The organism is uncultured Jannaschia sp. (genome assembly GCF_947494025.1).
Taxonomy (GTDB): domain Bacteria; phylum Pseudomonadota; class Alphaproteobacteria; order Rhodobacterales; family Rhodobacteraceae; genus Jannaschia.
Genome location: NZ_CANLTQ010000002.1, coordinates 280,112 through 390,411, shown reverse-complemented (window position 1 = coordinate 390,411; position 110,300 = coordinate 280,112). Strand labels below are relative to the sequence as shown.

The window sequence follows — 110,300 nt, the reverse complement described above, 5'->3', positions numbered from 1 at the left end:
GAACCCGAAGAAGCGTTCCAGGAACACTTCGAGCCACCGCGCGACGTCTCGCAGATCGTAGTGCCGCTTCGCCGCGTCCGGGAAGCCGATGGGCCAAAGGCCGCGCTCCACATCGCGCCACGCGTTCCATGCGAGGAACGCCACCTTCGAGGGCGGCAGGCCGTAGCGCATGATGTGGAACAGGAAGAAATCGTGCAGCTCGTAGGGGCCGATCCGGTCCTCGGTCGATTGCAGCTCCTCCTCCTCGCCCTGCGGGACGAGTTCGGGGGAAATCTTGGTGGCGAGGATCGCCTCCAGCACGGCATCGGCCTCGCCGTCGAACTGGTTCGTCTCCACGGTCCAGCGGATCAGATACTGGATCAGCGTCTTGGGGATGCCGGAATTGACGGCGTAGTGGCTCATCTGGTCGCCGACGCCATAGGTGCACCATCCGAGCGCCAGTTCCGACAGGTCGCCCGTGCCGATCACGAAACCGCGGTTCTGGTTGGCGAGCCGGAACAGGTAATCGGTCCTCAGGCCCGCTTGAACGTTTTCGAAGGTGACGTCGTAGACCGGCTCGCCGCCCGCGAAGGGATGGCCCATATCCTCGAGCATCTGACGCGCGGCGGGGCGGATGTCGATCTCCGCCGCCTCGATGCCGAAGGCGCGCATCAGTTTCCAGGCGTTGCTCTTGGTCGCATCGCCGGTGGCGAAGCCGGGCATCGTGTAGCCGAGGATCGTCGTGCGCGGCAGTTGCAGCTGATCGCAGACCTTGGCCGCCACGATCAGCGCATGCGTGGAGTCGAGCCCGCCCGAAACGCCGAGGACCATGTGGTCGCCGCTCGTGGCTTCGAACCGGCGGCGCAGTCCCTCGACCTGGATGTTGAACGCCTCGTAGCAGTCGAGGTCGAGATGGCTTCGCCGGTTGGGTACGTAGGGGAAGCGGCGGATCGGGCGGATCAGCCCGGCATCCTCCCAATGCGGCTGATGCGCGAAGCCCACCCGGCGGAATGGTATCCCGCTCGTCTCCGCGCAATCGGCGTAGGTGCCGGTGCGCATCCGCTCGTTTAGGATGCGTTGCGTGTCGATATCCGCAAGGCACAACTCCGGCTCCAGCGCGAAGCGCTGCGACTGCGCCATGAGGTCGCCCAGCTCGTAGATCGCGCCCTGACCGTCCCAGGCCAGGTCGGTCGTGCTTTCGCCCGGCCCGGCGGCGGAATAGGCATAGGCCGCCATCGCGCGCGCCGATTGCGAGCGGCAGAGCATGTGGCGATCGTCGGACTTGCCGATCACGATGTTGGAGGCCGAAAGGTTGGCGAGGATGGTCGCGCCCGCCAGCGCCGCCGCCGAGGAGGGCGGGACCGGCGCCCAGTAATCCTCGCAGATCTCGGCGTGAAAGACGAAGCCCGGCAGATCGGTCGCCTCGAAGATCAGGTCGGTGCCGAACGGAACGTCCTGTCCGCAAAGCCGCATTGTCTGTCCGACGATGCCGCGGCCATGCGCGAACCAGCGCTTTTCGTAATATTCGCGGTAGTTCGGCAGGTAGGATTTCGGCACGACGCCGAGGATCGTTCCGCGCGAGATCGCGACCGCGCAGTTGTACAGCCGCCCCTCGTGGCGCAGCGGGAGGCCGACGAGAAGGACAGGCGACAGATCGGCGCTCGCCGCCACGATCTCGGCCAGCGCGGCCTCGCTCGCATCCAGAAGCGCGGTCTGCAGCAGCAGGTCGTCGAGCGCGTAGGAAGACAGGCAAAGCTCCGGATAGACGAGGAGGTCCACCCGGGCCGCGTCGGCGCGCCGGGCTTCGGCGAGGACGGCGTCGCAGTTGAAGGCGACGTCCGCCGTCCGGACGCGGGGGGTGCTCGCGCCGATCCGGACGAAGCCGTGACGATGCAGGGCGGCGAAATGCTTGGGGTTGGTCCGGTCCTTCATTGCGATGCCTCCTCGAACATCTCCACCGCGGTGCGAAGGCAGGCGAGACGCACGCCGCCCCGGCCGAGCGATCCGAAATGCGCCTCGCGGTGCATGGTCTCGCGGCCCTCGACGGCACAGCCGAAATGCACGAGACCCTCCTCGTTGTCGCCGGCGGGTCCGGCGAACCCCGTCACCGACAGCGCGCAATAGGCATTGGACCGCGTACGCGCGCCCTCCGCCATGGCGATCGCGACCGGGCGGGACACGGCGCCGTGCGCGTCGAGCATGTCCCGCGGCACGCCCAGCATGTCCGCCTTCGCGTCGTCCGTATAGGTGATGTAGCCGCGCTCGAAGGCGCGTGAGCAGCCGTCGACATCGGTGAAGAGCGAGGCGATCAGCCCGCCGGTGCAGCTTTCGGCCGTAACAAGATTGCGTCCCCGCTCGCAGGCCTCTTTGAGGATGCCGTGGATGCGGTTCTGCAGATCCTCGGGTATTTCCGCCGTCAACGTCTCGACCATCGCTCTTTTCCTGTGCCGTCGGTGCCCTCCAACAACGAAGCGGCGGCCAAAGGGTTTCGCGGAACAGGCTTCGAGGCGTCCGGACGGGCGCGCGGCCCTTATCCGAACGCCCAGCCGAGCTGCAGGTCGATGGCGATGGCGACGAGCACGCCACCGCCGATCCAGGCCATGACCTCCCGCAGGCGGCGATGGCGGTCGAGGGTCCGGGACATCTTTCCGCCCATCCAGGCCACGACCAGATCGGACGGGATCGCGGTGAGCGGGACCAGGATGCCGAGAACGAACATCTGCATGCGGATGCTCCCCCCGCCCGATCCCGAAAGGTTCGGGTCGATGAAGGGCGGCAGGAACAGTGCGAAGAAGAGCACCGTCTTCGGGTTGAGCAGCTCGACCCAGACCCCTTGCCGCACGATGTCGAAGAAGGAGCGATCGGTTACCGTGCGGGTGTGGAGATCCTTTCGGGCGTTCGTGCGCGCCTCGAGGATCATGCCGATGCCGAGCCAGGCGAGATACACGGATCCCGCAATCCGCAGCACGGTGACGAGCCAGCCGAAGAGCGAGAAGAGCGCGGCCAGTCCCAGGGCCGTCGCGACGGCGAGGAGCATCCCGCCGAGGCAGAGCCCGATCGCCGAGGCGAACCCGGCGGCGCGGCCCTGGCCGACGCTGCGCGACAGGACGTAGAGCATCGACGGGCCCGGCGTGACGCTGAGCGCGAAGCCGGCGGCGATGACCGCGAGAACGGAGTCGAGAGGCGGCATGCGATCAGCAGGAAGTGGTGCCGTTCAGGCGGCGCTCGAACGGATTCGTCGTCGATCCCGGTGCGCCCTGTGCCGTTGCGTTCTTCCCCTCCCACGCGAGCCGGAAGCGGAAATAGGGAAAATCTCGGACCAGCATCCGCTCGAGATGCGCACCGGCGGTGAACGGCTCGTAGCGGGGGGGACGGTCGGGGCCTTCGAGTTCGGGAAAAGGCCGGATCACGGTGTGGTAGTTGGCGGCCACGAAATAGGGTAGCGAGAAGCGTTCGGGGCGCAGGTTAAGCACCCGGTGCGGCGTCGAGCGGAGCAGACCGTTGGTCCAGGCTTCCAGCATGTCGCCGATATTGACGACGAACACGGACGGATCGACAGGAACGTCGATCCAGTGGTCGTCCTGCGTCATCACCTGCAAACCCTCGTTGCCGGTATGCAGGAGGGTGAGGCATTCATAGTCGGTATGCGCGCCCATGTTGACCGACTTGTGGTCGGTGACGTCGGTCCGGCGAACGTAGTGCAGGAGGCGGAGCTGCGAGATCGGCTTGCTCATCTGTCCTGTCATCGCGCCGGCGGGCAGGCCGAGATGCAGTTCCAGCGCCCCGCAGATCAGTCGGCCAAGCTGCGCGATCCGGCCGTAATATTCGGCGATCGTCTCGCGAAAGCCGGGGAGGTCGGGCCAGACGTTCGGGCCCAGCATCCGGTTTCCGGCCACGAAATCCGGGTCGTCGGGCGGCAGGTCGAGGCCGAGGTCGAACGCCTCGTAGCTGCGGTTGACCTCGTCCGGGTAGTCGCCCTTTTCCGTGAAGGGGACGTAGCCGCGATGGTTCGGGCTGTGGCCGATATAGTATCGCATCTTCGCTGCGTCGTTCTGCGCGAAGAAGTGCCGGGCCGCGGCATAGGTGCGCTCGATCAGGTCGCTATCGATTCCGTGGTCGCAGATGCGGAAGAAGCCGACGTCCCGCGCGGCCCCCCCGATCGCGTCGGCGATGGACGCGACCCGGCTTGGGTCGTGCTCCAAGAGGCCGGCGACGCTGATGAGCGGAAGATCGGTACCGGCGTCGGTCGGACGTCTGTGCAAGGCCATCTCCCGGTTTGATGAAACGTCCGGCTTACCCATTCGCGCGGACGGACCCGTCGGACCGGCGCGACACGATCGGGAAGAAGAGGTCGAACACGGTCCCCTCGGGCGTGTTCGGGCGGACCCGGACCGCGCCCCCGGATTGTCGCACGAAGCCCTGCACCATCGACAGGCCAAGGCCGGTCCCGTCGCCCACCTGCTTGGTGGTGAAGAACGGGTCGAAGATCCTCTGGCGGGCGTCCTCGGCGATCCCGGCGCCCTGATCGGAAACCGAAAGCCGGACATACCGGCCCGGCGGGCAGTCGATGGGACAGACCTCGTCGTCGAGCAAATCGCGCACGACGTTCTCGGTCGAAATCGTCAGACGACCGCCATCGGGCATCGCGTCGCGCGCGTTCATCATCAGGTTGACCAGCGCCATCTCCGCCGCGCCCGGGTCGACCTCGATCGGCCAGGGATCGGCCGCGAGTTCGAGCGCGACGTCGCGGGACAGCGAGCGGCTGTTCTCCTCGCAGGCCGCGCGCACCAGTGCGTTCACGTCGACGATCTTCGGGTCGAGATGCAGCTTCTGCGCGAAGGCCAGCATGTCGCGGATGAGCCGCGCGCCCCGATCCGCGGCGTTCTTCGCATCGACGAGGCAGTCCCAGGAATGCGGCGCGGCCGGGTCGGCGCCGATCAGTTCGAGATTGCCGGCGATGACCGTGAGCAGGTTGTTGAAGCCGTGCGCGAACCCGCCGGTCAGGCGGCCGATCGCCTCGAGCTTGCGGACGTTGAAGAGCTCCGTCTCGAGCGCCTTGCGGTTGCTCGTCTCCGTGGTGAGTTGGGCATGCGACTGCACGAGGTCGCGGTAGCGCTGGTTGGACCGCTCCACCTCGGCGAGAAGCTCGAGCTTCGCGCTCGTCATCGCGGCGACGGTGGTCAGCACCTCGAGTTCGGCCGCGCCGAAGGCGGCGATCTGGGGATGCTCGCTGTCGATCACGCCGACGAGCTTGCCCTGCGAGACGAGCGGGACGCAGATCTCGGACCGGGCGGGACGGGTGTCGGGGATGTAGTTCTGGTCCTTCAGAAGATCGTCGACGACGATCGGCGCGCGCGTTTCGGCGACCTGGCCGGTGATCCCCTGACCGAACGGGATCCGGAGCGGGTTGATGATCGTGCGCCCGTAGGGGTTCTTCTCGCCCAGGGCGGCCGCCTGCGTCAGCGTCGTCTCCTCGGCATCCGCGCGGTAGATGACGCAATCGACGAAGTTCAGGCGCCCGACCACGTTTTGCGCGACGTACCAGAACAGATCCTCGACATTCGGGATGGAGATGATGTCCACCGCAAAGGCGTTCAACGTCCGAAGGGTCGAGGCGTGTTCCGGACCCGAGCGGTCGGGCGCAGCAAACTTTATCGCATCCCGCAAGGCGCCATCCACCCCGAAAATCTTCGTCCCGACCGTCACCGCGGCAATCCCGTCGTCCGGTGCAAACGTCCGCCGATACAGACAAAGGCGGACAATGTTACCGTAGCGATTTGAAACGATCCGGCAATGGGCGACGTACGGGCAAGCGGGACGGACCGTCTGGCGGCACCCGTGAAGGCCCGTTGACAGGTCCGGTCGACGTGAGGAAAGCTTCGGCCACGCAGGCGCCACGGGGGAGGGAATCCGGCGCGCCGACGGAACGGGGAAACGGATCGCGAGGTGGATTCCGCCGACTTTCCCGCGCATGCACCTAGGGAGGAACGAATGCAGAGAAGATTGATGCTGGCCGGCGCGACGCTGGCCCTCGCGACCGTCGCGACGGCGGCGCCGGTCCTGGCGCAGGACTACCCGTCCCGGCCGATCCAGATGATCGTGCCGTGGGGCGCCGGCGGTGGCACCGACGCTGTCGGTCGGGTCTTCGCGTCGCTTCTGCAGGAAAATCTGGGCGTGCCGGTCAATGTGGTGAACCGCACCGGCGGCTCCGGCGTGGTCGGCCACAGCGCCATCGCGAACGCTGAACCCGACGGCTACACGATCGGGGTCATGACGATCGAGATCGACATGATGCACTGGCAGGGGCTGACCGACCTGACCTACGAGAATTTCGACGTCCTGGCGCTCGTCAACGCGGATCCGGGCGGGCTCATGGTTTCCGCCGACAGCGAGTATCAGGACGCGGCCGCGCTTCTGGAGGCGATCCGGTCGGAGCCCAAGGGCACGTTCAAGGGCTCGGGTACGGGGCAGGGCGGGATCTGGCATCTCGGCCTCGCCGGCTGGCTCATGTCGGAGGGGCTGCCGCCCGATCAGGTGACCTGGGTGCCGAGCGAGGGGGCGGCACCGGGCATCACCGACATGGTTGCGGGCGGCGTCGACATCGTTCCGTCCTCGCTGGCCGAGGGGCGTGCGATGATCGAGGCGGACCGCGTCGTGCCGCTCGCTTCGATGTCGGAGGAGCGGCAGGAGGCGTTCCCGGATGTCCCCACCGTCATGGAGGCGACCGGCACGGATTACACCCACGCCGTCTGGCGTGCCATCGCGGCGCCCGACGGCCTCCCCGAGGAAGTGCACGACCGGCTCGAATCCGCGATCAAGGCGGCCTACGAGAGCGAGGAATACCAGACCTTCATGCAGGACCGAGGCTTCGGCCTGCGCTGGGCCGGTTCGGAGGAGGCGACGGAGATCGTCGCGGCCGACGACGAAAGCCTCGGCGCGGTGATGAAGGAGGCCGGGCTTGCCGCCGAGTGACGGCGGCCCTTCGACCGGGCGCCCGGCGTGAAGTTCAACGATTCGGCGCTGGGGCTGATCCTGATCCTGGCGGCCATCGCGATCCGCTGGTCGGCGGAGGGCTTTTCCCGCCTGCCGAACCAGTCCTACGGCTCCGAGACCATGCCGATCGCGCTCTCCGCGCTGGCGCTGGGGCTCGGCGCCTACATGGTGGGGCAGGGTGTCGTCGCGCGCGACGGCCTGCCCCGCGCGCGGCCGGCCGACTGGGTCCGGCTGCCGGGCGCGGTGCCTCGCGTCGCGCTCGCGCTCGGGCTGGTGGTGGGCTACATCGCGCTCGCCGGGCGGCTCGGTTTCGTGCCCGTCTCCGTGGCGATCCTGCTCGCGCTGATGCTCGCGACGCGGGTCCGGTGGTGGGTGGCGCTGCCGGTCGCGGCGCTCGCCACCCTCGTCATCCAGCAGGCCTTCGGGCGCCTGCTCCTCGTGCCGCTGCCGCGCTCGGGCGCGCTCGGCTTTCTCTGGTAGGCGCGCATGTCGGTCATGGCCGAGGCATTCGGACTCGTCTTCCAGCCCTTCGTTCTTCTCGTGATCCTCGCTTCCGCGGCGTTCGGCATGTTCGTCGGCGCGATCCCCGGGCTGACGGCGACGATGGCGACCGCGCTTCTCGTTCCAATCACCTTCTTCATGGATCCGGTCCCGGCCATCGCGGCGATCGTGACGGCCACCGCGATGGCGATCTTCGCGGGCGACATTCCGGGGGCGCTGCTCCGGATGCCCGGCACGCCCGCGAGCGCCGCCTATGTGGAGGACGCCTACGCGATGACGCGGGCCGGACGGTCGGAGGAGGCGCTCGGCGCCGCGCTCGTCTTCTCGGCCATCGGGGGCATCTTCGGGACGATCGTGCTGATGACGCTGTCGCCGGTCCTGGCCGAGATCGCGCTCCGGTTTTCGTCCTTCGAGTATTTCTGGCTCGTCGTGCTCGGCCTGTCCTGCGCGATCTTCGTGTCGCCGGGCTCCGTCGCGCGGGGGCTCGTCGCGCTCCTCATCGGGCTCTTCGCGGCAACGGTGGGCATCGACAATCCCGCCGGTCAGCCGCGCTATACCTTCGGCAGCGTGGAGCTTTTGGCGGGCGTCCAGTTCATTCCCGCGATGATCGGCCTCTTCGCGGTCAGCGAGGTGCTGCGCAGCTTCGTCGACGCGACGCGCCGGCCGGCCATCGTGCCCGATCGGGGAAGCGGTATCTTCCGCAGCCAATGGCGGAACCTGCTCGCCTATCCCGTGCAGACCCTGCGCGGCAGCGTCCTCGGCACGGCCATCGGCGCGCTGCCGGGTGCGGGGGCCGACATCGCCGCCTGGATCTCCTACGCCGTCTCCAAGCGCTTCTCGCGCACCCCCCGGAAGTTTGGCACCGGACATGTGGAGGGGCTCGTCGAGGCGGGGGCGTCCAACAACGGCGCGGTGAGCGGCGCATGGATCCCCGCGCTCGTCTTCGGCATCCCGGGCGACTCGATCACCGCCATCGTGATCGGCGTGCTCTACATCAAAGGGCTCAATCCCGGCCCCACGATCTTCATCAACGACCCGCAGCTGATCTACGCGGTCTTTATCGTGTTCCTTCTGGCCAATGTGATCATGCTGCCGCTCGGCTGGGTGGCGATCAAGACGGCGGGCACGATCCTTGCCATTCCGCGCAACGTGCTGATGCCGATTATCCTGATGTTCTGCATTGTGGGCGCCTACGCCATCAACAACTCCGTCTTCGGGGTGGGTCTGATGCTGGTCTTCGGCGTGCTGGGCTTCCTGATGGACGAGAACGACATCCCGATCGCGCCGGCGATCCTGGGCCTCGTGCTCGGACCGATGCTGGAGCAGAACTTCATCACGTCGATGATCAAGGCCGACGGCAGCTTCCTCGCGTTCTTCGAGCGACCGATCGCGGCGGGGCTGGGCCTCTTCACCTTCGCGGTCTGGTGCATTCCCGCCGTGACCTGGGCGATGCGGCGGCGGCGGGGCTGACGCCCGCCGGTCCAGCCCGCGTCCCGGATCGGCGCGGATTTGGCAGAGGCGGTGGGATTCGAACCCACGAGACGCTTTCACGCCTGCCGGTTTTCAAGACCGGTGCCTTCGACCGCTCGGCCACACCTCCGTTCCCGTCCGGCTACACCGGTGCGCCGCATATGGAAAGGGACGACGCGCCGCCGCGCCGGTGGGGATGCGACGCGGCCACGCAGGGGCGCACACGATGAGGTCACTTGCCCTGCGGCGCCCCCTTCGGCACCCTGTTGCCGACCGTTTTCCGATGCCCGAGGGCCTATGCTCGACGCCGCCGCCCGCCGCCTGATCGACCCGCCGCTGGACCACGCGGGGCGGGCGCTCGCCGCGCGAGGCGTGGGCGCCGACGCGGTGACGCTTGCGGGCCTCGTTCTCGGGCTGGCCACCGCCGCGACCATTGCCCTCGGCGCGCCGGGCTGGGCACTTCTTCCGCTTCTTCTGTCGCGGTTGCTCGACGGGCTCGACGGGGCCGTGGCACGCGCGACGCGGCGCACCGATTTCGGCGGCTATCTCGACATCTGGTGCGATTTCGCCTTCTACGGCGCCGTGCCTTTCGCCTTCGCCCTCCTCGATCGCTCGAACGCCCTCGCGGCGGCGTTCCTTCTCCTCGCCTTCTACGTCAACGGGACGAGCTTTCTCGGCTACGCCATCCAGGCGGAAAAGCGGCTCATGGCGACGGAAAATCAGGGGCTGAAATCGTTCTACTATTCGCGCGGCCTGCTCGAAGGAACGGAGACGATCCTGTTCTTCGTCCTGCTTTGCCTCCTGCCGCGGTATTTCGTGCCGTTGACCGTCGTTTTCGGCAGCCTCTGCCTGCTCACCGCCATCGGCCGCGTCGTGCATGCCCGGACCGTCCTGTCATGAAAGCCCTGTCCATGCGTCTCGCCCTCTCTGTTGCGGCCGCCACGGCTTTCGCGGTCCCCGTCCTCGCAGCGGAAGCGCCCGATCCGTCCGACTGGCGGACCGTTGCCGAGGTGGCGCAGGGGCAGACGGTCTACTGGCATGCCTGGGGCGGCTCGACGCCGACCAACGACTTCATCGCCTGGATCGGGGACCGCGCGGCGGAGCGGGGGGTGACGCTCGAGCATGTGAAGCTCGCCGATACCGCCGACGCCGTCGGCGCGGTCGTCACCGAGCGGCAGGCGGGCCGTGACGCGGACGGATCGGTCGACCTCATCTGGATCAACGGCGCGAACTTCGCCGCGATGAAAGAGGCCGATCTGCTTTTCGGCCCCTTTGCCGAGCAACTCCCGAACTGGCGCTACGTCGATGTCGAGGGCAAGACCGTCACCACCGACTTCACCGTGCCGACCGAGGGCTACGAAAGCCCCTGGGCGATGGCGCAGCTCGTCTTCGTCTACGACAGCGCCCGCCTGCGGGAGCCGCCGCGCACCGCGCCCGAGCTGCTGGCCTGGGCCTCCGCCAATCCCGGGCGCTTCACCTATCCGCAGCCGCCGGATTTCCTCGGCACGACCTTCCTGAAGCAGATGCTGATCGAGCTCGCCCCCGACGCGGCCGCCTTGCAGAAACCGGCGGGCGACGATTACGCGGAGGTCACGGCGCCGCTCTGGAGCTTTCTCGACACCCTGACTCCGCTCCTGTGGCGGAAGGGCCGGGCCTATCCCGAAACGGGACCGCGCATGCTCCAGCTCATCAACGACGGCGAGACCGACCTCGCCTTCAGCTTCTCGCCCGGGGAGGCCTCGACCGCGATCGCGAACTTCCAGCTGCCCGAAAGCGTGCGGACCTACGTGCTGGAGGCGGGGACGATCGGCAATGCGAGCTTCGTCGCGATCCCCTACAATTCCTCCGCCAAGGAAGGCGCGATGGTCGTCGCCGACATCGTCCTGTCGCCCGAGGCGCAGGCCCGCGCGCAGGATCCGGAGGTGCTGGGCTACGGCACCGTCCTCGACCTCGCCGAACTCCCGGAGGCGCAGCGCGCGGCCTTCGACGCGCTCGACCTCGGCATCGCCACCCTGTCCCCGGAGGAGCTGGGTCAGGCCCTGCCGGAGCCGCACCCGTCCTGGGCCACGCGGCTCGCCGGGGACTGGGTCGCGCGTTACGGCGTCGCGAACTAGGGCGTGCTGCGCCCGCTGCCGCTTCTGACGGCGGGCGTGCTGGCCGGGCCGGTCGCGTTCGGCCTTCTCGGCACGGTGCTTCCGGCCTTCGGGATGCTGGTTCCGGACGCGGGAACGCCCTGGGCCGCGGCGCTCGACTGGCCGGGCTTGCCACGTGCGCTCGGCGTGGCCGTGCTGTCGGGACTGCTTTCGACGGCGGGCGCGCTCCTCATCGCCACGCTCATTCTCGCGGGCTGGCACGGGACCGGCGCCTTCGCCTGGCTCGAACGCGCGCTGTCGCCGCTCCTCGCGGTGCCGCACGCGGCCGCGGCGCTCGGGCTCGCTTTCCTTGTCGCGCCCTCGGGCTGGATCGTCCGGGTGCCGGCGACGCTTCTCGGCTGGGAGCGGGCGCCGGACCTCCTGATCCTGAACGATCCGTGGGGCCTGTCGCTCGCCGCCGGGCTCGTGGCGAAGGAGATGCCGTTCCTTCTTCTGATGATGCTCGCCGCGCTGCCGCAGGTGCAGAGCCACCGGCGCCTGCGCGTCGCGCGCTCGCTGGGGCAGGGGCGGATCGCAGGCTGGCTCAAGGCGGTGTTTCCGGGCGTCTACGCGCAGGTGCGCCTGCCGGTGCTGGTCGTGCTCGTCTTCGGGATGACCAACGTGGACGTGGCGATGATCCTCGGCCCCAACACCCCGCCGACCCTGGCCGTGCAGGTGACGCGTTGGATGACCTCGCCGGACCTGTCCCTGCGCGCCGTGGCGGCGGCAGGCGGGCTGATTTTGCTTTTCGCGACGCTCGGCGTTCTCGCGCTGTGGATGCTGGGCGAGCGAATCGTCGCGCGTGCCGGCCTTGTCTGGGTCCGCGCCGGCCGGGGCCTGCCGGAGCGTCTGTCGCGGGGCGCGGGGTTCCTTCTGGCGGCCGCCTCGTCTCTGATGGTGCTGGCCGGGCTGGCCGCGCTCGCGATCTGGTCGGTCGCGGCGCGCTGGAGTTTTCCCGACCCGATGCCCGAGGCGCTGACGGGGCGCAGTTGGGCGCGGTTCGGTCCCGACATGCTGGCCGTGGCGGGCGACACGATGGCGCTGGCGGTTCTCGCCACGCTCCTCTCCCTCGCGCTCGTCGTGGGCTGTCTGGAGGCGGAGCATCGCTTCGGCTTCGCGCCGAGCCAGCGGGCGCTGTGGCTTCTCTATCTGCCGCTCCTCGTGCCGCAGGTCGCGTTCCTGCCGGGGCTGCAGCTTCTGCCGCTCGCGCTCGGGTTCGGCCCGTCCTGGCCGCTCGTGCTCGCGGGACACGTGGTCTTCGTTCTGCCTTACGTCTTCCTTTCGCTGGCCGGCCCGTTCCGTGCCTGGGACGCGCGGATCGCCCGCGTCGCGGCGGGGATGGGCGCGTCGCGGGATCGGGTGCTCTGGCGCCTGCGACTGCCGATGCTCGCGGGACCGCTCCTGACGGCGGCGGCGATCGGGCTTGCCGTATCGGTCGGGCAATACCTGCCGACGCTGCTTCTCGGCGGTGGCCGCGTCACGACGCTCGTGACCGAGGCGGTGGCGCTCGCCTCCGGCGGAGACCGGCGGGCCGTCGGCATCTGGGGGCTGGGGCAGACGCTCGCCGCGCTGCTGCCCTTCGCGCTGGCGCTCGCCGTGCCGGCCCTGGCGTTCCGCAACAGGCGGGGGATGCGGCATGGCTGAGGGTCTGAGACTCGAACGGGTGGCAATCGTGCGGGACGATGCGACGCTCCTCGCGGTCGACGCGGCCGTGGCGCCCGGAGAGGTGCTGACGCTGATGGGACCGTCGGGATCGGGCAAGTCCACCCTCCTCGATTTCGTGATGGGCGACATGGCTCCGGGGTTCCGCGCGGAGGGCCGCGTGCGGCTCGACGGGCGCGACCTGGCCGGGCTGCCGCCCGAGGCGCGGCGCATCGGCATCCTTTATCAGGATCCGCTCCTGTTCCCGCATCTCGATGTCGGCGCGAACCTCGCCTTCGGGCTGCGCGGGGGCACGCGGGCGGAGCGCCGGGCGGAAGTCGCGGCGGCACTGGCCGAGGTCGGGCTCGCGGGCTACGCGAACCGCGACCCGGCCACGCTTTCGGGCGGGCAGGCGGCGCGGGTGGCGCTGATGCGGGTGCTGCTGGCAGGACCGCGCGCGCTGCTTCTCGATGAGCCGTTCTCCAAGCTCGACGCGGAACGCCGTGCGCAGATGCGCGACCTCGTCTTCTCACGCGTGCGGCGGGCGGGCGTGCCGGTGCTGCTGGTCACGCACGATGCGGCGGATGCCGAGGCGGCAGGGGGCGAGGTGGTGCGCCTCTAGCAGAAAGCCGGCGGGGCGGTATTGCGGGATCGTATTGCCCCCGCGAGCGAAGGCCGCCCCGTTGCATCGCGGGAACGTCGTCGAAGCGATCTAACGCCGCCGCCGCTTGCGCCCCTCTCCGGCGGTGTTGAAGCTGGGCTCCGGCAGCGTGTCCAGATGCGGGAACGGGTCGGTGGCGTGGGGAATCGCGTTGGCGGCGACGAAATGCTCCTGGAAGCGGGGGGCGACGGCGGTCTCGACCTTCTCGATCCGTCGCACCAGCCCCTCGATATGCCGCCGGGCCGCACGCGAGCAGAGCGCCATCCGCGCGCCGTGTCCGGCCGCGTTGCCGGCCGAGGCGACAGCGGAGAGTTCGGCATCGGGAATCATGCCGAGCACCATCGCGTGCCGCGGGGAGATATGCGCGCCGAAGGCCCCGGCGAGCGTCACCCGGTCGACCTTGTCCACCCCGAGTTCGTCCATCAGAAGCCGCGCGCCCGCATAGAGCGCCGACTTGGCGAGCTGGATCGCGCGGATGTCGTTCTGCGTCACGAGGATACGGCGGTCGCCCGACGCGCTTTCCCAGATGCGGAAGGCATGGGTCCGCCCGGAGCTTTCGCAGCGGTCGGTGCCGACCTGCGCGGCCGAGCCGATCAGGCCGGAGCGGTCGAGGATGCCGGCCATCCGCATCTCCGCCACCGCTTCGATGATGCCCGAGCCGCAGATACCGGTGATGCCGTCCTCGCCCACGGCCTCGGCGAAGGCCGGATCGTCGGACCAGAGGTCGGAGCCGATGACGCGGAAGCGCGGCACCTTCGTCGCGGGGTCGATTTCGACGCGCTCGATCGCGCCGGGCGCCGCCCGCTGCCCCGCGCTGATCTGCGCGCCCTCGAAGGCCGGGCCGGTGGGCGAGGAGCAGGCGAGCAGGCGCTCGCGGTTGCCGAGCAGGATCTCCGCATTGGTGCCGACATCGACCACGAGGGTCAGCGGCTCCGCCTGGTCGGGCGCCTCGGCGAGCGCGACGGCGGCGGCGTCAGCGCCGACATGGCCCGCGATACAGGGCAGGATGTAGACGCGCGCGCCGGGGGCGAGGGCGCCGAGGTCGAGCTCCGGCGCGCCGAGACGCACCGCATCGGCGGTGGCGAGCGCGAAGGGCGCCTGACCCAGCTCCACCGGATCCACGCCGAGGAGGAGGTGATGCATCACCGGATTTCCGACGATCACCGCCTCGACGATGTCGGCGGCGGCCAGACCGGCCTCCGCGGCGAGTTCGGTGGCGAGCCGGTCGATGGCCCCGCGCACGACGCGCGTCATCTCGACATCGCCACCCTCGTTCATCATCGCGTAGCTGACCCGGCTCATCAGATCCTCGCCAAAGCGGATCTGCGGGTTCATCACCCCGCCCGAGGCGCGGACCTCGCCGGTGCCGAGATCGCAGAGATGCGCGGCGATGGTGGTGGAGCCGAGGTCGATGGCGAGGCCCAACGGCGCCTCCGTGCGCAGCCCCGGCCAGAGCGCGGAGATGCGCCCCTCGTCGTGGTTCACCGCGACCGTCACCTGCCAGTCGCCCTGCCGCAGGACCGGCTGAAGGCGACGCAGCAGGACGAGGGGGATGTCGAGATCGTGCAGATCCCATTCGGCGGCCAAGGCGGCGCGCAGCCGTTCGAGGTCGCCGGACGGGTGATCCATGTCGGGCTCCGCCACGGTGACGAAATGCAGCCGCGTCGCCGGGTCCATGACAATGGGCTTGTCCGAGGCGGCCTTGCGGACCACCTGCCGGTGGACCTGGCTTTCGGGGGGCACGTCGATCACCACGTCCCCCTCCACCTTGGCCTGACAGCCGAGGCGGCGGCCGGGGGCGAGGCCGCGCTTCTCGTCGTAGCGCCGCTCGACCGCGTTGAACGCGGAGAGCGCGTCGGCGGCGACCGTCACGCCGAGCTTCGGGAATGCGCCCGCGCCCGGCTCCACCTGACAGCGCGAGCAGATGCCGCGGCCGCCGCAGACCGAGTCGAGATCGACGCCGAGCTGCCGCGCGGCCTGGAGCACGGGAGTGCCGTGCGCCACCCGACCGCGCTTGCCCGACGGCATGAAGATCACCTGATGGTCGCTCACGGGCCTCTCCGCATTCGTCGTGCCGTCCACGCCTGCTGCCTCAGGCCACTTGCATGGTCCAGCGGGTCAGGCCCGCCGCCGCCCGCCGCGTCGGCCACTCGAACGCGCGCCCGAGCTCTGCGCGGCCTGCGCCGCCTCGGGGAAGGTCGCGCCTTCCCTCACGGCGTCGAGGACGCGCGTGAAGCCGATCCAGCGCCCGCCGTTCGGATCGTGGTTCATCAGCATGTTGGCGGCGTTCACCGCTTCCATCTCCTGCGCGCGGATCGGGTTCATGATCGCGCTGGTCATGCCGGCGCAGATCGCCATCGGCAGGAAGGCCGCGTTGATCCCGTGCCGGTTGGGAAGGCCGAAGGAGATGTTGGACGCGCCGCAGGTCGTGTTCACCCCGAGCTCGTCGCGCAGGCGCCGGACCAGCGTGAAGACCTGATGCCCGGCCGTCGCCATCGCGCCGATCGGCATCACCAGCGGATCGACCACGATGTCGTGCGCGGGGATGCCGAAATCGGCGGCGCGCTCGACGATCTTCTTGGCCACCGCGAAGCGGACCTCCGGATCCTCGGAGATGCCGGTGTCGTCGTTGGAGATCGCCACGACGGGGACGTTGTACTTCTTGACGAGCGGCAGGACGAGCTCCAGCCGCTCCTCCTCGCCCGTCACGGAATTGAGGAGCGGGCGGCCCTCGGCCATCTCCAGCCCCTTCTCGAGCGCACCGGGCACCGAGCTGTCGATGCAGAGCGGCACATCGACGAGCGCCTGCACGCGGGCGACGAGCTCCGGCATCAGGATCGGCTCGACGAAGTTGTTGTCGGCGTAGCGCGGATCCTCCCCCATCTTGTTGGTGAAGACCGCACCGGAATTGATGTCGAGGACCATCGCGCCGCAGGCGACCTGCTCGATGGCGTCACGCTCCACGGTGGAGAAGTCGTCCAGCTCGAGCTCGGCGGCGAGCTTCTTGCGCCCCGTGGGGTTGATGCGTTCGCCGATGACGCAGAACGGCTCGTCGAAGCCGATGGTGACGGTCTTCGTCTTCGATTCCAGTACGGTGCGCGTCATTCGCGGTCCTTCGTGTGGGTGGCAAGCCAGTCGGCGGATGTCCTGATCCCGCCCAGCGGGAAGACATGGACGGATTCGATGCTGAAGTCGGGATGCGCCGCCTTGTGGCGGGCGAGCTCGGTCGTGAAATCGACAGGCTCGTAGGGCAGCAGGAGCTTGCTGACATCCATCGCGCGCTTCTGCAGGACCTTCAGCGAGGGGCCGACGCCGCAGGCCACGGCAAACTTGATCAGCGTCTGCAGCTTCGCCGGTCCCGCCACGCCGATATGGACGGGCAGGTCGATGCCGGCGTCGCGGATCGCGTCGGCCCATTCGATGACGGGACGGGCCTCGAAACAGAATTGCGTGACGATGGCCATCTTCGCGTCGGTGCGCTCGGAGAACTTCTGCTTCCAGTCGAGCGCGGCGGAGACGTTCGTCATCGAGCCGTCGAGGTCGATGTCGCGGCTGCCCTCCGGGTGTCCGGCGACATGGAGGCGCTCGAACCCGTCGAAGGCGCCCGAGCCGAGAAGTTGCATCGAGGTCGCGTAGGTGCCGCGCGGCTCGGGCACGCCACCGGCGAGGATCAGGCCCTGCCGCACGTCCGCCTCGCCGCGGTAGCGGGCGATCCAGTCCGCGAGCGTGGCGCGGTCGGGAATGATGCGCGCGGGGAAATGCGGCATCGGCTCCATCCCCTCGGCGCGCAGGCGCGCGGCGGTGGCCACCATGTCCTCGACGGGCGTGCCGTCGATATGGGCGATGTAGACGCGGGTGCCGCGGGGCAGGAGGTCCGCGAAATCCTCGACCTTCTCGGCGGTGCGGGGCATGACCTCGATCGAATGGCCCCGCAGGAATTCGGCCAGCACCGCGTCCTTCGACGGGGCGTCGGCGGGCTGCGCGCGGCGGAAGCCGAGGATGCTCATGCCTCCACGCCCCCTGCCAGCGCGGCGGCGCGCAGGCGGTCGGGCGTCCATTCGGCCTCGATCGCGGCGGCCCGGGCCGCGGCCGCGTCCGCCCCGTCGCCCTCCGCCTCGCCCGCGGGCACCTTGCGCCAGTCGGCGAGGTAATCGTCGGTCCCCGACGCGCCGCTCTTCATCGCGGCGCGGTCGATCGCCTGCTCGAACCGCTCGGAGAGCGGCACCTTGGCTGCGCGCCGGCCGGAGCCCGCGATGACCTGCGCGGGAATGTCCCGCCAATAGACGACCGTGATCTGCGCCATGATGCCTCCACCCTTTCGCGTTCTGCCACCTATAGGCGGCGAAGCGTCGCCCCCGCAGCGGATTTCGACACCGCGCCGCCCGATGGCGACACGGGCGGGCATAGCCGCGCCCGGCGTCGATGACGAGGGGCCGGCGGCATCGAAGGTTTCATGTCGAAGATGAAGAATGCTTGTGGAGCAGACGATCCAGTCGCTAGGATGCCTGCAACCTGAAACATGGAGGCAAGAATGCCACCGGACGACCGGACGGACGTGTCCGGGCCCGCTATCGGTGCCCTGCGCACCGCCGGGCCCGGGGTCCGTCCAGCACACAAGGCCGTCAAGGTTCCGGACCGGCCGGATCCCGCGGAGCTCTATGCCGCGCTCGACCTCGGGACCAATTCCTGCCGGATGCTGATCGCGCAGCCCAAGGGCGCGCTGCTCCATGTGGTGGACAGCTTTTCGAAGTCGGTGCAGCTCGGCAACGGGCTGGAGACGTCGGGGCGCCTGAGCCGCGCATCGATGGCGCGCACGATCGGCGCGCTCAAGATCTGCCGCCGCAAGCTCGAGATGCACGACGTTCGCCGGATGCGCCTCGTCGCGACGGAGGCCTGCCGCCGGGCCAGCAACGCGGCCGAGTTCATCCGCCTCGTCGAGCGCGAGACCGAGCTGCCGCTGGAAATCATCAAGCCGGAGGAGGAAGCGCGGCTGGCCGTCGTTTCCTGCGCGCCGCTCGTCGCCGCCAAGACCGAGCAGCTTCTCGTGGTCGATATCGGCGGCGGCTCGACCGAGCTCGTCTGGATCGACCTGACCCGCGTGCCGCGCCACGACCGGGCCCGCGCGATCATGCGCCTCCATGCGGGGTTCGAGGGAGCACGGGACGATCCGTTCCCGCGCGCCAAGGTCGTGGACTGGATCTCCATCCCGCTGGGCGTGGCCACGCTCAAGGACCAGTTCCGTGACGTGACTGACGACGCCGCGCGCTTCGCGCTGATGTCGTGGCATTTCGAGGAATGCCTGGCCGAGTTCTCGCCCTACGCCGATGCCGAGGGCGCGGTCGATCCGGGCTTCCAGATCATCGGCACGTCGGGCACCGTGACCACGGTCGCCGCCACGCACCTGAACCTGCGTCGTTACGACCGCAACAAGGTCGACGGGTTGCGGATGACGTCGCAGCAGATCGACAAGGTCATTCGCGGCTATCTCGCGCAGGGCCCCGACGGACGGCGCAACGATCCGCGGATCGGGCGCGACCGGCACAGCCTGATCATGTCGGGCGCCGCCATCCTGCAGGCGCTTTTGCGCGTCTGGCCGACCGACCGTCTCTCGGCGGCGGATCGGGGATTACGCGAAGGTCTGCTTTATGCGCAGATGTCGGCGGACGGGGTTCTCGACGACGGGCCGTACTGAGTTGCAAGGACCGGCTTCCCAAGCGTGGCCGATCCGCCTATCTGCGCAATCATGGTCAACAAGCCCACCAACACGTCCGGCCGCGGCCGGCGCGACCTGACGGTCAAGGTCAAGACCGCACGGGGGCGCAGGCTCTCTTCGAAGCTCTGGCTCGAGCGGCAGCTGAACGATCCCTACGTGCAGCGCGCGCGGGCGGAGGGTTATCGCGGTCGGGCGGCCTACAAGATCATGGAACTCGACGACAGGTACGGCTTCCTCGTGCCCGGCGCGCGGGTCGTCGACCTGGGTTGCGCGCCCGGCGGTTGGCTGCAGGTCGCCGCGCCGCGGATCAACGCCGACTCCTCCAGCGCGAGAAAGTCGCAGGGACGCATCATCGGTATCGATCTGCAGGAAGTGGATCCGGTGCCGGGGGCGGAGATCCATCAGCTCGATTTCCTGTCCGACGGCGCCGACGCTGCGATCAAGGACTGGCTCGGCGGTCCGGCGGATGTGGTGATGTCGGACATGGCGGCGTCGAGCTCCGGCCACAAGCAGACCGACCACCTGCGGATCATCGCGCTTTGCGAGGCGGCGGCGGAACTCGCCTTCGAGGTGCTCGCGCCGGGCGGGACCTTCGTGGCGAAGGTGCTCGCCGGCGGGGCCGAGGGCGAATTGCAGAAGCAGCTGAAGCAGCGCTTCGAAAAGGTCGCGAACGTCAAGCCGGGGGCGAGCCGGTCCGATTCCTCCGAGAAGTTCGTCGTGGCGCAAGGCTTCCGCGGCTAAGGCACGTCGCGCGCGTTCGGCCCGACGATGCGCGGACCGGGACCGACCTGCGACCCATCAGCACCGGCCCGGAGCGGGCGCGGCGGCGAGACTGGCGCGGCGGACGCGCGAGAGCTACGGTTCGGGTTCGCGCGACAGGACGCGTGCGGGATGCGGAGACAGGGCGTGAACGGAATGTCCGAAGACGAGCCGGGGCGCGACGCGATCCTCACGCACGGCGTCGTCAGCAGCCGACCCGAGGACCTGCTCCACGGCAGCGGCTGGTACGTCGTCCGGGGCGTCTTGCGCGAAGCGGCGCTCCGTCTCTGGAGCGACGACGCCTTCGGACTGGCCGGCAACGTGGCGTTCCGCGCCTTGCTCGCGGTGTTCCCGTTCCTGATCTTCACCAGTTCGCTGACCGCCTTCGTGGGCGACCGGTCGATGGCCGACGGGCTCATCGACTTCCTGATCGCCATTGTTCCGCCGACGCTGGTCGAGCCGATCGTCTCCGAGGTGGAGCAGGTGATGACGGTGCAGCGCAGCGGCGTCCTGAGCCTCGGTATCCTGCTCACGGTCTGGTTCGCGGTGGGCGGCGTGGACGGGGTACGGATCGGCTTGAACCGCGCCTACGGCATCCGCGAGACACGATCGGTCATCGTGCTCTATTCGGTCATGGCCGCGGTGGTGCTCCTCGTCAGTCTCGTGCTCGTGCTGATCGGCTACATGCTGGTCCTGGCGCCACAGGCGGGATCGTGGTTGCACGAACTGATGCCGGGGTTCGATCCGGCCTCCGTCACGATCCGGCTGGTCCGTTACCCTGTCGCGGCCTTTATCCTGATCGCGACGCTGTTCGCGGCGCATGTGTTCCTGCCGGCGCGCCGCACCAAGTTCCAGAACATCTGGCCGGGCGTGATCTTCACCACGGCGGCCTGGACGATTCTGGCGGTCGTGTTCTCGTTCTACCTCAGCCATTTCGCGCGTTACGCCAGCTATTACGCCGGGCTCGCGGGCATCATCGCGACATTGTATTTCCTGTATCTCGCCGCGCTGGTCCTGATCTTCGGCGGCGAGCTCAACCGCGCCCTGCGCATCCGGCGCCTGGCGCGGGTCGTCTTCGAACGCGAGCAGAACCGCGGTCCGGGACCCGTCTGAGGCGGGCCCCCACGAAGTCAGACGTCCTTCGGCGCTTCGTTGCCGCGAATGCGCTTGTCGCGATCCTCGTCGATGGAGAAATCGTCGGCGCCGTCGGAGGGCTTGTCGTATTTCGTCTTGCCGCCCTCGGGAGATTCTTGCGCCTCGCTTTCGCCGTAGGCGTTCTCCTTCGGGTCGCCGGGGGCGTGGTTGCGGTCGGAAATGGGTTGCTGTGGGGCGTCGCGGTCGTTCATTGCAGGCTCCTGTGATCGTTACGGGTGAACGCGGGCGAGGGCGTGCGGGTTCTGCGGCATTTGCGCCGCGACGCGGTTCCGCCTAGCACGGGAGCGACACCGCGAATTCGGAGAGGCCGCATGACCCAGACGATCACCCGCGCCGGACACAGCCTCGCCTATCACGCGACGCCGGGGCGGGGGCCTGGCGTGGTGTTCCTGGGCGGCCTCCGGTCCGATATGTCGGGAACGAAGGCCGTGGCGCTTGAGGAATGGGCGCGCGCCTCGGGGCGGGCCTTTCTTCGGCTCGACTATTCGGGCCACGGCGCCTCCGGTGGCACGTTCGAGGGTGGCAGCATCGGCGACTGGTGCGCCGACGCGCTGGCCGTGATCGAGGCGGCGACGGAGGGACCGCAAGTCCTCGTGGGGTCGAGCATGGGGGGCTGGATCGCGCTCCTCGTCGCGCGGGACCGGCCGGAGCGTGTCGCGGGCCTCGTCACGATCGCGGCCGCGCCGGACTTCACGGAGGACGGCTACTGGGCGGGCTTCACGGAAAAGGAGCGGCTGGCGTTGATGACGCACGGTCGCGTCGCCGTTCCGTCGGAGTACGGCGAGCCCTTTGTCATTACCCGACACCTGATCGAGGAGGCGCGGGACCGACTGGTCTTGCGGACACCGCTCGAGCTGGGGATGCCGGTGCGAATGCTGCAGGGGACCGCCGATGACGCCGTTCCGGTGGAGACGGCGACGCGCCTGATCGCGCATGCCTCGGGCGGGGACATCCGGCTGACGCTCGTCAAGGGCGCGGACCACCGTTTCTCCGGGCCGGAAGAGCTTGCGCTGATTCGCGAAGCGGTGACGGAGGTTCTTGCGCGGGTCTGAGGCCGGACGGCCCCGGAAGCGGTCGGGCGGGCGCCGTGGGACGGATCGCCGGGGTCAGGGCCAAAGCGTCCAGATGCCCCAGAGCGCGGCGACGAAGGCAATCCACGCCAGCGCCATGACCCGGCCATCACGGGTCAGAAGGCCAAGCGAGAAGAGCAGGATCGTTCCGGCCGGGATCGAAGACGCGAAGGGCAGGAGTTCGAGCGGCGGAATCGTGCAGCACAGAAGGATGATGGCCAGCGCGACGATGCGGGTGGCGGGCGGATGTACGAGGATCGAGAGGTGATCGCCCAGATGGCGGTCGGCCCATTCCGCGGCGGGGCGGAGCTTGTCCAGCGACGTGCGGAGCTTTTCCTTCGAGACCGAGCGGTTCTCGAGGAAACCGGGCAGCCACATGTCCTCGCGTCCGAACACGATCTGCACGGCGAAGAGGCCAATAATCAGCGCGATGATCGAGGGCACGCCCGGAATGCCGCCGATGGGGGTCAGCTCGAGCGCGGCCGGTATGCCCAGAAGCGCCGCCGTGCCGCGATGCCCGAGTTCATCGTTGATCTCGCCCAGCGTGACCTCGTCCGTCCCGTTCCCCGCCTCCTTCAGCGTCGATATGATATCCGTGACCTTCGCCATCTCGCCCCCGTTGCGCGAACCCCTGAGCCAACGCGGGGTTCGGCGGATCGTTCACGTGAGAATCGGACACGATGCCTCTGGCACATCGGTCCACGAAGCTACTGGCGGGTGATCCGTCGGCTGTCGGTGGCCCCGCGCACGACGATGCCGCTGATCCCCGTGAGATCCTGCCGGGAGAAGTAGCGACCGGCAAGCACCTCGCGCGAGCGCTGCGTGCCGACCGGCTCGGGTTCGAGCGGCGCGAGAAGCTTGAAGTCGAGGACGAGCGTCGCCGGATCCGCGCGGGGCGCGTCGACCAGTTCCGCCTCCCAGTAGCCCTGCGTCGGCGGCAGGCCGACGGCGGAAACGATCAGGCCCGACGGCGTCGGCGCGGCGGAGAGCGAGACGATCCGCTCCACATTCGGGGCACCGGCGGCCAGCGCCTCGCGCATCGCGGCGTCGCGGGGCGAATCGAGGATGCGCATGGGGCTGGGGCTGGTCCGTTCGGTCCCGCCGCAACCCGCCAACGTTGCCGCAAGGGCAAGCGCCGCCGCTCCGATCCGCACCCGTCCGTCCATGCCCGCGCCCTCCTGTCGTCCGGCTTCGGGGCTAGACGATCAGACCATGTTTGGGAAGCGGGCTGGACCTTCGCGCCGGCGGACCCTAGCTCCCCTGTTGAAGGAAGGGACGCGCATGGCACAGGAACGCTTCGAGGAACTGGTCGAGACATTCGAGTTTCTCGACGACTGGGAGGACCGCTACCGCCACGTCATCGAGATGGGGCGGGCCTTCCCGCCGCTCGACCCCGCCCTGAAGGTGCCGGCGACGAAGGTCGAGGGCTGTGCCAGCCAGGTCTGGCTGCATCCCCGGATCGAAGGCGAGGGGGCCGGGGCGCGGTTCGAGTTCGGCGGCGAAAGCGATGCGATGATCGTGCAGGGACTGATCGCGATCCTGCACGACCTCTATGGCGGGCTCACGCTGTCGGAGGTCGGCGCGGTGGACGCGCCGGCCGAGCTGGCGCGGCTGGGCCTCGACGATCACCTGTCCTCGCAGCGCTCCAACGGGCTGCGCGCCATGGTCCGCCGCATCCGCGAGGTCGCAGCAGCCACCGAAGCCGGCTAAGACGCGCGGCCGTGGTGCCGGATCGGGTTCTGACAGCCGCCCGCGGCAGCGTCAGGATGGGACGGGTCGCGCACTCCGAGCGCGGCAAGAAATTCCGTCCTTGCCCAGACCCGGAAGAGCAAGCTTCCCGGGATCACCCTCATCATCGGCGTGACGCTCTTCGCATCGGCGTTCGTGAACGACACAGCTGTCGTCCTCCGGTGTGCGGCTGCGGCCGGACGACAAGCATCTTCTCGAAGGCTGCGTCGCGGATCCGGAACCGCTTGCGAAGTCCGGCAACGTCGTGGCGACCGCCACGCTCGGCGGTCGGGCGTTCCAGCAGTGGCAGGCCCCGGTCGCGATTCTCGCGTTTCTGGCGATCGTCGGCCCGGCCGCGCTCGGCAACGAACCTGAACGTCGAGATTACCTCGATCGCGATGATCTGCATCGTGTTTCCCTTGCGGCAAAAAAAAGCCGGGCATCAAGCCCGGCCTAAGTCCAACAGGGAGGTGAAGTCGGCGCCTGAGCGCGTCCTTCAATTGAAGAATTATTCCGCCACCCCGGGCCGGGCAAGGTTCAGACAGGAGATCGTTTTGCAACGCCGTCATGCAATTAGCGCATGGCTTCGTCCTATTGGGCGGCGATCTGCCGGGCTCGTCGATAGGCGACGACCTCTTCGACGACGAAGTCGCGAAAAGCCTGCACCCGCCGTGAGCCGCGTAGCTCTTCGGGAAAAGCGAGAAAGACCGGCACTTCGTTCGATTCGACTTCCGGCAGGACGCGGACGAGTTGCGGGAAGTCCTGTTGCAGGTAGTCAGGCAGCACACCGATGCCGAGGTCGCTCACGACGCTCTGCAGGACGCCGAAATAGTTGTTCACAGTCAGGGTGCGCTCGACCGCGTAGGTCATGAGTTCCCGGACCAGCATCGCGCCGGCGCTCACCTGCGTCGCGCCCTGCGCCTGACAGATGAGCCGGTGTTGGGTCATGTCTTTCATCCGCCGCGGCATGCCGTTGGCCTCGATATAGGCCGGCGAGGCGAAAAGTTGCATGCGGATGTCCATGAGCCGCTTGCGCACGAGATCGGCTTGGCTCGGCTCCTTCATGCGGATCGCGATGTCGGCCTCGCGCATCGGCAGGTCGAGCACGCGCTCCTCCAGCATCAGGTCGATGCTGAGGTCGGGGTAGTTCGCATAAAGCTTCCGCAGCCGCGGGGCGAGCCAGATCGAACCGAAACCGATCGTCGTCGTCACGCGGAGATTGCCGAAAACCTCCTCCTCCGTGTCGCGGATACGTGCCGAGGCCGCGTCGAGCCGCTTCGACATCGCCTGCGTGGCGTCGAACAGCAGCTCGCCCTGTTCGGTCAGGATGAGCCCTCGTGCGTGCCGATGGAACAGCGTCGTCTCCAGGCTTTCCTCAAGCGCGCGGATCTGACGACTCACGGCCGATTGCGACAAGTGCAGGACGTCGCCGGCATGGGTCAGCGAACCCGCGTCGGCAACCGCATGAAAGATCCGCAGCTTGTCCCAATCCATCCTGTCGTCCTCGATCCGATCCCGGCCACCATCGCTTATATAGGAAAGCGAAGACTAATTCTCTCCGAAGAATTCTCACGGGGCAGGCTCGTAACCTGTGCTGTCCGCAGCGTGACGCAAGGCCCTCCAGCCTTCACGTTTCCCTGAACGATCATTCCTTGTCCGAAGAGTGTGCCGTGACCGCGCGCATCATGACGATGCAAGTCTGCCTCGTATTCATCCAGGAGATGAAGAACCGGCGCGCGTATCCTCAACCAGCCGGTGCGCGTATCCTCAACCAGCGGGATGAAGGATCGATTCGTGCCACGGGTCCGGAAGGGGACCCGGGTGCGGATCAACCTTTCCGTATGCGGAAGCGTTGGCCTTCCACGCCCAGGAACTCGTGTCCGCCTTCGGCGCAGAAATGCGGCACGTCGACAAGCGCGGCCGGATCGTCGGCCAGCAGATGCACCTCCGCGCCCGGGGGCAGCGGCTGCATCCGCTTGCGCAGTCGCAGTACCGGCAGCGGGCAGAGTAGCCCGAGCGCGTCCACTTCCATGTCCATGCTAAAAATTCCTGAAACCCGTCCCGCTATCTGCCATCGTGGCAGGAGACGAGGCAAGCCATGACCGCAGACGACCCCAAGACGATACGCCGCCGGAAAGTGCTCTACATCCCCGGCTTCGACCCGTTCCCGCCTCGGCGCTATCGGGAGCTCTATCGCCGGGAGGGGGCGGAGCAAGCGCGGCTGTCGGGCTACGCGCTGCGCCTGTCCGCGGGATCGAACGTCCGCAGCTGGCAGGTCGATGCCCAGATCGAGGGCGTTCGGACGCGGACCGATTTCGAGGTTCTGGTCTGGTCCGACCTTGTTGCCGAGGGCATGTCGACGTCGATCCTCGGAACCTACGCCACGCTCTTGCGCACGGCGTGGATATACCTCCGCTCGGGGGCAATTCGCCGATTGATGCGTTTGCGCAAGGGACCGATGATCGCGGTGGCCTACTCGACCGTGGTTTTGATCCTGCAATTGGCCTTCGCCGGCGTGATCGCCGTCCTGGCCTGGTGGGCCTGTGCCGTGATGGCCGGCGGCTATGTCGGGCAGGCGCTCGGCGTCGCGGCCGGGCTTGTCACCGGCTGGGTTACGCTTCGGTGGTTCAAGGCGCGCGACAACCGGATCCTCGCCCATTACCTCCTGCATGATTATGCCTACATGGCCCGACGAAAGGGCGCCTATCCGGCCGGGTTCGAGACGCGACTGGCCGCCTTCGCGGATCGTGTCGCGGCCACCTGCGCGACGGACGCGGAGGAGGTGCTCGTCGTCGGGCATTCCGCAGGCGTGCATATCGGCATCTCCGTCTTGGCCGATTTGATCCGCGCGAACCGCATTCCGGACAATCGCTGCGCGTTCTTGAGCCTCGGACAGGTCGTCCCGATGGTGAGCTTTCTGCCCAATGCCCAAAGGTTGCGGGACGATCTTCACCTCATGGGCGGTCAGACCCTTGTTCCGTGGGTCGACGTGTCCGCTCCGGGTGATGGCTGCACCTTCGCGCTCTGCGATCCCGTCGCGATCTCGGGTCAGACCCCCCGGGTGCGGACCGGGCCGCGCATCCTTTCGGCGGCGTTCTCGCGAACTCTGACGCCGGCCAAGCAAAAAAGCCTCCGTCGGCGTTTCTTCCGCAAGCACTTTCAGTATCTCTGTGCCTTCGACAACCTCGCGGGGCGGCCCGGCGAATACGACTATTTCCGCGTGACGGCGGGGCCGAAGCGGCTCGCAGATCGTTTCGCCGGACGCGAAGATAGCCCCTCCACGCTGCGCGACCCCGACCGGCGCGCCGCCCGGCGCGCCGCATGATCCCACCGAAACCGTCGTCGCGCTTGGGTCGTGCCGGATGGCTGCGCTACCTGCGCTTGTTCCGCAGGGACATCCTGTCGGCGCAACCGGCTCATCTTTACCGAGCCTGGATGGCGGAGTACCGGACACCGTTCTTCCGAAGCTACATGATGAACGATCCGCAGCTCGTTGATCTCGTTCTGAAGGGCCGGCTGGCAGATTTTCCGAAATCGGCACGCGTGACCGAGGGGCTGGCCCCGATGCTGGGCCGGTCCGTCTTCGTGACGAACGGCGCGGAATGGGCGCGGCAACGGCGGATCATCGACCCGGCCTTCGCGGGCGGCGAAGTCCGGCAGGCGTTTCCGGCGATCCGCGCGGCGGCGGAGGCGATGGTCGCGCGACTGTCGGACGGCGTCTGGGAAATCGAGGCGGAGACGAGCCGGGCGGCGGCGGACGCGATTTTCCGCACGCTTTTCTCCGTACCGATCGAGGACCGGCTGGCGACCGAGGTCTTCCAAGCCTTTCGCGTCTACCAGCGGGCGCAACCGCTTCTGAACCTTGCGGCTTTCCTGCGCCTGCCGGTCTGGATGCCGCGCCTGCACCGTCCCCGCGCCCGGGCGGCGGCACGGGCGATCCGCGGGGCAGTGGCGGCGCTCGTCGCCCGGCGCGCCCGAGAAATCGCGACGGGCCACGCGCCAGACGATCTGGCGACCCGCATCATGACCTATGTCGATCCGGAAACGGGAACGCCGTTCACCGAGGCGGAGATGGTCGATCAGGTTGCGATCTTCTTTCTCGCCGGGCACGAGACTTCCGCCGCGGCGCTGGCTTGGTCGCTGTATTTGCTCGCCCGTGATCCGGGGGCGCGGAAACGGGTGCGGAACGAAGGCGATTGCCGGGTCTTTTCCGACCTGTCCAGCCATGCCTTCACGCGCGACGTCGTGCGCGAAACCCTGCGCCTCTATCCGCCGGTGCCGATGATGGTGCGTGAAACCGTGAGGGCCGAGACCTTTCGCGGTCGCCCCGCGCCCAAGGGGGCGCAGATCGTGCTGAGCCCGTGGCACCTGCACCGGCACGAACGGATCTGGGAGTCGCCGGACGCGTTCGACCCGGATCGCTGGCGGCGGGCGGAGACGAAGAGGGCGGCGCGGCAAGCGTTCCTGCCATTCAGCGCGGGACCGCGCGTTTGCCCCGGTGCGGGGTTCGCGATGGCCGAGCTCGTCGTGATGGTCGCGGCGGTCGTGGACGCGTTCGAGCTTTCGCCGGACGGGCCGCCGCCCGTCCCGGTGGCTCATTTGACGGTACGGTCGCGGGACGGGATCCAGCTCAAGCTCCGGCGGATCCACTCGGGGCGAACGGCGGATTGAGTATTTCGGCCAAGATGAAGAACGGACTCAGTCCCGACCGCGATAGGGCTCGACATATTGCAGCGCCATGTCCCAGGGGAAGAAGATCCAGGTATCCTGGCTTACCCCGGTAATGAAGGTGTCGACCATCGGCTCGCCCTTGGGTTTGGCATAGACGGTGGCGAAATGGGCCTTCGGGTAGAGCGCGCGCACGACCTCCAGCGTCTTGCCGGAATCCACGAGGTCGTCGATCACGAGGATGCCGGTGCCGTCGCCCATCATTTCCGGGTCGGGCCTGGAGAGGACCTGTGCGGCGCCTTGGGTCTGATGATCGTAGGACTTCACCGAGATCGTATCGACGGTACGGATGCCGAGCTCGCGCGCCACGATCATCGCGGGCGCCATGCCGCCGCGCGTGATCGCCACGATGGCCCGCCAGCCGCCTTCGTCCGGGCCACGCCCATCGAGGCGCCAGGCCAGCGCGCGGCTGTCGCGGTGAATCTGGTCCCAGCTGATGTGAAAGCCTTTTTCGTGGGGAAGCGGGTGCGGATCGGGCATGGGAACCTCTTACGGGATGGCGAAACGGAGGCCGAGCGCCCCGAGCGCGAGGCCGAGGCCCCGGTCGAGGACCGTCTTGAGCCGGCCATAGGCCGCGCGGGCGCGGGGCAGGGAAAAGACACGGGCGACGACGACGTACCACGCCGCCTCGACCCAGAGGATGTTCAAGAGGATGACGGCCTTCTCCCAGACGAGCGCCGTCGCGGGGACGAGGCCGACGAAGACCGCGCCGAAGAAGATCGCGGGCTTCGGGTTGGCGAGCATGGCGAGAAGCCCGAGCCGGATCGCCGAGCCGAGGCCGCGTGGCGCGGCGGCAGGGTCGATCGCCGGCAGGGGATCGGGCGCATGTAGCCACATGCGGAGGGCGAGATAGACGAGGAACAGGCCGCCCGCGACCTTCATCGCGGTAAAGAGAACCGGCAGCGTCTCGAACAGGAGTGACAGGCCGAGAAGTGCCGCAGCGGCCCAGACGAAGGCACCGATGCCGAACCCGAGCGCGAGGCCGAGTGCCGGCCGGTATCCCTCGGCCGCGGCCGTTCGCACCGCGAGGACGAAGGCCTGGCCGGGCGAGATCGCCGCTGCGAGGTGGATCGCGGCGACGCCGAGAAAGGCAAGCGGACTCACGGCGACACCAGAAGCCTGAGGCCGAGACCGCCCAGGACGATCCCCATCGCGCGCATCAGAAGCGGTTTCGCCGCCAGGTAGCGGTCGCGGATCGCATCCCGCGACACGAGCGTCGCGAGGGTCGAATAGACCGCGATCTCGAGCGCGATGTGGTCGAGCGTGACGAGGAGCATCGTGACGCCGCTCAGGTTCGGCGGAAAGATCACGAGGAGGACGCCGACGGAAAAGATGATCGATTTCGGATTGCCGAGATTGAGCAGAAACCCCCGCAGGAACGCACGACGCGGCGAGGCGGGCGGCGCATCGGCGACGGGCCGGGCCGCGCCCAGCCAGGTCTGGACGGCAAAGGCGATCACGAGGAGACCGCCGCCGATCTTCATCATCGTGTATACGACGGGATAAGCCTCGAAGACCGCCTCCAGCCCGAGCAGCGCCGCGAAGGTCCAGAGACCGGCCATGACCGCGAGCCCGATCCCGGTCAGTACGCCTTCGCGCGGGCCGCCCCGCAGCGAGGCCTGCAAACAGACGAGAAAGGCCGGGCCGGGCGCCGCGACCGCAAGAAAGAGGGCCGCATTGAAGGCGAGCAGGTGGCCGGCGGTCAGCCCATCCATCAGCCCTTCTGCACCGCCGGTCCCGTGGCCTCGCCATCGGCCGGGCGCCTCTCCAGCGTGATATCGGGGGCGTCCACGTTCTTCATGCCGACGACGTGATAGCCTGCGTCAACATGGTGCACCGTCCCCGTGACCGCCGAGGACAGGTCGGACAGGAGATACATTGCCGATTGGCCGACCTCGTCGATGGTCACGGTGCGGCGCAGGGGCGAATTGTACTCGTTCCACTTCATGATGTAGCGGAAGTCGCCGATGCCCGAGGCGGCGAGCGTCTTGATCGTCCCCGCCGAGATCGCATTCACGCGGATACCGTCGCGGCCCAGATCCTCGGCGAGATACTGCACCGAGCATTCCAGCGCGGCCTTGGCGAGACCCATGACGTTGTAATGCGGCATGACCTTCTCGGCGCCGTAATAGGTCAGCGTCAGGGCCGATCCGCCGTTCCGCATCATCTTCTCCGCCCGCTGCAGCACGGCCGTGAAGGAATAGACCGAAATGTTCATGGTCTTGAGGAAGTTGTCGAGCGACGTGTCGAGATAGCGCCCGCGCAACTCGGACTTGTCGGAGAAGCCGATCGCGTGGACGATGAAATCGAAATTGTCCCAATGGGTGCCGAGTTCCGCGAACATCGCGTCGATGGAGGCGCCGTCGCCCACGTCGCAGGGAATGACGATCTCGCTCCCGAGCTGGTTCGCGAGGGGCGCGACGCGCTTCTTGAGCGCTTCGCCCTGATAGCTGAAGGCGAGGGCCGCGCCCTGCTCGGCGCAGGCCTTCGCGATGCCCCACGCGATGGATTTCTCGTTCGCGAGCCCCATGATGAGCCCGCGCTTGCCGTCCATGATCCCCACCGTCGTCCCCCGCTTCCACCTTGTCTCGGCCCCGGCAATAGGCGAAAGGCCCTGATGCGGCAAGGGAAGCGGGGCAGCGGGATGACGCCGAAGCGCGAAGGCATTTTCAAGGGAAGCGATCCGGTTGCCATCGCGGCGCGCTGGCTCGAGGAAGCCCGGGCGACGGAGCCGAACGACCCGAACGCCATCGCGCTGGCAACCGCGGATGCGGAGGGGATGCCGAATGTCCGCATGGTTCTACTGAAGGAGATCGAGCGCGACCCGGGGGCCTTCGTCTTCTACACGAATTTCGAGGGCGCGAAGGGCCGCGAGATCGAGGCGAGCGGCAAAGCGGCCTTCGTGATGCACTGGAAGTCCTTGCGGCGGCAGGTCCGCGTACGCGGCCCGGTGGAACGCGTCGCCGACGCGCAGGCGGACGCCTACTACCGGTCCCGCTCGCTGCAATCGCGGCTGGGCGCTTGGGCATCGCGGCAATCCCATCCGCTCGATAGCCGAGCCGCTCTGATGGCCGCGGTCGCAAAGGTCACGGCGACGAAGGGCGCGGACCCGGAACGGCCTCCGTTCTGGGGCGGGTTCCGCATCAAGCCTGTCGAGATCGAGCTCTGGGCCGACGGAGCGTTCCGCCTCCATGACCGTTTCCGGTTCTCGCGGTCCGCTCCCGACGAGGCAGGCTGGGACGTCGCCAGGCTCAATCCCTGACGGGCGATGGGGCCGGATCGGGTTTCGGCCGGATCCTGCCGCCCGTCGTAACGTTACGTTGAAGGTATCCATCGTGGCCCTCCAACGCCTTGATCCGGGAACCGCCACCTATACATTTTTGCAAACACGAAAAAAACAAAACAGACGTAAAAATGATGAGCAGTAAGATTGTTGATGTGCCGGTCGAGGACCGTGTTTTGGCGCCCGTGATCGAAGGTGAGGTCAAGTGGTTCGACGCGCAACGGGGCTTCGGCTTCGTCGTGTCGGACGCGGTTGAGCAGGACGTGTTGCTCCACGTCAACGTTCTGCGCAATTTCGGGCAATCCTCGGTGAGTGACGGGTCGCATATCCGCCTGACCTATCAGGCGGGCGACCGGGGCCTTCAGGCGGTCGAAGTCCTGTCGATCGAGGCGCCGGACCGGGAAGGCGGTGCGGGACCGGAATACCTCCAGCCGATCCCCGATGACGTGCCCTACCTGCCGGCCCGGGTGAAGTGGTTCGACCGGGCGAAGGGTTTCGGTTTCGCGAATGTCTTCGGCACGCACGATGACATCTTCGTTCACATGGAGGTCTTGCGGCGCTTCGGTCTTGCGGACCTCGCACCCGGGGAGGCAATCTGCATCCGTGCGCTGGATGGTGCGCGGGGACGATTGGCCGTCGAGGTGCGCAGATGGGAATACTACACCGCCTGAAGACGGGCGCGTTCGGGATCGCCGTCGCGCTCGCCGCGTTTCCGGCCTCCGCGCAGAGCTGCAACGAGAACGCGGTCGATCTGCGCGGCGATTTCGGCAAGGTTCGCTTCCGGATCGAGCTTGCGCGCACCCCCGAGGAACAGGCGCAGGGCCTCATGTTTCGTGAGGAAATGGCGCAACTGGCCGGCATGCTCTTCGTCTACCCGTCCGAGCGCGACGTCTCCTTCTGGATGCGGAACACGCTGATCCCGCTCGACATGATCTTCATCGATGCGGAAGGGCGGGTCGTGCGGGTCCATGAGAACGCTGTGCCGCTCGACGAAACGGCCATCCCTGCGGGCGCGCAGACGCTCGCAGTGCTGGAGATCAACGGCGGCATGGCCGCCCGGCTCGGGATCGACGCGGGCGACGAGGTGCGCAGCCCCGCGCTTCCGCAGGATACGGCCGCGTGGGCCTGCGAGTAGGCCTTTCCCCGCCCGCTCTGCGCTGCTAGAGCGCGGATGTCGGGGCGTGGCGCAGTCTGGTAGCGCACCTGTTTTGGGTACAGGGGGTCGTGAGTTCGAATCTCGCCGCCCCGACCATCGCGAGAGTTAAGGGGTCAGTCGCCGTCCGGTTCGACTTCACGGTGACCTCCTCGGCAATCTCCATGATCTTCACGTGCTGATGACGATCACCCTCGCCAGGTATGCGATCAGGGCTATGCCGAGGACGAGCCAGAGAATGGCCGTTGCTTCGATCATCCTGCCATTCCGTGTCGTGATCCTGATGATGCAGATGGGCCACGGTCGCGGGAAACCGAGCTGCCGGGACAATCCGTAGCGGCGGGGCGTCGAATGTCTGCCGGCCGATGTTGCATCCGGAAGGCAGCGACGACTTATCCACAGAAAATCTCCGGGCTGTGTAGAAGACCGTGGACAGGCCGGGGCACGGGGAAAACCGGTGAGCAAGACGCGGTCGGGCCATGCCACGTTGCCGATCCCGATACCTCACAGGCTGTGGATCCTGTGGATCGTTTTTCTCGAGGCGGTGCAGAGGCGCGATCAGCCGTTCACCATTCGATTTCATTAACCCTCGAATCCTTGACGATGGATTTACGTGCCCTCTAATTTGCGATCTTAGCGACGCACGGCACTAGATATGGTGGTGTCGTCGGTGGGACGATGGATCACGGAACGGTTCGGCATGCCCTGGTCGGTGTGCGGTCGCGGTGCGCTCCGGCGCCGGGCTTCCGACGGATTTCGCCGATCCGCAACCAGACAGATCAGGAGGCGGCCATGCGGCTCGAGCGGAAATTCACGGAAAGCGGACAGGACGCCTACGCGGCGCTGACCTTCACGACCACGACCAGCGAGATCCGCAATCCCGATGGCCGCGCCGTCTTCAAGCTCGATGCCGTCGAAGTGCCGAAGGGCTGGAGCCAGGTCGCCTCCGACGTGATCGCGCAGAAGTATTTCCGCAAGGCCGGCGTCGCCGCGCGGCTGAGGCGCGTGCCGGAGAAGGATGTGCCCGAGTTCCTGTGGCGCTCCGTCCCCGACGAGAAGGCGTTGGCCGAACTGCCCGAGGCCGAGCGCTTCGGCGGAGAGACCTCCTCGAAGCAGGTCTTCGACCGGCTGGCCGGGGCCTGGGCCTATTGGGGCTGGAAGGGCGGCTACTTCTCGAGCGAGGAGGACGCGCGCACCTATTTCGACGAGATGCGCGCGATGCTCGCCCGTCAGATGGCCGCGCCGAACTCGCCGCAATGGTTCAACACCGGTTTGCATTGGGCCTACGGCATCGACGGCCCGGCGCAGGGGCACCATTACGTCGATCCGCAGACCGGCAAGCTGGTTCGCTCGAAATCGTCCTATGAGCATCCGCAGCCGCATGCCTGCTTCATCCAGTCCGTTTCCGACGACCTCGTCAACGACGGCGGGATCATGGACCTCTGGGTTCGCGAGGCGCGGCTCTTCAAGTACGGCTCCGGCACAGGGACCAACTTCTCGAGCTTGCGGGCCGAGGGCGAGGCGCTGTCCGGCGGCGGCAAGTCTTCCGGCCTGATGGGCTTCCTCCGGATCGGCGACCGTGCGGCGGGGGCGATCAAGTCGGGCGGCACCACGCGGCGGGCGGCCAAGATGGTCATCGTCGACATGGACCATCCCGACATCGAGGCCTTCATCGAGTGGAAGGTGATCGAGGAGCAGAAGGTCGCGGCCCTCGTCGCCGGGTCCAAGGCGCATCAGGCGCAGCTCACGAAGGTCATGCAGGCGGTCCGTGCCTGGGACGGCGCGCTGGAGGACGCGACCGATCCGACCGTCAACGAGGCGCTCAAATCGGTCATCCGCTCGGCGAAGAAGCAGATGATTCCAGAGGCCTACATCATGCGTGTCCTGCAATACGCCGCGCAGGGCTACGACAGCATCGAGTTCCCGGTCTACGACACCGACTGGGACAGCGAGGCCTACAACACCGTCTCGGGCCAGAACTCCAACAACTCGGTGCGGGTGACGAACGGCTTCCTTTACGCCGTCGAGAAGGACGCCGACTGGGAGCTGACGAACCGCACGGACGGCCGCGTCGCGCGGACGGTCAAGGCGCGCGCGCTCTGGGACAAGGTGGGCCACGCCGCCTGGGCCTGCGCCGATCCGGGCATCCAGTTCCACGACACCGTAAACGACTGGCATACCTGCCCGGAGGATGGGCCGATCCGCGGCTCGAACCCGTGCTCGGAATACATGTTCCTCGACGACACGGCCTGCAATCTGGCCTCGCTGAACCTTCTGAAGTTCCTGCGCGACGACGGCGCTTTCGATCATGAGGGCTATGTCCATGCCTGCCGGTTCTGGACGATCACGCTCGAAATTTCGGTGGCGATGGCGCAGTTCCCGTCGAAGGAGATCGCGCAGCGCAGCTACGATTTCCGCACGCTGGGTCTGGGCTACGCCAATATCGGCGGGCTTCTGATGAACATGGGGCTGGGCTACGATTCCCGTGAGGGCCGGGCACTCTGCGGGGCGCTGACGGCGGTGATGACCGGCACGTCCTACGCGACCTCGGCGGAGATGGCGGGCGAGCTCGGACCGTTCCCCGGCTATCCGAAGAACGCCGATCACATGCTGCGGGTGATGCGCAATCACCGCAACGCCGCGCAGGGGCGGACCGAGGGCTACGAGTCGCTCGCCGTGAACCCGGTCGCGCTCGACATCGCGGGCTGCCCCGACGGACGGCTGACGGAACTGGCCGCCGCGATCTGGGACGACGTGGTGGCGCGGGGCGAGGTCAGCGGCTTCCGCAACGCACAGGCGACCGTGATCGCGCCCACGGGCACGATCGGGCTCGTCATGGATTGCGACACAACGGGGATCGAGCCGGATTTTGCGCTGGTGAAATTCAAGAAGCTGGCCGGCGGCGGCTACTTCAAGATCATCAACCAGTCGGTGCCCGCGGCACTTCGCAAGCTCGGCTATGGCGAAGCGCAGATCGGCGAGATCATCGGCTACGCCGTGGGCCACGCCTCCCTGGGCAACGCGCCCGGCATCAACCACACGGCGCTGATCGGCCACGGTTTCGGCAAGGCCGAGCTCGACAAGATCGAGGCCGCGCTGCCCTCGGCCTTCGACATCCGCTTCGTGTTCAATCAGTGGACGCTGGGCGAGCGGTTCTGCACGGAGACGCTGGGCATTCCGGCGGCGAAGCTGAACGATCCGACCTTCGACCTGCTGCGACATCTGGGCTTCTCGAAGAAGGAGATCGAGGCGGCGAACGACCATGTCTGCGGGACCATGACGCTGGAAGGCGCGCCGGGTCTCAAGCCCGGACACCTGTCCATCTTCGACTGCGCCAATCCCTGCGGCAAGAAGGGCAAGCGCTTCCTGTCGGTCGAAAGCCATATCCACATGATGGCCGCCGCGCAGAGCTTCATCTCGGGCGCGATCTCCAAGACGATCAACATGCCCAACGCGGCCACGATCGAGGATTGCAAGGCCGCCTACGAGCTTTCCTGGTCGCTCGGCGTGAAGGCCAACGCGCTCTACCGCGACGGCTCGAAGCTCAGCCAGCCGCTTGCCGCGTCGCTCGTCGAGGATGACGACGACGCCGCGGAGGTGCTGGAAAGCGGCTCGCCCGCCGCGAAAGCGCAGGTTCTGGCCGAGAAGGTGATCGAGAAGATCGTCGTCAAGGAAGTCGTCCGCAGCCACCGCGAGAAGATGCCGGAACGCCGCAAGGGCTACACGCAGAAGGCGGTGGTCGGCGGCCACAAGGTCTATCTGCGGACCGGCGAGTATGCCGACGGCAATCTCGGCGAAATCTTCATCGACATGCACAAGGAAGGCGCGGGCTTCCGGGCGATGATGAACAACTTCGCCATCGCCGTGTCGGTGGGCCTGCAATACGGCGTGCCGCTCGAGGAATTCGTCGATGCCTTCACCTTCACCAAGTTCGAGCCCGCGGGCATGGTGCAGGGCAACGACTCGATCAAGAACGCGACCTCGGTGCTCGACTACATCTTCCGCGAGCTCGCCGTCAGCTATCTCGACCGGGAGGACTTGGCGCATGTGAAGCCGCAGGGGACGACCTTCGACTCCATCGGCGAGGCGGAGGCGGCCAGGGGCGAGGATGGCAATGTCGCCCCGGTCGAGCGTTCGGCGGCGTCGAAGTCGCTGGAGGTCATCAAGTCGGTCACCTCTTCGGGCTATCTTCGCAAGCGGCTGCCGAGCGACCTTGTCGCCCTCCGCGGCGGGGCCGACCGCGTTGCGGCGGAGCTCGCGCGGGGCCGGGGCGACACGATGACGGTCGCGCAATCCGAGACGTCGACCGTCGCCATGACGACGAGCCTCGACCCGCGGGCCAAGGCCAAGATGCAGGGCTACGAGGGCGAGGCCTGCGGCGAATGCGGCAACTACACGCTGGTCCGCAACGGCACCTGCATGAAGTGCAACACCTGCGGCGGGACGTCGGGATGTAGCTGAGGGACGCGGCTGAGGCGTGACGGGATACCGTCACGCCTGCCTTTCAGCACGTCGGCTACGAAGAAGTCGGAACGGTCGGGCGCTGCCGGAATGCCGGCACCACGCCCCCGCACCAACCTGTCAGTCTTTTCCTCCGAACACAGCGACGGCCGTGGCGCGGCCGTCGGCGCGCGTCGCGGCGGCGAAGCCGAAATAGCCGGCGCGCGTGTCGCCGAGCGACGCCTTGCCGTCGGCCGAGGCCCAATTATCGACGAAGACAACGACGTCTTCGGATGAAAGGGACGATCCCAGGCCGCCGCGGCTCCCGCTGAGGACCGAAAGGCTGGTCCAGCCCGTCGCGTCCTCGGGCAAAAGGCCGAATAGATCGTCGGGGAGCCCGCCCTCCGACGTCATGTCATCCCGTATCCGTTCCGCGACCGTGTCGAGCGCCGCACTCCCCTCCAGCGGCGAAAGATCACGATCCGCACGCCGGGCGTTCACGGCATCGAGGGCGGCGGCGCGGGTCCCTTCGTCGTCCAGCGCCGTGCCATCGCCGTCCGACCCGGCGCCCGAGAACGTTTGTACGGCATAAATCTCGTCGCCCCCGCCGGAGATGCCGAACCCGAACCGGTCGAATCCTTCGGCGAGAATGTTCTCGCGATGCCCGGGACTCTGCATCCAACCGGTCTGGAACGCCTCGACGCGTTCTTGGTCGGGCGGCGGTGTGCAGCCGGAACACATGGCGATGTTCTCGCCGCTGAGCGACCAGCGGCTCCCGCCGGTGGCGAGGAACCGGTCGCGCGGCGTCCGCCCGTCGGGTCCGACATGCGCATAGAAATCCCGCGCGACCATATCGGTCGCGTGGTTCTGCGCGGCCTCGTTCAGGCCGGCATCGGGACGGAGCGCGGAAAGTCCGGCCTCGTCCCGGGCGTCGTTGACCCGTTCGAGCGCGTGCCGCCGCATCTCGTCCAGTCGGTCCACCTCCTGCGCGGCGAGGGGCGGACCGAGGGCGCAGGACGCGATGGCGGCCAGACCGAGGGTGATAGCGCGGTGTCTCATGGACGATCTCTCCTTGCCGGCGTCGCTTGCTCCAAAGCGAACCTGGCGGGACGCGAGGGCGTTCCATCGCGCGAAAACACGCGCCCGCGCGTCAGAAGACCTCGCTGATCGGGTAGACGTGCACGAGGTAGAGATAAAAGAATGCCAGCGACAGCAGCAGGATGATCACGCCAAGAACCGGGGAGCTGACCTTCAGGCCGGTCTTGGACGCCTCGAGCGTGGTGGGCGTCAGATCCCGCCCCGTCCGCGCGGCGTGGAATTGCAGCCATGAGAAGTATAGCCCGACGAGCACGACCCCGATCACCACGAAGAAAAGAAGGCGCGACGAGCTGTGCTGCCAGGCGAAGACGGCCTGCCGGTGCGCGTATTGCTCGGTTCGATAAGCGTAGTAATCGTGCACGGCGACATCGATCGCTGCGAGGGTCGCATCGCTCGGCTCGAAGCCCAGGGGCAGGTCGGGAAAGATCAACTCGGGGTCAGCGCCGTCGGGGAGGACCTGCACCGGCTCATCGAAGATCTTCGTCAGCGCGCCGAACGGGTCGCTTTCGTTGTCTTGCGCAAGCACCGCGCCGGCGACAAGCATGACGAACATCGCAGCCAACAAGGCCCGGAGGATCGCGTCAATCACCGATCAGGATCCGGATGGCGCGAACATGGCGGTCGATCCGTGCGGGCTGGGGAACGCCGGCATGGAAAGCGCGATAGGCGGCGCGGTCGGCGGGCGGCAGGATTGCGTCGATGATGCCGAGCATGTTCGACTCCAGCGCGGCTGCCCAGGCGGTCCCGTTCGGAGGGAAGCCCGGGAAAGTCGGGGGCACGGCCTGGCTGCGAAGGGTGACGCTTTCGGACCCGTCGGCGAAGATCATTCCCGAGCCGGAGCCGTCGACCGCGGTCCAGGCGATCGTTCCATCGGGAAGAACCCGTTCGAAGCGACCTTCGACGAGCCGCGTGCTCTTGGACTCCCGCCCGCCCGGACTGGCGCTTCCGGTTTCCCCGCGCGGCGGGGCTCCGACCGCTTGGAGTTCGCGGACGCGCTGTTCGTAGCGTCGGTAGAGGCAGCGCGTGTCGGCCCGGCAATGGTCGCGCCAGCGCAACCATGCCAACTGGTCCGCCCGCAACTCGTCCGCGTCGCCGGCGGCTGACGCGCGCCGGAACAGGGAAGCCAAACGCGTGTCGAGCGCGGCCATGCCCGGATCCGTGCAGATGGCGTGTTCGCTCGGGGTCCCGGCCCGCGCGCAATCGAAGCTCGGATCGGCCCGAACGGGGCCGGCGCATAGCAAGATGCAAAAAAGCGCGGTTGCTTTGGAAGACATGAGACGAACGGAACTCATTACGCGACGGAACCATCGTAGCACGAACGGCCCCCATCCGGAACGACGGGAAACCCGACCTCGGGGTTCAGGCGAGCTTGCGTATGCGCAGCTGCGTGATCCGGTTGGCTTCCCGCGCCGCGACTTCGAAACGGAAGCCGTGGAAGCTGAAGACCTGACCCGTGGTCGGGATCGTCTGCGCCTCGTGGATCACCAGGCCCGCGACGGTGTTCGCCTCCTCGTCGGGCAGGCTCCAGTCGGTGGCGCGATTCAGGTCGCGGATCGTCATCTGGCCGTCGATCACGTAAGTTCCGTCCGCCTCGGGCTCGACCACCGGCGCGTCGGGCTGATCGTACTCATCGGTGATCTCGCCCACGATCTCCTCGAGGATGTCCTCAAGCGTGATAAGTCCCTGCAGGGCGCCGTACTCGTCGACGACCAGAGCGAAATGCGTGTGCCGCTTCAGGAACTCCCGCATCTGGTCGTCGAGCGTGGTGGTTTCGGGGATGAAGTAGGGCTTCATCATCACCTCGGTCACTCGCAGCTTCTTCACCGCATCGACGCCGCCGCCCTCGTGACGGACCATCCGGTCGATCGCCCGCAGGAGATCCTTGGAATGGAGGACCCCAATGATGTTCTCGGGCTCGTCACGGTAGACGGGCAGGCGGGTGTGGCGGCTTGCGAGGCACTGGTCGAGGATCTCGGCGGGCGCGCTTTCGACGTCGATCATCTCGATGCCGGAGCGGTGGAGCATGATCTCCTCCACGAAGCGCTCACCCAGATCGAGCGCGCCCAGAAGCCGGTCGCGATCCTCCTTCTCGACGCCGCCTTCGGTATGGCCGAGAGTGATCGCGCCCACGATCTCCTCGTGCGCGGACATGATGTTGGTGTTCGGATCGGCGTCGACACCGAAGAGGCGCAATACGCCGCGTACGAGCTTGCGGACCGCGAAGACGACCGGCGAAAAGACCTGGATGATGATCGAGATCGACGGCGCCACGAGGCTTGCCGCGCGTTCGGGGTTGGTGATCGCGTAGGTCTTCGGCAGCACCTCCGCAAAAATGAGCACGAGAAGCGTCATCACCAACGTCGCGATCGCCACGCCACCATCGCCGAACACCGTGGTGAAGAGCGCGGTGGCGAGCGAGGCGGCGAGGATGTTGACGATGTTGTTGCCAAGCAGGACCGAACCGATGAGGCGTTCGCTATCCTCCGTGACTTTCAACGCACGCGCGGCCGTGCTGCTGCCCTTGTCGGCCTGACTACGGAGTTTTCCCCGGCTCGCCGCGGTGAGCGCCGTCTCGGAGCCGGAGAAGAAGGCCGACATCGCGAGCAGCACGAGGATGGCCAGCGCCGTGCCGATGGTGGCGCCCCAGTTGAAGGTTTCGATCGATTGTTCCATTCGCGGGTTATGGGCGTGACGTCAGGACCCTTCAAGCGGATCCGGTCGGGCCAGCGGGTGATGGGTAAGCACCAATTCGCGCAGGCGGGTCTCGAGGACGTGGGTATAGATCTCGGTCGTCGAGATGTCGGCATGGCCCAGCATCGTCTGGATCGCGCGCAGATCCGCCCCGCCGGACAGAAGGTGCGTGGCAAAGGCATGGCGCAGGACGTGCGGGCTGACGCGGGCGGGGTCGAGCTCGGCATGGGCGGCGAGAAGCTTGAGACGGGAATGGAACCAGATTCGCGTGAAGTGCCCGGACCTGCCGCGCGACGGGAACAGGTGCGCGGAGGGCGGCGTGCCCTTCGCGGCGTGCCCCGCCGCCTCGTCCTCGTCGCGGCGGACGAGCCAGGCCGTCAGCGCCGCGCGGGCCGCGGGGGAAAGCGGGACCATGCGTTCCTTGCCCCCCTTGCCGCGCACGAGGAGCATTCGCGGATCGCCCCGGGCCGACGAGACCGGCAGGCCGACCAGCTCGCTCACCCGCATGCCGGTCGCGTAAAGCAGCTGCATCAGGCAGGTGTCGCGCAGGCGCTCCGTTTCCGTCCGGCCCATCTCCTCGGCCGCGTCGAGAAGCGCGTCCACCTCGGCCTCGCTCAGCGTCTTGGGCAGGCTCTTGGGCTTGGTGGGGCCGGTGACGCGGATCGCCGGGTCGTCCTGGCGCAGGCCCTCCTCATAGGCGAAACGGTAGAGCCCCCGGATGGCCGCCAGCCGTCGCGCCCGGGTCGAGGCGGCAAGCCCGGCCGCCTCGCAGGCAATGAGGTATCTCTCGATGTCGCCGCGCGTGGCGCTTTCGGGGTCGCGGCCTTTCACACGCAGATGGGCGAGGTAATCCGTAAGGTCGCGCCGATAGGCGAGGAGTGAGTTCAGCGCGGCCCCGCGTTCGGCGGCCTGCGCCTCGAGGAACATCTCGACCCAGTTCACAGGAGCAGCATCTGCAGGGCGATCCGTCGCGCAACGTCCTCCTGACCGACGGATCGAAGAAATGCGAGACCGCGCGCGACGTCCCGGGGGTCGGTCTCCGCGCCGGACGCGAGGGATTTCGCGACGCGCAGGAGCGCCTCGCCCAACCGCTTCTCCCCGGCAAGCCGCGCAAGATCCTCGGGAGCCGAGGCTGCAAAACCGTCCGCCACCGCGCGCGCCAGCGGGTCTTCGGGCGGATCGCCCGGGTGCGCGCCGCGCGCGATGGCCACGGCCATGCGGTCGCGCGGGTCCACCGGCTCGGCGGAGGCCGCGACCGCCGCATGAGCGGGCGACAGGAGTCCGACGCGAAGCGCTGCCTCCGCCGCCGCCCCTTGGACCGACAACCCGGCAAGCTGCGCGCCGAAGAGCGTCGCGAACGGCACCAGCAGGCCCGCCTCCGCCATCCGTTCGACCGCGTCCGGCAGCGCCGCGGCGACCGCGTCCGCGTCCTGTGCGAGCAGCGCCCGATCGAGCGCCTGCACCGCCGCGGCCCGATCCCAGACGCTGCCGGACGCGGCGGGGCGGCGTTCGGTATAAAGCGCCAGGAGCCGGTTCGGGTCGAGCGCCTGCGCCCGGACGAGCCGCTCCGCCGCCTCGATCTGCGCCTTCCAGCCCGTGGTCGTCCTGAGGTCGACCACCGCGAAAGCGAGAGGCAGCGGCTGCGTTGGCGGCGCCTCGCTGATCCCGTCGAGAAGGCGGAAAGCGAGCGGCGTCATCGGAACGGGCGCGGGGGGCGGCGGCAGGAGTTCCACGCCCTCGGGATCGAGGAACGCGGCAAGCAGCGCGTACTCTTCCTCCGACACGGCGCCGAGCGCCCGCCCGGTGTCGAGCGACAGCCACGCCGCCGCCCAGTCGCCGGTGCGCGAAAGGCAGAAGATGCGGGCCGGAAGCGTCGGCGCGACGCCCGGATTGGCGGTCATCGCATCGCAGGCCCGGGCATCGTAGCCCGTCAGAAGCGAGACGTCGAACCAGCGCCGGAACGCCTCCGAATCCGTGGCGCCCGCCCGTTCAAGAAGCGCCTGTGCCTGTTCCAGCGCTCCGAACCGCAGAAGTGCATCCACGCGCGCGAAGAAGAGCGTGTCGCCGTCGGTCGCGGCGACAGGCGGGTCGAGCTCGGCCAGAAGCAGCATCAGCACGAGGTCCTGCACCGCCGGCAACGCGTCCTGTGGCAGCTCGGCGATCAGTTCCGCCACGCGGTGCGGATCGGAACCCGCGAACGCATCGCGTGGCAGGCCGGTCGCGTTGGCGGGGAGGAGGCCCACCGCGTCGCGACGCGTGCCGGACAGCGGGGACGTGCTGATTTCCGTGCCCTCCAGCGGCGTCGCCTCGACCTCTGCCGGCGCGGCGTCCGGTGCGCGCAAACTGTCCGATAGCCACGGGATCGCGGAAGCCGGCGCGTCAGTCTGCGCCACCGCCGGCCCGCCGAGGACCAGAAAGGTCAGGAGCAGGACGTCAGCCCGCATCGATCTGGATCGTCTCGTTCACCGGCGCGGTGTCCGGTTCGAGGAGGTACGAATATCCCCAAAGCCCGAGCGTTCCGAGGATCAGGAGGATAAGGAGATACTTGAGGAACTGGAGCATGCTCGCCTTCAGCGTTATCGTTGCATCCATTGTGGCGGCCCGGGATATAGATGGCAATCGGCGCGGCAACAGCGCAGGGGGGAACAGTGCAGCACATGGGCAACAGGGTGCCGGGGATCGTGACGGCCGAACGGGGTTTGCGGCTGATGCGACCGGTCGTCCTCGTCGGCATGATGGGCTCGGGCAAGACCGCCGTCGGCACCGCCCTCGCCATGCGCCTGCGTGTGCCGTTCCGCGATACCGACGAGGAGATGGTCGCCGCGGCCCGCATGACCATCCCCGAAATCTTCGAGCGCGACGGCGAGGCGTTCTTTCGGCGGCGCGAGACGGAGGTGCTGCGACGGGTGCTGGCCGCGGGGCCGGGAATTCTCTCGACCGGCGGCGGCGCCTTCCTGCGGCCCGAGAACCGAGAAGCCATCCGACGTTTGGGCGTTTCGGTCTGGCTGCGCGCGGACGGGGAGCTTTTGTGGAGCCGCGTGCGCCACAAGACGACCCGTCCGTTGCTGATGACCGCGGACCCGAAGGCCACGCTCCTCGAGCTACTCGAGAGCCGCACGCCCGCCTATGCCGAGGCCGACCTGGCGGTAGAGAGCGACCCGGACGTCTCCATCGCCGGCATGACCGGGCGGGTCGTCGACACGCTGAAGCAAGCGGGGGTGCTGGCATGAGCGACGTCGTCCATGTCGATCTCGGCGCGCGTGCCTACGACGTGCATGTCGGCCGGGGGCTTCTTGCGCGGGCGGGCGACCTGATCGGACCGCATCTGCGACTCCGGCGCGTCTTCGTCCTCACGGAGGACCGGGTCGCGGCGCATCATCTCGACGCGTTCCGGGCCGGGTTGGGCGCGATCGAAGCGCCCGCCCTCGCGCTCGCGCCGGGAGAGGGGACCAAGGGCTGGGCGGGGCTGACGCAGGCGGTCGAATGGCTGCTCGACCAGCGCTGCGAGCGGGGCGACGTCGTCGTGGCGCTCGGCGGGGGCGTCATCGGGGATCTGGCAGGCTTCGCGGCCGCGATCTTGCGGCGCGGCGTGCGCTTCGTGCAGGTGCCGACAACGCTTCTGGCGCAGGTCGACAGCTCCGTCGGCGGCAAGACCGGGATCAATACGCGGCACGGCAAGAACCTCGTCGGCGCGTTCCACCAGCCCGTGCTCGTCCTGGCCGACGTGGATCTGCTCTCGACCCTGCCCGCGCGGGACTTTCGCGCGGGCTACGGCGAGGTCATGAAATACGGGCTTCTGGGAGATGCGGCGTTCTTCGAATGGCTCGAGGAACACGCGCCGAACCTGGAGACGGACGCGGCCCTAGGGGCCGAGGCGGTGCGCCGCTCGGTCGCGATGAAGGCCGATATCGTGCGGCGCGACGAGACAGAGCAGGGCGACCGCGCGCTTCTGAATCTCGGCCACACCTTCGGGCACGCGCTCGAGGCGGCGACGGGCTATTCCGACCGCCTCCTCCACGGCGAGGGCGTCGTGATCGGCTGCGCGCTGGCCTTCGACCTTTCGGCGCGACTCGGTCTCTGCGCGCAGGAATTGCCGGGCCGGGTGCGCGCACACCTGCACGCGATGGGCCTGCCGCGCGACCTGCGCGACATTCCCGGCGATCTTCCGGATGCGGCGACGCTGGTCGACCTGATGGGACAGGACAAGAAGGTCATCGACGGGCGGCTTCGCTTCATCCTCGCGCGGGGGATCGGCGCGGCTTTCGTCACCGACGCCGTGCCGCCGGACGTGGTGCGCGCCGTTCTGGACGCCTCTGCCTAAGCGGTTGCACTTCGGCGCCGCGCTGCGGCAATGAGGGCGGATGAACGATTTCCTGCCGCGCCTGCCGACCTTTTGGGCCGAGTTCTCCCCCGTCCTCGAACCCCTCGCGAAGGTGCTCGGTGCGATCGCCGTGGCGGTTGTTGCCCATGCGGCGATCTTCAGCGTGCTGCAACGCCGGCTCCTGCTGCAAGATACGATCGTCGCGCGGTTCCTTCGTCGCGCCCGGCGTCCCCTGCGGCTTGCCCTGTCGCTTCTGGCCATCGCGCTCGTTACGCAAGGCTTGACCTTTCCCGACCGGCTGGCGTCCTTCCTCAGCCACGGCGTGTTGATCGCGATCATCGTGCTCGTGGGCTGGAGCGTGCTGGTGGTCATGGACCTCCTGACCGAGCGTTCGCTGCGGCATCACCGGCTCGACACGGCCGACAACCTGATGGCGCGGAAGTTCCTGACGCAGGTCCGCATCCTGCGGCAGGCGGTGACGATCGTGACGGTGCTTCTAACGGTGGCCGCGGTGCTGATGACCTTCGAGGGAGTGCGCCGCTACGGCGTGTCGCTCTTCGCTTCGGCCGGTGCCGCGGGGCTCGTAGTGGGACTGGCCGCCCGGCCCGTCCTGTCGAACCTGATCGCCGGCATCCAGATCGCGCTGACCCAGCCGATCCGGATCGACGACGTGGTGGTGGTCGAGGGCGAATGGGGCTGGATCGAGGAAATCTTCGCCACCTTCGTCGTGGTCCGCATCTGGGACTGGCGCCGGCTCGTGGTGCCGCTCAGCTATTTCATCGAGCAGCCGTTCCAGAACTGGACCCGGCAGAACGCGACGATCATGGGCTCCGTCTTCTGGTACGTCGACTACACGATGCCGGTCGAGGAGATGCGCACGGAGGTCGAGCGCATCATTCGTGCGAGTTCGCGATGGGACGGCAAGGTCGCGAACCTTCAGGTGGTCGAGACCGACAAGACGGTGATGCAGCTCCGCGCGTTGATGTCCTCGCACGATTCGCCGACGAACTGGGATCTCCGCTGCGAGGTGCGCGAGAAGGTCATCGCCTGGATGCAGGCGACGCATCCGGCAGCTCTGCCGCGGCTGCGGGCCGAGATGGTGCTGGAGAATGGCTGGTCCATGTGCGGCCACCCTTCGGACGCCCCGCCGCGACCGGTCGGGTCGGCCTGACGCGTCGGGCGGTTGCCCGGGCGGGGCGCCGCGGCTCAAAAACCTTGCGGGGCGCTTTCACGGTCGACCCGGGCGCGCAGATCCTGGAGCACGGCCACCCGGATAGCCGAGGCCAGGCCCGCGCTGACGCCCCGGTCCCGGTCGATCCGCGCGGCGAGGGCATTGACCGAAAGGCCCTTGGATTTCGCAATGTTCTGGAACTCGCACCAGAAGGCGTCCTCCAGCGAGACCGAGGTCCGGTGGCCGTGCAGGGTCAGGGAGCGCTTGCGGGGCCGCAGGTCGGTCATGCGATGTCGGGTCCGTCATCCTCCGGCAGCCCGTCGTTTTCCGGGGGGTCGTCGCGGCGATGGGCCTCGAGGTCGCGGCGGACCTTCGCGTTCTCCGCCTCGGTCCGGGATCGTTCCGCCTTTGGCTGACCGTGCTTCGCCGCGTTGGCATCCGCTTCCGCCCGCTTCGCGTCACGCGCGCGGGCCTTGCGGATGCGCGAAAGGCTGATGACCTTGCCGCCCGTTCCGTCCCCGCGCGCGTTCGACGTCATGCGTTCAGTCCTTCGGCCCGATCATGTCCTCCGGTCGGACGACCCGGTCGAACGTTTCAGCGTCGACGAGGCCGAGGCCGATCGCCTCTTCCCGGAGGGTCGTGCCGTTGCGGTGCGCGGTCTTCGCCACCTTCGTCGCGTTGTCGTAGCCGATCGTGGGGGCAAGCGCGGTGACCAGCATCAGGCTCTCCTTCATCAGCTTTTCGATCCGCTCCACGTTTGCCTGCGTGCCCGCGACCATGTTGTCGGTGAAGCTCGACGCGGCATCGCCCAGAAGCTGCATGGATTGCAGGACGTTGTAGCTCATCATCGGGTTGTAGACGTTGAGCTCGAAATGCCCCTGGCTGCCGGCGAAGCCTACGGCGGCGTCGTTGCCCATGACCTGCGCGCAGACCATCGTCAGCGCTTCGGCCTGTGTCGGATTCACCTTGCCCGGCATGATCGAGGAGCCGGGTTCGTTCTCCGGCAAGATCAGCTCGCCCAGCCCCGAGCGCGGCCCCGACCCCAGGAACCGCATGTCGTTGGCGATCTTGAAGAGGCTCGCCGCGACGGTCTTCAGCGCGCCCGAGAACATGACCATCGCGTCATGCGCGGCCAGTGCCTCGAACTTGTTGGGTGCGGTGACGAAGGGCAGGCCGGTGATCTCCGCGATCTCGGTCGCGACCTTCTCGGCGAAGCCCTTCCGTGTGTTGAGACCCGTGCCGACCGCCGTGCCGCCCTGCGCCAGTTCGTAGATGTCCGGCAGGCAGGCCTCGACCCGCTCGATTCCCTTGGCGACCTGATGGGCGTAGCCGCCAAACTCCTGACCGAGGGTCAGCGGCGTCGCGTCCTGCGTATGGGTCCGGCCGATCTTGATGATGTCCGCGAACTCCCCGGCCTTGGCGGCGAGCGCGTCGTGCAGCTTGCGCAGACCCGGCAGAAGGATGTCGCGGGCGGTCATCCCGATCGCCACATGCATGGCCGTCGGGAACGTGTCGTTGGACGACTGGCCCATATTGCAATGGTCGTTCGGGTGGACGGGGCTCTTCGAGCCGATCTCGCCGTTCAGGATCTCGATGGCGCGGTTCGCGATCACCTCGTTGGCGTTCATGTTCGATTGCGTGCCCGACCCGGTTTGCCAGACGACGAGGGGGAAGTTGTCGTCGAAGCGGCCGTCCACGACCTCCTGCGCGGCCTGCTCGATGGCCTGCGCGAGATCGGCGTCGAGATCGCCGAAATCGAGGTTCACCCGCGCCGCGGCGAGTTTGATGACGCCGAGCGCGCGGACGATGGCGACGGGCTGCCTTTCCCAACCGATCGGGAAGTTCCGGATCGACCGCTGCGTCTGCGCGCCCCAGTACTTGGCGGCGGGCACCTCGAGGGGGCCGAAGCTGTCGGTTTCGGTTCGGGTCTCGGTCATCGTGGTGGCTCCGTCGGTCGCGCGTCGCGCCGGCCGCGCGCCGCTGGAATGGAAGATCAGGTCAGGCGATCCGCGTCATTTGCGGAACCGGTCGAGGCGCACGATCTCGGCGTCTTGATGCGGCGCGTCGTCGTCCTCGATCTCCTCGAAGGGCGCTTCCTCGTCGTGTCCGTCAGGGTCGTCGTCGGGATCGCCCGTGCGATGCTCGAACCGGAAGCCGAACTCGACGGACGGATCGACGAAAGTCTTCATCGCGCCCCAGGGCACGGTGATCGGCTCGGGATTGTCGCCGAAATTCAGCACCACGGAAAAGCCGTCGTCGCGCACGTCGAGCGCGTCGAACCAGTGCTGGAGCACGATGGTCATGTCGTCGGGATACCGTTCGCGCAGCCAATCCGCGATCTCCACTCCGGGATGGGTCGTATCGAAGGAGATGAAGAAATGATGTTCCCCCGGCAGGCCGGTCTCGGCAACGCGCCGCAGGACCCGCGCGATCAGGTCGCGCATCGCGTCGTGCATCATCGTGCCGTAGTCGATCGTATCGGATGTGTCGGCCATTGCTTCCGAGCCTCACGTTTGCGTCATGGTAGACCAGACGGCCCCGGGGGCGGCAAGGGGGCAGCGCCACTCCGCCAACGCGATGCGCACTCCGCCCCGGCGCCTTCGCCCCCGATCCGGCCCTGTGACCGGTCTAGTAGGGCAGGGGATTGCCGCGGTTGATCGCGTCGATGGCGGAGACGACCTCTTCGGACAGCACCATGTCCTGTGCCGCCAACCCATGCGCGAGCTGGTCGGCGGTGGTCGCGCCGAGGATGGCCGAGCAGGCGAAGGGCCGGGTCTGCAGCCAGGCCAGCGCCATGTGGACCGGATCGATCCCGTGCGCCATCGCGAGTTCGAGGTAGATGCCGGTGATCGGCTCCACCCGCTCCGACCAGCGGCCGCCCATCCCCTCGTTGATCGACCGGCGCGAACCTTCGGGCAGCGCTCCGTTCTGGTACTTGCCCGTCGCGATCCCCGCCGCGAGGGGCGAAAAGGCAAGCATGGTGACGTTCTCGTAGACCATCATCTCGGTCAGGTCGGTGTCGGCGAGCCGGAAAAGGAGCGAATACTCGTTCTGGATCGAGACCGGCCGCGCAGGGCCGTCGCCGGCCGCGTCCCGTCCGGAGAGACGCAACCACTGATCCATGCCCCAGGTCGATTCGTTGGAGGTGCCGAAGGCCCGGATCGTTCCCCGCTCGATCTCGCGCTCCAACGCGCCGACGCAATCGGCCATGTCCTGTAGGATCGCGTCGCGCCGACCCTCCGGGCGGTAGTTCCAGTACTTGCGGAACTGGAAGCTGCCCCGGTTGGGCCAGTGGAACTGGTAGAGGTCGATCGTCTCGACCCGCAGGCGCGTCAGCGAGGCCTCGATCGCGCGCGGGATGCTCGCGGAGGTGATCGGCGCACCGTCATGCGCGAGCCCGCCCTTGCCCGCATGCTTGGTGGCGATGCGGATGCGATCCGCGTTTCCCTTGGCGACCCAGTTGCCGATGATCGTCTCGGTGTCGCCGACCGTTTCCGCGCGAACCGGGTTCACGGGATACATCTCCGCCGTGTCGAGCCAGGTCACGCCGGCCTCGATCGCCATGTCGAGCTGCCGGTGGGCGTCCGCCTCGCCGGTCTGCCGGCCCCAGGTCATGGTGCCGAGCATGATCTCGGAAATGGTGTCGTGTCGGCCGAGCGGTACGGTGCGCATGAAGTCTCCTAGAGGTCGAGGTCGAGCCAGACCGGAACGTGGTCGGACGGTTTTTCCCGCCCGCGCATTTCGGTCTGGATCGTGCAGTCCCGCATTCGGTCCGCGATGGCGGGCGAGAGCAGGAAATGGTCGATGCGGATCCCGTTGCCGCGATCCCAGGCGCCGCCCTGGTAGTCCCAGAAGCTGTAATGGCCGGGGGCGGGCGTGCGGGCGCGGAACGCTTCCGTCAGACCGAGGTTCAGAAGCCGGCGCCACGCCGTCCTCGTCGCGGGCAGGCCGAGCGCGTCGGTCTCCCAGATTTCGGGTCGCGTCGCGTCGCGCGCGTCGGGGATGACGTTGAAATCGCCGGTCATCAGGAACGGGATCTCGGCGGCGAGCAGGTTCCGCGCCCGCGCCTCCAGTCGTGCCATCCATGCGAGCTTGTAGTCGTATTTCGGCCCCGGCGCCGGATTACCGTTGGGCAGGTAGAGCCCGCAGACGCGCACGGCACCCGCATCGCCGATCACCGTGCCCTCGATGTAGCGGGCCTGCTCGTCCGCATCGTCGCCGGGCAGGCCGCGCGTCACGTCCTCCAGCGGCGTCTTCGACAGGAGCGCTACGCCGTTGAATCCCTTCTGGCCGTGGACATGCAGCTCGTAGCCGGCATCCTCCACCATCTCGTGCGGAAAGACGGCGTCGGCAGACTTGATTTCCTGCAGGACCGCGACGTCGGGCGCGTCCTCGCGCAGCCACGCCGACACCGTCTCGTAGCGGGCCTTGATCCCGTTGATGTTGTAGGTCGCGATCTTCATGGGCCTCGCGTCTTTGCTTTGGAAATATCTCGGGGGCGCGCGGAGCGCGTGGGGCAGCGCCCCCGCCTCAGCCGCCGATGAACCGTTCCGCCCGTTTTCTGGCCAGCACCGAGCGCAGGTCGTGCATCGCCAGGAGCAGCCGGTCGGTCACGGCGTCGAGCTCCTCCGGCGTCGCGCGCGCCTGCGCCCATTGCGCCGCGAGGTTCAACCCCTCGATCAGCTCGCCCAGCCCCGACATCTCGCGCCGGGCCAGTTCGGCGTTCCGCTCGGCGATCCAGTTTTCCATGGCCGCACGGTCGCCTTCCGCGAGTTCGCCGCCGCCCTGCGGCCGGATCTCGCCGTTGCGGACATTGACCGACGCGATGGGCACGAGCTCGAGCCGCCGCTCCCGGTTCTGCGTCTCGACGCGGAAAACCAGCGCGCCGTTCTCTTTGACGCGGAAGTAAAGCGGCGGCAGCGCGCCCGTGGCGGTCACGAAAGGCCCTCGCAGAAGCGCCGGATCCGCGTGCAGGCCTCGCGCAGCGCGTCCTCGCCGGTGGCGTAGCTGACGCGGAAATACGGGCTCAGGCCGAACGCCGCGCCGAAGACCACGGCCACGTTCTCATCCTCGAGGAGCGCGGTCGCGAAGGCCTCGTCATCGACGATCTCCGCCCCGCCGCGGCTCGTCTTGCCGATGCAGCCGGCGATCGAGGGATAGACGTAGAACGCCCCCTCGGGCTTCGGACAGTCGATGCCCGGGCAGCTGTTCAGCCCCTCCACCACAAGATCGCGCCGCCCGCGGAAGAGCGTCTGATTGGGGCGGATGAAGTCCTGCGTCCCGTCGAGCGCCTCGAGCGCGGCGTACTGGCTGACCGAGCAGGGATTGGAGGTGGATTGCGACTGCACCTTGCGCATCGCCGCGATCAGCTCCTCCGGCCCGGCCGCGTAGCCGATCCGCCAGCCGGTCATCGCATAAGCCTTGGACACGCCGTTCACCGTGAGCGTGCGGTCGTAGAGCGCGGGCTCCACCTGCGCGGGCGTGGCGAAGACGAAGTTGTCGAAAACCAGATGCTCATACATGTCGTCGGAGAGCACCCAGACATGCGGGTGCCGCAGGAGCACGTCGGTCAGGCGCTTAAGCTCCTCGGCCGAATAGGCCGCGCCGGTCGGGTTCGAGGGGGAATTGAACACGAACCACTTGGTCCGCTCCGTGATCGCCGCCTCCAGCGCCTCGGGCGTGAGCTTGAAGCCTGTCTCGATCCCCGCTTCCGCGATCACCGCCTCGCCGCCCGCGAGGCGGACCATGTCGGGATAGCTCACCCAGTAGGGCGCGGGGATGACGACCTCGTCGCCCGGATTGAGCGTCGCGACGAACGCGTTGTAGAGGACCTGCTTGCCGCCGGTGCCGACGGTGACCTGCGACGGAGCGTAGTCGAGCCCGTTGTCGCGCCGGAACTTGGCGCAGATCGCCTTCTTCAGCTCGGGGATGCCGTCGACGGCCGTGTATTTGGTATGTCCCGCCTCGATCGCGCGGATCGCCGCGGCCTTGATGTTCTTGGGCGTGTCGAAATCCGGCTCGCCCGCGCCCAGGCCGATCACGTCGCGGCCTTCCGCCTTCAGCTCGCGCGCCTTGTTCGTCACCGCGATTGTCGGCGACGGCGTGACTCGGGACAATGTGTCGGAAAGGAACGCCATGAGGTCGGAACTCCGGGTTGGCACGGGATCGGCCCCGTCCTAGGTTGCGCGACACCGGCATTCAAGGAGCCTCGCGATGGACGAGACGACCGAGACCGCAGATTGGTACGATCCGGCTGCGACGACCTTCGGCGACCGCCTGACCGGCGCGCGCGAGGCGGCGGGTCTCGACGTGGAGGGACTGGCCGAGCGGCTCGGCGTCAAGGTCAAGACCATCCGCGCCTGGGAGGGCGACCGGACCGAGCCGCGGGCCAACCGGGTCTCCATGCTGGCGGGTATCCTCAACGTGTCGCTCGTCTGGCTGATGACCGGCGTCGGCAAGGGACCGGTCACCACGGACGCGCCGCGCGACGGTGAGATGCTGGAGGAGGTCGGGCGTCTCGCGCGGGAGGCGGCGGGCCTGACCGACCGTCTGCATCTCTTGGAATCCCGGCTTCGGGCCCGGCTCGAGGTGGAACGGTGAGCGAAACCGGGATACGTCGCAAAAGGCTGCGGATCCGCGCCTGGCGCCGCGGCATCAAGGAGATGGACCTGATCCTCGGCGGTTACGCGGACGACCGGCTCGCCGCCATGGACGAGGACGAGATCGCGACCTTCGAGGCCGCCCTGGACGAGAACGACCACGACCTTTTCGCCTGGGTCACCGGGCAGGCCGCCCCGCCGGCGCGCTTCGCCCCGCTTGTCGCGGAGCTGTCCGTCCGCGATCCCGGCCGGGCCCGCTGATCTCGATCGATATCTCGACGAAGCTGTCGCAAGTTCGTTCTTCGTTTAACGAAATATCAGCATGTTGAAGCTTTATTCCGCGCAGTGACATCGCGAGAATTAGGGCAAGCCATGAGCCGACTGGAAAACATTCAACCCCGGAATGAGCCGGACTTCATGTCCGGCTATCTCGACGCGCTGACGCTGGTCGAGCGTCTGCACCGCCTCCTTCTGGACGTCATCAAGGACGAGTTCGAGCGTCTCGGCATCCTTGAGGTCAACGCCGTACAGGGCCTGCTGCTCTTCAACATCGGCGAGAACGAGGTGACCGCGGGCGAACTGAAGTCGCGCGGCTACTACCAGGGCTCCAACGTGAGCTACAATCTCAAGAAGCTCGTCGAGATGGGCTACATGCACCATCAGCGCTGCGAGATCGACCGGCGCGCGGTCCGCGTCCGTCTGACCGCCAAGGGCCGGGAGGTCCGCGATGCGATCGAGAGCCTGTTCGCTCGCCATGCCGACGGCATCCGCCATACCGGCGTCCTGTCCGACGCGGGCCTCGTCGAGATCGTTTCCACGCTGCGCCGCGTGGAGCGCTACTGGTCCGATCAGATCCGCTACATCTACTGATTGCGCCGGGCGGGTTTTGCCGCCCGGTCCCACGGATGCGAGGCAGAATGCCCCGTCTTCCCGCCGGTGAAACCGGCTTGCTTCCCGATCTTTCCGCTCATAGAAACGCCACCGATTCAACCTCGCCTTCCCGGCGGGGCGTTTGCATATGCAACCAGGTCCCGCGGGGCCCGGATTCGGAACGCGGAAGGAACATCCCATGCTGGTCACCGAGACCCTGAACGAAGGCCTCAAGCGCGGCTACACCATCACGGTGCCCGCCGCCGATCTCGATACGAAGGTCAACGAAAAGCTGACCGAGGCCCGGCCGACGATCGAAATGAAGGGCTTCCGCAAGGGCAAGGTGCCGATGCCGCTCCTGAAAAAGCAGTTCGGCCAGCGCCTGATGGGCGAAGCCATGCAGGAGGCCATCGATGGCGCGATGGGCAAGCATTTCGAGAACTCGGGCGACCGGCCGGCGATCCAGCCCAAGGTCGAGATGGCCAACCAGGACTGGAAGGAAGGCGACGACGTCGAGGTCACCCTGAGCTACGAGGCGCTGCCGACGGTGCCCGACGTGGACTTCTCCGGCGTCGCGATCGAGAAGCTCTCGGTCGAGCCGGCCGAGGCCGACATCGACGAAGCGCTGCAGAGCCTTGCCAAGAACGCGCAGACCTTCGAGGCGAAGGACGGCGCGGCCGAGAACGGCGATCAGGTCGTCTTCGATTTCGTCGGCAAGGTCGACGGCGAGCCCTTCGACGGCGGCTCCGCCGAGGATTATCCGCTCGTGCTCGGCTCGGGCAGCTTCATTCCGGGCTTCGAGGAGCAGCTCGTCGGCGTCTCGAAGGGCGAGGAAAAGCAGGTCGAGGTAAGCTTCCCGGCCGAGTACCAGGCGCCGCATCTTGCTGGCAAGGCGGCGACCTTCGACTGCACCGTCAAGGAGGTGAAGAAGCCGGCCGAGGCCGAGATCAACGACGAACTCGCCAAGCAGTTCGGCGCCGACAGCCTCGACGCGCTGAAAACCCAGATCTCCGATCGTCTGAAGAGCGAATACGACAGCGCCGCCCGTCAGGTGGTGAAGCGTCAGCTCCTCGATCAACTCGACGAGCTCGTGACCTTCGAGCTGCCGTCCTCGCTCGTGGATGCCGAGGCGCAGCAGATCGCGCATCAGCTCTGGCACGAGGAGAACCCGGACGTTCAGGGCCACGACCATCCGAAGATCGAGCCGAACGACGATCATCGCAAGCTGGCCGAGCGCCGGGTGCGGCTCGGCCTGCTTCTGGCCGAGCTTGGCCAGAAGGAGGGGGTCCAGGTCTCCGACGCGGAAATGACGCAGGCGATCATGACCCAGGCGCGTCAGTATCCGGGGCAGGAGCGCGAGTTCTTCGAGTTCATTCAGAAGAACCAGCAGGCCCAGCAGCAGCTTCGCGCGCCGCTCTTCGAGGACAAGGTGATCGACCTGATCTTGGAGCGCGCTGCCGTAACGGAGAAGACCGTCACCAAGGAAGAGCTTCAGACCGAGGTCGAGAAGCTCGAAGAGGTCTGATCGGCGTTACATTTGAAACACGGAAAGGGCGCCGCCGGGGCTTCCTTTTTCGTTCATCGCTTCGGTCCGGCGCGGACCGAACCTGGATCAGGTTGTTGCTCTCGAAACCGCTGATCACGCGGGAGGTATCGTCGTCCTGCATTTCCACATCGCCGCCGGGGCTTTGATCGTGGAACAGACGCTCCTCCTCGACGACATGGCCCTCCTTCGTCGAAGGGCTCACGAACAACGCCGCCGGGATAAGCGAGCCGATCAAAGTGGCCCACTTCAGTCCGCGAAGGTCTCGCCGGATGTGAAGGCCGTGCCGCCCGGAGCGGTCACGGGATCACGGAAACAGATTGGCTGCTCCATGCCCTCCTTCGCAGCGTCATCGGAGCCGACCGACTGCCCCGGATATCGCTTGCCGCACGTGATCGCCGGCCAGCCGAGGTTCGGACCCCCTCCGGCCGTTTCGGCTCGTCGCCGCCCTTCGGCCCGTGCTCGATCACCCGGAGCGTGCCGTCCGCATCCAGCCCGGCGTTTTGAATGTGGCGACGGGCGCAGCATCAAATCGTGTCGACCGCGTTCTCCTCAACTACGAACGGAGGCAAGGAAGCGTCGGCGGTCGAGGATCATCGGGGGCTCTGCAGAGGTATGGATAGGTCGCGCAGATATCCGCTTCGCCGGCGGATGCACGACGGAGCACGGCAGCGTGGAACGGTCGGCGGCTTCGTCCGTTGGTCCGCTGACTTCAGCCGACGGAGAGAACGAGATGTCCATCAAGGAAATGATCGCCGAGCATCCCGACGTGGCCGGCCACGATAACGAGGTTCTGGGCCAGGCCGTGCGCCACGCGATGTACTGCGCGGCGATCTGCAACTCCTGCGCCGATGCCTGCGCCGCGGAGCCGGACGTGGCCGAGCGGGTCGATTGTATCCGCAAGTGTAACGACTGCTCGGACATCTGCGAGGCGACTTACCGCGTCGCGACGCGTCGGACGGGCAGCAATGAGGCGCTTCTGCGGGCGACGCTCGAACTTTGCATTCAGGCCTGCGAGACCTGCGCGGAAATGTGCGAGATGCACGACGACGCCCATTGCCGGCGCTGCGCGACGATGTGCCGGGAATGCGCCGAGGATTGCCGCAAGGCCGCAGCGAATTTGTGACCGTGAGCGAGGCGCAGCGCAGGCGCATGCCGGAACGAGAAAGGGCCGCCCGATAGGGCGGCCCTTCGCATGTCAGTCAGGACCGGATCAGCTCGGCTGTTCCTCGCCCCCGGTGTCGCTTTCGGGCGTGGAGACGGGGCCGCTGCGGTCCTCGCCGTATTCGTCCGCCGCGCCGCCGATATCGTCGAACAGCTCGGAGATCTCGAACTCCGCCGCGGCCTCTTCCTCGGCGGCGAGGTCCCGGATGGACTTGCCCGACGCCTGAAGCTCGGCCTCCTCGGGGGAGCGCGCCACGTTCAGCTCGATCTCGACCTCGACCTCGGGGTGCAGGCGCACCGTAACCGTGTGCAGGCCAAGATACTTGATCGGCTGCTGCAGCGCGACCTGACCGCGATTCACGGTGTAGCCCGCCTCGGTCGCCGCCTCGGCCGCGTCGCGCGTGGTGACGGAGCCGTAGAGCGCGCCGGAATCGGAAGCCTGACGGATGATGACGAACTGCTCGCCGTTCAGGCGGGCGGCCATCGCGTCGGCCTCCTTCTTGGTCTCGAGGTTCTCGGCCTGGAGTTGCGCCTTGCGGCCCTCGAACGCCTTCACGTTGGCGTCCGACGCGGTAAGCGCCTTGCCCTGCGGCAGCAGGAAATTGCGGGCGTAGCCGGACTTGACGTCGACGACCTCGCCCATCTGGCCCAGCTTGGCCACGCGTTCCAGAAGGATCACTTGCATGTCGATCTCCTCACTTCACGGCGTAGGGCAGCAGCGCCAGGAACCGCGCGCGCTTGATCGCACGGGCGAGGCGGCGCTGGTTCTTGGCGGAGACGGCGGTGATGCGCGACGGGACGATCTTGCCGCGCTCGCTGACGTAACGCTGCAGCAGGCGGGTGTCCTTGTAGTCGATCTTGGGCGCGTTCGGGCCCTCGAACGGATCGGTCTTGCGACGGCGGAAGAAAGGTTTGGCAGCCATGTCTCGCTCTCCTTACCGGCGCTCGCGGCGGGTATCCCGCTCGTCGCGCTTCTGCATCTGGACCGAGGGACCTTCCTCGTGGGCGTCGACCTTCACGGTCAGCACGCGCATGACGTCGTCGTGCAGCCGCGCGAGACGCTCCATCTCGTGCACCGCGTCCGAGGGGGCGTCGGTGCGCAGGAAGGCGTAGTGCCCCTTGCGGTTCTTGTTGATCTTGTAGGCCATCGTCTTGACGCCCCAGTACTCGCTGTCGACGACGGTGCCGCCGTTGTCCGCGAGGACGGTGCTGAAATGTTCGACGAGGCCCTCGGCCTGCGCGGTGGACAGATCCTGCCGCGAAATCATCACATGCTCGTAGAGCGGCATGTTCACTCCTGTCTTGTCGGCGCGTGTTTCATAGTCCGGGGCGCATGGCCCGCCACCCGGACACGAGAGACCACGCGGAATGGGCGCATGGCGGGTGGGCCGCGTATAGCGACGCCGACGCGGCGCGCAAGGGGGCATCGATGTGACGTAAGAGGTGACGACATCTGCCACCGGTGACCTCACCTTGGACGAGAGGTTGTCCTCGACGCGAAGCTGACCCACTCCGGTCAGTATCCGCCAGACAAGAAGTCGTGGCAGGGCTTCGATGTGGATCTCGATACGGAAATCGCCTCCAGCGGGATCGAGGTGACGATTTCTATCGAAGCGATGCAGGCCGAGGCCTGAATGCGGGTGCGCGAACGAAAAAGGGAGGGCTGAGGCCCTCCCGATCCGTCTGCCAACGGAAAGCTTAGTCGAACCAGCTCTCGTCCACGGAGGGCAGCTCCTCCAGTTCCTCTTCGCTGAGCCGGGTGATGTAGCTGTAAGTCTGCTCGTCGACCGCTTCAAGCCGCAGATCTTCCGTCGGCACCATCACGTGCTTGTCGCCGATATCCAGGAAACCGCCGACTTCGGCGACGATCCCGATCATCTGACCGCTCTGGTCGAGCACGATATCCTCGATCTCACCGATTTGCCTGTAATCGGTGCCGTAGGCGTAGTTCGTATAGCCGTACGCGTCCCGGTTGGTCGTATCCGCCCAGGTGGTATCGTCGTAACGATCCGCGATCGAATAGACCGGTCCCCCCGTGATGTCGCGCGTCCGGATCAGGTCGGACATGTCGGCCATCGCGTCCTGCGCGAGCGCGGCCAAGGGCGCGCCGGTGGCGAGGGCGGCGGCGAGGGCGGTCGTTGCAAGTGGCTTCATCATTGCGTGGGCTCCATCTCGTTTCATTCTACGGTGTCGACGCATAGGTTCGGACGAAGTTCCATGTGGTTACCGCCGATCCGCAGCCGTACGAAGTCGGACGGGCCGACTTTCGGCGGAGCCGCCCCGCCCTCCGGGCCGCGTCGGAGGAACGCTGCGCCGTCGCGCGGGATCGGCCTGTTGCATCGACCTCAGAAGAACGCCTGCAACCCCGTCTGTGCGCGGCCGAGGATCAGGGCGTGAACGTCGTGCGTCCCCTCGTAGGTGTTCACCGTCTCGAGGTTCATCATGTGACGGATCACCGGGTATTCCTCGGAGATGCCGTTGCCGCCGTGCATGTCGCGCGCCAGCCGCGCCACGTCGAGGGCCTTGCCGCAATTGTTGCGCTTGATCATGGAGATCAGCTCCGGCGCCGCGCGGCCCTGATCCATCAGCCGGCCGGCCTGCAACGCGCCTTGCAGACCGAAGGCGATCTCGGTCTGCATGTCGGCGAGCTTCTTCTGGAAAAGCTGCGTCTGCGCCAGCGGCCGGCCGAACTGCTTGCGGTCGAGCCCGTATTGCCGCGCCGCGTGCCAGCAGGTCTCCGCCGCGCCCATCACGCCCCAGGCGATGCCGTAGCGCGCCCGGTTGAGGCAGCCGAAGGGCCCTTTCAGCCCCTGCACGCCCGGCAGAAGCGCATCCTCGCCGACCTCCACGCCGTCCATGACGATCTCGCCCGTGGTCGAGGCGCGGAGGCTCTGCTTGCCCTTGATCCGGGGCGCGCTGAGTCCCGCGGTGTCCTTTTCGAGCACGAAGCCGCGGATCTTCCCGTCATGCGCGTCGGACTTGGCCCAGACGACGAAGACGTCGGCGAAGGGCGCGTTCGAGATCCACATCTTCGCGCCGTCGATCCGGTATCCGCCGTCGGTCGGAACCGCACGCGTCTTCATGCCGGCCGGGTCGGAGCCGGCATCGGGTTCGGTCAGGCCGAAGCACCCGATGAGGTCGCCCGCCGCGAGGCCGGGAAGGTATTTCCGCCGCTGCTCCTCGGAGCCATAGGCGTGGATCGGGTACATCACGAGGGAGGATTGCACCGACATCATCGATCGATAGCCGGAATCGACCCGCTCGATCTCGCGCGCCACGAGGCCGTAGGTCACGTAGTCGGAGCCGAGTCCGCCGTATTCCTCCGGGATGGTCACACCGAGAAGTCCGGCCGCGCCCATCTTTGCGAAGAGTTCCGGCGCGTCGAGTTCGTCGCGGTAGGCGTCCCGGACCACGGGGGCGAGCTCGGCTTGTGCGAAGGCGTTCGCCGCGTCGCGCAGCATCCGCTCCTCCTCGCTAAGCTGGTCCTCCAGCCGGAACGGGTCGGCCCAGTCGAACGATCCCAGATCGGGCCCGCGTCCCTCGGTTGGCGTGTCCTTCATGTCGTGTTCCTCCGTTTGGTCATAGATACGCCGCCCGACGCGCGACGGCAACGCGGCTTGACCGCACGGGGCCGCTCATGCCCCATGCGCCGATGAAGACGATCGACGACGTGCAGAGACGGCTCGCGGAACAGGACTACGTTTGCGGGCGGGCGCTGGCGACGGTGGTGTTCCTCGCCATCGCGCTCGACCGGCCGCTTTTCCTCGAGGGCGAGGCGGGGACCGGCAAGACCGAAATCGCCAAGGCGCTCGCCGCGACGCTCGGGCGGCGGCTGATCCGGCTGCAATGCTACGAGGGGCTCGACGCGCATTCGGCGGTCTACGAATGGAACTTTGCCGCGCAGATGGTGGCGATCCGTTCGGCGGAGGCCGCGGGGACCACGCCGCCGGATCTGTTTTCCGACGACTTCCTGATCGCCCGCCCGCTTCTGGAGGCGATGCGGCCGCAGCCGGGCGGGCCGCCGGTCCTGCTCATCGACGAGATCGACCGCACCGATGCGCCGTTCGAGGCGTTCCTGCTCGAGGCGCTGTCGGATTTTCAGGTCACGATTCCGGAGACCGGAACGGTGAAGGCGCCGGCGCCGCCGCTCGTGATCCTGACGTCGAACCGGACGCGGGAAGTGCATGACGCATTGAAAAGACGGTGTCTTTACCATTGGGTCGATTACCCGGACCATGCCCGCGAGATGCAGATCCTCGCCGCGCGGGCGCCCGAGGCGGCCGAGCGGTTGAGCCGCGAGGTCGTGGCCTTCGTGCAGCGCCTCCGGGGCGAGGATCTGTTCAAGCGGCCCGGCGTGGCGGAGACGATCGACTGGGCCAAGTGCCTGCTGGCGCTCGATGTGATCGACCTTTCGCCCGCGGTGATCGCCGACACGCTCGGCGCGCTCCTGAAGTATCAGGACGACATCCAGCGCCTTCAGGGCTCGGAGGCGAAGCGCATCCTCGACGAGATTCGCGCCGAAATCGCCTGATCGGGGCGTGTTACGGCTGTGTTATGGCTGTGTTACCGCTGTGGCACGGGCGTGGGACGACGTGTCCGGCCGGATGTCCCCGCGCCGCGCGAGAAAGGCCGAGACGCGCGGCAGCCCCGCTTCGAGCGCGTCGGGGTCGTTGGCGAAACCGATGCGGACATGCCCCTCCATCCCCATCGCCGAGCCGGGCGTGAAGAGCACGCCTTCCTCCGCCAGCAGGTCGAGGCAGAAGCGCTCGGACGGCACGTCGAGATCGTAGGCCACGAGGGCCGTCGTGCCCGCGCGCGGACGCACCCAGTCGAGCCGCGGCTCGGCCGCGATCCAGGCGTCGATCCGGTCGAGGTTGGCCCGCGTGATGCGCCGGGAGCGGTCGAGCACGCGGTCGGCGCTTTCGAGCGCGAGCGCGGCGAGGTGATCGTCGATCAGGCCGACCGAGATCGTGTTGTAGTCGCGGTGCCGCGACACGGCGGCGAGCACCTCCTCCGGCGCCACGACCCAGCCGAGCCGGAGCCCGGCCAGCGCGAAGGCCTTCGACATGCCGGCGGTCGAGATGCCCCGCTCGTAGAGATCCGAGACCGAGGGGCCGATGGCGTCGTCGTCCTGCGCCGTGCCGCGATAGACCTCGTCCACGAGGACCCAGGCATTCGCCGTCCGCGCGATCCCCGCGATGCGCTCCAGCCCCGTCCGGTCGATCAGCGCGCCGGTCGGGTTGTTCGGGTTGGTCAGCGCGACCATGCGCGTCTCCGGCGTCACCGCGCGGGCGAGGGCGTCCATGTCGGGCAGCCAGTTATCCTCGGCACGGAGCGGAAAGCGGACGACCTCGGCCCCGAGGCTTTCGGGGATCGAGACGTGCTGCTGATAGGTCGGCACAAGGCTCACGACCCTGTCGCCCGGCCCGACCATCGCCTGCCAGACGAGCGCGTTGGCGCCCGCCGTGCCGTGGGCGACGACGACGTCCCGCCGGGTGGCGGTCTCGTAGAGCGCGGCGATCGCGTCGCGCAGGCGGTCGGATCCCTCGATCGCGCCGTAGGTCAGCTTGCGTGGCAGGAGTTCGGCCAGCGCATCGGCGTTCCGTCCGGAGAGTCGTAACAGCTCGTCCAGCGTCAGGCTCGACACGCAGGTTTCGGCGAGGTTGAAGGCGCAGTGGTTCTCGTGCGCGTTCATCCACATCTCGACCGCGAACGGCTCGATCTCCATGGCAGGCTCCTCCCGGAATGTCGGCGGTCACCTGATCGCATCCGGCGCGCGGGGTCCAGCCCGGCCGGATCGGGGAGACGGAGTTGCGGAGGACGAAGCGGCGAATGACGCCGGGCACCCCCCGTCCGCCCCGGAGCGGACGCCGCGCGACGCGCCGTCCTACGCGCTGCCCGACCCCGGTCCGCGTCCGGATCGAGCGTCTTATCGCGCGGCGTCGCCCCCGGCGAGCGCGACCGCGATCCGCGCGGCGAGGCGGGCGTTGTTCCGGACCAGCGCGATGTTGGTGGCGAGGCTGCGCCCCTCCGACCGGGTCGCGATTCGCTCCAGCAGGAACGGCGTGAGATCCTTGCGCGACACGCCCTCGGCGGCGGCCGCCTCGATGGCCTCCGCGATGATGCCGTCGATCTCGGCGGGGGCGAGCGCATCGGCCTCGGGGACGGGGTTGGCGATCAGGAGACCGGTTCCGGATCCGAGCCGGAAATGCAGGTCCACGGCGCGCGCGATCTCCTCCGGCGTGTCGAGGCGATGGTCGGCCCGCTCGCCGCTGTCGCGGGCGTAGAAGGCGGGAAAGACGTCGGTGCCGCAGGCGATGACCGGCACGCGCTGGCTTTCTAGCACTTCCAGCGTCTTGGGGATGTCGAGGATCGACTTCACCCCGGCGCAGACGACCGCCACCTCGGTCCGCCCGAGTTCGGCCAGGTCGGCGGAGACGTCCCAGCTCTCCTCCGCGCCGCGATGCACGCCGCCCACGCCGCCGGTCGCGAAGACGCGGATGCCCGCCAGCGCGGCGAGGCGCATGGTGCAGGACACGGTCGTGCCCGCGCTGCCGCCCCGCGCCATGATCGCGGCGAGGTCGCGGCCCGAGGCCTTGACCACGTCCGGACGCGCGACGAGCGCGTCGAGGTCGGCCTCCGACAGCCCGACCCTGGGCCGCCCGTCGAGCACCGCGATGGTCGCCGGCACGGCGCCCAGGGCGCGGATCTCGTCCTCGACGGCGCGGGCCGTTTCCACGTTCTGCGGATGGGGCATGCCGTGGGTGACGATCGTGGATTCCAGCGCGACCACGGCGCGACCGGCCCGAAGCGCCGCCTGGACGTCGGGATGGATGTCGATGAGGTCTTCGGTCATGGCGGGTCTTTCCTCCGGTTGTCGGTCGGTGCGCGGCGGCACGTGCGAACGAAGCGGCGGCCCGGATGCGGGGCCGGCACGCATCGCCGTGCCGCATCGGGCAAACGGCGGGATTGTTCAAGCGGCCCGCCGGATGGATCGCCGCGTCAGGGGGCGCCGTCAGGCCAGCGCGGCGGGGACCGGCGCGAGCCCGGCGTCGTGGCCGAACCCTGCCGGCCAGCGGCCGTGCACCGTATCGACGCGAAGAGGCGCCCGTGCATCGCGGGATCGCCGGTGGCGCCGTCGCTCCATGCGATCTCCGCCCCTGGTTCGGGGCGCGGGCGGCGCGCGAGCTTCCCGATGCGGCCCGGACCGTTCCCCGCAAAGCCGGACCGTTCACGGCAAAGGTCGTCGTGCGGCATGACAGGGCCGGGGCCGGCCTTACCTGCCGTAGACGATCTCGACCGGCCAGAGCGACAGGGCGGGGATATAGGTGATCAGCATCAGCGCCGCGAAGACGGCGGCGACGAACACGGCGAGCTGCGGGACGATGCGTTCGACCGGGATCCGCGCCACCGCGCAGGCGGCGAAGAGGTTCACGCCGAGCGGCGGGGTGATCATGCCGAGCGCGAGGTTGACCACGACGACCAGCCCGAAGTGCACCGGATCGACCCCGTAGGCCACCGCGATGGGCGTGAGGATCGGCGCGAGCACGAGGATCGCCGCCGAGGTCTCGATGAACATGCCGACGACGAGCAGCAGGAGGTTCACGGCGAGGAGAAAGGCCACGCGGCTTTCGAACATGGTCTGGAACCACGCGGCGATCTCGTTCGGAAGCCCCGACCGCGCGATCAGAAAGGAGAACAGCGCGGCGGCGGCGATGATGATCATGATCACGGAGGTCGAGATCACCGTGCGCGCGAGGATGCCCGACAGGTCGCGGGGACGCAGCTCCCGGTACAGGAGCATTCCCACGACGAGGGCGGCGGCCACGGCGGCGGCGCTGGCCTCGGTCGGGGTGAAGATGCCGGAATAGATGCCGCCCAGGATCACCACCGGCACCAGAAGCGCGGGCAGCGCGGCGATGAGCGCGGAACCGGGGTCGAGGCGGCCCTCGCCGTCCCTTTGCCCGATGCCGCGACGCCGGCAGATCACGAGGACCAGCGCCATCAGCGTGGCGGCGACGACGAAGCCGGGGCCCAGGCCCGCGACGAAAAGGCGGCCGATCGAGGTGTCGGTCGAGACGCCGTAGAGGATGAGCGGGATCGAGGGCGGGATCAGCACGCCGAGCTCCGCCGAGGAGGCCTGGATCGAGGCGGCGAGCGGACGCGGATAGCCGTGATCGGCCATGGCCGGGATCAGGATCGCGCCGATGGCGAAGGTGGTGGCGACCGAGGAGCCGGAGACCGAGGCGAACAGCATGCAGGTCAGCACGCAGGTGCAGGCGAGCCCGCCCTGCACGCCGCCCACGAGGGACTTGGCGAGGTCGACGAGGCGGACGGAGATGCCGCCGGCGGACATGAGGTTGCCCGCGAGGATGAAGAGCGGGATCGCGACGAGCGGGAAGCTGTCGATGCCGGTGAACATCCGTTGCGCGACGAGGAGCAGGGGCAGGCGGCCCTGCGCCTCGATGCCCGCGACGGAGGCGAGCCCGATCGCCACCGCGATCGGCACGCCGGCGAGGAAGAGGATGGCGAGCGAAAGGCCGAGCGCCGCGTTCACGGGGCGGCCCCGAAGGTCTGCGGCGGGATCGCTTCGCCGCGCAGGCCGCGGATCGTGGCGGCGAGGATCGCGAGGAGGATAAAGGCGGAGCCCACGGGCAGCGCGGCGTAGACCCAGGCGATGGAGATCTCGAGCGCGGCGAGGTTCTGGCGCGCGACGCGGCCGCACATGAGCCAGCCCTGCCAGAGGAGGATCGCGAAGAACCCGAACGACGCGGCGTTGGCGAGAAGGAACAGCGCCCGGCCCGCGGGCGCGGGGAGCGCGGTCTGGACGATGTCGACGGAGATCATCGCGCCATGCCGGTAGGCGGCGGCGACGCCGAGAAAGACCGACCAGATCATCGCCGAACGGGTCACGACCTCCGACCAGGTGGAGGGCGCGTCGAACACGAAGCGGGTCACGACCTGGAACATCGCGAGCCCGGCGGTGACGCAGAGAAGCGCGATGGCGGCGCGGAGCGCGAGGCCGGTCGTGATCGCCTCGAGCCGCAGGAAGGCGCGGATCATGGGGAGTAAGCCGTTCGGGGAAAGGAAAGGCCGGCGCGGACGGCCGCGCCGGCCGGCGGGCCTATTCGGCGTCGCGGATGCGCTCGACCATCTCGGAGCCGTATTCGTCGGTGTAGATGGCGTAGGCCGGCTCCGCGATGGCGGCGAAGGCCGCCTTGTCGATCTCGGTGACGACCTCCATGCCGTTGTCGCGCATGATCTGCACGCCCTCCTCCTCGAGGCGGTTGACCTCGGCGCGGGTGGCCTCGGCGCTGGCCTTCGCGGCCTCGTAGAACCAGCCCTGCTCCTCCTCCGACAGCCCGTCGAAGAGGACGGGCGAGGCGAGGATCGCGACGGGGGAATAGACGTGCCCGGTCAGCGTGGCGTAGTCCTGCACCTCCCAGAACTTGGCGGCGACGATCACGGTGATCGGGTTCTCCTGCCCGTCGACGACGCCCTGCTGCATCGCGGTGAAGAGTTCGGGGAAGGCCATGGGCGTGGGCGCGGCGCCCAGATCCTCGAACGCCTCCATGTGGACGCGGTTCTCCATCGTGCGGAGTTTCAGGCCTTCGAGATCCGCGGGCGTCTCGACCGGCTGCCGGGCGTTGGTGACGTGGCGGAAGCCGTTTTCGGACCAGCCGAGGCCGACGAGGCCGTTCTCGTCGATCTTCGCCAGAAGCTCCTGCCCGATCTCGCCGTCGAGCACGGCGCGGGCGTGGTCGTAGTCGCGGAACAGGAACGGCAGGTCGAGCACGAAGACCTCGGGGACGAAGTTGCCGAGCGGGCCGGTGGAGGTGATGACCACGTCGAGCGAGCCGATCTGCAGCCCCTCGATCATGTCGCGCTCCCCGCCGAGCTGCCCCGCGGGCGCCTGCTCGCCGGTCCATTCGCCGCCCGACAGCTCCTCCAGCGTGTCGATGAAGGCCTGCGCGCCGAGGCCGTAATGCGAATCCGGCGACAGCGAATGGCCGATGACGATGGATTGCTGCGCCGTGGCGCCGCCGGCCACGAGCGTCGCGGCGGCGGCGAGGCCGAGTGCGGTGTGTTTCATGCGTGTCTCCCTGTTGCGGCCGGCCCCCTGCCGGTCCGTCCTCCCGTGCGGCATGGTTTGCCGCAAACGGGGACGGGGCGCAAACGGGGTTTGGGTGGGCCGCCGGATCCGCCGTCCGCTTCGTTCGCCAGACGAAGCAGGACCGCCTCCGGCGGCAGCCGGCGACTAGGACGCGCAGCTTCCGTTCAATGGGACTATCCCGCCTGCTCCCGGTACTCCCGGTCCTCCTCCGGCACGTCGAGGGTGGACCAGGTGGCGCCGTTGCCGGGCGGGGGCGGGGTGTCGCAGGTGCGCTTGTGGATGTTCACGCGGCTGATGAAGTTCGCCGAGACCGGGGCGGTGACGAACAGGAACGCCATGATCAGCACCTCGTGCAGCGCGCCGGTGGTGAAGGTGAAGGAGTGGATCATCGAGGCCATCAGGAACGCGCCGGTCCCGAGCGTGCCGGCCTTGGTCGGCGCGTGCAGCCGGGTCATCGGATCGGCGAGCTTCAGGAGCCCGATGGCCGCGACGAGCGTGAACGCGAGGCCGATGAACAGAAAGGCCGCGATGGCGAGCGTGGCTGCGATCTCGATCATTCGATCACGTCCCCCCGCAGCACGAAGCGGGCATAGGCGACGGTGGAGACGAAGCCCAGCATGGCGATGATGAGCGTCGCCTCGAAGTAGATCGCCGTGCCCTGATGGATGCCCAGCAGCACGATCAGGCCGAGCGCGTTGATGAACATCGTGTCGAGCGCGAGGATCCGGTCGCCGGTCCCCGGCCCGATCCACAGACGGACCATCGCCATGATCTGCGACAGGGCCGTGATCGCGAAGGCCGCGTAGAGCGTCCAGGTCATGAGGGTGGTCGCGAAGGTCATAGGAAGATCTCCCTGAGGCGGCGTTCGTAGCGCTGCTTGATGTCGTCGCGCACCGCGTCCGGGTCCGGCGCGTCGAGCGCGTGGACGAGGAGGGAGCGCCCGTCGTTCGACAGGTCCGCGCTGACGGTGCCGGGGGTGAGCGTGATGGTGCCGGCGAGGATCGAGATCGCCTCCGGCTCGCGCAGATCGAGTGGGATGACGACCCAGGCGGGACGCATCTTCGCGTTGGGCTTGGTCAGCACGATCCATGCCACCTGCACGTTGGCGACGACGATGTCCCAGATCACGAGGAGACAGTAGAGCAGCGCCCGGCCGAGCGAGATGCGCTCGGGCCGGTCGGGCCACCAGCGCGCGGTGCCGATCGGGATGACGATGCCGAGGATCAGGCCGAACACGGCCATCCCGGCGGAGAACTCGGGCTGCAGCAGCATCCAGACCGCGGCCATCAGGAGCGTCAGCGCCGGATGCGGCAGGAGCCAGCGGAGCGGCTTCAGCATGTCAGTGCGCCTCCTCGTCGGGGTCCGCGTCCGACAGCTTGCCCGGCGTCTCGAGCACCGTCGAGAGGTATCGGTCGGGCGCGAAGAGCTGTGCGGAGATCGCGGAGGTGTAGGCCGTGACGGGGCCGGCGAAGATCGTGTGCGCGACCAGCAGCGCGAGGAGGCCGCCGACGGCCACGTAAGACAGGACCGGGGGCCGCGCCGGGGCGAAGGCGGTTTCCTCCGGGGGAATGGCGCGGGCCTTCCAGAACACCTCCGTCCCCGCGCGGGCGAAGCCCACGAGGCTGACCAGCGAGGTGACGAGGATGACCGCCCAGACCCAGACGACCGCCTCCGTGCCGAAGGCCGCGTCGAGGATCAGGAGCTTGCCGAGAAAGCCCGAGAGCGGCGGCAAGCCGACCATCGCGATGGCCGCGACGAAGAAAAGCGCGGCCGTCATCGCGGCGCCCGCGACCGGCGGCTGCGCCGTGAGGTCGAGGTCGGAGCGGCCGGCGCGGACGAGGTCGCAGATCAGGAACAGCGCGGCCGAGGCGAATGTCGAATGGACGATGTAGTAGAGCGCCGCGGCGATGCCGGCCTCGGTCCAGAGGGCGATGGCGACCATCACCATGCCCATGGAGCCGATCACCGCAAAGGCCACCAGCCGGTCGAGCCGCCGCGCCGCGAGCACGCCGATCATGCCGAGCGCGACGGAGACGAGCGCCGCGGGCAGGAGCCACCAACCATGGAGGCCCTCCGTCGCCTCGAGCCCCGGCGGGAAGACCATCGTGTAGATGCGGATGATCGCGTAGGCGCCGACCTTGGTCATGATCCCGAAGAGCGCGGCCACGGGGGCGGGCGCTTCGGCGTAGCTCGACGGCAGCCAGAAATGCAGCGGCACCAGTGCGGCCTTGATCGCGAACACCATGAGGAGAAGCACGGCGGCGACGCGGATGCCCACGTTCGCGTCGGTCGGGATGAGGCGCACCCGCTCTGCCAGGTCGGCCATGTTGAGCGTCCCCGTCTCCGCGTAGAGCGCGCCGAGCGCGAACAGGAAGAGCGTCGAGCCGAGCAGGTTGTAGAGCACGTATTGCGTGCCCGCCCGAAGCCGCACCGTGCCGCCCGAATGGATCATCAACCCGTAGGAGGCGATGAGCAGCACCTCGAAGAAGACGAAGAGGTTGAAGACGTCGCCGGTCAGGAAGGCGCCCATGATCCCCATGATCTGGAACTGCCAGAGCGCGTGGAAGTGCCGCCCCCGCGCGTCCCAGCGCGAGCCGATCGCGTAAAGGAGCACGAGGAGCGACAGGATCGCCGTCAGGAGCACCATCAGCGTCGAGAGCCGGTCGCCGAGCAGGACGATTCCGAAGGGCGCGGCCCAGTCGCCGAGCTGATAGAGGATGACGGTGTCGTCCGAGGTCCGCCAGGCGAGCCCGGCGGCGAGGACGACCATCGCCACGCCGCCCGCGACGGAGATGGCGCGCTGGATGTCGATGTGGTGGCGCGCGGCCAGCACCATGAAGGGCGCGAGGAACGCGGGCAGGACGACGGGAAGGATGATCCAGTGGCTCATCGGGCGTCCTCCCCGGCGGGGGCGTCGTCGACATGGTCGTCGTCCGCGCCGAGATAGGCGCCGAGCGCGATCATCACCACCACCGCGGTCATCCCGAAGGAGATCACGATGGCCGTCAGGACCAGCGCCTGCGGCAGCGGGTCGGTGTAGCGCTCCGCGTCGGTCAGGATCGGCGGTGCGCCGGTGGCGAGGCGCCCCGAGGCGAAGAGGAAGACGTTCACGGCATAGGTCAGCAGCGACGTGCCCATGATGACGGGGAAGGTCCGCAGGCGCAGGACGAGGTAAAGGCCCGCGGCGGTGAGCACGCCGATGGCGGAGGCGACGAGGAATTCCATGTCAGGCCCCCATTTCGGTGGTGCGGGGAAGGTCGTCGCGCGAGGGGTCGACCCCCATCGGATAATCGTCCTCCGGACCGTGCGCGCGGCGGGCGAGGCGCGAGAAGCTTTCCAGCGAGAGCATCACCGCGCCCACGACGGCGAGGAACACGCCCAGATCGAAGATCGCGGCGGTGGCGAGCTCGAACTTGTCGAAGGGCGGGATGCGGACATAGGTGAAGGCCGAGGTAAGGAACGGCGCGCCGAAGAACCACGAGCCGATCCCGGTCAGCCCCGCGGTCAGCACGCCGGCCCCGATCACGCCGTGGTAGGGATATTTCAGCCGCGCGGAGGTCCAAGCGAAGCCCGAGGCCATGTACTGCATCACGAAGCCGATCGACACGATGAGCCCGGCGATGAAGCCGCCGCCCGGTTCGTTGTGGCCGCGCAGGAAGATGTAGAATCCGACGAGCATCACCACCGGCATGATGACGCGGGTGACGATGACCATGAGCATCGGATGCGTGCCGCCCGCGCGGGCCTGATCGGGGACGCGGTTGAGGAGGCGTGCGCGGACCGGGCCGGAGAGCAGCGCCTCGGTCAGCGCGAAGATCAGCAGGGCGGCGATGGAGAGCACGATGATCTCCCCGTAGGTGTCGAAGCCCCGGAAGTCGACGAGGATGACATTCACGACGTTGGTGCCGCCGCCGCCCTTGTAGGAGTTGGCGAGGTGGAACTCGGAGATGCTGGGCGCCACCGTGTCGCGCAGCAGGTAGTGCCAGGCGAGCGCCATCGTGGCGAGACCGCCCGCCACCGCGATCGCGCCGTCGCGGACGCGGCGGAGGGAGGAGCTTTCGACCGGCGTGCGGTTCGGCAGGAAATTGAGTGCGAGCAGCAGCAGGATGATCGTCACCACCTCCACCGTGAGCTGCGTCATGGCGAGGTCGGGCGCGCTGAAGAGGACGAAGCCCGCGGTGACCATGAGGCCGACGATGCCGATCAGGATGAGCGACAGCAGCCGGTTGCGGTGAAAGAAGACGAGTGCGCCGGCGGCGGCGACAAGCATCGCCCAGCCGGCGACGTGAACGACGCTCGGGGTCTGCATCGTCCGGCTCGGCCCCTCCGAGGCACCGGTCAGCCAGGCATGGGCGCCCACGGCCAGCACCGTGACGGCGAGGATCGCGGCATAGCGGGAGAACGCGCCGTCGTGGAGCGGCGCGACCGTCCGCCGGGCGAGGCCCACGGCCCCGGCGACCAGGCCGTCGAAGAGCGCCTTCGCCTCCGGCCGCGGCGTGCCGTCCCAGAGGCGCTGCGCCGGGCGATGCGCGAGGAACAGCAGGAGGCCCCCGCCCACCGCGACGATCGACATGTAGAGCGCGGGGGTCAGCCCGTGCCAGATCGCCAGATGCGCCCCGGGCACCTCCGCCGTGCCGCCCAGCACGGCGGCGGTGACGAGCTTGACAAAGGGCTCCGCAAGGAAGGGCATCACGCCGATCCCGACGACGAGGACGACGAGCAGCGCGGGCGGGCCCCAGAGACCCGGACCCGGATCGTGCGGATGGCTCGGGTAGTCGTCGCGCACCGGGCCGAAGAAGACTTGACCCACGAACCGGAAGCAGTAGGCCGCCGAGAAGAGCGAGCCCAGCACCGCGAGCGCGGGCACGAGCCAGGGGAGGTCGAAGAGCGTGGTATGCGCCGCTTCCTCCAGCATCATCTCCTTGGAGAGGAAGCCGTTCAGCAGCGGGATGCCCGCCATCGACAGCGCGGCCAGCGTGGCGATCACGAAGGTCACCGGCATCAGCCGCCGGAGCCCGCCCAGATGCCGGATGTCGCGGGTATGCGCCCCATGGTCGATGATGCCTGCGGACATGAAGAGCGCGGCCTTGAACGTGGCGTGGTTGAGGATGTGGAACACCGCGGCCATCGCGCCGAAGGCGGTGCCGGTCCCCAGAAGCATGGTGATGAGGCCCAGATGGCTGACCGTGGAGAAGGCGAGGAGCGCCTTCAGATCGTGCTTGAAGAGCGCGATCGTGGCGCCGAGCACCATCGTGATCAGTCCCGCCCCGGTGACGAGCACGAACCATTCCGTCGTCCCCGACAGGACCGGCCAGAGCCGTGCCAGGAGGAAGATCCCGGCCTTCACCATGGTCGCGGAATGCAGGTAGGCCGAGACCGGCGTAGGCGCGGCCATCGCGTGCGGCAGCCAGAAGTGGAACGGGAACTGCGCTGACTTGGTGAAGCAGCCGAGCAGGATCAGCACCAGCGCGGGATGGTAGAGCGGCGAGGCCTGGATCGCGTCGCGGTTCTCGAGGATCACGCTCAGCTCGTAGCTGCCCGCGATCCGTCCGAGGATCAGCATGCCGCCGATCAGCGCGAGCCCGCCCATGCCGGTGACGGCGAGGGCCATCCGCGCGCCCTGCCGCCCCTCGGGGAGGTGCTTCCAGTAGCCGATGAGCAGGAACGACGACAGCGAGGTCAGCTCCCAGAAGACGAGCAGAAGCAGCACGTTGTCCGACAGGACGATCCCCACCATCGCCCCCTGGAACAGGAGCAGGTAGGTGAAGAACTCGCCCATGTGGTCGTCGCGCGAAAGGTAGTGCCGGGCATAGGCGATGATGAGCAGCCCGATCCCGAGGATCAGCGCGGCGAAGAAGAAGCCGAGCCCGTCGAGCCACAGCGTCACGTCGAGCCCGAGCCCGGGCAGCCAGGCCACGCGCGCGGAGACGATCTCGCCGGCGAGCACCGCCGGAAGGTTCGTCAGGAGGCCCACCAGCGCCAGCAGGGTGACGGTGAAGGTCACGCCGGCGCAGGCCTGCCGCCCCGCCGCGTTCATCAATCCGGGCAGCATGGCCCCGAGAAAGGGCAACGCGACGATAAGAAAGAGGGACACGCGATCTCCTTGCTTGCGGCCGGCCGTTGGGACGTTTTGGAGAAGGCCGGGCCTAGGCACAAGAAAGGTCGGGACATTTGACGCGATTGTGGCGTCGGCGCGCCGCGTCCCCCTGACGCTCCCGGTTTGCCCGCTCCCGCGTTTTCCGCATCCGCCGGCGGATCGGAGGCTGGCGGTCGCCGCCGCGTCCATGCCAACAAGACGGCATGTCGTCGACGCGAGATATCGGCCCGGCCGGCTTCCTACACTCGCTCTATCGCGGCCACACGCCGGCCGCGCGCCGGTTCCGCTATGTCCTGCTGCTCTTCGACATCGTCACGATATTGTTCGTGATCGTCACCTCGTTCTTTCCGCGCACGCAGTTGATCGAGGTGCTCGACGCCGTGTTCGGCGCGCTGATCCTCGCCGATTTCCTCGTGCGCCTTTTTCTGGAGCAGCGGCGCGGCTATTTCCTGATGCGGTTCACGACCTGGGCGGACATCGCGGCGATCGTGTCGTTCCTCGCGCCGCTGGCGGGCGAGGGGCTCGGGTTCCTGCGCATCCTGCGGACGCTGCGGCTTCTGCGGAGCTATCACCTGGTGATGCAGCTGCGCCGCGACTTCCGGTATTTCCGCACGCATCAGGACATCATCCTCGCGGCCGTGAACCTGGGCGTGTTCCTGTTCGTGATGACGGGGCTCATCTACACGGTGCAATGGGCGGTGAATCCGGAGATCGGCAACTATGCCGACGCGCTCTATTTCACCGTGACGACGCTGACGACGACGGGGTTCGGGGACATCACCCTGATCGGGCCGTGGGGCCGCATGCTGTCGGTCGCGGTGATGATCTTCGGCGTGACGCTTTTTCTGCGCCTGCTGCAGGTCCTGTTCCGGCCGCGCAAGGTGCGCAAGGAATGCAGGCGCTGCGGCCTGCTGCTGCACGACCCGGATGCGGTGCATTGCAAGCATTGCGGCGCGACGATGCATATCAAGACCGAAGGGGTCGCCTGAGCCGCGGCTCCCGCCGCCCCGCCGGGGTCAGAACTGCGTGAACTGGAACGTGTAGACGGGCGCGGGCGCCGGCCGCGCGACGGCAGGCGCCGTCGTGGCGAAGCACTTCTGCGTCGCCCGCCCGGTGGTCGGCCAGAAGCGCAACCGCCGGGCGTTCTTGCCGCCGAGCGACGCGGCGATGCAGGGGATGCCTTCGTCCTCCAGGAATTGCAGCGCGAAGGCGGCGTTGGCCGCGCCGATGTCGGACAGGCCGTCGACCATCCGGGCCCCGCCGAAGAGCTTGGCCCGCATCCGCTCCTTGTGCGCGCCCTTCTTCATCATGTCGTTGATCAGAAGCTCCATCGCCTGGGCGCCGTAGATGACGTTCCGGGAGGAATGCGCCGTGCTTTCGGGCAGAAGGAAATGATTCATCCCGCCGAGGCCCGCCCCGGCATCGAACAGACAGGCGGCCACGCAGGATCCGAGGACGGTCGTGATGACCGCCTCCGGATCGGTGGAGACCGCGTGCGTTCCCTGTGCGACGTTGAGGATCATGGAGACTCCGGGATCGGATCGGCGCTGTCGCGCTCAGGCTGCGCGCGAGGGTTTGGACCGTGCGTTGCACCGTTCGAGAACGGCGCGGGTCATCCGAGACAGCGGCAGCTGCTTCTCGACGGCGCCCATCTCGTGGGCCACGCGGGGCATGCCGTAGACGAGGCTCGTCGCCTCGTCCTGGCCGAGCGTCCGCGCGCCGGCCGCGCGCATCGCCGCGAGTCCGCGCGCCCCGTCGTCGCCCATGCCGGTGAGAATCACGCCGAGGGCGGGTGCGCCAAGCCTGGCGAGGGAATGGAACAGCACGTCCACCGAGGGCCGGTGGCCGTTGACCGGCCGGCCCTCCCGCAGGCGGCAGACGCGCCTGTCGCGGCCCATGACCTCGAGATGCCGCGACCCGCCCGGGGCGAGGTAGATCCGTCCCGGCTTCAAAGGTGCGCCGTTGGTGGCCTCCCGCACATCGGCGGCGCAGTGCGCGTCGAGGCGGCTCGCGAAGCTCGCCGTGAACGCCGCGGGCATGTGCTGGGTGACGACCGTCGGGGGGCAGTTCGCCGGAAAGCCCGACAGGACCGCGAGGAGCGCATCGACGCCGCCCGTCGACGCCCCGATCGCCACGATCCGGCCGTCGGGGGCGAAATCCGGCGCAGCGGCCGGCGCCGCCGGGACGTCCCGCGGAAGGAGGCGCGTCTTCGCCGCGCCGCGCACCAGCTCGCGAAGAGGATCGTAGGCCTGCGGCAGGCTTCCGTCCTCGGGCTTGATGAAGACGTCGTAGGCGCCGAGGGCCAGGGCCTGAACGGAGGTGGCGGTCCTGCCGCGCCCGACCCTGGCGGAGACGACCACCACCGGCATGGGCCGCAAGCGCATCAGCTTCGCGAGAAAGCCGGGCCCGTCCATGCCGGGCATCCACAGGTCGAAGGTCAGCACGTCGGGATCGAGCGCCTTGATCGCCTCGCGCGCGGCGCCGGCGGTCGACGCGATCCCCACGACGCTTGTGTGGGGATCGCGTTCCAGTTCCGTCCTCAAGACGGCACACATGACCGGGGAGCCGTCGACCACCAGAACCCGGATGTTTCTCATCGTGAACGATCCTTACCAGGCGACAGGATCGCGTCATCGGCGATCGCGGTTCAGGGGCAGGGGCGCGGACGCCCCTGCCGACAGGGCGGTTCTCAGAACTCTTCCCAGTCGTTCATCAGGGTCCGCGGCTCGTCGGCGAGCGCGATGTTGCCCTGCGCGCGAAGCGGCACCGCATTCGCCCTCGGACGAACCGGCAGGGCCGTGACGTTGCCCCGGCCCGGCGCCTGGCTTGCATTCGCGGCGTCCCCGGTGGTGAACCGCGCCATCAGCCCGGCGAGCGACATGGTCTCCGAGCGCATCGTCTGGCTGGCGGCGTTCACCTCCTCGACCATCGCGGCGTTCTGCTGCGTCACCTGGTCGAGCTGGCCGACCGCGGTGTTGATCTCGCTGAGTCCGACCGATTGATCGCGCGCGGAGGACGCGATCCCATTCACGAGCGAGGTGATGGTCGATACCGAGTCGACGATGGTCGCGAGCGCCTTTCCCGTTTCGTCGACGAGCTCCACGCCCGCCTCGACCTGTTGGGAGGAGGTCGAGATCAGCGCCTTGATCTCCTTGGCCGCCTCCGCGGAGCGGGTCGCGAGCGCCTGGACCTCGGAGGCCACGACGGCGAAGCCCCGGCCGGCATCGCCCGCCCGCGCCGCCTCCACGCCCGCATTGAGCGCGAGGAGGTTGGTCTGGAAGGCGATGTCCTCGATCACGCCGATGATCTGGCTAATCTGTTCGGAGGACTTCTCGATCTTGCTCATGGCCTTCACGGCCTTCTTGACGATGCGGCCGCTGTCGACGGCGGCCTTGCGCGTGCCGGATACGTCGGCGCTGGCGGCGTCGGCCGCCTCGGCCGCGGCCTTGACGCTGGTCGTGAGCTGCTCGAGCGCGGCGGCGGTCTCCTCCAGCGCGGCGGCCTGATTCTCCGTCCGTTTGGCCAGGTCGTCGGCGGCACCGCCGACCTGGTTCGCTTCGCTCTGCATGTTGGCGGCGTTGAAGGCGACGGCGGAGATCGTGTCGTCGAGCTGTGCGATGGCGGTGTTGAAGTTCTGCCGCAGGTCGTCGTAGCCAGCGGCGAAGGCCTCGTCGAGGCGAACGGTGAGATCCCCGTCCGCGAGGTTCGACAGCGCGCCGTTCAGCCGGTCGACGACCTGCGACAGGTCAGCCTCCATCGCGCGACGGTCCTCGATGCCTTGCAGGCGCTCGGTCTCGGCCCGGGTGATGTCGTTGACCAACTTGACGACGCGGACGACGTTGCCGGCGCCGTCGCGCACGGCGTTGTAGGACCCCTGCATCCAGACGGTGCGACCGGCCTTGTCGACCCGCTCGAACACGCCCGTGATCGTCTCACCTTCGCTCAGCTCGCGCCAGTGATCGCGATATTGCGCGGTCTGCGCGTGGTCGCCGGGGGCGAACATCGAATGGTGACGGCCGACGATCTCCGCTTCGGGGTATCCCATCACGTCGGAGAAGTTCCGGTTCGCCGCGAGGATCCTGCCCTTCGCGTCGAACTGGATCATCAACTGCCCGTCGCTGATCGCCTCGATGATTGCGGCCTGTTCGGCGCTCTCCCTCTCGAGCCGACGGCGCCGGGTCTCGGCCTCGGTCACGTCGGAGACGACCGTGACGAAACGGACGACACGGCCCGCCTCGTCGAGGATCGGACTGTAGATGGCCTGAAGATGGACCTCGCGCGCGCCCTTGGCGAGGCGCGGGAAGATGCCGGTCACAGGCGCGCCGCGCGCGAACCCGTCCCACATCCGGCGATGCCCGGCCGTATCGGCGTCGCCCCCCTGGGCGAACATCGAATGATTGCGGCCGATCACCTCGTCGGACGCGTAGCCCATGATCCGGAGGAAGGTGTCGTTCGCCTTCAGGATCGTGCCGTCCGGGTCGAATTCGATCATCCCCTGCGCGGCGCCGATCGCCTCGATCAGGCGGGACGTCTCCCTGCTGGTCATCTCGTCCGCGGCGAGCCGGTCGCGGCATTCCGCGGCGGCTTCGGCGACGCGGCCGATCTCGTCGCCGCGGCCGGCTTCGGGAATCCCGGTGTCGAACTGCTTGCCGCCGACGGCCCGCAGCGCGCCGGCGATGCGCCGCAGCGGACGGCTGATGCCGCGGGCGAGCAGCGTTCCGACACCGGCGGCGAGGGCGCCGAGCAGAACGAGCTCCATTGCGAAGAGCAGCTCTCCGGTCACCCGGCCCTCGAGGACGGCGGGCAGCATCGTCGAGATCGTGACGGCGGCGATCACGAGCGCCGTGATCGCCGCGGGAAACTTGATGGACAAGGGGAGGTCGGAAAGGCGTCGCATCGATCGATCCTTGGTTCTTTGGGTCGGCCGCCCTGCGTCGGATGCGGGGCCGGAATGTGGCGTGGGTCATCGGGGGAGTAGGGTGAAGGCGGCCTTAAGGAGACCGGTCGTTATGCCTTGCATTTTCACGTTCCGGTCCCTCGGCGGTTCACGCTTCGTTAGACTCTGCCGCCTAGATCGCCGCCATCACGGGACGCCGCCGCGAGCCGGCGTCCGAGACGAGATGCGGAGATCGACGTGACCCAGACATCCGAACCAGCGGTCTTCACATTGTCCGCGACCCTCAATCACGACACCGTCCGCGAGCTTGCCGAGTTCCTCGCCGTGCGGCGCGGCGTTCCTGTCACGATCGACGGCACCGCCTCGGGCAGGGTCGGCGCGCAGGCGGCGCAGACCCTCGCGGTCGCGGTGCGCTGCCGGGCCGAGGACGCCGTGCCGCTGAAGATCGTCGATCCTTCGGGCATCGTCGCCCGGAGCCTCGAAACCCTGGGCCTTGCCGAGACGTTCGCCGATGCCCTCATCCACGAGGGAGCTGCCGCATGAAGGCCCAGGTTCTCGCCATCGACGATTCGCGTACGATCCGGTCATTGCTCGCCGCGACGCTGGAGGAATACGACTTCGAGGTCACGACCGCCGTGGACGGCGTCGACGGACTGGAGAAGTTCGCCGAAACCTCACCGAGGGTCGTCATCACCGACATCAACATGCCCAACCTCGACGGCTTCGGCGTGATCGAGGGTATCCGCGGCGGGTCGGTCAACAAGACCGTGCCCATCATCGTGCTCTCGACCGAAAGCGGCGCGGACCTGAAGGACCGGGCCCGCAGGGCCGGCGCGACCGGCTGGATCGTGAAACCCTTCGACGAGACGTCCCTCGTCTCCGTCCTCAAGCGCATTACGGGTATCTGACGCCATGGCTGCACTCGACGCGATCCGGGCAACGTTCTTCGAGGAATGCGAGGACCTCATCGAGGCTCTGAACGAAGGGCTCGGCGAGATGGCCGGCGGCGACCACGGCGGCGAGACGGTGAACGCCGTGTTCCGTGCGGTCCATTCGATCAAGGGCGGTGCGGGCTCATTCGGCCTGAACGACCTCGTGGGGTTCGCGCATACCTTCGAGACGGTGCTCGACCGCATCCGCTCGGGCGACCTCGAGCCGGCCGACGAGCTCATCGCCCTGCTGCAACGCGCCGGAGACGTCCTCGCGGACCTTGTGGAAACCGCGCGCGACGAGAGCCCGTTCGACGCCGCCGCCGTTTCCACCACGTCCGACGCACTCGAGGCCGTTCTCGGCGAGGAAGGCGCGGTCGAAGAGGAGTTCGTGTTCGACGCGGTGGGCGCGGATTTCGACTTCGCACTGCCCGATCTTGACGACGACGAGCCGGGATCCACGACCTACACCATCGCCTTCGCGCCCCGGCGCGACCTCTACGCCACCGGGCACGAGCCGCTCGTCTTGATCGAGGCGCTCGCGGATCTCGGCGAAATCGCGGTCGCGGTCGACCTGTCGGGCCTACCGGGCATCGACGCGTTCGATTGGGAAGGGAGCTACCTCGCCTGGGAGATTACGCTCGTCTCGTCGGAGCCCGAGGGCGCCGTGCGCGAGGTGTTCGAATTCGTCGACGGCCTTTGCGATCTGGAGATCACGGTCGTCCGGTCCGGGGGCAGCGGCGACGCGACGGGATTGCCGGAGCTTCCCGATCTAGACGATTTCGCGCCGGACGACGCCGCGGACCTGCCGGACCTGTCGGTGGAGCCGTCGCCAGCCGCGTCGGCCGAGACGCCTGCGAGGGAAAATGCCGAGCCCGCCCCGGCCAGGAAGGACGCGCGGGCGACGCTTCGGGTCGATGTCGACCGGATCGACCGGCTCATCAACACGGTGGGGGAGCTCATCATCAATCAGGCGATGATCACGCAGCGCGTGCGCGAGATCGGCGTGCCGCTGACGCCCGAGATCGCGACCGATCTGGACGATTACAAGCAGCTCGCCCGCGAGGTGCAGGAAGGCGTGATGGGCCTGCGGACCCAGCCCGTCAAGCAGCTCTTCCAGCGGATGACCCGGATCGCGCGGGAAACGGCGGACGTGGCCGGCAAGTCGGCACAGCTCGTCATCGAGGGCGAGGAGACCGAGGTCGACAAGAAGGTCATCGAGAAGCTCGCCGATCCGCTGACGCACATGATCCGCAATTCCATCGACCACGGCCTCGAAGTGCCGGAGAAGCGGCGCGAGGCCGGCAAGCCGGAACGGGGCACCGTCAAGCTCACCGCCTGTTACAAGTCGGGCGACGTGCTCATCCGGATCGCCGATGACGGCGCGGGCCTGAACCGGCCGCGCATCAGGCAGATCGCCATCGAGAAGGGGCTGATCCCCGCCGATGTCGATCTGAGCGACGCGGAGATCGACCAGCTCCTGTTCCGGCCGGGCTTCTCCACCGCCGCCTCGGTCACCAGCCTGTCGGGCCGTGGCGTCGGGATGGACGTGGTCCGGACGTCGATCGCGGCGCTCGGCGGGCGCATCTCCATCGCCTCGACGCCCGGCGAGGGGTCGGTCTTCTCAATCCTGTTGCCGCTGACGCTCGCCGTGCTCGACGGCATGGTCGTCCGGCTCGGCGAGGAGACCATGGTCGTGCCGATCGCCTGCATCGAGGAGGCGATCCGGCCGCGCAAGGACGACCTGAGCCGGCTCGGCACCGGGCGGACGCTGTTCTTCAACCGGGGCGACTACCTGCCGGTGATCGACCTGGCCGAGCGTCTGGGCCATCCGACACGTGCGAAGAAGCTGACCAAGAAGACGCTTCTGATAATCCAGTCCAACGGATCACGGGTCGCCCTGGCCGTCGACGGCGTGGTCGACAAGCGGCAGGTCGTGATCAAGAGCCTGGCAAAGAACTACCGTCACATCGCCGGCATCTCCGCCGCGACGATCCTCGGCGATGGAAAGGTTGCGCTGATCGTCGACCCCGACGGGATCGCCGAGGATCCGCCCTCGGCCGGGTCGATGCGTTCCCGCACCGAGGACGAAACCCGCAGGGAGGAGAAGAAAGATGCCGCCTGAAGCCGAGACGCTCGCCGCGCCCGCCGAACTCTACGCAACGGTGATCGTGGCCGGGCAGGACTTCTGCATCGACATCAAGCGGGTGCGCGAGAATCGCCGCTGGTCGCCGACGACCACGCTGCCGCATGCGCCGCACTACCTGATGGGCACGATGAACCTGCGCGGCGAGGTCATCCCGATCATCGATCTGGCCGCGCTTTTCGGGTTCGCGCGGATCGAGCCCACCGATCGCCACGTGATCGTCATCATCGAGCACGAGGAGAAGATCATCGGTCTCGCCGTCGAGGCGGTGCGCCGCATCCTGAGCGTGACGCCGGACCAGATCCGCGACGCGCCGGGCGCCAAGCGCGACACGAGCACGTCCTGCATCCGCGGACTCATCACCACCGACGGCGGCGTGATCCGCATCATCAGCGTCGGCGACGTCGTTTCCGCGATGGAAGAGGTCCTTTGATGGCCGCCACCGCCGTTCGGGGGGATTATCCGTTCACCGACCGCGACTTCCGGACCATCGCCGCGCTCGCGCACGAAAACTTCGGCCTGTTCCTGGAGCCTTGCAAGAAGCAGCTGGCCTATTCGCGGCTGGCCAGACGCCTGCGGTTCCTCGGGCTCGAAACCTTCGGTGAGTATTGCGACATGCTCCGCGGCCCGCTCGGCGAGGATGAGCTGCGCGAGATGCTTTCGGCGCTGACCACGAACGTCACCCAGTTCTTCCGCGAAAGGCACCATTTCGATCAGCTCCGCGCGGAGATCCTGCCCGAGCTTCTCCGCCGCGCCAAGGCCGGGCGGCGGGTCCGGCTCTGGTCGGCGGGGTGCTCCGCGGGGCAGGAGGCCTATTCGCTCGCGCTGACCATTCTGGAGCTCTGCCCTGAGGTCTCGAAGTACGACCTGCGCATCCTCGCCACCGACATCGACCCGGTGATCCTGGAGCGCGCGGTGCAGGCGCGCTATCCGCTCGCCGAGCGCGAGGCGATCCCGGTCGGGATGCGGAAGACGCATACGGTGACGGACGGCGACAGCTTCGTCATGTCGGAGGCCGTGCGACGGCTCGTCTCCTTCGGCGAGCTCAACCTTATGGAGCCCTGGCCGATGACGGGGCGCTTCGACGTCATCATGTGCCGCAACGTGGCGATCTACTTCGATTCCGCCACACAGGCGCGGCTGTGGAAGCGTTTCGCGGATCTCCTGACGGCGGACGGCCAGCTCATGATCGGCCATTCGGAGCGATTGTCCGGACCGGCGGCGGACGAGCTGCGGAATTGCGGCGTCACATCCTACCGGAAGACATAGAACGGCCTCAGGGCCGGATGAAAGAGAGGACGAGTGAAATGGGCATCCGCGAAAAACTGCATGTCATGGTCGTCGACGACATGTCGACCAGCCGTGGCCTCCTGACCCAGGCTCTCGACGCGCTCGGCGTGTGGAACTACTGCGAGGAGAACGACGGCAAGTCCGCGTATCAGAAGCTTCAGCAGAAGCCGGTCCATCTGGTTCTGTCGGACTACAACATGCCCGGCCTCGACGGTCTGGGCCTGTTGGAACATCTCCGCCGCAGCCCCAGGACGCAGAAGACGGCATTCATCCTCGTGACCGGCTCGCCCACGCCCGACGTGGTCACGCGCGGCAAGGCGCTCCGGGTGAACTCGATCCTGAAGAAGCCGTTCACGCCGGCGCAGCTGCGCGACTGCATCGAGAAGGTCGTGGGGCCATTGTGACCGCGCAGGACGCCGCGACCGCGCAGGACGCCGCCAGCCAGTTGCCCCTCGCGGCCTTGATCCGCAACGCCGCGCACGAGGTCGGCCGGCTCCACGATCCGCTGGCGGAACTCGAGGACGTGGCCATCCGCGCCGGCGGACCGGCCCTGGGCGATCGCGCGGTTCGGGCGCGGCTGCAAGCCTTCGACCGGCTTTCGCAGCATGTGCTGGCGTTGTCGGCCTTTCTGGATCGCCTGTCGGCGGTCGTGCCGGAAGGTGTGGGCGTCGACGCGCGCCCGGACATCGTCGCGATTCCGCTCGGGGAGATCCGGAGCGGGCTGCTCGCCGGTCTCGACGACGCGGCACCGGCGATGCCGCGGTCTTCCATCGTGTCCGAGACCCGGGCGCCGAACCCGAACGGGGGTCATGTGGACCTTTTTTGAGCGTGTTCCTTTTCGCTGAACCCGGCTCGGGACGGCACGATATCCGGTCGGGGCAAACCGGCCCTGTCAGAGGGCGCAACGACGGGATCGGGCTTGAATTCCATCGGATCGGTGGCAATCGGAAAGGTTAACGACTAAGTCGGCCTTTGAAGCCACGTCCGGCCAGCTTGCCGTGCCGCTGCGTGAATGCGGTAGCCGGCGCTCAGGTTACGGGCCGCAGGCCAGGTCGAGCGACGCCGAACTGCGAGGAGCGGATGTGAACGAGACAAGGTCCCGAAACCCGGACGCTTCGGCGTCCATTTTCAAGCCGGGCGAGAATTGCTGGCGCGTCGCGCGCGCCGAGAAGCTGGCGCTGATCATCGACGCGGCGGATTACTTCCGGATGCTGCGCGGCATTTTCCTCGAAGCCAAGAGGGAGCTGCTGCTCATCGGTTGGGATTTCGACTTCGAGATCGAGATGCTGCCGGGCGAAAGCGACGGGGACGGTCTCGCGCCCGACGGTTATCCGAACACGCTCGGCCCGTTTCTGGAGGCCGTCGTCGCCCGCACGCCGGAGTTGCACATCTACATGTTGAAGTGGAACGGCGCGGTCCTCGTTGCGCCGGGGCGGTTCCTGCCGACGGTCGCGCTCGACATCTTCGGCGACGACCGGATCCATTTCGCGCTCGACGGTCATCATCCGTTCGGCGCCTGCCACCATCAGAAGATCATCGTCGCGGACAACACCTTCGCCTTCTGCGGCGGCATCGACACGACCGCGGGCCGATGGGACACGCCCGAGCACCTGCCGGGGGATCCGCGCCGCGCGCTTGCGAATGGCACGATCTCCGAGCCGTGGCACGATGCGACTTCCGCGCTGACCGGGCCGGTCGCCGAAGCCCTGGGCGAGCTGTCACGCAATCGCTGGCGACGCGCGACGGGGGAGGAGCTCGTGCCGCCGGACGACGTCCGGCCGATCCTCTGGCCCGATCACCTCCATGTCGATGCGGAGAACGTCGAGGTGGCGATCGCCCGGACCGGGCCGCCCTTCGATGGCGAGGAGCTGACGAACGAGATCGAGCGGTTGATCCTCGACAGCATCGCGGCCGCCCGGCACGTCATCTACGTCGAATCCCAATATTTCGCGGCGGAATCGATCTGCGAGGCGCTGGAGGCTCGCCTGCGGGAGGAGTCGGGACCGGAGATCGTCGTCGTCAACCCCGAGGCGGCGCTGGCCTATGTCGAGGACAGGGCCATGCACGTGCTTCGCGGCCGGCTGGTGGAGCGTTTGCGCGCGGCCGATCACGGCGACCGGTTCCGTATCTACCACCCGGTCAACCGCGAAGGCGAGCCGATCTACGTCCATGCGAAGATCTTCATCGTCGACGACCAGATCCTCCGCATCGGCTCCAGCAACCTGAACGACCGCTCGCTCGGCTTCGATACCGAATGTGACATCGCTTTCGAAGGGGAGCGCCATTCGGTGCGCGCTTTCCGCGCCAGGCTCCTGGCTGAGCATCTCGCCGTGCCGGTCGAGAAGGTCGAGGCGACGCTGGACGAGAAGGGCACGCTGATCGGGGCGATCGAATCCCTCCGCGTGGAGGGCGGCCGGGCCCTGCGTCCCATCGAACGGGTTCCGGAGGATCTGCTCGGAGAGTTCCTCGCCGATACGCGCCTCTTCGATCCGCGCTACGAGCCCGGAGAGCCGGCCGCGGCGGGCCACGGTCTGCGCCCGCGTCACCTCGCGCTGATCGCGGGCGCGGCGGGGCTCGGGCTCGTCGCCTGGCTCGTCTGGCGGCACCGGTCGTTGCCGCGCTAGGGGCGCGGGCCGGACCGGCTGCGGCAAGGCGTCCCGGGCGGAACCAGGATCGCGCACCGAAGGTTGCCTGCCGAACGGCGAGGGAACCGTATGACGCAGAGCAGACCGGCGGGTGCGGAAGCACTGCGCCTCGCCGAGTGGATGCGCAAGACGGATGCGCGCCGGGTGATCCATGTCGCGGCATCCGAGTCCCGGGCCGAAGGGATCGTTCGTTTCCTCGGCGCGACGCATCCGTCGCTCGCGATCCACCTTCTGCCGCCCTGGGATTGCCTGCCCTACGATTGGGCCTCGCCCTCCTCGGCCGCGATGGGCCACCGGTTGGCGGCGCTGCGCGAAGTGGCCGGGGCAGGGGACGCCCCCGCGCTTCTGGTCACGACGCCCGCCGCCGTGATCCAGCGTGTCGTGCCGCGCGGAACGCGCGACGCGCTCGCGCTCTCCGTCGGCGACGCGATGGAGGCGGAGGCCGTGGTGGACCGCCTTGCCGCGCTCGCCTACCACGAGGAGGGGCGCATCGACGAGCCGGGCGAGATGGCCCTGCGCGGCGCGGTGCTCGACGTGTTTCCGGCCGGCCTCGACCATCCGCTGCGCATCGCGTTCGAGGACGGCCGCATCGCCGCGATCCACGTCTTCGACGCCGCCAGCCAGCGGACCGTCGCGGATCGCGACAGCGCGGTGATCGACCCTGCGAGCGAGCTTCCGGCCGAGATCGCGCGCGAGCGCGAGGCGGGGGCGGAACACTGGCTTCCCGACCACCACGATCGGCTCGTCCCGCTTCGCGACGAGGTGCCGGGGGCCCGGCTCTCGGGGAGCCCGGACGCGCTTTCGGCGGTGGGCCGGATCCTGTCCGGCCTTCCGGCCGCCCGTGAGGAGCGGATGCAGGCCGAGGTCGATGGCGGCGGCGCGCGGCGCCCCCTTCCGCCCGACCGGCTCTACCTCGCCCCGGCGGACTGGACGTCCTGGCGAAAGGAAGCGGCGGAGATCGCCCTCGACGGGGTGGTTCCGGCGCCCGTCATCGCCGGCGAGGCCCGGCCGCGTGCGGCCCTGCGGGCGGCGATCGCTGGGGCCGGGCGGACGATCCTCGTCGCGGGTACCGCCCGGGAACGCGCTCGTCTGGCGCGCATGGCCGGGATGGACGCGATCGCCGCCGATAGCTGGTCGGAGACGGAGGAACTCGAGCGTGGCGGCGCCGCCACGCTCGTGGCGCCGCTCGATCACGGTCATCGCGATGGCGCGACGCTGGTGCTGAGCGGGCGCGATGTGCTGGGACGGCAGGCCGCGGCCGCCACCGGCCCGGCCGCACCGCCGCCCTGGATCGCCGAGGCGCAGGAACTGCATCTCGGCGACCTCGTGGTGCATGAGGCGCACGGGCTCGGCCGGCTTGAGGGGCTCGAACCCCTTAACGGCGGGGAGGCCCTGCGCATCGTCTATGGCGACGACGACGTGCGTCTCGTCCCGGCCTCGGAGGCCGGGCATGTCTGGCGCTACGGGCAGGACGAGGACGGCGTGGCGCTCGACCGGCTGGACGGGAAGGGCTGGGACCGCCGCCGCGCCCGCTTTTCCCGCGCCATCCGCGAATCCGCGGAAGCGATGGTCGAGGCCGCGCGCGGCCGCGCCGAGTTGGAGGCGCCGGTCCTGAAACCCGAAGCGGCCGCCTACGAGACGGTCGCCGCCGCCTTTCCGTGGGAGGAAACCCCGGACCAGCGCGCGGCGATCGGCGACGTGCTGTCCGACCTCGCCTCGGGGCGGCCGATGAACCGGCTGCTGGTGGGCGACGTCGGCTTCGGCAAGACCGAGATCGCGATCCGCGCGGCCGCCGCCGCCGCGCTCGCGGGAATGCAGGTCGCCGTCGTCGCGCCGACCACCGTTCTCGCGCGACAGCATGCCACGACCTTCGGCCGCCGACTCGCCCAGGTCGGGATCGAGGTGGCCTCGCTGTCCCGCCTCACGAATCCCGCCGAAGCGAAGCGCGTGCGCGCGGGCCTGGCCGACGGGACGGTCCGGGTCGTGGTCGGCACGCATGCGATCCTCGGCAAGAATGTCTCGTTCGAGGCGCTCGGCCTCGTCGTGATCGACGAGGAGCAGCGCTTCGGGCGGGCTCACAAACGGGCGCTGCGCACGATGGGCGCCGCCGTCCACACGCTTTCCATGAGCGCGACGCCGATCCCCGGATCGCTCGAAGGCGCCATCGCCGGGGTCCGGCCCCTGAGCCTTCTGCGCACGGCTCCGGCCCGCCGCCGCCCGATCCGGACGATCGTCGCGCCGGCCGAGCCCGGTGCGATCCGCGATGCGCTGTGTCGCGAAGCCCGGCGCCGCGGCCAAAGCTTCGTCATCGTGCCGCGGATCGAGGAGATCGAAGCCACGGAGGCGATGCTGGCCGAGCTCGTCCCCGATCTGGACGTCCGGGTCGCCCATGGCGACCGGCCGGCGCGGGAGATCGACGAGACCATGACGGGTTTCGCCGACGGCGCGGGCGACGTGCTGCTGGCGACGACGATCGTCGAATCCGGCCTCGATGTGCCACGCGCCAACACGATGATCGTGTTGCGGCCCGACCTCCTCGGGCTTGCGCAGCTCCACCAGTTGCGCGGGCGCGTGGGCCGCGGCAGCCGGCAGGCCTATTGCTGGCTCCTGACCGACCCGGACGTTCCGCCGAACGAGGCCAGGGAGCGACGCCTCGATACGATCGCGGCGATGGACACGCTCGGCGCCGGGCTCGCCCTTTCGGTCGCCGATCTGGACCGCCGCGGCGCGGGCGACCTTTTCGGTCTGGCGCAGACCGGGCACGACGCACGGGTCGGTCCCGCGCTGCACGCGGCGATGCTGGCCGACGCGCTGCGCAGGGCCAAGGGCGAAGACAAGCCGCCGCGGCCCGAGATCCGGGTGGACGCCCCCTGGAGCCTACCCGAGGACTATATCCACAGCGCCGACATGCGGGCGACGCTTTATGTCCGGCTCGGCCGGATCGACGCGCCGGCGGCGGCGGCGCGCCTCGCCGACGAAGTCGAGGACCGGTTCGGCCCGCCCCCGCCCGAAGAGCGCATGGCGCTGCGGCTCGCCCGGCTCCGCGCGCTCGCGACCCGGCTGACGCTCCGGGGCGTCTCGGCCGGACCGGAGGCGGTGGCGCTCGATTTCGCGGGACAGGCGCCCGACGACGTGCCCGACGACGTCGAACGTTCCGGCAAGCGCCTCGTGCTGCGACGTGCGCTGGAGGCGCCCGAGGCGCGGATCGAAGCGGCGATCGACCTCCTCGAGCGGCTGTCCTGATCCCGACGACGTGAGACCGCGCGGGCCGGGGGTTTGAAACGCCGGAAAAGGACGCGTAACAGGGCGGATCAGCAAACGTGAGGCCCGAGATGGAACGCTTGGACTCCGCGCCGAAGACAGGCGCCCCCGCCCGCCTGTCCGTCGCCCCGATGATGGATTGGACCGACCGGCATTGCCGGGTGTTCCATCGCGTCCTGACGCGTCGGACGTTGCTCTATACCGAGATGGTGACCGCGGCGGCCCTCGTCCGGGGGGGCGCGACGCACCTGCTCGACTTCGATCCCGTGGAGCACCCGGTCGCGCTGCAACTCGGCGGCAGCGATCCGGTCGAGCTCGCGGAGGCGACGGCCCTCGGCGCTGCGCGTGGATACGACGAGGTCAATCTGAACGTCGGCTGCCCGTCCGACAGGGTCCAGTCCGGCTGCTTCGGCGCGGTGCTGATGGAGCGGCCCGCATTGGTGGCGGAGTGCCTCGCCGCGATGGTCCGCGCGGCGGGCGGGGTTCCCGTGACGATGAAGTGTCGTCTCGGGGTCGACGAACAGGACGAAGCCGTCGTGCTGCCCGACCTTCTGTCGCGCATGGCCGATTCCGGAGTCCGGCAGGTGACGATCCACGCGCGCAAGGCCTGGTTGCAGGGATTGAGCCCGAAGGAGAACCGGGAGGTTCCGCCGCTCGACTACCCGCTCGTCCACGCGATGAAGGCGCGGTTTTCCGGCCTTTCCGTCGCGATCAACGGGGGAATCGCGTCGCTGGACGACGCGCTCACGCAGCTTCGGCATGTGGACGGGGCGATGATCGGCCGCGCGGCCTACCACGACCCCGGCGGCGTTCTGCTGCGGGCCGACAGCGTCGTTTACGGAGTCGCCGATTCCTGTCCGGACCGGGCCACGGCGGCCCTGCGGATGGTGCCCCATATCGAGGCGCATCTGGAGGCGGGCGGCAAGCTCGGACAGGTCACGCGACACATGCTCGGCCTGTTCGCGGGCCTTCCCGGCGCGCGCGGCTGGCGGCGGACGCTGTCGGAGGGCGCGGCACGTCCCGGCGCGGGCCCCGAGGTCCTTCATGCCGCTCTGGAACACGTCTCGGCCGCGGCCGCCTGAACCCCCGTTCGCACTGGCCGCGCCCGGCGCCGCAAGATATGGCGGGCGAATTCGTGTCCGGAGAACGCAATGCCCGACGTCGCCATCCTGCTGCCCCTGCTCGCCTTCCTGCTCGCCGTGGGCGCCTTCGCGGGCATCCTCGCGGGCCTTCTCGGGGTCGGCGGCGGGATCGTCCTCGTGCCGGCCTTCTACTACGTGTTCCAGACGCTCGGCTTCGACGGGCCGAACATCATGCAGGTCTGCGTCGCCACCTCGCTCGCCACGATCGTCGTGACCTCGCTCCGCTCCGTGAAGGCGCATGCGGCCAAGGGCGCGGTCGAGTTCGACATCCTCAGGGGATGGGGGCCGGGCATCGTGATCGGGGCATTGCTGGGCTCGCTCACGGCCACGCAGCTGCGCTCGGAAACGCTGACCGGCGTGTTCGCGGCGCTGGCACTCGTCGTGGCAATCTACATGGGCGTGTCCCGCCCGACCTGGCGGATCGCCGACGAGATGCCGCGCGGCTGGAAACGCTACCTCTACTCGCCGCTCGTCGGGTTCCTGTCGGTCCTGATGGGAATCGGCGGGGGCAGCTTCGGGGTGCCGCTGATGACGCTGCACGGCATTCCGATCCACCGGGCGGTCGCGACGGCGGCGGGATTCGGCATCCTGATCGCGGTGCCGGCGGTGATCCTGTTCCTCGCGCTGCCGACGCGGGGGACGTTTCCGCCCTTCACGCTGGGCCTCGTCAACTTGCCGGCCTTCGTGGTCATCGTGGCGATGACCCTGCTGACGGCGCCGCTCGGCGCGAAGCTCGCGCACAGGATGAATCCGGCGCCGCTCAAGCGGGCTTTCGCCTTCTTTCTGCTGCTGGTCGCGCTCAACATGTTGCGCAAGATCCTGACCTAACGCGGCGGACCTTGGCGCGTCAGTCGCCCCGCCCGTCCACCGCGCCGGACCCTGTGCCGCGCGGCCCGGTCCGGAAGTTCCTGCATGACCTGCTGACGCGCCTCGGGCGTCATCCGCGACCAGGCCGCGATCTCGTCCAGCGTCCGCAGGCAACCGGTGCAGAGCCGCGTCTCCGGGTGCACGACGCAGACCCGGATGCAGGGGCTCTCGATCTCGTCGCGCCGCCAGAGCCCGTCGTCGTTCACGCGGCCCCCAGATGGCGGAGGCGGTCGAGCGCGCCCTGCAGGATGTAGCCCGCTGCGACGTGGTCGATCACGGCGGCCCGGCGCTTGCGCGAAGTGTCGGCCTCGAGCAGCGCGCGCTCGGCGGCCACGGTGGAAAGGCGCTCGTCCCAGAAGGCGATGGGCGTGTCGATCCGCCGGGCGAGGTTGCGCGCGAAGGCGCGGGTCGATTGCAGGCGCGGCCCCTCGGAGCCGTCCATGTTGAGCGGCAGGCCGAGGACGATGCCGGCCACCGACCGCGCCGCGAGCAACGCCTCGATGGCGACCGCGTCGGCGGTGAACTTCGTGCGCCGGATCGTCTCGAGCGGGGTCGCGACGGACCGCATCGTGTCGCTCACCGCGACGCCGATCGTCTTGGTGCCGAGGTCGAGCCCCATCAGCGCGCCATAGCGGGGCAGGGCGGCCGCGTAGTCCTCCATCGTCTCGCAGATCATCGGGCAAGCCCCGCATCGTCCGCCGCCTGCGCAAGGAGGTCGAGCGCGTCGGGGCTTCCGGCGAAGACCGACTTCGCCTCCGCGTAGACCGCCGCCGCGTCGTCGGTGCGGCCCAGCACGCCGAAGGAGGTGATGAGCCGCGCCCAGTCGGCGGGCGGGCCGCCCTCGGTCGCGAGGCGCGTGGCGAGGCCTTCGACCATGCCGGCGATCATCGCCACACGGTCCTCCGGCGTCATGTCCGCGCTTGCCGCGATGTCGGCCTCGCCCGGCCCTCGCGGGGCCGGCAGTTCGTCGAGCGCGGTCGGCTCGCCCGCGAGGACGGAGACCTCCTCGATCTGCGCGTAGATGGGCTCGAGCCAGGGATCGTCCGGCGCGCTGTCGGCCACCAGCCGCTGCCACAGGCGGAACGCGAGGTCGGGCCGGCCGCCCTGCGCGTACATGAGCCCGGCATAGTAGCGGGCGAGGCCGTTCTCCGGGTCGCGGCGCACGGCCTCCGAGAAGGCCCGCTCCGCCTCGGGCGAGACGTAGCCGCCAGCGGCGATGACCATGAGCTCCCCCAGAACGGCAAGGTCCTCGCCGCTCGCGCTGTCGCCCCGGATGGCCAGAACCCGGTCCTGCGCCCGCCACGCCGCGCGCATGTCGCCCAGACCCGAGAAGGTCGTGACCGCAAGCTCCCATCCGCGCAGGTCGTCCGGCCGCCCGGCCAGCACCGCGCGAAGGTTTTGCGCCATCCCGGTGACGTCCGGTCGGGACGTGTCGATCCGTTCGGGTGCCGCAACCTCGGCCGCTTCCTGCGAGGGCCGGCCGCGGCGGGCCGCATCGATCCGCTCGATCCGCCCGAGGAGCGGCATGTCCCCGTAGCCCGGCGCGCCGATGGCGAGATAGGTGGTGAGACTGACCGCGACGACCGGCACCGCGACGAGCGCGAGGCCGAGCCAGCGGCCGCCCGGCCCGGTGGCGGCGGCCTGTCGGCGATCGGCCGCGAGGAGGCGGCGCACGACCTCGGCCCGCGCCGCCTCCGCCTCCTCGGGCGCGAGCGTGCCGCGCGTCCTGTCACGCTCCAGTTCGGCCAGTTGATCGCGGTAGATCTCCACGTCCGGCGCCGCCGGCCCGGCGGGGCGGTCGCGCAGAAGCGCGGAGGCGATGGTGGCGATGCAGACGGCCAAGACGAGGGCCGCGACGATCCAGAAAATCATGCGCCGCACCTAGCCCCGTTCGCCCTGCGACAGAAGCCCCACTTGCGGCTTCGTGACCGCGCACGCTACCGGCGATGTCGCGAAACTCCTCGCAGATGCCGCAGCGGGTCAGAAGCGACCGCGACGGCCATGCGAAGGGGAGCCGAGATCAGGGACCGAGAACCGGAGGGCCGCCCGCCCATGCGACGCTTTTCCGCCTTCGCCATCGCGCGCGAGGCCATGCGAAACCACGAGGGCTGGGGCCGGACCTGGGCCAAGCGTTCGCCCGCGAAACGCTACGACGTGATCATCGTGGGCGCGGGCGGGCACGGGCTCGCGACGGCGTATTACCTTGGCCGGAACTTCGGCATCACCAATGTCGGCATCCTCGAAAAGGGCTGGCTCGGCGGCGGCAATACCGGTCGCAACACCACGATCATCCGCTCGAACTATCTGCAGGACCCGTCGGCGGCGATCTACGAGAAGTCGCGCGGCCTCTACGAGACGCTGAGTCAGGAGCTGAACTACAACGTCATGTTCTCGCCCCGCGGCGTGATCATGCTGGCACAGACCCATCACGAGGTCCGCGGCTACAAGCGCACCGCGCACGCCAACGCGCTGCAGGGCGTCGCGACCGAATGGATCGGGCCCGAGCGGGTGAAGGAACTCTGCTCGATCATGAATATCGACGGGCCGCGCTATCCGGTCCTCGGCGGTCTGTGGCAGGCGCGCGGCGGCACCGCGCGGCACGACGCGGTCGCCTGGGGCTATGCCCGCGCCTGCACCGACATGGGCATGGACATCATCCAGCGCTGCGAGGTCACGGGGATCGACCGCGACGGCGAGCGGGTGACCGGCGTCCAGACGACCCAAGGCCCGATCGGCTGCGACAAGCTCGGCATCGTGGTGGCCGGCCATTCCGGTGTGCTGGCCAAGATGGCCGGTTTCCGCCTGCCGCTCGAATCGGTGGCGTTGCAGGCGCTTGTCTCCGAGCCGGTCAAGCCCTGCATGGATGTGGTCGTGATGGCGAACACGGTGCATGGCTACATGAGCCAGTCCGACAAGGGCGAGATGGTGATCGGCGGCGGCACGGACGGCTACAACAACTACACGCAGCGCGGCTCCTTCCACCACATCGAGGAAACGCTGCGCGCGCTTGTGGAGACCTTTCCAATGATTTCCCGCCTGAAGATGCTGCGCCAATGGGGCGGGATCGTGGACGTGACGGGCGACCGCTCCCCCATCCTGTCCAGGACGCCGGTCGAGGGCATCTTCGTCAATTGCGGATGGGGCACCGGAGGCTTCAAGGCGATCCCCGGATCCGGCTTCGGCATGGCGGAGCTGATGGCGAAGGGGTATTCGCCGCTGACCGCGGCCTTTGGACTGGAACGGTTCCGGGAGGGGCGCTTCATCGACGAATCCGTTGCCGCGGGGGTGGCCCATTGATGCGTGCGCATTCGCAAACCACCTTGCGCGTCAAGTTGGTAAATTTGAAAGCAGGTCGTAGCTGGCGAAACTTCGCCGATAATGTATATTGGCGACCGAGTGCAATTTCCATCGAGGCGTCATGCTTTCCCGAATCATTCGCCGGCGACCGCGTGGTCTGGCTCTCGTCCTCGGCGGGGCCGGAGTGGCGATCCTGGTACTCGGCGTCGTCCTGGTCAGCGGTGTGTTCGATCTCGGCGTCGGAGGCGCTCCGCAGGTGCGGATCGACGCTCCGAAGACGGCGCGACTCGTCACGCCCTGACGGAAGGCGGCCGGCAATGGCCGTCCGTGCCATGCGTGACGGGGATGCGTCATGCTTCTGCTGACTTGTCCGAATTGCGGCCTCGCGGTGGAGGAAACCGAACTCGCGCCTGGGGGCGAGGCGCATCTGAAGCGCTTCGGGCCGGATTCCACCGCCGAGCAGTTCGAAGAATACATGTTCCTGCGCGACAACGCGAAAGGCGTGCATTTCGAGCGCTGGCGGCATGCCTATGGGTGCGGCAAGTGGTTCCTTGCCGCCCGCAACACCGCGACGCTGGAGGTCTACGGCACGTATCCGGCCCGGACGACCGAGCCGCCGCAGCATATCCGGGATGAGATCGCGCGGAGGACGGGGGCATGAGCCGACGCCTCAGGACCGGCGGACGGCGCATCGACCGCAGCCGCCCCGTGAGCTTCACGTTCGACGGTCGCGAGATGCGCGGCTTCGCCGGCGACACCGTCGCTTCGGCCCTGCTCGCCAACGGCCAGCTCCTGATGGGGCGCAGCTTCAAGTACCATCGACCGCGCTCCGTCGTGGGGTCCGGCCCGGAGGAGCCGAACGCGCTCGTCTCCATCGGCGAGGGCGCGCGGTTCGAGCCGAACCAGCGCGCCACGGTGCAGCCGCTCTGGGAAGGACTCGTCGCGCGGAGCCAGAACGCCTGGCCGTCGCTTGATTTCGACATCGGTCGGGTCAACGATTACGGGTCGAAGTTCCTGCCGGCCGGGTTCTACTACAAGACCTTCATCCATCCGCGCCCGTTCTGGAAGCATGTCTTCGAGCCCCTCATCCGGCGCGCGACGGGTCTCGGCGCGGCGCCGACCGAGGCGGATCGCGACACCTACGCCCATCGCTACGCCTATTGCGACACGCTCGTGGTCGGCGGCGGGATCGCCGGCCTTGTCGCTGCGCGCGCGGCGGCGGCGGCGGGCGAGCGCGTGATGCTCGTGGAACGGCAGGAACTTTGGGGCGGACGCGCTCCGACCGACGGCGCGACGCTGGATGGACAACCTGCCGCCGAGTGGGTGAGGGACAGCGTGCAAGCCCTTGGGGCGATGGAGAACGTCACGATGCTCCTCCGCTGCGAGGGGTCCGGCGTCTACGATCATGGTTACGTCCTGTGCACCGAGTCGCTGACGGACCATCTGGCCGGGAAGTCCGGCCCCCGGCAACGTCTCTGGCGCGTCCGCGCCGGTCGCGTCGTCGCGGCGACCGGCGCCATCGAGCGACCGCTCAGCTTCGCCGGCAACGACGTGCCGGGCGTGCTTCTGGCCTCCGCGTTGCGTGACTACGTCGTGGATTACGGCGTCTCGCTGGGCGAGCGGACCGTCATCGTGACCAACAACGACGATGCTTACCGGACGGCGAAGGCGCTGCTCGCGGCGGGTCTGCGCGTGCCGGCCATCCTCGACGTGCGCGAGGGAATGAACAGCCCTCTCGTGAACGAGGTCAAGGGGATGGGCGTCCGCGTTCATGCGGGACGCGGCATCGCGAGGGTGCATGGCGACGGGCGCGTCACCGGCGTCTCCGTCTGCGCGCAGTCGGGCGACGGCACCGTGCTGCAGGAGATCCGCTGCGACTGCGTGGCGATGTCGGGCGGTTGGTCCCCGGTCGTGCATCTGTGGTCGCATTGCGGCGGCAAGCTCTGGTGGGACGAGGCCCGCGCGATGTTCCGGCCCGACGCGGACAATCCGCCGACCGGCGCGGACGGCAAGGGCTTCGTGAGCGTGATCGGCGCCGCGAGCGGGGCGCTGAGCACGGCGGAGGTGCTGACAGACGTCGCCGACACGCTGGGCGGTCCGGCGCCCGAGGTCGAGGACATCGCGGAAGGCCCGATCCGGCAAGTCTGGACCATGCCGGAGGGTGCGCCGCACAAGCTGCGCGCGAAGATGTGGCTCGACTACCAGAACGACGTGAAGGTCTCCGACATACGCCTCGCCGCGCAGGAGGGGTTCGAGAGCGTCGAGCACGCCAAACGCTACACCACGCTCGGCATGGCGACCGATCAGGGCAAGCTCAGCAACATCAACGGGCTCGCCGTGCTGGCCGACCGGCTCGACACGACGATCCCGCAGGTCGGCACGACGACGTTCCGTCCGCCCTACACGCCGGTCACCATCGGCACGCTCGCGGGCGAGGCGCGCGGCGTCGCGTTCCAGCCGCTGCGCCGGACGCCGGTCCACGACTGGCACGAGAACCACGGCGCCCATTGGGAACCGGTGGGCCAGTGGCGGCGGCCCTATTGCTACCCAAGGCCGGGCGAAAGCCATGCCGACGCCGTCATCCGCGAGGTTCGGAACACACGCGAGAGGCTGGGACTGCTCGACGCCTCCACGCTGGGCAAGATCCTCGTCCGCGGTCCCGATGCCGGGCGGTTCCTCGACATGCTCTACACGAACATGATGTCGACGCTGAAGCCGGGACGGTGCCGCTACGGGCTCATGTGCGATGAGAACGGCTTTCTGATGGATGACGGGGTCGTCGCGCGGATCGACGATCAGACCTTCCTCTGTCACACCACCACCGGCGGGGCCGAGCGCATCCACGTCTGGATGGAGGATTGGCTGCAATGCGAGTGGTGGGACTGGAAGGTCCACACGCTCAACCTGACGGAGCAGTTCGCGCAAATCGCCGTTGTCGGCCCGAAGGCGCGCGCGGTGCTGGAAAAGCTGGGTGGCATGGACGTCTCGGCCGAAACGCTGCCGTTCATGGCCTGGACCGACGGCACGCTCGGCGGTTTCGAGGCGCGCGTCTTCCGGATCAGCTTCTCGGGCGAGCTCAGCTATGAAATCGCGGTGCCGGCCGGCCAGGGCCGCGCGCTCTGGGACGCGCTGATGGAGGCGGGCGTCGAGTTCGGCGCGATGCCCTACGGGACCGAGGCGCTGCACGTCATGCGGGCCGAGAAGGGCTTCATTATGATCGGCGATGAAACCGACGGAACCATCATCCCACAGGATTTGGGTCTCGACTGGGCGATCTCCAAGAAAAAAGAGGACTTCCTTGGCAAGCGCGGGCAGGGGCGGGACGCGTTCCGAAAGCCCGATCGGTGGAAGCTCGTGGGGCTCGAAACGATCGACGGCTCGATCCTCGAGGACGGCGCCTATGCCATCGCCGACGGCACGAACGAGAACGGTCAGCGCCGGACGGAGGGGCGCGTGACCTCCACCTATTACTCGCCGACGCTCGACCGGGGGATCGCGATGGGCCTTGTCGCGCGCGGGCCCGATCGGATGGGCGAGACGCTTCGCTTCACCCAGATCGGGGGCGAACCGGTGGCGGCACGGATCGTCGATCCGGTCTTTTTCGACAGGGACGGGGAGAAGCAGAATGTCTGACACCACCGTCCTGGCGATGGATCCCGTCGGCCTGATCGCCCTGCGCGGCCCGCTCGACGTGCTCGCCCCGGCCGTCGAGGCGGAGACCGGCTGCGCCCGTCCCGCGCAACGCCTCTCGACCGCGGCGAACGGGATGCGCGTGATGTGGATGTCGCCCGACGAGCTGATGCTGATCTGCGATCACGCGGCAGCGCCCGACATCGCCGCGCGCCTGACTGACCGGCTGGGCGACGCCTTCGCGACGGTCGTCGTGGTGAGCGACGCGCGGGTGCTGTTCGAGCTCACCGGGCCGGGCGCGGTTCTGGCTTTGGCGAGCCTGATGCCCGTGGATTTCGCGCGGCTCGATCCCGCCGAGGTTCGACGCACCCGGATGGCACAGATCCCCGCCGCGATCTGGCGGGAGGGCGCGGCATGGCGGGTCATGTGCTTCCGCTCTGTCGCGCGTTACGCGGAGACGCTACTGCGCGGCGCCGTTCCGGCCTGATCCCCGCCCCGGGGGTTGACCCCGCGGCGATCCGGGCAACATGTCGCAGGACGAAAACCGAGGAGAGACATCATGGCTTTCGAGCTTCCCGACCTTCCGTATTCCCACGACGCGCTCGCCGCCGACGGCATGTCGAAGGAGACGCTGGAATACCACCACGACATTCACCACAAGGCCTATGTCGACAACGGCAACAAGGCGATCTCCGGCACGGAATGGGAATCGAAGTCCCTCGAGGAGATCATCAAGGGCACCTACGATCCGAACGCCGTGGCGCAATCGGGCATCTTCAACAACATCAGCCAGCTCTGGAACCACAACCAGTTCTGGGAAATGATGAGCCCGGGCGAGAGCCAGATGCCCTCCGAGCTGGAACGCGCGCTGACCGACAGTTTCGGGTCGGTCGACAAGTTCAGGGAAGAGTTCGCCGCCGCCGGCGCGGGTCAGTTCGGCTCCGGCTGGGCCTGGCTGGTGAAGGACGCGGATGGTGGCCTGAAGGTCACCAAGACCGAGAACGGCGTGAACCCCGTTTGCTTCGGCCAGACCGCGCTTCTGGGCTGCGACGTGTGGGAACATTCCTACTACATCGACTTCCGCAACAAGCGCCCGGCCTATCTCGACAACTTCCTGTCGAAGCTGGTGAACTGGGAGAATGTCGCCTCCCGCATGTGATTCCGGCGGACGGGACGGAAAGGGGCCTTCACGGCCCCTTTTTCATGTCCGGAACATCCCGTCCGTCACGGGGTTGATCCACTGAACAGCTACGGAGAAAACATCATGGCCGAACGTCATCGCTCCAGCGACGGAACCCGCGACACCGACCAATTCGTCGAGGACATGCCCGCCACGCCGAGCCAACAGGGTCGCGCCGATGGCGAACTCGAGCGGCAGGTCGGCTCCCGCGCCGAGGAGGAGACCGCCAAGCATGGCGAGGGTGTGACCCGCGTGACCAAATCCGACGAGAAGGGCGAGGGCAATCTCGGCGGTCTTCATGGCACCGGATCGGAGGACAAGTAGATGGCCAGTCTGAAGAACGGTACGATGGTCGTGGTGACCGACAGCGAGAAGGCGCTGTTCATGGTCAATCTGACCGACGGGGAGGATCCGAATTTCGACGTCGTTCGCGTCGACGAGGAGGCCAACCCGCCCGATCGGGAGCAAAAGGCGAACCGCAAGGGCATGAACCAGGAAAGCGCATCCCCCGGCGTACGGTCCTACGACGAAACGGACTTCCACGAGCTGCAGAAGGAACGCTTCGCCGCCGACCTCGCCGAGAAGCTCTACAAGATGGCACATGCGGGCCGTTTCGAGTCACTCGTCATCGTCGCCTCGCCGCAAGTGCTTGGCGTATTGCGGAACGAGATGCACAAGGAAGTGTCCAGCAAGGTCGTGGCCGAAATCCCGAAGACCCTGACGGGGCATCCGCGCGACGAGATCGAAACTCTCGTGAAGGCGCATATCGACAAGATGGACAGCGCCGCCTGAAACTCGAAGGGATCTGGAATGCGGCTCCCGGTTTCGGGGGCCGTTCGCGTTCCGGGAGCAGCGGCACCACGTCGGCGCCTTTTGACCCCTCGCTCAAGCGCTGCTAGCCTTGTCTTTGCCCACAGGGGGACAAGGGAGCGCGACCGATGTCGGGAACCCGATACGTCAGGCAGATGGCGGGCGCGGTCGCAGCGCTGCTGACGCTCGGCCTGATCGGTTTCGGGCTTGCCCCCCAAACATTCGAGGCGCCGGTCGTCGTGACCTCCGAGGAGGTAGTTGAGGCGCGGTCTCGCAATGCCGTAGGCGCCGCCTCCGAAGGCAGGGTCGCCGCTTCGTCCGTCGAAACGCCGCAAACGCTCGATACGACGCCCGTGCCACCAACAGACGCGGTGAGCCCAAGCCTCGACCTCGACATCGTCCGGGTTGATGCACAGGGCGGTGCAGTGGTCGCGGGACGCGGCGAAGCGGATGCAGAGATCGTCGTACGGCTCGACGGTGCGCCCGTCGCCACGTCCCGAACGGACGCCGTTGGCAACTTCGTGTCCCTTTTCGATCTGCCGCCGGCCGATGCGCCCGGCCTTTTGACGGTCGAAATTCGCTACGGGGAGGGGCGCTTCGTTCGAGGGGAAGAAAGCATCATCGTCGCCCCCGCGAGAACCGCGGCATCCGTCATGGCGGACATGACAAGTGACATGTCGGCCGCGAAGGAACGCAAGCGCGAGATCAGGATCGGCGAATTAACATCGCGCGATCCAGGCGAGCTCGAACTTGCCGACACCGCTTCCGGCACAGCCCGACCGAGCATTATGGGGACGTTGGGCCTCGTACCATCGAACGATACCGGATCGGGTCGCGCCGCGCAGCCGTTCGATGCCGCCACGCCCGCGCAAACGTCGGACCAAACGATCCCGGACAAGCTCGCCGGCGCTTCGCTCGATCCTGGCGGTATCATTTCGTCCGTCGCGTCGGACTTGGATTGGCCATTGCTTCCAAACAACAAGGCAGACGTCGCACGCGTGTCCGCGCGGAACGAACCGCTAGACCTGTTCGACACCGGAATGAAGACCTCGGCGCCCGCTGACGTTCCGGGCGGATCGCGCGAAACCGACGCCAACCTTGCCTCGGCAACGGGCGTGGCAGGCGCACCGCCGCCCCGTCTCCTGCGTGCCGGACCCGACGGCGTCACGGTCCTTGCGGGCGCCGCGACGGAGCCGGCGTTTCGCGAAAAGGTGAGCATCGATGCGATCAGCTACGATGCGTCGGGCGAAGTCCAGATCGCCGGACACGGTCTGCGCGAGATGCGCCTGCGCATCTATCTCGACGATCGTCCGGTCCAGGTTGCGCAGGTCGACGAACGCGGGGCGTGGACCGCGGTGCTGTCCCCACTCGAAAGCGGGGTCTACACCTTGCGGGTCGACGCGCTCGCGCCAGATGGCAGCGTCGTCGGCCGGATCGAGACGCCGTTCCAGCGCACCGCCCCGGAGGTCGCGGCAGCGGCCCGTCGCGACGGGCTGACGGCGATCACGGTCCAGCCGGGATACACGCTCTGGGCCATATCCGAGGGATATTTCGGCGAGGGGATCCGTTACGTACAGATCTTCGAGGAGAACCGCGGCCGAATCCGCGATCCCGATCTGATTTTTCCCGGCCAGATCTTCACGCTCCCGCAGGACTGATCCGGCGACGTGGCCGCCCGGATCGATCCGCCCCGTCGTGGGGCGGACCTATCGTTCGAACGACGCTTGGCCTTAGCCCTTGCGGCGGCGGACCAGACCCAGAAGAGCGAGCCCCGACAAGGCCAGCGGCAGGCCAGCGGGCAGGGGCACGGGGGACGGCATTGGCGAGGGTGGCAGGCCCGATTGCGTGACCTCGAGCGAGTCGAGGGCCGCGGCGCCACTCGCGAACACGACGTCGAGCGCGATGTCCCCGTCCTGCACCCCCACGAGACCGGCAGCCGGGTTTCCGCACGCCTCGAAGACGCATCCAAAGAAGCGCGTGAGCACGTCGGAGAAGGGCGTGGCGATATCGGTCAGCGCGATCGAGGTACCATCCTCGCTGACCGATCCGTTCAGGATCTGCAGATCGGTGACGGTGAAGCCGGGGATCGTGTCCGCGAAGACGTCGATTGCGACGTCGACGAGGCTGTTCACGTCGAATGTCGCGCCGTTCGGAGCGTCGATCTCGATCGTGCCGATGGCGCGCAGCGACGCATCGGCGGACGACGTGATGTTCGCGTCGTTCGCCGGGTCGGCGCTGAAGAAGAAATCGTAGACCGCAGCCTGTGCCGGTGTCGAAATCGTCATGCAGCCCGCGAGCAATGCCGCGGCGGCGCTTACCTTCAATTCCATGTTGTCTCTCCGGAGGCTAATTATTAATGCAATGCTCGGACAGTAAACCGTTAACCTTGCTGCAACAAGTCGTGCCGGCCACATGACGTTGCAGTATCATGGAGATCGGTTTGCGGTGGTTCCATCTCGCGCCCGAAGGGCCTAGCCTCCAGCCGAGGCCGGGAACGATCATGCGCCGCAGCACGAAAACAACAACAGGGCCCCCCGCGGGGGCGCTTGGCATCATACGGCGCGTCGCGCCGTATCTGTGGCCCGAGGGGCAGACCGACATGAAGGTCCGCGTGGTCACCGCGCTGACCATGCTCGTCGTGGCCAAGCTCATCGCCGTGTCGACCCCGTTCTTCTACAAGGCCGCGGTCGACGCGTTGGCGCCGGAGACCATCCCGCCGGCTTTTGCCCTGGGTCTTGGCGCGGTCGGGCTCACAATCGTCTACGGACTGGCCCGGGCGATGAATTCCGGCTTCCAGCAGCTTCGCGACGCCCTGTTCGCGCCGGTGGGGCAGCGCGCCCTGCGCCGGCTCGCGGCGGAGACGTTCGAGCACATGCACCGTCTGTCGATGCGCTACCACATCACGCGGCGGACGGGCGGGCTCAGCCGGATCGTGGAGCGCGGGGTGAAGGGCGTCGACTTCCTCTTGCGGTTCCTGCTCTTCTCGATCGGGCCCTTGGTGCTGGAGCTGCTGCTGATCGGGGCGATCCTCTTCTTCGTCTTCGACGTCTGGTACCTTCTGATCGTCACGGCCACGATCGCCGCCTACGTGACCTTCACCTTCAAGGTGACGGAATGGCGCGTCCGGTTCCGGCGCGTCATGAACGAGCAGGACACGGACGCCAATCAGAAGGCCATCGACAGCCTCCTGAACTTCGAGACGGTGAAGTATTTCGGCGCCGAGGCGCGGGAGGCGGCGCGCTACGACGACGCGATGCGGCGCTACGAGGGGGCGGCGCTGCGCACGTCCTATTCGCTGGCTTTCCTGAACTTCGGCCAGGCGATCCTGATCACGGCGGGGCTCGTCGGCGTGATGGTCCTGGCCGCCATCGGGGTGCAGAGCGGTGACCTCACCGTCGGGGATTTCGTGATGGTCAACGCCTATATGGTCCAGATCACGATGCCGCTCAATTTCCTCGGCACGGTCTACCGCGAGATCCGGCAGGCGCTCGTCGACATGGCGGAGATGTTCGGCCTGCTCGAGCAGCCGCCCGAGGTGAAGGACCGGCCCGGCGCGACGACGCTCCGGGTCGATGCGGGCCGGGTCGAGTTCGGCGAAGTGCGCTTCGGCTACGATGCCGCCCGGCCGATCCTTCATGGCATCTCCTTCACGGTCGAGCCCGGCCGGACCGTGGCCGTGGTCGGGCCGTCGGGGTCCGGGAAGTCGACCCTGGGCCGACTCCTCTTCCGCTTTTACGACATCGACGGAGGCGCGATCCGGATCGACGGACAGGACGTGCGCGACGTGACGCAGGACAGCCTCCATGCGATGATCGGCGTCGTGCCGCAGGATACGGTCCTTTTCAACGACACGATCCGCTACAACATCGCTTACGGTCGCGCCGATGCGACGTTCGAGGAGGTGCGCGAGGCCGCCCGCGCGGCGCGGATCGACGCCTTCATCGAGGCGCTGCCGGACGGCTACGAGACGACGGTCGGGGAGCGCGGCCTCAAGCTCTCGGGCGGAGAGAAGCAGCGGGTCGGCATCGCCCGCACGATCCTCAAGAACCCGCCGATCCTGGTGCTCGACGAGGCGACGTCCGCGCTCGACACGGAGACCGAAAGGTCGATCCAGAACGAGCTTGCGACGATCTCGCGCGGCCGCTCGGTCATCACCATCGCGCATCGTCTGTCGACGGTGGTGGAGGCGGACCTCATCGTCGTGCTCGAAGCCGGCCACATCGTCGAGGAGGGCACGCACGGCACCCTTCTGGCGAAAGGGGGCCGCTATGCCTCGATGTGGTACCGCCAACTGGCCGAAGAAGCCGCCGCCTGACCGGAACTCGTTAAAGCACGTTATCCTCGTTGGTGCCCTGTCTGGCTCCGCACAGGCGCAGCGAGGCCTGTTGCGCGCAATCGGTGCGCTTCGCCCCGATCTCGCCAGCAAGCTCCGCAAGATCATGTACAGATCCGCGAGCGTCTGCGAAACCATGTCGTGGTTCCGCACGAAAGGAGACAGTTTAGCTTTGCGCCTGCATAGACCCCTCTTATAACCCCGATTATGTAGTGTATCGATTCCGCCTTGCATCGCTTCCGGTCGATGCACATCATTTTCTACTGACGCTGTGAGAGGCGTAGATCGAAGGTAACGAGTTTGTCATGTCATCGTCCGAGACGGATCGGTTCCTCCTTCGCCTTGCGCAGCACACCGAAGTCGAAGGTCTCTGGCAAGACCTGCAGGACTGGATGGCGGATCATGGGTTCGACCGTTTGATGTATGCCGCGACGCGGTTCCGGACGAACACGAGCATGGGGGATTTGCGCGACGCGCGTATCCTCACGAATTATCCGAAATCCTTCACCGAGCCCTATCTCGAAGGTGGCATGTTCTATGACGCACCCATGGTTCGTTGGGCCATGGAAAACGTCGGCACGTTGTCCTGGTCCGTGATCGCGCAGGACGCGATGGCCGGCCGTTTGCCGCCCGAATGCATGCGCGTCGTCGAGTTCAATCGTAGGCAGGGAGTGGTCGCGGGCTACGGGATCAGCTTTCCCCGCGTGTCCGCCCGGACCGGACACGGCATCGGAATAGCGAGCTCGACACGGAACCAAGCGGAGGTGAACGCGATCTGGGCCGAGAATGGCGGCAAAATCGAACTCGTCGCGCATGTCGCGCATCTCACGCTACTGTCGCTGCCGCACGGACTTCATGGTCGAACCCTGACCCGGCGCCAGCGGGAAGTGCTCGAACTCGTCGCCGACGGAAAGACGATCCAAGACGTTGCGCTCGTCCTTGGTCGGAACCCCACCACGATCGAGAAGCATCTCCGTCTAGCGCGCGAAGCCCTGGACGTAGAGACAACGGCACAGGCTATCCTGAAAGCCGGCCTGCAGAATCAGTTCTTTCGCCTGGATGCGTGAGGCCATCTTACCGATCTGTAATAAAAGGTAAGGGAATCCAGACTTACGTTCCGCGGTTTCGCCGGGCATAAGCAACATGTCTTGTGAGTGAAGGCAATTTGGCCCGGGACTATTCGGGCTCGAACCGCGGAGACATTCACCCGTGGAACGGGTTCGACCGATGAATTTCGGAATCGGCTCGGTCCGGGTTCATTCAAGCCCGGATCGGGTCAACCTGACCTTCCACCATTTCCGGTCGATCGGCGCCGGGTCCGTGACCCGACGCGCGACATACCGGCAGGTTCAGCCTTGCGAGACCTTGGCGACTTCGGCGGCGAAATCCTCGACGACCTTCTCGATCCCCTCCCCGACTTCGAGCCGAACGAAGCCCGTGATCTCGACGCCGGCCTCTTCGGCGGCCTTGCCAACGGTCAGGTCCGGGTTCAAGACGAATTGCTGGTTTAGCAGGGTCACCTCGGCCATGTACTTCTTCATCCGGCCTTCGATCATCTTCTCTATTACCTGCTCGGGCTTGCCGCTCTCACGCGCGATGTCGATCTGGACTTGCCGCTCCTTGTCGAGCATCGCCGGGTCGAGGTCGGCTTCAGACAGCGAGGCCGGGTTCGCGGCAGCGACATGCATCGCGACCTGACGGCCGAACTCGGTGTTCTCGCCCGACAGACCCACCAGAACACCGATCTTGCCCATATCGGTCGCCGCGGCGTTGTGAACGTAGGTCACGACGCTGGCCGCCGACAGATGGGCGATCCGGCGGATCGTCATGTTCTCGCCGATCGTGGCGATCTTGTCGGTCAGGATCGTGTCGACCGTCTTTCCGTTGATCTCCGATGTCTTCAGTTCCTCGACGGATCCGACGTTCAGCGCGGTTTTCGCGAAGTCCGCCACCATCTTCTGGAACTCGGCGTTCTTGCCGACGAAGTCGGTCTCGGAATTGACTTCGAGCGCGACGCCGTAGCCGCCGTCGACCGCGACGGCGACAAGCCCCTCGGCGGCTGTGCGGCCGGATTTCTTGGCGGCCTTCGCCAGACCCTTGGTCCGCAACCAATCGACCGCAGCCTGCATGTCGCCGTCGGTCTCGGTCAGCGCCTTCTTGGCGTCCATCATGCCCGCGCCGGTCGTGTCGCGGAGTTCCTTCACCATCGCAGCGGTGATCGCCATGATCCTGTCTCCTTGAATGGGAACGGACGCGGCCCCTACAGGCCACGCCCCGTCGTCAATCTGCGCCTGCCGTCAGGCGTTGGCTTCGGCTGTCGCGGTGTCCGAGGGCACGTCGGTTTCGGGCGTCTCGGACGCGCCGGGATCGACGGACTCGCCCGCCTCCTCCATCGCGCCGATATCGACGCCGGCAGCACCGAGCTGGGCCGACATGCCGTCGAGCGCCGCCCGGGCGACGAGGTCGCAGTAGAGCGCGATCGCGCGGGCGGCGTCGTCATTGCCGGGAATAACGTAGTCGACGCCGGCCGGCGACGCGTTCGAATCCACCACGGCCACGACCGGGATGCCGAGCTTGCGCGCCTCGGCGATCGCCAGGTCCTCCTTGTTCACGTCGATCACGAACAGAAGGTCCGGCAAGCCGCCCATTTCGCGGATGCCACCGAGCGATGCCTGCAGCTTCAGCTGGTCGCGCTCCATGTTGAGGCGCTCTTTCTTGGTCAGTCCCTCGCCGCCCGTCTCCATCGCCTCGTCAATGCTCTTCAGGCGATTGATGGAGTTCGACACCGTCTTCCAGTTGGTCAGCGTGCCGCCGAGCCAGCGATGGTTCATGTGATACTGCGCGCAACGCTCGGCCGCGTCGGCGACGGGCTTCTGGGCCTGCCGCTTCGTGCCGACGAACAGAATGCGGCCACCCCGCGCGACGGTGTCGCGAACGACCTGCAGCGCCTGATCCAGCATCGGAACCGTCTGCGTCAGGTCCATGATGTGGATGCCGTTCTTCGCGCCGTAGATGTAGGGCGCCATGCGCGGGTTCCAGCGCTGCGTCTGGTGGCCGAAATGGACGCCGGCCTCGAGCAATTGACGTAGGGAGAAATCAGGCAGAGCCATGTATTCGATACCTTTCCGGTTTGAACCTGGGACGGGGGATCAGAGCCTTGGCTCAACCGGTGGACCGACGGGGATGTCTCCCCCGAGGGCCCGCCCCCGTCTGTGAAGTGCGGGCCTTCTAGGAGGCGGAGCCGGGCAACGCAAGCCTGAAAGGGCCGTTCGCGGTGCTGACGCGGCGGCGGGATCGGGGCGACTTCGGACCCGTCGGTTCAGGGAATGATTCGGTTGTATTTCGTGCCTTCGAGCGAGGCCCCGGCGATGAGGCCGGCCTGTCCGAAGATCACCGCGATAACCGGGGTCAGAAGCTCCGTCGTCCCCGTCGAGATCGCCCCGGCATTGGTCGACACCGCGTAGCTGAGGTTCGCGCCTGCCGTGAAGCCGGGCGAGGTCCGGAAGTTCAGAAGCGCCGGCTGCGTCATGAAAAAAAGCGCGTGGCTGTATTGCTGCCCGCCAGCCTGAAGGCCGAACGACAATTCGCTCGTGGAATAGTAATCGACCGTCACACCGTCGACGCGGAGCGCCCCGCGCCCATAGGCACCGCCGAGGCCGAGCCCGACTTCGGTGACGACCGGCATCATCAGGATTCCCACGGCCTTCTCGGCGAGGACCTGCGTTTCAGGAAGCGTCCGGTACATGAAGGCGAAGGCCTGATCGACGCGACCGTCGATCCGAGGGGCGCCGTTGCTGCCGATCCCGTTGCCGCAGGCGGTAAGCGCAAGTGGCGCGGAGGCCGCAGCGAGGAAGCTGCGACGCGTGAATACGGTCATGGGGCGGATCCTGTCCAATGTCTGCTCTGCCGATGCCGGTCTCTGACGGTCCGGTCGACACCGACGGTAGCAGGCGGCCGCGCCCCTGTCACCCCTGACAGGGCGCGCCGTTCGCGGTGCGGACTGCCGTCGGACGCGGCGTATCGGCGACCCCGTAACCCCACCCTCCCGTCTTGTCGGTAGCCGGGCGCGACGCTGACCGACCGACCCCGTCAAGGAGTCCAGGGATCGTCGGACGTATCACGCTCGGGCGCATCCCGGGGTGGAACCAGACCGGCGGGCGCGCGGTCGGGGAACGCGGCGGCGAAGCGCGCGGCCTGCCGGGCGGTCCAACGGACGGAAAGTCGGGGCCCCTCCTCGGTCTGCGCCTCCTCCCGGACGACCCCTTCCTCATGCAGCCAGGCGCGCGCGCGCCCGTCGGCGAAGGGAAGGAACAAATCCAGATCGCTCAACGTCTCTGTCAGTTCGTCCGCGATCCGGTCGAGAAGCGCGTCGAGCCCCTGCCCCGTGAGCGCCGAGCCGAGATAGACGTCGTCCCGCCGTGCCGCGAGGTTCCCGGCGGTCGCCTGCGCTTCGGCCGGCAGCGCGTCGGCCTTGTTCCACATCTCGATCCGCGGGATCGCCGCGTCGGTGCCAAGCTGTTCGAGGATCGTCTCCACATCCTCCGCCTGCGCCTCGGTCTCGGGGTGGGAGATGTCGCGGACATGCACGATGAGATCGGCGTCCAGCACCTCCTCCAGCGTGGCGCGGAACGCGGCGACGAGCTGCGTCGGCAGGTCGGAGATGAACCCGACCGTGTCCGACAGGATCACCCGGAGCCCGTGCGGCAGGTCCACTGCGCGCATCGTCGGGTCGAGCGTGGCGAAGAGCATGTCCTTCGCCATTACCTCCGCCCCGGTCAGGCGGTTGAAGAGCGTGGACTTGCCGGCGTTGGTGTAGCCCACGAGGGCCACGACCGGGTAAGGCACCTTGGCGCGCGCCGCGCGGTGAAGCTCGCGCGTCTTGACCACCTTGTCGAGCTGACGGCGCAACTTCGTCATCTGTTCGTCGATGGCACGACGGTCCGCCTCGATCTGCGTCTCGCCGGGGCCGCCCACGAAGCCCAGCCCGCCGCGCTGCCGTTCGAGGTGCGTCCAGGCGCGGACCAGCCGGGTGCGCTGATAGGAGAGTGCGGCAAGGTCGACCTGCAACACTCCTTCCCGCGTGGCGGCCCGGTCGGCGAAGATTTCGAGGATGAGCCCGGTGCGGTCGAGCAGTTTGATTTTCCACGCCTTCTCGAGATTGCGCTGCTGCACCGGCGTCACGGCGCCGTCGATCAGGACGAGATCGATGTCTTCGCTCTCGATCCGGGCCCCGAGCTCCTCGACCTTGCCGGATCCGAAGAGCATGCCGGGATGCGGTCGCGGCAGGCGCACGACCTCACCCCCCACGACGTCGAGCCCCGGCAGGGCATGCGCGAGCGAGACCGCTTCCGCGACCGCATATTTCGGATCGCGGCCGGACCGGTCGCCCCCCCGCGTGTCGGGGTGCAGGACGAGCGCGCGGGTCGGTTTGGCCGCGGTCGAATGCGTCTGTTCAGGAGGCGTCGGCAGACGCTTCCTCCCCGCTGTCGTAGAGTTGGATCGGCTGGGCCGGCATCACGGTCGAGATCGCGCTCTTGTAGACCAGCTGCGACTGCCCGTCCCGACGCAGCAGGACGCAGAAATTGTCGAACCAGGTGATCACGCCCTGCAGCTTCACGCCGTTGATCAGGAAGATCGTCACCGGCACCTTCTGCTTGCGGACCTGATTGAGAAAGGCATCCTGAAGGTTCTGCTTGTCCGAGGCCATGCATCCGTCCCTGTTTTCAGCGCCCCGTCTTCGAAGGCGTTCTTGACCGTTCGGATCTTATGTGACGCTCACGGAAAAGTTTCCACCCCGAAAGATTGCGTTCCGGCGTTGCGCGGCGCGAGGCTTCCCCCCGGAACGGGGTTCAGACCGTCGAAATGCGCGCGCGAGCCTGGACAAAAGGCGTTCAGTCCCGCCAGAAGTCGGGGTTGAGGAGCGCGATCAACGCGAGCGCCTCGAGACGACCGACGACCATCGCGGCGGCGGCGACGAGCTTTCCGCCGTCCCCCAGAGAGTTCAACGTGCCCTGTCCGCCCAGCACGATCTCCGCGAGCGGGCCGGTCGTGGTCAGACAGGCCACGCCGAGGGCCATCGCCGCGCCGAAATCGAGCCCCGCCGCCGTGAGCGCCAGGGTCACCACGGCGATCGAGGTGGCGAAGAGCATGAAGAACACCCAGGCGCCTTCGATGCCGCCCTTGGGGATGCGCCCGAACGCGCCCGACATGCCGGCCACCGCGCTCGGATGGACAAGGAGGTTCATCTCGCGTCGGCCGTGCTCGTAGAGCGTGTAGATCCGCAGAAGCTTCACGCCGCCCGCAGTCGTCGCCACGCCCCCGCCGAAAATCGCGAGGCCGAGAAGGAGTACGGTCGGCGCGTTCAGGCCGGACCAGTCCTGTGCGGCCTCCCAGTGGACGCTTTCGAACCCCGTCGTGGTCAGGAACGACAGGGCGGTAAAGATGGAGCCCCACAGCGCCCCGAGCGCCGCCTCCGTGTCGGACAGATCGCCGATCTCGAACGCCCCGACCCAGTGACGTGCGAAAAGGAGGACGGTGACGGCCGCGACGACAAGACCGGCGGTCCAGATTTCGCGGTCGTTCCCGAGATGGCGGCTCCGCTCCCGGTTCATGTCGGTCGTGAAGGTCTGCCGTGACAGCGCGAAGACGAGGAACAGCGCGATCACGACCTCGCCGCGGAATCCCACGCCGGTCATCCCGGTCCCGTCGGTGATGCCGGAGGTGGACATCGTCGACATGGCATGGATCAGGGCGGTGACGGAACGTTCGCCCAGCGTGACGAGGAGCGCCCACAGGAGAA

General features: G+C 68.0%; 114 protein-coding genes and 2 tRNA genes (2 of these 116 running past the window's edge). 51 read left to right on the top strand and 65 right to left on the bottom strand.

Annotated features, from left to right (window positions below):
* The 5 genes from Q1B08_RS05570 to Q1B08_RS05550 all read right to left on the bottom strand — a co-directional run.
* Positions 1–1,911 carry the 5' portion of an NAD(+) synthase gene (locus Q1B08_RS05570; RefSeq protein WP_299815982.1) on the bottom strand. Its footprint begins 147 nt before the window's first position, so the window shows 1,911 of its 2,058 coding nt (coding positions 1–1,911); the start codon lies at positions 1,909–1,911; its stop codon lies beyond the left edge, outside the window.
* On the bottom strand, positions 1,908–2,411 hold the full coding sequence (locus tag Q1B08_RS05565) for a CinA family protein (RefSeq protein WP_299815980.1): 504 nt from the start codon (positions 2,409–2,411) through the stop codon (positions 1,908–1,910). Before Q1B08_RS05565 ends, Q1B08_RS05570 begins: the two co-directional genes overlap by 4 nt.
* A 98-nt stretch (positions 2,412–2,509) precedes the next feature.
* Positions 2,510–3,169, bottom strand: coding sequence for a LysE family translocator (locus Q1B08_RS05560; RefSeq protein ID WP_299815978.1), 660 nt, complete (start codon positions 3,167–3,169; stop codon positions 2,510–2,512).
* Between the two features lie 4 nt (positions 3,170–3,173).
* Positions 3,174–4,241 carry a 2-oxoglutarate and iron-dependent oxygenase domain-containing protein gene (locus Q1B08_RS05555; protein WP_299815976.1) on the bottom strand — a complete coding sequence of 356 codons (1,068 nt, stop codon included), beginning with the start codon at positions 4,239–4,241 and terminating at the stop codon, positions 3,174–3,176.
* Between the two features lie 31 nt (positions 4,242–4,272).
* Positions 4,273–5,646, bottom strand: a complete 1,374-nt coding sequence (locus Q1B08_RS05550) for an ATP-binding protein (RefSeq protein WP_299815973.1) — start codon at positions 5,644–5,646, stop codon at positions 4,273–4,275.
* A gap of 324 nt (positions 5,647–5,970) precedes the next feature.
* Between Q1B08_RS05550 and Q1B08_RS05545 the strand changes: the two genes are divergently transcribed.
* From Q1B08_RS05545 to Q1B08_RS05535, 3 genes are read left to right on the top strand one after another with little or no spacing between them, the layout of a single operon-like run.
* Positions 5,971–6,951, top strand: a complete 981-nt coding sequence (locus Q1B08_RS05545; RefSeq protein WP_299815970.1) for a tripartite tricarboxylate transporter substrate binding protein — start codon at positions 5,971–5,973, stop codon at positions 6,949–6,951.
* 27 nt (positions 6,952–6,978) lie between these two features.
* A complete protein-coding gene (locus tag Q1B08_RS05540) occupies positions 6,979–7,452 on the top strand; it encodes a tripartite tricarboxylate transporter TctB family protein (protein ID WP_299815967.1) in 474 nt (157 codons plus the stop codon).
* A gap of 15 nt (positions 7,453–7,467) precedes the next feature.
* Complete coding sequence (locus Q1B08_RS05535) at positions 7,468–8,943, top strand: tripartite tricarboxylate transporter permease (protein WP_299815964.1); 1,476 nt, start codon at positions 7,468–7,470, stop codon at positions 8,941–8,943.
* Positions 8,944–8,983: 40 nt separating this feature from the next.
* Here the strand turns inward: Q1B08_RS05535 and Q1B08_RS05530 are convergent.
* Positions 8,984–9,073, bottom strand: a tRNA-Ser gene (locus Q1B08_RS05530).
* A gap of 167 nt (positions 9,074–9,240) precedes the next feature.
* On the opposite strand from Q1B08_RS05530, the gene Q1B08_RS05525 reads away from it, so the two are divergent.
* The 4 genes from Q1B08_RS05525 to Q1B08_RS05510 are packed head-to-tail and all read left to right on the top strand — an operon-like array spanning position 9,241 to position 13,338.
* The gene (locus tag Q1B08_RS05525; RefSeq protein WP_299815961.1) at positions 9,241–9,843 is read left to right on the top strand and encodes a CDP-alcohol phosphatidyltransferase family protein; all 603 of its coding nucleotides are present in this window, start codon (positions 9,241–9,243) and stop codon (positions 9,841–9,843) included.
* Positions 9,844–9,854: 11 nt separating this feature from the next.
* The gene (locus tag Q1B08_RS05520) at positions 9,855–11,057 is read left to right on the top strand and encodes an ABC transporter substrate-binding protein (protein WP_299816361.1); all 1,203 of its coding nucleotides are present in this window, start codon (positions 9,855–9,857) and stop codon (positions 11,055–11,057) included.
* Positions 11,058–11,060: 3 nt separating this feature from the next.
* Positions 11,061–12,719, top strand: coding sequence for an ABC transporter permease subunit (locus Q1B08_RS05515; RefSeq protein ID WP_299815958.1), 1,659 nt, complete (start codon positions 11,061–11,063; stop codon positions 12,717–12,719).
* Entirely contained in the window at positions 12,712–13,338 is a 627-nt protein-coding gene (locus Q1B08_RS05510; RefSeq protein WP_299815955.1) for an ATP-binding cassette domain-containing protein, read from the top strand. Before Q1B08_RS05515 ends, Q1B08_RS05510 begins: the two co-directional genes overlap by 8 nt.
* Before the next feature lie 90 nt (positions 13,339–13,428).
* On the opposite strand, the gene Q1B08_RS05505 is transcribed toward Q1B08_RS05510, so the two are convergent.
* The 4 genes from Q1B08_RS05505 to Q1B08_RS05490 form a co-directional block, all read right to left on the bottom strand.
* On the bottom strand, positions 13,429–15,429 hold the full coding sequence (locus Q1B08_RS05505; RefSeq protein ID WP_299815952.1) for an ASKHA domain-containing protein: 2,001 nt from the start codon (positions 15,427–15,429) through the stop codon (positions 13,429–13,431).
* 66 nt (positions 15,430–15,495) lie between these two features.
* A complete protein-coding gene (locus Q1B08_RS05500; RefSeq protein WP_299815950.1) occupies positions 15,496–16,482 on the bottom strand; it encodes a methyltetrahydrofolate cobalamin methyltransferase in 987 nt (328 codons plus the stop codon).
* The gene (locus tag Q1B08_RS05495) at positions 16,479–17,384 is read right to left on the bottom strand and encodes a methylenetetrahydrofolate reductase (RefSeq protein WP_299815947.1); all 906 of its coding nucleotides are present in this window, start codon (positions 17,382–17,384) and stop codon (positions 16,479–16,481) included. The genes Q1B08_RS05500 and Q1B08_RS05495 overlap by 4 nt, the downstream gene beginning before the upstream one ends.
* Positions 17,381–17,680 carry a virulence factor gene (locus Q1B08_RS05490; RefSeq protein ID WP_299815944.1) on the bottom strand — a complete coding sequence of 100 codons (300 nt, stop codon included), beginning with the start codon at positions 17,678–17,680 and terminating at the stop codon, positions 17,381–17,383. The genes Q1B08_RS05495 and Q1B08_RS05490 overlap by 4 nt, the downstream gene beginning before the upstream one ends.
* A gap of 228 nt (positions 17,681–17,908) precedes the next feature.
* Here Q1B08_RS05490 and Q1B08_RS05485 point away from each other — a divergent pair, with 228 nt between their 5' ends.
* The 3 genes from Q1B08_RS05485 (at position 17,909) to Q1B08_RS05475 (ending at position 20,962) form a co-directional block, all read left to right on the top strand.
* Positions 17,909–19,069 carry a Ppx/GppA phosphatase family protein gene (locus Q1B08_RS05485; protein ID WP_299815941.1) on the top strand — a complete coding sequence of 387 codons (1,161 nt, stop codon included), beginning with the start codon at positions 17,909–17,911 and terminating at the stop codon, positions 19,067–19,069.
* A 51-nt stretch (positions 19,070–19,120) separates the two neighbouring features.
* Positions 19,121–19,831, top strand: coding sequence for an RlmE family RNA methyltransferase (locus Q1B08_RS05480; protein ID WP_299816359.1), 711 nt, complete (start codon positions 19,121–19,123; stop codon positions 19,829–19,831).
* Between the two features lie 174 nt (positions 19,832–20,005).
* Positions 20,006–20,962 carry a YihY/virulence factor BrkB family protein gene (locus Q1B08_RS05475; protein ID WP_299816358.1) on the top strand — a complete coding sequence of 319 codons (957 nt, stop codon included), beginning with the start codon at positions 20,006–20,008 and terminating at the stop codon, positions 20,960–20,962.
* 17 nt (positions 20,963–20,979) lie between these two features.
* Here the strand turns inward: Q1B08_RS05475 and Q1B08_RS05470 are convergent, their stop codons facing one another.
* Positions 20,980–21,195, bottom strand: coding sequence for a hypothetical protein (locus Q1B08_RS05470; protein ID WP_299815938.1), 216 nt, complete (start codon positions 21,193–21,195; stop codon positions 20,980–20,982).
* 120 nt (positions 21,196–21,315) lie between these two features.
* Here Q1B08_RS05470 and Q1B08_RS05465 point away from each other — a divergent pair, with 120 nt between their 5' ends.
* Entirely contained in the window at positions 21,316–22,056 is a 741-nt protein-coding gene (locus Q1B08_RS05465; RefSeq protein ID WP_299815935.1) for an alpha/beta hydrolase, read from the top strand.
* Between the two features lie 54 nt (positions 22,057–22,110).
* Here the strand turns inward: Q1B08_RS05465 and Q1B08_RS05460 are convergent, their stop codons facing one another.
* Together Q1B08_RS05460 and Q1B08_RS05455 are read right to left on the bottom strand one after the other, a co-directional pair.
* Positions 22,111–22,683 carry an exopolysaccharide biosynthesis protein gene (locus tag Q1B08_RS05460; RefSeq protein WP_299815932.1) on the bottom strand — a complete coding sequence of 191 codons (573 nt, stop codon included), beginning with the start codon at positions 22,681–22,683 and terminating at the stop codon, positions 22,111–22,113.
* Positions 22,684–22,781: 98 nt separating this feature from the next.
* A complete protein-coding gene (locus tag Q1B08_RS05455) occupies positions 22,782–23,240 on the bottom strand; it encodes a hypothetical protein (protein WP_299815929.1) in 459 nt (152 codons plus the stop codon).
* A 115-nt stretch (positions 23,241–23,355) separates the two neighbouring features.
* Between Q1B08_RS05455 and Q1B08_RS05450 the strand changes: the two genes are divergently transcribed.
* Both Q1B08_RS05450 and Q1B08_RS05445 read left to right on the top strand, forming a co-directional pair.
* Positions 23,356–23,784 (top strand): SufE family protein, encoded by a 429-nt coding sequence (locus Q1B08_RS05450; RefSeq protein ID WP_299815926.1) that lies wholly within the window; start codon positions 23,356–23,358, stop codon positions 23,782–23,784.
* Positions 23,785–23,986: 202 nt separating this feature from the next.
* Positions 23,987–24,259: a hypothetical protein gene (locus tag Q1B08_RS05445; RefSeq protein WP_299815923.1), complete on the top strand. Its 273-nt coding sequence runs from the start codon at positions 23,987–23,989 to the stop codon at positions 24,257–24,259.
* A gap of 134 nt (positions 24,260–24,393) precedes the next feature.
* Here the strand turns inward: Q1B08_RS05445 and Q1B08_RS05440 are convergent, their stop codons facing one another.
* Both Q1B08_RS05440 and Q1B08_RS05435 read right to left on the bottom strand, forming a co-directional pair.
* Positions 24,394–25,296 (bottom strand): LysR family transcriptional regulator, encoded by a 903-nt coding sequence (locus Q1B08_RS05440; RefSeq protein ID WP_299815920.1) that lies wholly within the window; start codon positions 25,294–25,296, stop codon positions 24,394–24,396.
* Positions 25,297–25,630: 334 nt separating this feature from the next.
* Positions 25,631–25,834, bottom strand: coding sequence for a sulfurtransferase TusA family protein (locus tag Q1B08_RS05435; RefSeq protein WP_299816356.1), 204 nt, complete (start codon positions 25,832–25,834; stop codon positions 25,631–25,633).
* 66 nt (positions 25,835–25,900) lie between these two features.
* Here Q1B08_RS05435 and Q1B08_RS05430 point away from each other — a divergent pair, with 66 nt between their 5' ends.
* Together Q1B08_RS05430 and Q1B08_RS05425 are read left to right on the top strand one after the other, a co-directional pair.
* Positions 25,901–27,127: a hypothetical protein gene (locus Q1B08_RS05430; RefSeq protein ID WP_299815917.1), complete on the top strand. Its 1,227-nt coding sequence runs from the start codon at positions 25,901–25,903 to the stop codon at positions 27,125–27,127.
* Complete coding sequence (locus Q1B08_RS05425; protein ID WP_299815914.1) at positions 27,124–28,473, top strand: cytochrome P450; 1,350 nt, start codon at positions 27,124–27,126, stop codon at positions 28,471–28,473. Before Q1B08_RS05430 ends, Q1B08_RS05425 begins: the two co-directional genes overlap by 4 nt.
* A gap of 27 nt (positions 28,474–28,500) precedes the next feature.
* Here Q1B08_RS05425 and gpt read toward each other — a convergent pair whose 3' ends face one another.
* Genes gpt through fabI form a run of 4 tightly spaced genes read right to left on the bottom strand, consistent with a single transcriptional unit; the run spans position 28,501 to position 31,084 of the window.
* Entirely contained in the window at positions 28,501–29,010 is a 510-nt protein-coding gene (gene gpt / locus Q1B08_RS05420; RefSeq protein WP_299815911.1) for a xanthine phosphoribosyltransferase, read from the bottom strand.
* Between the two features lie 9 nt (positions 29,011–29,019).
* Complete coding sequence (locus tag Q1B08_RS05415; protein ID WP_299815908.1) at positions 29,020–29,634, bottom strand: LysE family transporter; 615 nt, start codon at positions 29,632–29,634, stop codon at positions 29,020–29,022.
* Positions 29,631–30,245: a LysE family translocator gene (locus Q1B08_RS05410; RefSeq protein ID WP_299815905.1), complete on the bottom strand. Its 615-nt coding sequence runs from the start codon at positions 30,243–30,245 to the stop codon at positions 29,631–29,633. Before Q1B08_RS05410 ends, Q1B08_RS05415 begins: the two co-directional genes overlap by 4 nt.
* Entirely contained in the window at positions 30,245–31,084 is an 840-nt protein-coding gene (fabI, locus tag Q1B08_RS05405; RefSeq protein ID WP_299815901.1) for an enoyl-ACP reductase FabI, read from the bottom strand. Before fabI ends, Q1B08_RS05410 begins: the two co-directional genes overlap by 1 nt.
* Positions 31,085–31,174: 90 nt before the next feature.
* Here fabI and pdxH point away from each other — a divergent pair, with 90 nt between their 5' ends.
* From pdxH to Q1B08_RS05380, 5 genes are all read left to right on the top strand, one after another.
* The gene (pdxH, locus tag Q1B08_RS05400; RefSeq protein WP_299815897.1) at positions 31,175–31,792 is read left to right on the top strand and encodes a pyridoxamine 5'-phosphate oxidase; all 618 of its coding nucleotides are present in this window, start codon (positions 31,175–31,177) and stop codon (positions 31,790–31,792) included.
* A gap of 155 nt (positions 31,793–31,947) precedes the next feature.
* Positions 31,948–32,484, top strand: coding sequence for a cold shock protein (locus Q1B08_RS05395; RefSeq protein ID WP_299815894.1), 537 nt, complete (start codon positions 31,948–31,950; stop codon positions 32,482–32,484).
* Positions 32,463–32,948, top strand: coding sequence for a DUF192 domain-containing protein (locus tag Q1B08_RS05390; RefSeq protein ID WP_299815891.1), 486 nt, complete (start codon positions 32,463–32,465; stop codon positions 32,946–32,948). Before Q1B08_RS05395 ends, Q1B08_RS05390 begins: the two co-directional genes overlap by 22 nt.
* A gap of 40 nt (positions 32,949–32,988) precedes the next feature.
* Positions 32,989–33,065 (top strand) — tRNA-Pro (locus Q1B08_RS05385).
* A 693-nt stretch (positions 33,066–33,758) separates the two neighbouring features.
* Positions 33,759–37,427, top strand: coding sequence for a vitamin B12-dependent ribonucleotide reductase (locus Q1B08_RS05380; RefSeq protein ID WP_299815888.1), 3,669 nt, complete (start codon positions 33,759–33,761; stop codon positions 37,425–37,427).
* 120 nt (positions 37,428–37,547) lie between these two features.
* Here Q1B08_RS05380 and Q1B08_RS05375 read toward each other — a convergent pair whose 3' ends face one another.
* The 7 genes from Q1B08_RS05375 to Q1B08_RS05345 form a co-directional block, all read right to left on the bottom strand.
* Positions 37,548–38,465, bottom strand: a complete 918-nt coding sequence (locus tag Q1B08_RS05375; protein WP_299815885.1) for a CAP domain-containing protein — start codon at positions 38,463–38,465, stop codon at positions 37,548–37,550.
* A 91-nt stretch (positions 38,466–38,556) separates the two neighbouring features.
* On the bottom strand, positions 38,557–39,093 hold the full coding sequence (locus Q1B08_RS05370) for a hypothetical protein (protein ID WP_299815882.1): 537 nt from the start codon (positions 39,091–39,093) through the stop codon (positions 38,557–38,559).
* Positions 39,086–39,778 carry a lysozyme inhibitor LprI family protein gene (locus tag Q1B08_RS05365; protein WP_366139971.1) on the bottom strand — a complete coding sequence of 231 codons (693 nt, stop codon included), beginning with the start codon at positions 39,776–39,778 and terminating at the stop codon, positions 39,086–39,088. The genes Q1B08_RS05370 and Q1B08_RS05365 overlap by 8 nt, the downstream gene beginning before the upstream one ends.
* An 85-nt stretch (positions 39,779–39,863) precedes the next feature.
* Entirely contained in the window at positions 39,864–41,177 is a 1,314-nt protein-coding gene (locus tag Q1B08_RS05360; RefSeq protein ID WP_299815876.1) for an HlyC/CorC family transporter, read from the bottom strand.
* 21 nt (positions 41,178–41,198) lie between these two features.
* Positions 41,199–42,122, bottom strand: a complete 924-nt coding sequence (locus Q1B08_RS05355; RefSeq protein WP_299816355.1) for a site-specific tyrosine recombinase XerD — start codon at positions 42,120–42,122, stop codon at positions 41,199–41,201.
* An 11-nt stretch (positions 42,123–42,133) separates the two neighbouring features.
* Positions 42,134–43,639, bottom strand: coding sequence for a hypothetical protein (locus Q1B08_RS05350; protein WP_299815873.1), 1,506 nt, complete (start codon positions 43,637–43,639; stop codon positions 42,134–42,136).
* The gene (locus Q1B08_RS05345) at positions 43,629–43,757 is read right to left on the bottom strand and encodes a hypothetical protein (protein WP_299815870.1); all 129 of its coding nucleotides are present in this window, start codon (positions 43,755–43,757) and stop codon (positions 43,629–43,631) included. Before Q1B08_RS05345 ends, Q1B08_RS05350 begins: the two co-directional genes overlap by 11 nt.
* A 95-nt stretch (positions 43,758–43,852) precedes the next feature.
* Between Q1B08_RS05345 and Q1B08_RS05340 the strand changes: the two genes are divergently transcribed.
* The 3 genes from Q1B08_RS05340 to Q1B08_RS05330 are packed head-to-tail and all read left to right on the top strand — an operon-like array spanning position 43,853 to position 46,687.
* Complete coding sequence (locus tag Q1B08_RS05340; RefSeq protein ID WP_299816353.1) at positions 43,853–44,425, top strand: shikimate kinase; 573 nt, start codon at positions 43,853–43,855, stop codon at positions 44,423–44,425.
* Positions 44,422–45,516: a 3-dehydroquinate synthase gene (aroB, locus tag Q1B08_RS05335; protein ID WP_299815867.1), complete on the top strand. Its 1,095-nt coding sequence runs from the start codon at positions 44,422–44,424 to the stop codon at positions 45,514–45,516. Before Q1B08_RS05340 ends, aroB begins: the two co-directional genes overlap by 4 nt.
* A gap of 40 nt (positions 45,517–45,556) precedes the next feature.
* Positions 45,557–46,687 (top strand): mechanosensitive ion channel family protein, encoded by a 1,131-nt coding sequence (locus tag Q1B08_RS05330; RefSeq protein WP_299815864.1) that lies wholly within the window; start codon positions 45,557–45,559, stop codon positions 46,685–46,687.
* Positions 46,688–46,722: 35 nt separating this feature from the next.
* On the opposite strand, the gene Q1B08_RS05325 is transcribed toward Q1B08_RS05330, so the two are convergent.
* The 8 genes from Q1B08_RS05325 to Q1B08_RS05290 all read right to left on the bottom strand — a co-directional run bounded on the left by Q1B08_RS05325 (position 46,723) and on the right by Q1B08_RS05290 (position 52,824).
* Positions 46,723–46,974, bottom strand: a complete 252-nt coding sequence (locus Q1B08_RS05325) for a ribbon-helix-helix domain-containing protein (protein WP_299815862.1) — start codon at positions 46,972–46,974, stop codon at positions 46,723–46,725.
* Positions 46,971–47,225: a DUF4169 family protein gene (locus tag Q1B08_RS05320; protein ID WP_299815860.1), complete on the bottom strand. Its 255-nt coding sequence runs from the start codon at positions 47,223–47,225 to the stop codon at positions 46,971–46,973. The genes Q1B08_RS05325 and Q1B08_RS05320 overlap by 4 nt, the downstream gene beginning before the upstream one ends.
* Before the next feature lie 4 nt (positions 47,226–47,229).
* Positions 47,230–48,624: a class II fumarate hydratase gene (gene fumC / locus Q1B08_RS05315; RefSeq protein WP_299815858.1), complete on the bottom strand. Its 1,395-nt coding sequence runs from the start codon at positions 48,622–48,624 to the stop codon at positions 47,230–47,232.
* A 75-nt stretch (positions 48,625–48,699) separates the two neighbouring features.
* On the bottom strand, positions 48,700–49,182 hold the full coding sequence (locus Q1B08_RS05310; protein ID WP_299815856.1) for a ClpXP protease specificity-enhancing factor SspB: 483 nt from the start codon (positions 49,180–49,182) through the stop codon (positions 48,700–48,702).
* A gap of 133 nt (positions 49,183–49,315) precedes the next feature.
* The gene (locus tag Q1B08_RS05305; RefSeq protein ID WP_299815853.1) at positions 49,316–50,359 is read right to left on the bottom strand and encodes an aldo/keto reductase; all 1,044 of its coding nucleotides are present in this window, start codon (positions 50,357–50,359) and stop codon (positions 49,316–49,318) included.
* 8 nt (positions 50,360–50,367) lie between these two features.
* Complete coding sequence (xth, locus tag Q1B08_RS05300; protein ID WP_299815850.1) at positions 50,368–51,150, bottom strand: exodeoxyribonuclease III; 783 nt, start codon at positions 51,148–51,150, stop codon at positions 50,368–50,370.
* A gap of 67 nt (positions 51,151–51,217) precedes the next feature.
* The gene (locus Q1B08_RS05295) at positions 51,218–51,625 is read right to left on the bottom strand and encodes a hypothetical protein (RefSeq protein ID WP_299815847.1); all 408 of its coding nucleotides are present in this window, start codon (positions 51,623–51,625) and stop codon (positions 51,218–51,220) included.
* Entirely contained in the window at positions 51,622–52,824 is a 1,203-nt protein-coding gene (locus tag Q1B08_RS05290) for a pyridoxal phosphate-dependent aminotransferase (RefSeq protein ID WP_299815845.1), read from the bottom strand. Before Q1B08_RS05290 ends, Q1B08_RS05295 begins: the two co-directional genes overlap by 4 nt.
* A gap of 76 nt (positions 52,825–52,900) precedes the next feature.
* Between Q1B08_RS05290 and Q1B08_RS05285 the strand changes: the two genes are divergently transcribed.
* The 4 genes from Q1B08_RS05285 (at position 52,901) to tig (ending at position 55,681) form a co-directional block, all read left to right on the top strand.
* Complete coding sequence (locus Q1B08_RS05285; protein ID WP_299815842.1) at positions 52,901–53,287, top strand: helix-turn-helix transcriptional regulator; 387 nt, start codon at positions 52,901–52,903, stop codon at positions 53,285–53,287.
* On the top strand, positions 53,284–53,547 hold the full coding sequence (locus Q1B08_RS05280) for a succinate dehydrogenase assembly factor 2 (protein ID WP_299815839.1): 264 nt from the start codon (positions 53,284–53,286) through the stop codon (positions 53,545–53,547). Before Q1B08_RS05285 ends, Q1B08_RS05280 begins: the two co-directional genes overlap by 4 nt.
* Before the next feature lie 111 nt (positions 53,548–53,658).
* Entirely contained in the window at positions 53,659–54,156 is a 498-nt protein-coding gene (locus Q1B08_RS05275; protein WP_299815835.1) for a winged helix DNA-binding protein, read from the top strand.
* A gap of 199 nt (positions 54,157–54,355) precedes the next feature.
* On the top strand, positions 54,356–55,681 hold the full coding sequence (tig, locus tag Q1B08_RS05270; protein WP_299815832.1) for a trigger factor: 1,326 nt from the start codon (positions 54,356–54,358) through the stop codon (positions 55,679–55,681).
* A gap of 267 nt (positions 55,682–55,948) precedes the next feature.
* Here the strand turns inward: tig and Q1B08_RS22000 are convergent, their stop codons facing one another.
* Positions 55,949–56,227, bottom strand: a complete 279-nt coding sequence (locus Q1B08_RS22000; protein WP_366139977.1) for a PQQ-dependent sugar dehydrogenase — start codon at positions 56,225–56,227, stop codon at positions 55,949–55,951.
* 205 nt (positions 56,228–56,432) lie between these two features.
* Between Q1B08_RS22000 and Q1B08_RS05265 the strand changes: the two genes are divergently transcribed.
* The gene (locus tag Q1B08_RS05265; RefSeq protein WP_299815829.1) at positions 56,433–56,825 is read left to right on the top strand and encodes a four-helix bundle copper-binding protein; all 393 of its coding nucleotides are present in this window, start codon (positions 56,433–56,435) and stop codon (positions 56,823–56,825) included.
* An 87-nt stretch (positions 56,826–56,912) separates the two neighbouring features.
* Here the strand turns inward: Q1B08_RS05265 and rplI are convergent, their stop codons facing one another.
* From rplI to Q1B08_RS05240, 5 genes are all read right to left on the bottom strand, one after another.
* Positions 56,913–57,548 carry a 50S ribosomal protein L9 gene (gene rplI, locus Q1B08_RS05260; RefSeq protein WP_299815826.1) on the bottom strand — a complete coding sequence of 212 codons (636 nt, stop codon included), beginning with the start codon at positions 57,546–57,548 and terminating at the stop codon, positions 56,913–56,915.
* A 10-nt stretch (positions 57,549–57,558) separates the two neighbouring features.
* Positions 57,559–57,786, bottom strand: coding sequence for a 30S ribosomal protein S18 (rpsR, locus tag Q1B08_RS05255; RefSeq protein WP_299815823.1), 228 nt, complete (start codon positions 57,784–57,786; stop codon positions 57,559–57,561).
* 12 nt (positions 57,787–57,798) lie between these two features.
* The gene (gene rpsF, locus Q1B08_RS05250) at positions 57,799–58,152 is read right to left on the bottom strand and encodes a 30S ribosomal protein S6 (RefSeq protein ID WP_299815820.1); all 354 of its coding nucleotides are present in this window, start codon (positions 58,150–58,152) and stop codon (positions 57,799–57,801) included.
* Positions 58,153–58,561: 409 nt separating this feature from the next.
* Entirely contained in the window at positions 58,562–59,017 is a 456-nt protein-coding gene (locus tag Q1B08_RS05245; protein ID WP_299815817.1) for a PRC-barrel domain-containing protein, read from the bottom strand.
* A 191-nt stretch (positions 59,018–59,208) separates the two neighbouring features.
* A complete protein-coding gene (locus Q1B08_RS05240) occupies positions 59,209–60,423 on the bottom strand; it encodes an acyl-CoA dehydrogenase (protein ID WP_299815814.1) in 1,215 nt (404 codons plus the stop codon).
* Positions 60,424–60,500: 77 nt separating this feature from the next.
* Between Q1B08_RS05240 and Q1B08_RS05235 the strand changes: the two genes are divergently transcribed.
* The gene (locus tag Q1B08_RS05235; RefSeq protein WP_299815808.1) at positions 60,501–61,394 is read left to right on the top strand and encodes a MoxR family ATPase; all 894 of its coding nucleotides are present in this window, start codon (positions 60,501–60,503) and stop codon (positions 61,392–61,394) included.
* A gap of 21 nt (positions 61,395–61,415) precedes the next feature.
* On the opposite strand, the gene Q1B08_RS05230 is transcribed toward Q1B08_RS05235, so the two are convergent.
* The 12 genes from Q1B08_RS05230 to Q1B08_RS05175 form a co-directional block, all read right to left on the bottom strand.
* A complete protein-coding gene (locus Q1B08_RS05230; protein WP_299815805.1) occupies positions 61,416–62,591 on the bottom strand; it encodes an aminotransferase in 1,176 nt (391 codons plus the stop codon).
* Between the two features lie 201 nt (positions 62,592–62,792).
* Positions 62,793–63,719, bottom strand: coding sequence for a pseudouridine-5'-phosphate glycosidase (locus Q1B08_RS05225; RefSeq protein WP_299815802.1), 927 nt, complete (start codon positions 63,717–63,719; stop codon positions 62,793–62,795).
* Between the two features lie 159 nt (positions 63,720–63,878).
* A complete protein-coding gene (locus Q1B08_RS05220; protein ID WP_299815799.1) occupies positions 63,879–64,010 on the bottom strand; it encodes a hypothetical protein in 132 nt (43 codons plus the stop codon).
* A gap of 129 nt (positions 64,011–64,139) precedes the next feature.
* Positions 64,140–65,420, bottom strand: coding sequence for a TRAP transporter large permease (locus Q1B08_RS05215; RefSeq protein WP_299815796.1), 1,281 nt, complete (start codon positions 65,418–65,420; stop codon positions 64,140–64,142).
* A complete protein-coding gene (locus Q1B08_RS05210; protein ID WP_299815793.1) occupies positions 65,417–65,926 on the bottom strand; it encodes a TRAP transporter small permease in 510 nt (169 codons plus the stop codon). The genes Q1B08_RS05215 and Q1B08_RS05210 overlap by 4 nt, the downstream gene beginning before the upstream one ends.
* Positions 65,927–65,987: 61 nt before the next feature.
* Positions 65,988–66,956: a TRAP transporter substrate-binding protein gene (locus Q1B08_RS05205; protein ID WP_299815790.1), complete on the bottom strand. Its 969-nt coding sequence runs from the start codon at positions 66,954–66,956 to the stop codon at positions 65,988–65,990.
* A 194-nt stretch (positions 66,957–67,150) separates the two neighbouring features.
* Positions 67,151–67,534, bottom strand: a complete 384-nt coding sequence (locus Q1B08_RS05200; protein ID WP_299815787.1) for a monovalent cation/H(+) antiporter subunit G — start codon at positions 67,532–67,534, stop codon at positions 67,151–67,153.
* Complete coding sequence (locus Q1B08_RS05195) at positions 67,531–67,818, bottom strand: K+/H+ antiporter subunit F (protein WP_299815784.1); 288 nt, start codon at positions 67,816–67,818, stop codon at positions 67,531–67,533. Before Q1B08_RS05195 ends, Q1B08_RS05200 begins: the two co-directional genes overlap by 4 nt.
* A complete protein-coding gene (locus Q1B08_RS05190) occupies positions 67,815–68,315 on the bottom strand; it encodes a Na+/H+ antiporter subunit E (protein ID WP_299815781.1) in 501 nt (166 codons plus the stop codon). The genes Q1B08_RS05195 and Q1B08_RS05190 overlap by 4 nt, the downstream gene beginning before the upstream one ends.
* A gap of 1 nt (position 68,316) precedes the next feature.
* Positions 68,317–69,867, bottom strand: coding sequence for a monovalent cation/H+ antiporter subunit D (locus tag Q1B08_RS05185; RefSeq protein ID WP_299815778.1), 1,551 nt, complete (start codon positions 69,865–69,867; stop codon positions 68,317–68,319).
* Positions 69,864–70,202 (bottom strand): Na+/H+ antiporter subunit C, encoded by a 339-nt coding sequence (locus Q1B08_RS05180; RefSeq protein ID WP_299815775.1) that lies wholly within the window; start codon positions 70,200–70,202, stop codon positions 69,864–69,866. The genes Q1B08_RS05185 and Q1B08_RS05180 overlap by 4 nt, the downstream gene beginning before the upstream one ends.
* Position 70,203: 1 nt before the next feature.
* Positions 70,204–73,071: a monovalent cation/H+ antiporter subunit A gene (locus Q1B08_RS05175; RefSeq protein WP_299815772.1), complete on the bottom strand. Its 2,868-nt coding sequence runs from the start codon at positions 73,069–73,071 to the stop codon at positions 70,204–70,206.
* A 206-nt stretch (positions 73,072–73,277) separates the two neighbouring features.
* Between Q1B08_RS05175 and Q1B08_RS05170 the strand changes: the two genes are divergently transcribed.
* Positions 73,278–74,063, top strand: coding sequence for a potassium channel family protein (locus Q1B08_RS05170; protein WP_299815770.1), 786 nt, complete (start codon positions 73,278–73,280; stop codon positions 74,061–74,063).
* Positions 74,064–74,090: 27 nt separating this feature from the next.
* Here the strand turns inward: Q1B08_RS05170 and Q1B08_RS05165 are convergent, their stop codons facing one another.
* From Q1B08_RS05165 to Q1B08_RS05155, 3 genes are all read right to left on the bottom strand, one after another.
* Positions 74,091–74,597, bottom strand: coding sequence for a chemotaxis protein CheD (locus Q1B08_RS05165; protein ID WP_299815767.1), 507 nt, complete (start codon positions 74,595–74,597; stop codon positions 74,091–74,093).
* 33 nt (positions 74,598–74,630) lie between these two features.
* A complete protein-coding gene (locus Q1B08_RS05160) occupies positions 74,631–75,671 on the bottom strand; it encodes a chemotaxis response regulator protein-glutamate methylesterase (protein WP_299815764.1) in 1,041 nt (346 codons plus the stop codon).
* A gap of 92 nt (positions 75,672–75,763) precedes the next feature.
* Positions 75,764–77,971 carry a methyl-accepting chemotaxis protein gene (locus Q1B08_RS05155; protein ID WP_299815761.1) on the bottom strand — a complete coding sequence of 736 codons (2,208 nt, stop codon included), beginning with the start codon at positions 77,969–77,971 and terminating at the stop codon, positions 75,764–75,766.
* 237 nt (positions 77,972–78,208) lie between these two features.
* Here Q1B08_RS05155 and Q1B08_RS05150 point away from each other — a divergent pair, with 237 nt between their 5' ends.
* From Q1B08_RS05150 to Q1B08_RS05100, 11 genes are all read left to right on the top strand, one after another.
* Positions 78,209–78,514 carry a hypothetical protein gene (locus Q1B08_RS05150; protein ID WP_299815758.1) on the top strand — a complete coding sequence of 102 codons (306 nt, stop codon included), beginning with the start codon at positions 78,209–78,211 and terminating at the stop codon, positions 78,512–78,514.
* A complete protein-coding gene (locus tag Q1B08_RS05145) occupies positions 78,511–78,879 on the top strand; it encodes a response regulator (RefSeq protein ID WP_299815755.1) in 369 nt (122 codons plus the stop codon). Before Q1B08_RS05150 ends, Q1B08_RS05145 begins: the two co-directional genes overlap by 4 nt.
* 4 nt (positions 78,880–78,883) lie before the next feature.
* Entirely contained in the window at positions 78,884–81,025 is a 2,142-nt protein-coding gene (locus Q1B08_RS05140) for a chemotaxis protein CheA (RefSeq protein WP_299815752.1), read from the top strand.
* Positions 81,015–81,479, top strand: coding sequence for a chemotaxis protein CheW (locus tag Q1B08_RS05135; RefSeq protein ID WP_299815749.1), 465 nt, complete (start codon positions 81,015–81,017; stop codon positions 81,477–81,479). Before Q1B08_RS05140 ends, Q1B08_RS05135 begins: the two co-directional genes overlap by 11 nt.
* Positions 81,479–82,315 carry a protein-glutamate O-methyltransferase gene (locus Q1B08_RS05130; RefSeq protein ID WP_299815746.1) on the top strand — a complete coding sequence of 279 codons (837 nt, stop codon included), beginning with the start codon at positions 81,479–81,481 and terminating at the stop codon, positions 82,313–82,315. Before Q1B08_RS05135 ends, Q1B08_RS05130 begins: the two co-directional genes overlap by 1 nt.
* 38 nt (positions 82,316–82,353) lie before the next feature.
* Positions 82,354–82,740: a response regulator gene (locus tag Q1B08_RS05125; protein ID WP_299815743.1), complete on the top strand. Its 387-nt coding sequence runs from the start codon at positions 82,354–82,356 to the stop codon at positions 82,738–82,740.
* The gene (locus Q1B08_RS05120; protein ID WP_299815740.1) at positions 82,737–83,162 is read left to right on the top strand and encodes a hypothetical protein; all 426 of its coding nucleotides are present in this window, start codon (positions 82,737–82,739) and stop codon (positions 83,160–83,162) included. The genes Q1B08_RS05125 and Q1B08_RS05120 overlap by 4 nt, the downstream gene beginning before the upstream one ends.
* Before the next feature lie 256 nt (positions 83,163–83,418).
* Positions 83,419–84,960 carry a phospholipase D-like domain-containing protein gene (locus tag Q1B08_RS05115; protein WP_299815737.1) on the top strand — a complete coding sequence of 514 codons (1,542 nt, stop codon included), beginning with the start codon at positions 83,419–83,421 and terminating at the stop codon, positions 84,958–84,960.
* 90 nt (positions 84,961–85,050) lie between these two features.
* Positions 85,051–88,224, top strand: coding sequence for a DEAD/DEAH box helicase (locus Q1B08_RS05110; protein WP_299815734.1), 3,174 nt, complete (start codon positions 85,051–85,053; stop codon positions 88,222–88,224).
* 89 nt (positions 88,225–88,313) lie between these two features.
* Positions 88,314–89,324 carry a tRNA dihydrouridine(20/20a) synthase DusA gene (dusA, locus tag Q1B08_RS05105; protein ID WP_299815731.1) on the top strand — a complete coding sequence of 337 codons (1,011 nt, stop codon included), beginning with the start codon at positions 88,314–88,316 and terminating at the stop codon, positions 89,322–89,324.
* A 69-nt stretch (positions 89,325–89,393) separates the two neighbouring features.
* Positions 89,394–90,212, top strand: coding sequence for a sulfite exporter TauE/SafE family protein (locus Q1B08_RS05100; protein ID WP_299815728.1), 819 nt, complete (start codon positions 89,394–89,396; stop codon positions 90,210–90,212).
* Here Q1B08_RS05100 and Q1B08_RS05095 read toward each other — a convergent pair.
* From Q1B08_RS05095 to ccmI, 3 genes are read right to left on the bottom strand one after another with little or no spacing between them, the layout of a single operon-like run.
* Entirely contained in the window at positions 90,209–90,457 is a 249-nt protein-coding gene (locus Q1B08_RS05095) for a DUF1289 domain-containing protein (protein WP_299815725.1), read from the bottom strand. The genes Q1B08_RS05100 and Q1B08_RS05095 overlap by 4 nt on opposite strands.
* Entirely contained in the window at positions 90,454–90,927 is a 474-nt protein-coding gene (gene ruvX / locus Q1B08_RS05090; protein ID WP_299815722.1) for a Holliday junction resolvase RuvX, read from the bottom strand. Before ruvX ends, Q1B08_RS05095 begins: the two co-directional genes overlap by 4 nt.
* Positions 90,924–92,123 (bottom strand): c-type cytochrome biogenesis protein CcmI, encoded by a 1,200-nt coding sequence (ccmI, locus tag Q1B08_RS05085; RefSeq protein ID WP_299815719.1) that lies wholly within the window; start codon positions 92,121–92,123, stop codon positions 90,924–90,926. The genes ruvX and ccmI overlap by 4 nt, the downstream gene beginning before the upstream one ends.
* Before the next feature lie 180 nt (positions 92,124–92,303).
* Between ccmI and Q1B08_RS05080 the strand changes: the two genes are divergently transcribed.
* The 8 genes from Q1B08_RS05080 to Q1B08_RS05045 all read left to right on the top strand — a co-directional run bounded on the left by Q1B08_RS05080 (position 92,304) and on the right by Q1B08_RS05045 (position 100,826).
* Positions 92,304–93,548: a sarcosine oxidase subunit beta family protein gene (locus Q1B08_RS05080; RefSeq protein ID WP_299815716.1), complete on the top strand. Its 1,245-nt coding sequence runs from the start codon at positions 92,304–92,306 to the stop codon at positions 93,546–93,548.
* 352 nt (positions 93,549–93,900) lie between these two features.
* On the top strand, positions 93,901–94,209 hold the full coding sequence (locus Q1B08_RS05075; protein ID WP_299815713.1) for a sarcosine oxidase subunit delta: 309 nt from the start codon (positions 93,901–93,903) through the stop codon (positions 94,207–94,209).
* On the top strand, positions 94,206–97,181 hold the full coding sequence (locus tag Q1B08_RS05070) for a sarcosine oxidase subunit alpha family protein (protein WP_299815710.1): 2,976 nt from the start codon (positions 94,206–94,208) through the stop codon (positions 97,179–97,181). Before Q1B08_RS05075 ends, Q1B08_RS05070 begins: the two co-directional genes overlap by 4 nt.
* Positions 97,174–97,665: a sarcosine oxidase subunit gamma family protein gene (locus tag Q1B08_RS05065; RefSeq protein WP_299815705.1), complete on the top strand. Its 492-nt coding sequence runs from the start codon at positions 97,174–97,176 to the stop codon at positions 97,663–97,665. The genes Q1B08_RS05070 and Q1B08_RS05065 overlap by 8 nt, the downstream gene beginning before the upstream one ends.
* Positions 97,666–97,737: 72 nt before the next feature.
* Positions 97,738–98,337, top strand: a complete 600-nt coding sequence (locus Q1B08_RS05060; RefSeq protein ID WP_299815702.1) for a superoxide dismutase — start codon at positions 97,738–97,740, stop codon at positions 98,335–98,337.
* A 105-nt stretch (positions 98,338–98,442) separates the two neighbouring features.
* Positions 98,443–98,682, top strand: a complete 240-nt coding sequence (locus Q1B08_RS05055; RefSeq protein WP_299815699.1) for a hypothetical protein — start codon at positions 98,443–98,445, stop codon at positions 98,680–98,682.
* Entirely contained in the window at positions 98,683–99,150 is a 468-nt protein-coding gene (locus Q1B08_RS05050) for a host attachment family protein (RefSeq protein WP_299815696.1), read from the top strand.
* A gap of 173 nt (positions 99,151–99,323) precedes the next feature.
* Positions 99,324–100,826, top strand: coding sequence for a LysM peptidoglycan-binding domain-containing protein (locus Q1B08_RS05045; protein ID WP_299815693.1), 1,503 nt, complete (start codon positions 99,324–99,326; stop codon positions 100,824–100,826).
* A gap of 72 nt (positions 100,827–100,898) precedes the next feature.
* On the opposite strand, the gene Q1B08_RS05040 is transcribed toward Q1B08_RS05045, so the two are convergent.
* The gene (locus Q1B08_RS05040; protein ID WP_299815690.1) at positions 100,899–101,498 is read right to left on the bottom strand and encodes a hypothetical protein; all 600 of its coding nucleotides are present in this window, start codon (positions 101,496–101,498) and stop codon (positions 100,899–100,901) included.
* 170 nt (positions 101,499–101,668) lie between these two features.
* On the opposite strand from Q1B08_RS05040, the gene Q1B08_RS05035 reads away from it, so the two are divergent.
* Positions 101,669–103,483, top strand: a complete 1,815-nt coding sequence (locus Q1B08_RS05035) for an ABC transporter ATP-binding protein/permease (RefSeq protein ID WP_299815687.1) — start codon at positions 101,669–101,671, stop codon at positions 103,481–103,483.
* Positions 103,484–103,806: 323 nt separating this feature from the next.
* Positions 103,807–104,568: a LuxR family transcriptional regulator gene (locus tag Q1B08_RS05030; RefSeq protein WP_299815684.1), complete on the top strand. Its 762-nt coding sequence runs from the start codon at positions 103,807–103,809 to the stop codon at positions 104,566–104,568.
* Positions 104,569–104,850: 282 nt separating this feature from the next.
* On the opposite strand, the gene tsf is transcribed toward Q1B08_RS05030, so the two are convergent.
* The 6 genes from tsf to Q1B08_RS05000 all read right to left on the bottom strand — a co-directional run.
* Positions 104,851–105,726: a translation elongation factor Ts gene (gene tsf / locus Q1B08_RS05025; protein WP_299815681.1), complete on the bottom strand. Its 876-nt coding sequence runs from the start codon at positions 105,724–105,726 to the stop codon at positions 104,851–104,853.
* 72 nt (positions 105,727–105,798) lie between these two features.
* A complete protein-coding gene (gene rpsB / locus Q1B08_RS05020) occupies positions 105,799–106,611 on the bottom strand; it encodes a 30S ribosomal protein S2 (RefSeq protein WP_299815678.1) in 813 nt (270 codons plus the stop codon).
* Positions 106,612–106,820: 209 nt separating this feature from the next.
* Complete coding sequence (locus Q1B08_RS05015) at positions 106,821–107,378, bottom strand: YSC84-related protein (RefSeq protein ID WP_299815675.1); 558 nt, start codon at positions 107,376–107,378, stop codon at positions 106,821–106,823.
* 212 nt (positions 107,379–107,590) lie between these two features.
* Entirely contained in the window at positions 107,591–108,970 is a 1,380-nt protein-coding gene (gene hflX, locus Q1B08_RS05010; RefSeq protein WP_299816351.1) for a GTPase HflX, read from the bottom strand.
* Positions 108,954–109,208, bottom strand: a complete 255-nt coding sequence (gene hfq, locus Q1B08_RS05005; RefSeq protein WP_299815672.1) for an RNA chaperone Hfq — start codon at positions 109,206–109,208, stop codon at positions 108,954–108,956. The genes hflX and hfq overlap by 17 nt, the downstream gene beginning before the upstream one ends.
* A 184-nt stretch (positions 109,209–109,392) precedes the next feature.
* Positions 109,393–110,300: the 3' portion of a potassium transporter TrkG gene (locus Q1B08_RS05000; RefSeq protein ID WP_299815669.1), read on the bottom strand. The gene runs 646 nt beyond the window's last position; 908 of the gene's 1,554 nt are visible here — the last part of the coding sequence; its start codon lies off the right edge, out of view; the stop codon is at positions 109,393–109,395.

Coding starts and splice junctions, on each gene's coding strand:
- Q1B08_RS05565 (WP_299815980.1), bottom strand. CDS start 2,411: ATGGTCGAGACGTTGACGGCGGAAATACCCGAGGATCTGCAGAACCGC.
- Q1B08_RS05560 (WP_299815978.1), bottom strand. CDS start 3,169: ATGCCGCCTCTCGACTCCGTTCTCGCGGTCATCGCCGCCGGCTTCGCG.
- Q1B08_RS05545 (WP_299815970.1), top strand. CDS start 5,971: ATGCAGAGAAGATTGATGCTGGCCGGCGCGACGCTGGCCCTCGCGACC.
- Q1B08_RS05535 (WP_299815964.1), top strand. CDS start 7,468: ATGGCCGAGGCATTCGGACTCGTCTTCCAGCCCTTCGTTCTTCTCGTG.
- Q1B08_RS05525 (WP_299815961.1), top strand. CDS start 9,241: ATGCTCGACGCCGCCGCCCGCCGCCTGATCGACCCGCCGCTGGACCAC.
- Q1B08_RS05520 (WP_299816361.1), top strand. CDS start 9,855: ATGCGTCTCGCCCTCTCTGTTGCGGCCGCCACGGCTTTCGCGGTCCCC.
- Q1B08_RS05510 (WP_299815955.1), top strand. CDS start 12,712: ATGGCTGAGGGTCTGAGACTCGAACGGGTGGCAATCGTGCGGGACGAT.
- Q1B08_RS05500 (WP_299815950.1), bottom strand. CDS start 16,482: ATGACGCGCACCGTACTGGAATCGAAGACGAAGACCGTCACCATCGGC.
- Q1B08_RS05495 (WP_299815947.1), bottom strand. CDS start 17,384: ATGAGCATCCTCGGCTTCCGCCGCGCGCAGCCCGCCGACGCCCCGTCG.
- Q1B08_RS05490 (WP_299815944.1), bottom strand. CDS start 17,680: ATGGCGCAGATCACGGTCGTCTATTGGCGGGACATTCCCGCGCAGGTC.
- Q1B08_RS05485 (WP_299815941.1), top strand. CDS start 17,909: ATGCCACCGGACGACCGGACGGACGTGTCCGGGCCCGCTATCGGTGCC.
- Q1B08_RS05480 (WP_299816359.1), top strand. CDS start 19,121: ATGGTCAACAAGCCCACCAACACGTCCGGCCGCGGCCGGCGCGACCTG.
- Q1B08_RS05475 (WP_299816358.1), top strand. CDS start 20,006: ATGTCCGAAGACGAGCCGGGGCGCGACGCGATCCTCACGCACGGCGTC.
- Q1B08_RS05470 (WP_299815938.1), bottom strand. CDS start 21,195: ATGAACGACCGCGACGCCCCACAGCAACCCATTTCCGACCGCAACCAC.
- Q1B08_RS05465 (WP_299815935.1), top strand. CDS start 21,316: ATGACCCAGACGATCACCCGCGCCGGACACAGCCTCGCCTATCACGCG.
- Q1B08_RS05460 (WP_299815932.1), bottom strand. CDS start 22,683: ATGGCGAAGGTCACGGATATCATATCGACGCTGAAGGAGGCGGGGAAC.
- Q1B08_RS05455 (WP_299815929.1), bottom strand. CDS start 23,240: ATGGACGGACGGGTGCGGATCGGAGCGGCGGCGCTTGCCCTTGCGGCA.
- Q1B08_RS05450 (WP_299815926.1), top strand. CDS start 23,356: ATGGCACAGGAACGCTTCGAGGAACTGGTCGAGACATTCGAGTTTCTC.
- Q1B08_RS05440 (WP_299815920.1), bottom strand. CDS start 25,296: ATGGATTGGGACAAGCTGCGGATCTTTCATGCGGTTGCCGACGCGGGT.
- Q1B08_RS05435 (WP_299816356.1), bottom strand. CDS start 25,834: ATGGAAGTGGACGCGCTCGGGCTACTCTGCCCGCTGCCGGTACTGCGA.
- Q1B08_RS05430 (WP_299815917.1), top strand. CDS start 25,901: ATGACCGCAGACGACCCCAAGACGATACGCCGCCGGAAAGTGCTCTAC.
- Q1B08_RS05425 (WP_299815914.1), top strand. CDS start 27,124: ATGATCCCACCGAAACCGTCGTCGCGCTTGGGTCGTGCCGGATGGCTG.
- gpt (WP_299815911.1), bottom strand. CDS start 29,010: ATGCCCGATCCGCACCCGCTTCCCCACGAAAAAGGCTTTCACATCAGC.
- Q1B08_RS05410 (WP_299815905.1), bottom strand. CDS start 30,245: ATGGATGGGCTGACCGCCGGCCACCTGCTCGCCTTCAATGCGGCCCTC.
- fabI (WP_299815901.1), bottom strand. CDS start 31,084: ATGGACGGCAAGCGCGGGCTCATCATGGGGCTCGCGAACGAGAAATCC.
- pdxH (WP_299815897.1), top strand. CDS start 31,175: ATGACGCCGAAGCGCGAAGGCATTTTCAAGGGAAGCGATCCGGTTGCC.
- Q1B08_RS05395 (WP_299815894.1), top strand. CDS start 31,948: ATGAGCAGTAAGATTGTTGATGTGCCGGTCGAGGACCGTGTTTTGGCG.
- Q1B08_RS05390 (WP_299815891.1), top strand. CDS start 32,463: ATGGGAATACTACACCGCCTGAAGACGGGCGCGTTCGGGATCGCCGTC.
- Q1B08_RS05380 (WP_299815888.1), top strand. CDS start 33,759: ATGCGGCTCGAGCGGAAATTCACGGAAAGCGGACAGGACGCCTACGCG.
- Q1B08_RS05375 (WP_299815885.1), bottom strand. CDS start 38,465: ATGAGACACCGCGCTATCACCCTCGGTCTGGCCGCCATCGCGTCCTGC.
- Q1B08_RS05365 (WP_366139971.1), bottom strand. CDS start 39,778: ATGTCTTCCAAAGCAACCGCGCTTTTTTGCATCTTGCTATGCGCCGGC.
- Q1B08_RS05360 (WP_299815876.1), bottom strand. CDS start 41,177: ATGGAACAATCGATCGAAACCTTCAACTGGGGCGCCACCATCGGCACG.
- Q1B08_RS05355 (WP_299816355.1), bottom strand. CDS start 42,122: ATGTTCCTCGAGGCGCAGGCCGCCGAACGCGGGGCCGCGCTGAACTCA.
- Q1B08_RS05350 (WP_299815873.1), bottom strand. CDS start 43,639: ATGCGGGCTGACGTCCTGCTCCTGACCTTTCTGGTCCTCGGCGGGCCG.
- Q1B08_RS05345 (WP_299815870.1), bottom strand. CDS start 43,757: ATGCTCCAGTTCCTCAAGTATCTCCTTATCCTCCTGATCCTCGGAACG.
- Q1B08_RS05340 (WP_299816353.1), top strand. CDS start 43,853: ATGGGCAACAGGGTGCCGGGGATCGTGACGGCCGAACGGGGTTTGCGG.
- aroB (WP_299815867.1), top strand. CDS start 44,422: ATGAGCGACGTCGTCCATGTCGATCTCGGCGCGCGTGCCTACGACGTG.
- Q1B08_RS05330 (WP_299815864.1), top strand. CDS start 45,557: ATGAACGATTTCCTGCCGCGCCTGCCGACCTTTTGGGCCGAGTTCTCC.
- Q1B08_RS05325 (WP_299815862.1), bottom strand. CDS start 46,974: ATGACCGACCTGCGGCCCCGCAAGCGCTCCCTGACCCTGCACGGCCAC.
- Q1B08_RS05320 (WP_299815860.1), bottom strand. CDS start 47,225: ATGACGTCGAACGCGCGCGGGGACGGAACGGGCGGCAAGGTCATCAGC.
- fumC (WP_299815858.1), bottom strand. CDS start 48,624: ATGACCGAGACCCGAACCGAAACCGACAGCTTCGGCCCCCTCGAGGTG.
- Q1B08_RS05310 (WP_299815856.1), bottom strand. CDS start 49,182: ATGGCCGACACATCCGATACGATCGACTACGGCACGATGATGCACGAC.
- Q1B08_RS05305 (WP_299815853.1), bottom strand. CDS start 50,359: ATGCGCACCGTACCGCTCGGCCGACACGACACCATTTCCGAGATCATG.
- xth (WP_299815850.1), bottom strand. CDS start 51,150: ATGAAGATCGCGACCTACAACATCAACGGGATCAAGGCCCGCTACGAG.
- Q1B08_RS05290 (WP_299815845.1), bottom strand. CDS start 52,824: ATGGCGTTCCTTTCCGACACATTGTCCCGAGTCACGCCGTCGCCGACA.
- Q1B08_RS05285 (WP_299815842.1), top strand. CDS start 52,901: ATGGACGAGACGACCGAGACCGCAGATTGGTACGATCCGGCTGCGACG.
- Q1B08_RS05275 (WP_299815835.1), top strand. CDS start 53,659: ATGAGCCGACTGGAAAACATTCAACCCCGGAATGAGCCGGACTTCATG.
- tig (WP_299815832.1), top strand. CDS start 54,356: ATGCTGGTCACCGAGACCCTGAACGAAGGCCTCAAGCGCGGCTACACC.
- Q1B08_RS22000 (WP_366139977.1), bottom strand. CDS start 56,227: ATGCTGCGCCCGTCGCCACATTCAAAACGCCGGGCTGGATGCGGACGG.
- Q1B08_RS05265 (WP_299815829.1), top strand. CDS start 56,433: ATGTCCATCAAGGAAATGATCGCCGAGCATCCCGACGTGGCCGGCCAC.
- rplI (WP_299815826.1), bottom strand. CDS start 57,548: ATGCAAGTGATCCTTCTGGAACGCGTGGCCAAGCTGGGCCAGATGGGC.
- rpsR (WP_299815823.1), bottom strand. CDS start 57,786: ATGGCTGCCAAACCTTTCTTCCGCCGTCGCAAGACCGATCCGTTCGAG.
- rpsF (WP_299815820.1), bottom strand. CDS start 58,152: ATGCCGCTCTACGAGCATGTGATGATTTCGCGGCAGGATCTGTCCACC.
- Q1B08_RS05245 (WP_299815817.1), bottom strand. CDS start 59,017: ATGAAGCCACTTGCAACGACCGCCCTCGCCGCCGCCCTCGCCACCGGC.
- Q1B08_RS05240 (WP_299815814.1), bottom strand. CDS start 60,423: ATGAAGGACACGCCAACCGAGGGACGCGGGCCCGATCTGGGATCGTTC.
- Q1B08_RS05235 (WP_299815808.1), top strand. CDS start 60,501: ATGCCCCATGCGCCGATGAAGACGATCGACGACGTGCAGAGACGGCTC.
- Q1B08_RS05230 (WP_299815805.1), bottom strand. CDS start 62,591: ATGGAGATCGAGCCGTTCGCGGTCGAGATGTGGATGAACGCGCACGAG.
- Q1B08_RS05225 (WP_299815802.1), bottom strand. CDS start 63,719: ATGACCGAAGACCTCATCGACATCCATCCCGACGTCCAGGCGGCGCTT.
- Q1B08_RS05220 (WP_299815799.1), bottom strand. CDS start 64,010: ATGGAGCGACGGCGCCACCGGCGATCCCGCGATGCACGGGCGCCTCTT.
- Q1B08_RS05210 (WP_299815793.1), bottom strand. CDS start 65,926: ATGATCCGCGCCTTCCTGCGGCTCGAGGCGATCACGACCGGCCTCGCG.
- Q1B08_RS05205 (WP_299815790.1), bottom strand. CDS start 66,956: ATGAAACACACCGCACTCGGCCTCGCCGCCGCCGCGACGCTCGTGGCC.
- Q1B08_RS05200 (WP_299815787.1), bottom strand. CDS start 67,534: ATGATCGAGATCGCAGCCACGCTCGCCATCGCGGCCTTTCTGTTCATC.
- Q1B08_RS05195 (WP_299815784.1), bottom strand. CDS start 67,818: ATGACCTTCGCGACCACCCTCATGACCTGGACGCTCTACGCGGCCTTC.
- Q1B08_RS05190 (WP_299815781.1), bottom strand. CDS start 68,315: ATGCTGAAGCCGCTCCGCTGGCTCCTGCCGCATCCGGCGCTGACGCTC.
- Q1B08_RS05185 (WP_299815778.1), bottom strand. CDS start 69,867: ATGAGCCACTGGATCATCCTTCCCGTCGTCCTGCCCGCGTTCCTCGCG.
- Q1B08_RS05180 (WP_299815775.1), bottom strand. CDS start 70,202: ATGGAATTCCTCGTCGCCTCCGCCATCGGCGTGCTCACCGCCGCGGGC.
- Q1B08_RS05170 (WP_299815770.1), top strand. CDS start 73,278: ATGTCGTCGACGCGAGATATCGGCCCGGCCGGCTTCCTACACTCGCTC.
- Q1B08_RS05165 (WP_299815767.1), bottom strand. CDS start 74,597: ATGATCCTCAACGTCGCACAGGGAACGCACGCGGTCTCCACCGATCCG.
- Q1B08_RS05160 (WP_299815764.1), bottom strand. CDS start 75,671: ATGAGAAACATCCGGGTTCTGGTGGTCGACGGCTCCCCGGTCATGTGT.
- Q1B08_RS05155 (WP_299815761.1), bottom strand. CDS start 77,971: ATGCGACGCCTTTCCGACCTCCCCTTGTCCATCAAGTTTCCCGCGGCG.
- Q1B08_RS05145 (WP_299815755.1), top strand. CDS start 78,511: ATGAAGGCCCAGGTTCTCGCCATCGACGATTCGCGTACGATCCGGTCA.
- Q1B08_RS05140 (WP_299815752.1), top strand. CDS start 78,884: ATGGCTGCACTCGACGCGATCCGGGCAACGTTCTTCGAGGAATGCGAG.
- Q1B08_RS05135 (WP_299815749.1), top strand. CDS start 81,015: ATGCCGCCTGAAGCCGAGACGCTCGCCGCGCCCGCCGAACTCTACGCA.
- Q1B08_RS05130 (WP_299815746.1), top strand. CDS start 81,479: ATGGCCGCCACCGCCGTTCGGGGGGATTATCCGTTCACCGACCGCGAC.
- Q1B08_RS05125 (WP_299815743.1), top strand. CDS start 82,354: ATGGGCATCCGCGAAAAACTGCATGTCATGGTCGTCGACGACATGTCG.
- Q1B08_RS05110 (WP_299815734.1), top strand. CDS start 85,051: ATGACGCAGAGCAGACCGGCGGGTGCGGAAGCACTGCGCCTCGCCGAG.
- dusA (WP_299815731.1), top strand. CDS start 88,314: ATGGAACGCTTGGACTCCGCGCCGAAGACAGGCGCCCCCGCCCGCCTG.
- Q1B08_RS05100 (WP_299815728.1), top strand. CDS start 89,394: ATGCCCGACGTCGCCATCCTGCTGCCCCTGCTCGCCTTCCTGCTCGCC.
- ruvX (WP_299815722.1), bottom strand. CDS start 90,927: ATGATCTGCGAGACGATGGAGGACTACGCGGCCGCCCTGCCCCGCTAT.
- ccmI (WP_299815719.1), bottom strand. CDS start 92,123: ATGATTTTCTGGATCGTCGCGGCCCTCGTCTTGGCCGTCTGCATCGCC.
- Q1B08_RS05080 (WP_299815716.1), top strand. CDS start 92,304: ATGCGACGCTTTTCCGCCTTCGCCATCGCGCGCGAGGCCATGCGAAAC.
- Q1B08_RS05075 (WP_299815713.1), top strand. CDS start 93,901: ATGCTTCTGCTGACTTGTCCGAATTGCGGCCTCGCGGTGGAGGAAACC.
- Q1B08_RS05070 (WP_299815710.1), top strand. CDS start 94,206: ATGAGCCGACGCCTCAGGACCGGCGGACGGCGCATCGACCGCAGCCGC.
- Q1B08_RS05065 (WP_299815705.1), top strand. CDS start 97,174: ATGTCTGACACCACCGTCCTGGCGATGGATCCCGTCGGCCTGATCGCC.
- Q1B08_RS05060 (WP_299815702.1), top strand. CDS start 97,738: ATGGCTTTCGAGCTTCCCGACCTTCCGTATTCCCACGACGCGCTCGCC.
- Q1B08_RS05055 (WP_299815699.1), top strand. CDS start 98,443: ATGGCCGAACGTCATCGCTCCAGCGACGGAACCCGCGACACCGACCAA.
- Q1B08_RS05050 (WP_299815696.1), top strand. CDS start 98,683: ATGGCCAGTCTGAAGAACGGTACGATGGTCGTGGTGACCGACAGCGAG.
- Q1B08_RS05045 (WP_299815693.1), top strand. CDS start 99,324: ATGGCGGGCGCGGTCGCAGCGCTGCTGACGCTCGGCCTGATCGGTTTC.
- Q1B08_RS05040 (WP_299815690.1), bottom strand. CDS start 101,498: ATGGAATTGAAGGTAAGCGCCGCCGCGGCATTGCTCGCGGGCTGCATG.
- Q1B08_RS05035 (WP_299815687.1), top strand. CDS start 101,669: ATGCGCCGCAGCACGAAAACAACAACAGGGCCCCCCGCGGGGGCGCTT.
- Q1B08_RS05030 (WP_299815684.1), top strand. CDS start 103,807: ATGTCATCGTCCGAGACGGATCGGTTCCTCCTTCGCCTTGCGCAGCAC.
- tsf (WP_299815681.1), bottom strand. CDS start 105,726: ATGGCGATCACCGCTGCGATGGTGAAGGAACTCCGCGACACGACCGGC.
- rpsB (WP_299815678.1), bottom strand. CDS start 106,611: ATGGCTCTGCCTGATTTCTCCCTACGTCAATTGCTCGAGGCCGGCGTC.
- Q1B08_RS05015 (WP_299815675.1), bottom strand. CDS start 107,378: ATGACCGTATTCACGCGTCGCAGCTTCCTCGCTGCGGCCTCCGCGCCA.
- hfq (WP_299815672.1), bottom strand. CDS start 109,208: ATGGCCTCGGACAAGCAGAACCTTCAGGATGCCTTTCTCAATCAGGTC.